Annotated in this window: 103 protein-coding genes and 2 pseudogenes (1 of these 105 running past the window's edge); 67 read left to right on the top strand and 38 right to left on the bottom strand. The window is 54.8% G+C overall.

All coding sequences use genetic code 11. The features are described 5' to 3' along the window. Window positions 1-1040, top strand: partial view of an FAD-dependent monooxygenase gene (locus RBB77_RS02210; RefSeq protein WP_353064551.1) — the 3' portion only. 613 nt of this gene lie to the left of the window's left edge; only the last 1040 of its 1653 coding nucleotides appear in the window; its start codon lies beyond the left edge, outside the window; the stop codon is at window positions 1038-1040. A 27-nt stretch (window positions 1041-1067) separates the two neighbouring features. Further along, complete coding sequence (locus RBB77_RS02205; protein ID WP_353064550.1) at window positions 1068-2567, top strand: hypothetical protein; 1500 nt, start codon at window positions 1068-1070, stop codon at window positions 2565-2567. Window positions 2568-2587: 20 nt separating this feature from the next. Here RBB77_RS02205 and RBB77_RS02200 read toward each other — a convergent pair whose 3' ends face one another. Next, on the bottom strand, window positions 2588-3622 hold the full coding sequence (locus RBB77_RS02200) for an alcohol dehydrogenase (protein ID WP_353064549.1): 1035 nt from the start codon (window positions 3620-3622) through the stop codon (window positions 2588-2590). A gap of 175 nt (window positions 3623-3797) precedes the next feature. After that, complete coding sequence (locus tag RBB77_RS02195; protein ID WP_353064548.1) at window positions 3798-5135, bottom strand: TCR/Tet family MFS transporter; 1338 nt, start codon at window positions 5133-5135, stop codon at window positions 3798-3800. Window positions 5136-5340: 205 nt separating this feature from the next. Here RBB77_RS02195 and RBB77_RS02190 point away from each other — a divergent pair, with 205 nt between their 5' ends. After that, window positions 5341-6150 (top strand): hypothetical protein, encoded by an 810-nt coding sequence (locus RBB77_RS02190; protein ID WP_353064547.1) that lies wholly within the window; start codon window positions 5341-5343, stop codon window positions 6148-6150. Between the two features lie 15 nt (window positions 6151-6165). Here the strand turns inward: RBB77_RS02190 and RBB77_RS02185 are convergent, their stop codons facing one another. The 3 genes from RBB77_RS02185 to RBB77_RS02175 all read right to left on the bottom strand — a co-directional run bounded on the left by RBB77_RS02185 (window position 6166) and on the right by RBB77_RS02175 (window position 11031). After that, window positions 6166-7035, bottom strand: coding sequence for an aldo/keto reductase (locus RBB77_RS02185; protein ID WP_353064546.1), 870 nt, complete (start codon window positions 7033-7035; stop codon window positions 6166-6168). A gap of 449 nt (window positions 7036-7484) precedes the next feature. Further along, a complete protein-coding gene (locus RBB77_RS02180; protein ID WP_353064545.1) occupies window positions 7485-9152 on the bottom strand; it encodes a multicopper oxidase family protein in 1668 nt (555 codons plus the stop codon). 133 nt (window positions 9153-9285) lie between these two features. Beyond that, on the bottom strand, window positions 9286-11031 hold the full coding sequence (locus RBB77_RS02175) for a phospholipase C (protein ID WP_353064544.1): 1746 nt from the start codon (window positions 11029-11031) through the stop codon (window positions 9286-9288). Between the two features lie 176 nt (window positions 11032-11207). Between RBB77_RS02175 and tgt the strand changes: the two genes are divergently transcribed. Next, window positions 11208-12335, top strand: coding sequence for a tRNA guanosine(34) transglycosylase Tgt (tgt, locus tag RBB77_RS02170; protein ID WP_353064543.1), 1128 nt, complete (start codon window positions 11208-11210; stop codon window positions 12333-12335). Here tgt and RBB77_RS02165 read toward each other — a convergent pair. Together RBB77_RS02165 and RBB77_RS02160 are read right to left on the bottom strand one after the other, a co-directional pair. Continuing rightward, window positions 12328-13914: an ArnT family glycosyltransferase gene (locus RBB77_RS02165; protein WP_353064542.1), complete on the bottom strand. Its 1587-nt coding sequence runs from the start codon at window positions 13912-13914 to the stop codon at window positions 12328-12330. The genes tgt and RBB77_RS02165 overlap by 8 nt on opposite strands. Before the next feature lie 76 nt (window positions 13915-13990). Continuing rightward, window positions 13991-14491 (bottom strand): heme-degrading domain-containing protein, encoded by a 501-nt coding sequence (locus RBB77_RS02160; RefSeq protein ID WP_353064541.1) that lies wholly within the window; start codon window positions 14489-14491, stop codon window positions 13991-13993. A 52-nt stretch (window positions 14492-14543) separates the two neighbouring features. Between RBB77_RS02160 and RBB77_RS02155 the strand changes: the two genes are divergently transcribed. The 14 genes from RBB77_RS02155 (at window position 14544) to RBB77_RS02090 (ending at window position 27757) form a co-directional block, all read left to right on the top strand. After that, window positions 14544-14957: an MmcQ/YjbR family DNA-binding protein gene (locus RBB77_RS02155; protein WP_353064540.1), complete on the top strand. Its 414-nt coding sequence runs from the start codon at window positions 14544-14546 to the stop codon at window positions 14955-14957. Between the two features lie 174 nt (window positions 14958-15131). Further along, window positions 15132-15443 (top strand): preprotein translocase subunit YajC, encoded by a 312-nt coding sequence (yajC, locus tag RBB77_RS02150; protein ID WP_353064539.1) that lies wholly within the window; start codon window positions 15132-15134, stop codon window positions 15441-15443. A 144-nt stretch (window positions 15444-15587) separates the two neighbouring features. After that, entirely contained in the window at window positions 15588-17195 is a 1608-nt protein-coding gene (gene secD / locus RBB77_RS02145; RefSeq protein WP_353064538.1) for a protein translocase subunit SecD, read from the top strand. A 52-nt stretch (window positions 17196-17247) separates the two neighbouring features. Next, on the top strand, window positions 17248-18210 hold the full coding sequence (gene secF, locus RBB77_RS02140) for a protein translocase subunit SecF (protein ID WP_353064537.1): 963 nt from the start codon (window positions 17248-17250) through the stop codon (window positions 18208-18210). Between the two features lie 97 nt (window positions 18211-18307). Beyond that, on the top strand, window positions 18308-19042 hold the full coding sequence (locus RBB77_RS02135; RefSeq protein WP_353064536.1) for an energy transducer TonB: 735 nt from the start codon (window positions 18308-18310) through the stop codon (window positions 19040-19042). A 117-nt stretch (window positions 19043-19159) separates the two neighbouring features. Then, window positions 19160-19903, top strand: coding sequence for a MotA/TolQ/ExbB proton channel family protein (locus RBB77_RS02130; RefSeq protein WP_353064535.1), 744 nt, complete (start codon window positions 19160-19162; stop codon window positions 19901-19903). A gap of 147 nt (window positions 19904-20050) precedes the next feature. Next, window positions 20051-20497, top strand: coding sequence for an ExbD/TolR family protein (locus RBB77_RS02125; protein WP_353064534.1), 447 nt, complete (start codon window positions 20051-20053; stop codon window positions 20495-20497). A gap of 59 nt (window positions 20498-20556) precedes the next feature. Then, window positions 20557-20991: an ExbD/TolR family protein gene (locus tag RBB77_RS02120; RefSeq protein ID WP_353064533.1), complete on the top strand. Its 435-nt coding sequence runs from the start codon at window positions 20557-20559 to the stop codon at window positions 20989-20991. 303 nt (window positions 20992-21294) lie between these two features. Continuing rightward, complete coding sequence (locus tag RBB77_RS02115; RefSeq protein WP_353064532.1) at window positions 21295-22389, top strand: ABC transporter permease; 1095 nt, start codon at window positions 21295-21297, stop codon at window positions 22387-22389. Beyond that, window positions 22382-23080, top strand: a complete 699-nt coding sequence (locus RBB77_RS02110) for an ABC transporter ATP-binding protein (RefSeq protein WP_353064531.1) — start codon at window positions 22382-22384, stop codon at window positions 23078-23080. The genes RBB77_RS02115 and RBB77_RS02110 overlap by 8 nt, the downstream gene beginning before the upstream one ends. 241 nt (window positions 23081-23321) lie before the next feature. After that, window positions 23322-24143, top strand: coding sequence for a hypothetical protein (locus RBB77_RS02105; RefSeq protein WP_353064530.1), 822 nt, complete (start codon window positions 23322-23324; stop codon window positions 24141-24143). 136 nt (window positions 24144-24279) lie between these two features. Beyond that, a complete protein-coding gene (locus RBB77_RS02100; RefSeq protein ID WP_353067714.1) occupies window positions 24280-25767 on the top strand; it encodes an acetyl-CoA carboxylase biotin carboxylase subunit in 1488 nt (495 codons plus the stop codon). Continuing rightward, a complete protein-coding gene (locus tag RBB77_RS02095; RefSeq protein WP_353064529.1) occupies window positions 25728-26252 on the top strand; it encodes a biotin/lipoyl-containing protein in 525 nt (174 codons plus the stop codon). Before RBB77_RS02100 ends, RBB77_RS02095 begins: the two co-directional genes overlap by 40 nt. Before the next feature lie 659 nt (window positions 26253-26911). Beyond that, window positions 26912-27757, top strand: coding sequence for an alpha/beta fold hydrolase (locus tag RBB77_RS02090; RefSeq protein WP_353064528.1), 846 nt, complete (start codon window positions 26912-26914; stop codon window positions 27755-27757). A gap of 465 nt (window positions 27758-28222) precedes the next feature. Here the strand turns inward: RBB77_RS02090 and RBB77_RS02085 are convergent, their stop codons facing one another. Together RBB77_RS02085 and RBB77_RS02080 are read right to left on the bottom strand one after the other, a co-directional pair. Next, a complete protein-coding gene (locus RBB77_RS02085) occupies window positions 28223-28393 on the bottom strand; it encodes a helix-turn-helix domain-containing protein (protein ID WP_353064527.1) in 171 nt (56 codons plus the stop codon). A gap of 775 nt (window positions 28394-29168) precedes the next feature. Further along, on the bottom strand, window positions 29169-29399 hold the full coding sequence (locus tag RBB77_RS02080; protein WP_353064526.1) for a helix-turn-helix domain-containing protein: 231 nt from the start codon (window positions 29397-29399) through the stop codon (window positions 29169-29171). A 433-nt stretch (window positions 29400-29832) separates the two neighbouring features. Here RBB77_RS02080 and RBB77_RS02075 point away from each other — a divergent pair, with 433 nt between their 5' ends. Further along, window positions 29833-30585, top strand: a complete 753-nt coding sequence (locus RBB77_RS02075; protein ID WP_353064525.1) for a YIP1 family protein — start codon at window positions 29833-29835, stop codon at window positions 30583-30585. 190 nt (window positions 30586-30775) lie between these two features. Here RBB77_RS02075 and RBB77_RS02070 read toward each other — a convergent pair whose 3' ends face one another. The 4 genes from RBB77_RS02070 to rmuC all read right to left on the bottom strand — a co-directional run bounded on the left by RBB77_RS02070 (window position 30776) and on the right by rmuC (window position 35757). Beyond that, entirely contained in the window at window positions 30776-32293 is a 1518-nt protein-coding gene (locus RBB77_RS02070) for a sialate O-acetylesterase (RefSeq protein WP_353064524.1), read from the bottom strand. 329 nt (window positions 32294-32622) lie between these two features. Next, a complete protein-coding gene (fabF, locus tag RBB77_RS02065; RefSeq protein ID WP_353064523.1) occupies window positions 32623-33873 on the bottom strand; it encodes a beta-ketoacyl-ACP synthase II in 1251 nt (416 codons plus the stop codon). A gap of 3 nt (window positions 33874-33876) precedes the next feature. After that, window positions 33877-34119 carry an acyl carrier protein gene (locus tag RBB77_RS02060; protein ID WP_179580522.1) on the bottom strand — a complete coding sequence of 81 codons (243 nt, stop codon included), beginning with the start codon at window positions 34117-34119 and terminating at the stop codon, window positions 33877-33879. Window positions 34120-34263: 144 nt separating this feature from the next. Continuing rightward, window positions 34264-35757, bottom strand: a complete 1494-nt coding sequence (rmuC, locus tag RBB77_RS02055) for a DNA recombination protein RmuC (protein WP_353064522.1) — start codon at window positions 35755-35757, stop codon at window positions 34264-34266. A gap of 181 nt (window positions 35758-35938) precedes the next feature. Between rmuC and RBB77_RS02050 the strand changes: the two genes are divergently transcribed. Genes RBB77_RS02050 through RBB77_RS02040 form a run of 3 tightly spaced genes read left to right on the top strand, consistent with a single transcriptional unit; the run spans window position 35939 to window position 37722 of the window. Next, the gene (locus RBB77_RS02050; protein WP_353064521.1) at window positions 35939-36313 is read left to right on the top strand and encodes a hypothetical protein; all 375 of its coding nucleotides are present in this window, start codon (window positions 35939-35941) and stop codon (window positions 36311-36313) included. A 7-nt stretch (window positions 36314-36320) separates the two neighbouring features. Then, entirely contained in the window at window positions 36321-36986 is a 666-nt protein-coding gene (locus RBB77_RS02045; RefSeq protein WP_353064520.1) for a TetR/AcrR family transcriptional regulator, read from the top strand. Between the two features lie 52 nt (window positions 36987-37038). Continuing rightward, entirely contained in the window at window positions 37039-37722 is a 684-nt protein-coding gene (locus tag RBB77_RS02040; protein WP_353064519.1) for a YukJ family protein, read from the top strand. 114 nt (window positions 37723-37836) lie between these two features. Here RBB77_RS02040 and folP read toward each other — a convergent pair whose 3' ends face one another. After that, window positions 37837-38757, bottom strand: coding sequence for a dihydropteroate synthase (folP, locus tag RBB77_RS02035; RefSeq protein WP_353064518.1), 921 nt, complete (start codon window positions 38755-38757; stop codon window positions 37837-37839). Between the two features lie 238 nt (window positions 38758-38995). Between folP and dacB the strand changes: the two genes are divergently transcribed. The 4 genes from dacB to RBB77_RS02015 are packed head-to-tail and all read left to right on the top strand — an operon-like array spanning window position 38996 to window position 41875. Continuing rightward, a complete protein-coding gene (dacB, locus tag RBB77_RS02030; RefSeq protein WP_353064517.1) occupies window positions 38996-40654 on the top strand; it encodes a D-alanyl-D-alanine carboxypeptidase/D-alanyl-D-alanine endopeptidase in 1659 nt (552 codons plus the stop codon). A gap of 29 nt (window positions 40655-40683) precedes the next feature. Continuing rightward, entirely contained in the window at window positions 40684-41028 is a 345-nt protein-coding gene (locus tag RBB77_RS02025; protein WP_353064516.1) for a c-type cytochrome, read from the top strand. After that, complete coding sequence (locus RBB77_RS02020; protein WP_353064515.1) at window positions 41025-41402, top strand: hypothetical protein; 378 nt, start codon at window positions 41025-41027, stop codon at window positions 41400-41402. The genes RBB77_RS02025 and RBB77_RS02020 overlap by 4 nt, the downstream gene beginning before the upstream one ends. Further along, window positions 41399-41875: a DUF4442 domain-containing protein gene (locus tag RBB77_RS02015; protein WP_353064514.1), complete on the top strand. Its 477-nt coding sequence runs from the start codon at window positions 41399-41401 to the stop codon at window positions 41873-41875. Before RBB77_RS02020 ends, RBB77_RS02015 begins: the two co-directional genes overlap by 4 nt. Before the next feature lie 293 nt (window positions 41876-42168). Here the strand turns inward: RBB77_RS02015 and RBB77_RS02010 are convergent, their stop codons facing one another. After that, window positions 42169-43263 carry a hypothetical protein gene (locus RBB77_RS02010; RefSeq protein WP_353064513.1) on the bottom strand — a complete coding sequence of 365 codons (1095 nt, stop codon included), beginning with the start codon at window positions 43261-43263 and terminating at the stop codon, window positions 42169-42171. Between the two features lie 237 nt (window positions 43264-43500). Between RBB77_RS02010 and lipA the strand changes: the two genes are divergently transcribed. Next, window positions 43501-44487, top strand: a complete 987-nt coding sequence (gene lipA / locus RBB77_RS02005; protein ID WP_353064512.1) for a lipoyl synthase — start codon at window positions 43501-43503, stop codon at window positions 44485-44487. Window positions 44488-44541: 54 nt separating this feature from the next. Beyond that, complete coding sequence (locus RBB77_RS02000) at window positions 44542-44952, top strand: TniQ family protein (RefSeq protein ID WP_353064511.1); 411 nt, start codon at window positions 44542-44544, stop codon at window positions 44950-44952. Window positions 44953-45016: 64 nt separating this feature from the next. Here the strand turns inward: RBB77_RS02000 and RBB77_RS01995 are convergent, their stop codons facing one another. Next, on the bottom strand, window positions 45017-46642 hold the full coding sequence (locus RBB77_RS01995) for a rhamnogalacturonidase (RefSeq protein ID WP_353064510.1): 1626 nt from the start codon (window positions 46640-46642) through the stop codon (window positions 45017-45019). A gap of 230 nt (window positions 46643-46872) precedes the next feature. On the opposite strand from RBB77_RS01995, the gene RBB77_RS01990 reads away from it, so the two are divergent. Further along, a complete protein-coding gene (locus tag RBB77_RS01990) occupies window positions 46873-48417 on the top strand; it encodes a protein adenylyltransferase SelO (protein WP_353064509.1) in 1545 nt (514 codons plus the stop codon). A gap of 117 nt (window positions 48418-48534) precedes the next feature. Here RBB77_RS01990 and RBB77_RS01985 read toward each other — a convergent pair whose 3' ends face one another. The 3 genes from RBB77_RS01985 to RBB77_RS01975 all read right to left on the bottom strand — a co-directional run bounded on the left by RBB77_RS01985 (window position 48535) and on the right by RBB77_RS01975 (window position 52108). Next, complete coding sequence (locus RBB77_RS01985) at window positions 48535-49185, bottom strand: Crp/Fnr family transcriptional regulator (protein WP_353064508.1); 651 nt, start codon at window positions 49183-49185, stop codon at window positions 48535-48537. Window positions 49186-49442: 257 nt separating this feature from the next. Beyond that, window positions 49443-51047: an oleate hydratase gene (locus tag RBB77_RS01980; RefSeq protein WP_353064507.1), complete on the bottom strand. Its 1605-nt coding sequence runs from the start codon at window positions 51045-51047 to the stop codon at window positions 49443-49445. A gap of 38 nt (window positions 51048-51085) precedes the next feature. Next, window positions 51086-52108: a universal stress protein gene (locus RBB77_RS01975; RefSeq protein ID WP_353064506.1), complete on the bottom strand. Its 1023-nt coding sequence runs from the start codon at window positions 52106-52108 to the stop codon at window positions 51086-51088. A 380-nt stretch (window positions 52109-52488) separates the two neighbouring features. On the opposite strand from RBB77_RS01975, the gene RBB77_RS01970 reads away from it, so the two are divergent. After that, the gene (locus RBB77_RS01970; protein WP_353064505.1) at window positions 52489-52833 is read left to right on the top strand and encodes a carboxypeptidase-like regulatory domain-containing protein; all 345 of its coding nucleotides are present in this window, start codon (window positions 52489-52491) and stop codon (window positions 52831-52833) included. Window positions 52834-52884: 51 nt separating this feature from the next. On the opposite strand, the gene RBB77_RS01965 is transcribed toward RBB77_RS01970, so the two are convergent. Further along, window positions 52885-54594 carry a SulP family inorganic anion transporter gene (locus RBB77_RS01965; protein ID WP_353064504.1) on the bottom strand — a complete coding sequence of 570 codons (1710 nt, stop codon included), beginning with the start codon at window positions 54592-54594 and terminating at the stop codon, window positions 52885-52887. Between the two features lie 351 nt (window positions 54595-54945). Between RBB77_RS01965 and RBB77_RS01960 the strand changes: the two genes are divergently transcribed. The 3 genes from RBB77_RS01960 to RBB77_RS01950 all read left to right on the top strand — a co-directional run bounded on the left by RBB77_RS01960 (window position 54946) and on the right by RBB77_RS01950 (window position 56487). Beyond that, the gene (locus RBB77_RS01960; protein ID WP_353064503.1) at window positions 54946-55599 is read left to right on the top strand and encodes a BON domain-containing protein; all 654 of its coding nucleotides are present in this window, start codon (window positions 54946-54948) and stop codon (window positions 55597-55599) included. A gap of 105 nt (window positions 55600-55704) precedes the next feature. Next, window positions 55705-55935: a hypothetical protein gene (locus RBB77_RS01955; protein WP_353064502.1), complete on the top strand. Its 231-nt coding sequence runs from the start codon at window positions 55705-55707 to the stop codon at window positions 55933-55935. Between the two features lie 69 nt (window positions 55936-56004). After that, window positions 56005-56487, top strand: coding sequence for a universal stress protein (locus RBB77_RS01950; RefSeq protein WP_353064501.1), 483 nt, complete (start codon window positions 56005-56007; stop codon window positions 56485-56487). Window positions 56488-56635: 148 nt separating this feature from the next. Here the strand turns inward: RBB77_RS01950 and RBB77_RS01945 are convergent, their stop codons facing one another. Next, window positions 56636-57670 carry an NAD(P)-dependent oxidoreductase gene (locus tag RBB77_RS01945; RefSeq protein ID WP_353064500.1) on the bottom strand — a complete coding sequence of 345 codons (1035 nt, stop codon included), beginning with the start codon at window positions 57668-57670 and terminating at the stop codon, window positions 56636-56638. Window positions 57671-57891: 221 nt separating this feature from the next. After that, window positions 57892-58824 carry an amidohydrolase family protein gene (locus tag RBB77_RS01940; protein ID WP_353064499.1) on the bottom strand — a complete coding sequence of 311 codons (933 nt, stop codon included), beginning with the start codon at window positions 58822-58824 and terminating at the stop codon, window positions 57892-57894. A gap of 1744 nt (window positions 58825-60568) precedes the next feature. Between RBB77_RS01940 and RBB77_RS01935 the strand changes: the two genes are divergently transcribed. The 5 genes from RBB77_RS01935 (at window position 60569) to RBB77_RS01915 (ending at window position 63693) form a co-directional block, all read left to right on the top strand. Further along, window positions 60569-61057, top strand: a complete 489-nt coding sequence (locus tag RBB77_RS01935; protein WP_353064498.1) for a hypothetical protein — start codon at window positions 60569-60571, stop codon at window positions 61055-61057. Window positions 61058-61236: 179 nt separating this feature from the next. Next, entirely contained in the window at window positions 61237-61755 is a 519-nt protein-coding gene (locus tag RBB77_RS01930; RefSeq protein WP_353064497.1) for a class I SAM-dependent methyltransferase, read from the top strand. 327 nt (window positions 61756-62082) lie between these two features. Beyond that, a complete protein-coding gene (locus RBB77_RS01925) occupies window positions 62083-62913 on the top strand; it encodes a response regulator (protein WP_353064496.1) in 831 nt (276 codons plus the stop codon). Beyond that, complete coding sequence (locus tag RBB77_RS01920) at window positions 62897-63313, top strand: hypothetical protein (protein WP_353064495.1); 417 nt, start codon at window positions 62897-62899, stop codon at window positions 63311-63313. Before RBB77_RS01925 ends, RBB77_RS01920 begins: the two co-directional genes overlap by 17 nt. A 44-nt stretch (window positions 63314-63357) precedes the next feature. Then, window positions 63358-63693, top strand: a complete 336-nt coding sequence (locus RBB77_RS01915) for a hypothetical protein (RefSeq protein ID WP_353064494.1) — start codon at window positions 63358-63360, stop codon at window positions 63691-63693. Window positions 63694-63818: 125 nt separating this feature from the next. Here RBB77_RS01915 and RBB77_RS01910 read toward each other — a convergent pair whose 3' ends face one another. The 3 genes from RBB77_RS01910 to RBB77_RS01900 form a co-directional block, all read right to left on the bottom strand. Continuing rightward, window positions 63819-64943: an LLM class flavin-dependent oxidoreductase gene (locus tag RBB77_RS01910; protein ID WP_353064493.1), complete on the bottom strand. Its 1125-nt coding sequence runs from the start codon at window positions 64941-64943 to the stop codon at window positions 63819-63821. 169 nt (window positions 64944-65112) lie between these two features. Then, the gene (locus RBB77_RS01905; RefSeq protein ID WP_353064492.1) at window positions 65113-65670 is read right to left on the bottom strand and encodes a YceI family protein; all 558 of its coding nucleotides are present in this window, start codon (window positions 65668-65670) and stop codon (window positions 65113-65115) included. Window positions 65671-65764: 94 nt separating this feature from the next. After that, the gene (locus RBB77_RS01900; RefSeq protein WP_353064491.1) at window positions 65765-66229 is read right to left on the bottom strand and encodes a MarR family winged helix-turn-helix transcriptional regulator; all 465 of its coding nucleotides are present in this window, start codon (window positions 66227-66229) and stop codon (window positions 65765-65767) included. Window positions 66230-66704: 475 nt separating this feature from the next. Between RBB77_RS01900 and RBB77_RS01895 the strand changes: the two genes are divergently transcribed. Then, window positions 66705-67301 carry a TniQ family protein gene (locus tag RBB77_RS01895; protein ID WP_353064490.1) on the top strand — a complete coding sequence of 199 codons (597 nt, stop codon included), beginning with the start codon at window positions 66705-66707 and terminating at the stop codon, window positions 67299-67301. A gap of 569 nt (window positions 67302-67870) precedes the next feature. Here the strand turns inward: RBB77_RS01895 and RBB77_RS01890 are convergent. Beyond that, window positions 67871-69505, bottom strand: a complete 1635-nt coding sequence (locus RBB77_RS01890) for a sigma-54-dependent Fis family transcriptional regulator (protein WP_353064489.1) — start codon at window positions 69503-69505, stop codon at window positions 67871-67873. A 463-nt stretch (window positions 69506-69968) separates the two neighbouring features. On the opposite strand from RBB77_RS01890, the gene RBB77_RS01885 reads away from it, so the two are divergent. The 13 genes from RBB77_RS01885 to RBB77_RS01825 all read left to right on the top strand — a co-directional run bounded on the left by RBB77_RS01885 (window position 69969) and on the right by RBB77_RS01825 (window position 86024). Continuing rightward, complete coding sequence (locus RBB77_RS01885) at window positions 69969-70820, top strand: hypothetical protein (RefSeq protein WP_353064488.1); 852 nt, start codon at window positions 69969-69971, stop codon at window positions 70818-70820. A 105-nt stretch (window positions 70821-70925) separates the two neighbouring features. Continuing rightward, the gene (locus RBB77_RS01880) at window positions 70926-71621 is read left to right on the top strand and encodes a DUF2490 domain-containing protein (protein WP_353064487.1); all 696 of its coding nucleotides are present in this window, start codon (window positions 70926-70928) and stop codon (window positions 71619-71621) included. Between the two features lie 253 nt (window positions 71622-71874). Continuing rightward, window positions 71875-72204 (top strand): antibiotic biosynthesis monooxygenase, encoded by a 330-nt coding sequence (locus tag RBB77_RS01875; protein WP_353064486.1) that lies wholly within the window; start codon window positions 71875-71877, stop codon window positions 72202-72204. 37 nt (window positions 72205-72241) lie between these two features. Beyond that, window positions 72242-73903, top strand: coding sequence for an arylsulfatase (locus RBB77_RS01870; RefSeq protein ID WP_353064485.1), 1662 nt, complete (start codon window positions 72242-72244; stop codon window positions 73901-73903). A gap of 87 nt (window positions 73904-73990) precedes the next feature. Further along, window positions 73991-74500 carry a DUF4136 domain-containing protein gene (locus RBB77_RS01865; RefSeq protein ID WP_353064484.1) on the top strand — a complete coding sequence of 170 codons (510 nt, stop codon included), beginning with the start codon at window positions 73991-73993 and terminating at the stop codon, window positions 74498-74500. Between the two features lie 22 nt (window positions 74501-74522). Then, window positions 74523-75248, top strand: a complete 726-nt coding sequence (locus RBB77_RS01860) for a hypothetical protein (RefSeq protein WP_353064483.1) — start codon at window positions 74523-74525, stop codon at window positions 75246-75248. 57 nt (window positions 75249-75305) lie between these two features. Then, on the top strand, window positions 75306-77504 hold the full coding sequence (locus RBB77_RS01855; protein ID WP_353064482.1) for a patatin-like phospholipase family protein: 2199 nt from the start codon (window positions 75306-75308) through the stop codon (window positions 77502-77504). A gap of 98 nt (window positions 77505-77602) precedes the next feature. Beyond that, a complete protein-coding gene (locus RBB77_RS01850; RefSeq protein ID WP_353064481.1) occupies window positions 77603-78190 on the top strand; it encodes a YceI family protein in 588 nt (195 codons plus the stop codon). Between the two features lie 59 nt (window positions 78191-78249). Then, entirely contained in the window at window positions 78250-79656 is a 1407-nt protein-coding gene (locus tag RBB77_RS01845; RefSeq protein ID WP_353064480.1) for a DUF3300 domain-containing protein, read from the top strand. A gap of 44 nt (window positions 79657-79700) precedes the next feature. Next, window positions 79701-80642, top strand: coding sequence for a DUF2950 domain-containing protein (locus RBB77_RS01840; protein WP_353064479.1), 942 nt, complete (start codon window positions 79701-79703; stop codon window positions 80640-80642). A gap of 460 nt (window positions 80643-81102) precedes the next feature. After that, entirely contained in the window at window positions 81103-84687 is a 3585-nt protein-coding gene (locus tag RBB77_RS01835) for a response regulator (RefSeq protein ID WP_353064478.1), read from the top strand. Between the two features lie 20 nt (window positions 84688-84707). Continuing rightward, a complete protein-coding gene (locus RBB77_RS01830) occupies window positions 84708-85871 on the top strand; it encodes a SpoIIE family protein phosphatase (protein WP_353064477.1) in 1164 nt (387 codons plus the stop codon). Between the two features lie 54 nt (window positions 85872-85925). Next, a complete protein-coding gene (locus RBB77_RS01825) occupies window positions 85926-86024 on the top strand; it encodes a DUF2950 family protein (protein WP_353064476.1) in 99 nt (32 codons plus the stop codon). 207 nt (window positions 86025-86231) lie between these two features. Here RBB77_RS01825 and RBB77_RS01820 read toward each other — a convergent pair whose 3' ends face one another. The 5 genes from RBB77_RS01820 to RBB77_RS01800 form a co-directional block, all read right to left on the bottom strand. Continuing rightward, the gene (locus RBB77_RS01820; RefSeq protein WP_353064475.1) at window positions 86232-86801 is read right to left on the bottom strand and encodes a hypothetical protein; all 570 of its coding nucleotides are present in this window, start codon (window positions 86799-86801) and stop codon (window positions 86232-86234) included. Window positions 86802-86880: 79 nt separating this feature from the next. After that, window positions 86881-87810, bottom strand: a complete 930-nt coding sequence (locus RBB77_RS01815) for an OmpA family protein (protein ID WP_353064474.1) — start codon at window positions 87808-87810, stop codon at window positions 86881-86883. Window positions 87811-87819: 9 nt separating this feature from the next. Continuing rightward, window positions 87820-89277, bottom strand: coding sequence for a DUF1254 domain-containing protein (locus RBB77_RS01810; RefSeq protein WP_353064473.1), 1458 nt, complete (start codon window positions 89275-89277; stop codon window positions 87820-87822). Window positions 89278-89688: 411 nt separating this feature from the next. Continuing rightward, window positions 89689-90444, bottom strand: a complete 756-nt coding sequence (locus RBB77_RS01805; RefSeq protein WP_353064472.1) for a hypothetical protein — start codon at window positions 90442-90444, stop codon at window positions 89689-89691. Between the two features lie 293 nt (window positions 90445-90737). Continuing rightward, on the bottom strand, window positions 90738-91778 hold the full coding sequence (locus RBB77_RS01800; protein ID WP_353067713.1) for an AraC family transcriptional regulator: 1041 nt from the start codon (window positions 91776-91778) through the stop codon (window positions 90738-90740). A 365-nt stretch (window positions 91779-92143) separates the two neighbouring features. Between RBB77_RS01800 and RBB77_RS01795 the strand changes: the two genes are divergently transcribed. From RBB77_RS01795 to RBB77_RS01775, 5 genes are all read left to right on the top strand, one after another. Continuing rightward, complete coding sequence (locus tag RBB77_RS01795; protein ID WP_353064471.1) at window positions 92144-94888, top strand: protease pro-enzyme activation domain-containing protein; 2745 nt, start codon at window positions 92144-92146, stop codon at window positions 94886-94888. An 87-nt stretch (window positions 94889-94975) separates the two neighbouring features. Next, window positions 94976-95656 carry an Ig-like domain-containing protein gene (locus tag RBB77_RS01790; RefSeq protein WP_353064470.1) on the top strand — a complete coding sequence of 227 codons (681 nt, stop codon included), beginning with the start codon at window positions 94976-94978 and terminating at the stop codon, window positions 95654-95656. A 240-nt stretch (window positions 95657-95896) separates the two neighbouring features. Then, on the top strand, window positions 95897-96064 hold the full coding sequence (locus RBB77_RS01785; RefSeq protein ID WP_353064469.1) for a hypothetical protein: 168 nt from the start codon (window positions 95897-95899) through the stop codon (window positions 96062-96064). Window positions 96065-96547: 483 nt separating this feature from the next. Further along, a complete protein-coding gene (locus RBB77_RS01780) occupies window positions 96548-97606 on the top strand; it encodes a TniQ family protein (protein WP_353064468.1) in 1059 nt (352 codons plus the stop codon). A 209-nt stretch (window positions 97607-97815) separates the two neighbouring features. Next, window positions 97816-97995 (top strand): hypothetical protein, encoded by a 180-nt coding sequence (locus RBB77_RS01775; RefSeq protein WP_353064467.1) that lies wholly within the window; start codon window positions 97816-97818, stop codon window positions 97993-97995. Between the two features lie 213 nt (window positions 97996-98208). Here RBB77_RS01775 and RBB77_RS01770 read toward each other — a convergent pair whose 3' ends face one another. The 4 genes and pseudogenes from RBB77_RS01770 to RBB77_RS01755 all read right to left on the bottom strand — a co-directional run bounded on the left by RBB77_RS01770 (window position 98209) and on the right by RBB77_RS01755 (window position 102692). After that, window positions 98209-98709 carry a hypothetical protein gene (locus RBB77_RS01770; protein WP_353067721.1) on the bottom strand — a complete coding sequence of 167 codons (501 nt, stop codon included), beginning with the start codon at window positions 98707-98709 and terminating at the stop codon, window positions 98209-98211. Between the two features lie 75 nt (window positions 98710-98784). Then, window positions 98785-99222, bottom strand: a pseudogene (locus RBB77_RS01765) (TniQ family protein); the annotation flags it as partial. A 90-nt stretch (window positions 99223-99312) separates the two neighbouring features. Then, window positions 99313-102051 carry a TniB family NTP-binding protein gene (locus tag RBB77_RS01760; RefSeq protein WP_353064466.1) on the bottom strand — a complete coding sequence of 913 codons (2739 nt, stop codon included), beginning with the start codon at window positions 102049-102051 and terminating at the stop codon, window positions 99313-99315. Continuing rightward, window positions 102048-102692 carry a TnsA endonuclease N-terminal domain-containing protein gene (locus RBB77_RS01755; protein ID WP_353064465.1) on the bottom strand — a complete coding sequence of 215 codons (645 nt, stop codon included), beginning with the start codon at window positions 102690-102692 and terminating at the stop codon, window positions 102048-102050. Before RBB77_RS01755 ends, RBB77_RS01760 begins: the two co-directional genes overlap by 4 nt. Before the next feature lie 385 nt (window positions 102693-103077). On the opposite strand from RBB77_RS01755, the gene RBB77_RS01750 reads away from it, so the two are divergent. The 7 genes from RBB77_RS01750 (at window position 103078) to RBB77_RS01720 (ending at window position 110337) form a co-directional block, all read left to right on the top strand. Beyond that, window positions 103078-103293, top strand: a complete 216-nt coding sequence (locus RBB77_RS01750; protein WP_183974139.1) for a helix-turn-helix domain-containing protein — start codon at window positions 103078-103080, stop codon at window positions 103291-103293. Window positions 103294-104384: 1091 nt separating this feature from the next. Beyond that, on the top strand, window positions 104385-105155 hold the full coding sequence (locus RBB77_RS01745) for a metallophosphoesterase family protein (RefSeq protein ID WP_353064464.1): 771 nt from the start codon (window positions 104385-104387) through the stop codon (window positions 105153-105155). Window positions 105156-105471: 316 nt separating this feature from the next. Further along, window positions 105472-107505 (top strand): STAND family AAA ATPase, encoded by a 2034-nt coding sequence (locus tag RBB77_RS01740; RefSeq protein WP_353064463.1) that lies wholly within the window; start codon window positions 105472-105474, stop codon window positions 107503-107505. A 258-nt stretch (window positions 107506-107763) separates the two neighbouring features. Continuing rightward, complete coding sequence (locus RBB77_RS01735) at window positions 107764-107952, top strand: hypothetical protein (RefSeq protein ID WP_353064462.1); 189 nt, start codon at window positions 107764-107766, stop codon at window positions 107950-107952. A 392-nt stretch (window positions 107953-108344) separates the two neighbouring features. After that, window positions 108345-109001, top strand: coding sequence for a hypothetical protein (locus RBB77_RS01730; RefSeq protein WP_353064461.1), 657 nt, complete (start codon window positions 108345-108347; stop codon window positions 108999-109001). Between the two features lie 141 nt (window positions 109002-109142). Beyond that, window positions 109143-109568 carry a hypothetical protein gene (locus RBB77_RS01725; protein ID WP_353064460.1) on the top strand — a complete coding sequence of 142 codons (426 nt, stop codon included), beginning with the start codon at window positions 109143-109145 and terminating at the stop codon, window positions 109566-109568. A 286-nt stretch (window positions 109569-109854) separates the two neighbouring features. Then, on the top strand, window positions 109855-110337 hold the full coding sequence (locus tag RBB77_RS01720) for a hypothetical protein (RefSeq protein ID WP_353064459.1): 483 nt from the start codon (window positions 109855-109857) through the stop codon (window positions 110335-110337). A gap of 42 nt (window positions 110338-110379) precedes the next feature. On the opposite strand, the gene RBB77_RS01715 is transcribed toward RBB77_RS01720, so the two are convergent. Continuing rightward, on the bottom strand, window positions 110380-110985 hold the full coding sequence (locus RBB77_RS01715; RefSeq protein WP_353064458.1) for a DUF1643 domain-containing protein: 606 nt from the start codon (window positions 110983-110985) through the stop codon (window positions 110380-110382). Next, on the bottom strand, window positions 110985-111143 hold the full coding sequence (locus RBB77_RS01710) for a hypothetical protein (RefSeq protein WP_353064457.1): 159 nt from the start codon (window positions 111141-111143) through the stop codon (window positions 110985-110987). The genes RBB77_RS01715 and RBB77_RS01710 overlap by 1 nt, the downstream gene beginning before the upstream one ends. A 465-nt stretch (window positions 111144-111608) precedes the next feature. Here RBB77_RS01710 and RBB77_RS01705 point away from each other — a divergent pair. Then, window positions 111609-112807 (top strand): annotated as a pseudogene (locus RBB77_RS01705) (alginate export family protein). Window positions 112808-113377: 570 nt separating this feature from the next. Here the strand turns inward: RBB77_RS01705 and RBB77_RS01700 are convergent. Next, complete coding sequence (locus tag RBB77_RS01700; protein WP_353064456.1) at window positions 113378-113755, bottom strand: DUF1360 domain-containing protein; 378 nt, start codon at window positions 113753-113755, stop codon at window positions 113378-113380. Window positions 113756-114064: 309 nt separating this feature from the next. Here RBB77_RS01700 and RBB77_RS01695 point away from each other — a divergent pair, with 309 nt between their 5' ends. Beyond that, window positions 114065-114667 (top strand): DUF4255 domain-containing protein, encoded by a 603-nt coding sequence (locus tag RBB77_RS01695; RefSeq protein ID WP_353064455.1) that lies wholly within the window; start codon window positions 114065-114067, stop codon window positions 114665-114667. Between the two features lie 9 nt (window positions 114668-114676). Then, window positions 114677-115339, top strand: a complete 663-nt coding sequence (locus tag RBB77_RS01690) for a hypothetical protein (RefSeq protein ID WP_353064454.1) — start codon at window positions 114677-114679, stop codon at window positions 115337-115339. Window positions 115340-115343 lie beyond the last annotated feature (4 nt).

Raw genomic sequence — 115343 nt, 5'->3', positions numbered from 1 at the left:
TCGACGCTACGGCGCAAGGTTGGAGCGATACGTACGAAGGCATCTTCGCCTATCACGATTTGCTCCCGATCATCATGACAGCGCTGCCAGGTAAGCGCTGGCGCGTTTATTTGAGGCCGAGCTCGGAAGATTCGGATATCGTCGCTGATGCGACTTCGACTCTTCGTGTCTATGCACCTGCTGTACGTTTTGTCGACGTAGAGAACCCGACGCGATTCAACTGTTACACCAAAGTGGCTAGTCGTTTTCGATCGGGCGCGGTGTTTCTGGCGGGCGACTCGGCGCACCTCTGCTCGCCGTCGGAAGGACACGGGATGAACTGCGGCATTCAGGATGCTTTTAATCTGGCGTGGAAACTTGCTCTTGTCCACGACGGTGTTGCCGACTCGGCGCTGCTGGATAGTTACGAGGCTGAGCGGCGGCCCATCGCTGAGATGTTCACGCAATCCGGCGATGACTTCGAACAAGCCCAAACGATGACTGATCCGACGGAACGCGATAGCAGGGATCAGGCGATCAAGGCCATGCTTGCCGATCCGGACAACTTGCACCAGCGAGTGATGGCGGAGACCGAACTGAATCTTGAGTATTCCCGTTCACCGATCATCATGGGCGATGCTAACGACGATCTCGCACCTGGGTATCGCTTGCCTGACACGATCCTTGTGCAGTGGGCTGGCGAGAGGTCAGAGATGCAGCCTCGCGGACTGCACGAGCTTGCTCACCGTGCAAGACATACTCTGATGCTTCTGGCTGGGCCGAAAGCAGACCGATCGGCACTCGTGGAGCTTCACGCTGCGTTGCAGGATCTCGCCGCCGACTCGCCCTTGTTTGAAGCGGCGGTTGCACTTGGAAGTCATGCTGACTTGCCGGTTGAGATTGGACAGTTGCAGCCTGCCGGGGCTGATCTGCTCGGCATCAAGGAAACTACACTTCTGGTGGTTCGCCCGGATGGGTACGTCGGATTGCGATCCGACCAGAACCACCTTGGCGCACTCGAGAACTATCGGGCTCTGGTCTCTGGGTCGAGCCGTTCGTAGGGCGGCTACTCTTTGTGAGAGGTAAATATGCGTCGTCTCTGCCGAGTCTGGCTTTGCCTGTTGTTTGTTGCATCCCTGTCGTCGGCGCATGAGATGCACGATCACGGCACCCCCGAAAGATTGGGAGATGTATCGTTTCCGATCTCGTGCGCGCCTTCGGTGCAGGAAGAGTTCAACCGTGGCGTAGCTCTGCTGCATTCCTTCGCCTACGCTTCTGCGGAACAAACATTCCGGGGGGTAGCCAGGGTGGATCCGCAATGTGGAATGGCGCACTGGGGTGTGGCTATGACCTATTTCCATCAGGTTTGGTCCCCGAGTCTGCCGCTTTCAGTGTTTCCCGCGGGCCAAAAGGAGATGCTGGAGGCGACGCGTCTGAGCGCGAAGTCTGAGCGGGAACGGAAGTTCATTCATGCGCTCGGCGCGCTCTATCAAGAATCCGACGGCCTCACCTCCAGCATGCGTACCGCTGCCTACGAGCAGGCGATGGCAGAGGTCGCTCGAGAGAACGGCAGAGATGTTGAGTCACGGGTGTTCTATGCGTTGGCTCTTCTGTCCAATGCATCTCCGACCGATAAAACACACGCGAAGCAAAAGCAGGCAATCGATCTTCTGGAGCCGCTGAGCCGCGAGTACCCGAACCATCCAGCAATCGCTCACTATCTTATTCATGCCTGTGATAGTCAGGAGCTTGCCGAACGTGGTCTCCCGGCTGCGAGAGCCTACGCGCAGATTGCTCCCTCGGCACCACATGCTCTGCATATGCCATCGCACATCTTTACCAGGCTGGGATTGTGGAACGACTCCATCGAGTCCAATCTCGCCTCAAGGAAGGCCGCGCACGAGCGTGGCGATACCCTGGATGAGCTGCATGCGATGGACTATCTGGTCTACGCGTATCTACAGACGGGAAGCGACAAAGAGGTGAGCCAGGTCATTCAGGACCTGAAGGCTATGCCGAATTTGGATATGAGCAACTTCGGAATAGCCTATGCGGCTACTGCTATTCCCATCCGCTACGCGGTTGAGCGAGGTCGATGGGACGACGCCTCAAGCATCGCACTCCCGTCAGGCGCACCGCCTTCGGTTGTCGCGATCGCGGTGTGGGCCAGGGGAATGGGACTGGCCCGGACTGGGCGTGTAAAGGACGCGCGCGAGGACGCGGATCGACTTCGGCAGATCGAGGCGCAGCTTCGTGCTTCGGGGGATAACTATTGGTCCACTCAGACCGGAGTTTTGGCGAGCGAAGTCATGGCGTGGTCCGCGCAGGCGAGCGGCGACACGCATCAAGCGTCGGTGTTGCTGCGCGCCGCAGCCGACCAGGAGGACGCCATCGAAAAGCAGGCGGTGACACCGGGACCGATTGTGCCTGCGCGCGAACAGCTTGGAGATTTGCTCCTGCAGCAAAAACAACCCGAGTTCGCACTAAAGGAATTTCAGACAGCACTTGCGGGGGCTCCTGGGCGACGCGGATCATTGCAGGGCATCGCCCAAGCTTCGCGACCGAACGATCGAGCGGAACTGTACTGATGTTCCTGCGTTGGCTGACTTCACATGGTGAGAACGACGCGGAACTGTGCGTGGCCACTCATCATTCGCGCGTACGCTTCGGCGGCTTTCTCCAGCGGATAGGTTTCGATCATGGGACGGACGCCGGTTAGTTCGGAGAAGCGCAGAGTGTCCTCGGAGTCGGATGGCGTTCCTGAAGCCCATCCCTGAATGGATTTCTGACCGGTGATGAGCTGTACCGGCGTGACCTCGATGGGATCAAAGGACACACCGATGACGACGAGTTTGCCGTTTGGTCCCAGACCGTCGATCAACTCGGTTATTGACTTCGAGTCTGGAGCTGTTGCGAGAATCACCTTTGCGCCGCCAAGCTTTTGCAACTCCTCCGCCGCCTTCGTCGCTTTGCTGTCGATGTAGAAAGTTGCGCCAAGCTTCTTTGCAAGCGGGGCGTTTTCCGGCCCACGTCCGATGGCTGCGACCTTGTAGCCAGACTTGTTTGCGAATTGAACTCCCAGGTGACCCAGGCCGCCGATTCCTTGCACCGCGACGAGGTCGCCTGGGAGCGCACCGCTGTGCCGCAGTGCGTTGTAGGTCGTGATGCCAGCGCAGAGCAGAGGCGCTGCTTCGACGTCACTCAGGCTGTCGGGTATTGCGACCAGCGCCTCCTCGGGGGCGACCATGTACTGCTGGTATCCGCCGTCATAGCTGATGCCTGCAATCTTCATGTTCTTACAGTTGTTAAAATCTCCACGCCGGCACTCGGAGCACGTATTGTCGTGACCGCCGTGCCAGCCGACGCCGACACGTTGCCCCTTCTTCCAGTTGGAGACGCCGTCACCAAGTTCATCGACGACGCCCGCTACTTCGTGTCCGGGGACGCGGGGATACTCAATGCCGGGCCAGAAACCTTCCACGGTGAGCACATCACTGTGGCAGACACCACAGGCCTGCACCTTGATGCGCACGTGCCCTGCGCCGGGCTTGGGGATCTCGCGCTCGACGATCTGGAAACCGGTTTTGGGATTGGTAATCTGCGCAACCTTCATGGTTGCTGCTACGCCTGACGTTGTGGCCATAGATCCTCCTGGTTGAGTTGCAGCCATGGTTGAAAAGCTCTTATCGACTCGACTGGAGACGGAAGGCTAGCGTCGCCGTACCCAAACGATCAGGGCTCCGATTTCTTGCGAATACGGCTGTTCGATGCGGCGTTTGTGGGATGTGATGCGTGGAGAACGGGATTCGGCTTAGCAATCAGAGTTGTAGCACGGCTTTGGGAGTTCGGGTGGCGTATTGGGTGACTATTAGGCCGATGAGGAGCATGGAGGCGGCGACGTAGAACGGTGCGCCGGGGGTGCGGACGATGGCGCCGATGCCGATGGATTTGCTGAAGATGTAGGTGAAGAAGCCGGGGCCGATGAGTCCGGCGATGCCGCGCAGGCCGTTGACGGCTCCCTGGAGCTGGCCCTGTTCGGAGGGGCTGGTTTTGCGGGAGAGAAGACTTTGAGCGGAGGGCCAGGTGAAGGACATGAGATTAAGGAAGGGGATGCCGATCCATACGAGGAGGCCGGTTTTGGAAGAGCCGATCATGGAGTAGCCGAGAGCTCCGCCGATGAGGCCTATGGTCATGGCGCCGCGCTCGCCTAATTTGGCTACGACGGGTTTGATGAGGAATGCGCCGTAGATGACGGTGAAGACTCCTACCACGGCGAGCGAGAGGCCCACGGTTCGGTTGGTCCAGTGGTAGCGATAGTCGTCATAGATGACATAAACGTTCATGAGGACCTGCTGGGCGATGTAGCCGAGCAGGAGGATGGCGGCGATGCCGATCATGCCGCCGTGACGCAGCAGGGTGAGTGAGCCGACGGGGTTGGCGCGTGTCCAGGAGAAGGGGCTGCGGTTTTCTTTGGAGAGGGATTCGGGCAGGACGAAGAGGCCGTAGAGACCGTTGATGAGGGAGAGGGCTGCGGCGACCCAGAAGGGCAGGCGGGGGTTGATGTTGCCGAGCAGGCCGCCGATGGCGGGACCGAGAACGAAACCGAGTCCGAAGGCTGCGTTCAACAGGCCGAAGGCTGCGGCGCGGCGCTCGCGTGGGGTGACGTCCGCCATGTAAGCCATCGCGGTGGGGATGCTGGAGGAGGTGAGGCCGGAGATGATGCGGCCGAGGAAGAGCCAGTTGAGTGCGGGCGCCCAGGCCATGAGGACGTAGTCGAGACCGAGGCCAAAGTTGGAGAGAAGGACGACGGGCCTGCGGCCGAAGCGGTCGGAGAGAGAGCCGGCGATGGGGGAGAAGAAGAATTGCATGGCGGCGAAGACGGTGCCGAAGAGGCCGAGCATGCGGGCGGCTGAGGAGGTGTCGCCGTGGAGGAAGCTTTCGATGAGGCGGGGCAGGACGGGGGCGATCATGCCGAGGGCAAGCATGTCGAGGGCGACGGTGAAGAAGATGAAGGTGGCTGCGGCGCGGCGGCCTGGGGGTGGGGCGGATGGAGGGGTGGCGTTGGCGGTGAGGTCGGAGGAGACGAGCTCGGGCTCGGTCATCAGAGGATCGGGTGTTGTGTTTTGGGGCGGCGGATTTTGAGGCGATTCAGCCATGCGATTGATGGCAGTCTACGTGAGTTCTATGACGGTTTATTGGATATTTCGGCGGTATCTGTTGTGGGTGAGTCTTGCGTAGTGGCGATCGCGTCTGTAAGGGAGGTTGTTGGGATTTGACCGGAATTGTGTTGTCGACGTGCTTTACTGGTGCGGGGTGTCCCTATTGAGTTTTGTGTCGTACCGGTTAAGGGATGACAGGTTAGTGCGTTTTGTTGCTGGAGTGATGGTGTCGGTCTGTCTGCTGGGCGTTGGGAGCCTGGGCGCCCAGAGTTCGAATGCGGCGAAACAGATTGTGGACTCGATGCTGACTCACGAGAATGATCCGGCAGAGCATCGCAACCTCTATCTGTATCTTTCGGAAGAGCGGTCGGAGCGGACGGGCGGGCATCTGTGGCGGGAGCGCGTGGTGGAGACTTCGGTGGGTAAGGTGAGGCTGTTGCTGGCTGAAGATGGCAAGCCTCTGGGCGCAGATCGCGCGACGTTAGAGAGAGCAAAGCTGGCGCAGGTTGAGTTGCATCCTGAGGAGTTTCAGCGGCGGGCGCAGGCGACGAAAAGCGACGAAGACCATGCAGAACAGTTGCTGACGCTGCTGGGAAAGGCATTTCTGTTTGACGACCCTCGGGTTGATGGGAGCGACCTTGAGATTGGGTTTCGACCTGATCCTGCGTATAAGACGCAGTCGCTGGAGGAGCGTGTGCTGCATGCTATGGCGGGAACGATTCTGGTGGATCAGAGAACGTTGCAGTTACACAGGATTGAAGGGAAGACTTCTTCGGATGTGAGTTTGGGATTTGGCTTGCTGGGGACGGTGCACGCCGGTAGCGGCTTCAATACTACGCATGAGATGGAACCAGGTGGAGATTGGAAGGACGCGACGGTGAATACAGCGATTGAAGGAAAGGTGATGTTGTTTAAAGAGATTGGGAGGAACGAGCATGTTGTTCACAGCGATTTTCAGCGGCTGGCGCCAGATATCAGCGTGGCGCAGGCGGTGGAGATGCTGGAGCGGTAATGCGGTCGCCAGACGTCAGGCGGCGGCTACGCGTTGGATGAGATTGTTTTGTTCTTTTTGGGATTCGGCCCCGATGGTGAAGGCGTCGAGGACGCCGGTGCCGAGGGCGTAGCGGATGGCTTCGGCGGGTTTGTCGCGGAGGTCGCCCTGGCCCAGGATCTTCATGCCGACGATTCCCTTCCCCTGGGCGCGCATTTTTTTGAGGATGCCGATGACGGTGGCGGGGTCGGCGTCCATGTGGGACCCGATTGGGTTGAGGCGGACGAGATCGACTTCTACCCATGGAGAGGCGGCGGCTGCTTCGAGCGCCTGAAGGCTGTGGCAGGAGACGCCGTGAGCGCGGATGACACCTTTTTGCTTGGCTTCGGAGAGGACGTCCATGATGCCGCGGTAGCGTGTGGTCCAGTCGCCCTGGGTGACACAGTGGATGAGGACGATGTCGATGTAGTCGACGCCTAGCTCTTTACGGAAGCGGTCGAGGTCGGCGCGCACGTCGGCGGCGTCGCGAGTGTCGGTCTTGGTGAGGACGACTACCTTGTCGCGGGGGATGTGCTTGAGGGCTTCGGCGACGTATGGGTGGCTACCGTAGGAGTCGGCAGAGTCGAAGAAACGGAGGCCGTTGTCGTTGTAGCCGTCGAGAAGGAGACGGGTGAGAGGCGAGTTGCGAGTCTGGTTGGAGGAGCCGCCGAAGCCGATGGTGCCTGTTCCCATCGCGAGGCGGCTGGTGCGGATTCCGGTTTTGCCGAGGACAACCTCGTCTTGTGCGTGAAATTTCTGGGGGAGGGGATCGGGTTCGAGAAGTGCGGCGCGAGCGATGGCGGAGTGAGCGAGAAGCGTGGCTCCGAGGGTGCGGGTCGAGCGGCGAAGGAAGTCTCTCCTTAGCATGGCGCGATCTCCTTGGAGCTTTAGACTACGCCGATTTGCTTTGGGGAGCAGGTAGGGTATACCCGCCACGAAGTGGCCGCTCCACGCGTAGTGGGCCCGTCCGGCAGGACAAATTACTTACGCGACGACCTTGATGGTTGCCGGTGTTCCTTCGAAATGCACGACGATACCCCTTCCCCCACCCTGCGGGGTATTTTGTAGGGAAGTCTTTATTTATCAGTATCCTACAGCGCATGCCTTCTTTCAAAATATTGAAACAAAAGGGTTTGCGCGCAAAATACTTGTTATGTGGAAGATAGCCGGATGTCGTCGCAGAAGCCGATTGCGACGTACACGCGCCTAAATCCGCTTCTTCTTATCTATTTTATGGGATTAGGTAAAACTAATGCGCCACACGATTTCCCGCGACTGGAGCGGGTTTGGTGTGATCAGGGGCTTGACAGTGTTTCTTAGGCGATGACCTCGAAGGGGCGCATCATGTCGTTGGCTTCGTGCTCGAGGATGTGGCAGTGGTAGAGGTATTTGCCGGGGTAGCCTTCGAAACGGACGATTATGCGGGTGATCGTGGCGGGGGGACAATGGACGGTGTCCTTCCAGCCTTGTTCGTTTGCGTCGGGCGGGGTGGCTGCGGCAAGATAGCGTGTTCCCTGATTATTTTGATATTTGAAGACGTCAAAGGCACGGCGATCAAGAACCTGGAAGCGCACGAGGTGCAGGTGCATGGGGTGCGTGTCTTCGGTGAGGTTGATGAACTCCCATATCTCGGTGGAGTTGAGCCTGGGGGTTTCGGTGACTGGCTCATGCCAAGGCTTGTTGTTGAGCAGCATGAGCATGGAGTTGCCGATTTTGTCGAAGTATTCGTGGAGGGTAACCGTGCGTGTGACTGTGGCAGCGGATTCGGGGATTCGGTCGATGGTGCGTAGTGTGGATGGGATGGAATCGGAGGTGGAGATTCCATTGGGGACATGCGACGTTTTGGAGGATTGAGAGACTGAGGCGATTTGGCTGGATTTGGCGGCGACGCGGAATTCCAGGATCTGAACGGCGCCGTTGATGATGTGAATCTTCTGACCGGCGGCCTGGGAGAAGTCGATCAGGAGATCGGCGCGTTCGGCTGGGGCGATGAGAAGGTTGGTTATCTTGACGGGCGCAGGGAGCAGGCCCTGATCGCTGCCGATTTGATGGAATGGCTGGCGATTGGTGAGGGTCAGGTTGAAGAAGCTGCTGTTGGCGGTGTTGAGGAGGCGGAAGCGGTAGAGGCGCGGCTCGACTTCGAGGAAGGGGCGCATCTTGCCGTTGAGGAGGATGCAGCTGCCGCCAAACTCGGGTACCCAGGGATGTTCGGGGTCGCCGGAGTCGGGGTAGAAGAGCTGGCCGTCAGTGGTGAACTGGCGGTCGTAGATCAGAAGCGGGACTTCGTATTTGCCGGAGGGAAGGTTGAGCGCGTCCTCGGCGTCGTCGCGCAGGAGCACCATGCCGAAGAGGCCGGCGTAGGTGTTGAGACGATTGAGACCCATGGCGTGATCGTGATACCAGAGAGCGGTCGCGTCCTGCAGGAGGGGATAGGTGGCGATGTGGGATTTGCCGGGGACGAACCAGTCTTCCGGGAAGCCATCGTCTTTGGATGGGGTGCGGCCGCCGTGGAGATGGACGCAGGTGCGGACCTCGGGGACGTCATGACCGCAGCCGTGGAGGGAGTGATCGATGGGAAGGAAGTGCTGGGTGGGGAGGTGGTTGACCCATTCGACCTGAAGCGGCTGGTGAGTGCGGACATCGATGAGGGGGGCGAGTGGGGTGTCGCCGTAGCTCCACATGAGGGTAGAGGGAATATCGCGGTGGGCCTTAGCCTGGATCTCGCGCATGGTGATGCGGAAGTTGTGCGGGTGGAGGGAGGAGACTGGCTTGGCGCGCTCGAAGAGAGGGAGCTCGTCGACGAAGGGAGTGAGGGAATAGCCGTTGATTGCGGGTCTATCGGATTGCGGGGTGGACACCATGCCGGGCATGGACATGCCCGAATCGTGATTCTGCAGGAGTCGGCTGGCGAGAGCCAGAGGTGGGGCGGTGAGGGCTCCGAGCGCGGAGAGCTGCTGGAGTATGGTGCGGCGGGTGGGGGACAAACTTATCTCCGTATGAGCGTGATGGTGCAGGCTGGGTACAAAAAAGCTGGAACAGAAAAAGGACGCACCCTAAATGCAGGGTGCGTCCTTTTGAGTTTATGGCTTATTTGTGAACGTACCGTGAAACCTCGGGCTATTTGACAGAGGTGACAGCACCGGTAGTCGGGTTAAGGAGGACAACTTGAGGATTCGGTGCGACGTTGCTGGTGAAGTTGAACATGTTCATGAGAGTTCCAGCAGAGGCGTCGAAGGATCCGCCACCGATACGTGCGCTGCTCAGGAAGACATCCTCAATGAAGCGGGTGATGGAGGCCTGGTCGGTTGGGGTGGTATCAACGTAGTTTGCCTTGACCCAGGGTGAGATGACGAGGAGGGGTAGGCGAGGTCCATGGCCGCAGCGGCCCTGAACTGGGAGACCGTTAGAGTTGGGACCGGCAAGGGTTGGCGCGGCGCCGTTGCAGAAGGCTGCGTCGGAGCTGGTCTGGGAGCCGTTGACGAAATCGGTGAGGTGATCGTACCAACCGTCGGAGTCGTCGTAGGCGATGATGATGGCGGTCGAACCCCAGAAGGGCGAGGACTCGATGGCATTGATCTCGTTGACGACGAAGGTCTGTTCGTCGAGAGGATCAGAGTAACCAGCGTGACCATCCTGGTAGCCGGGAGCCTTCAGGAAGGTGACGGCCGGCATGTTTCCAGCGGCGAGCGCTGCGTTGAAGTCCAGGGTGTCGTACTGGTGGTTTGCGGTGGAGGCACCGGTGTCAGCCGCGGTTCCGATAGCTGCAATGGAGGCGGGACGGATGTGAGTCGGGTTCGCGGTGCTGGCGTAGTACTGGAAGGGCTGGTGGTGGGGAATGTAGTCCGACTTGAGAGGATTGCCGGGGATGTTGACGGCACCGGTTGCGCGGCTGCCGGTTGCTTCGTTCGGGAGGCATCCGGTACCTGATCCGATGACGCCATTCTTGGTGGTGTTGGTGAGGGAGAGGTTGAAGCCGCCCTGGAAGAAGCCCCAGGAGATGCCGGCAGCGTTCAGCAGGTCACCGATGTTTTTGCCGGTCATGCTGAAGTACTCAGTCGTGGAGGAGCAGACGTCATTGGCTGGGTCGGCGTCGTTGATGTCGGTGAAGCCACCCTGACCGTCGCCGATGACTGCGCCTGTGGTACCCACCTGATTGGTGACACCGTTGGTCTGGCCGGAGATGAGGTTGATGGCGCCAGGAGTGGAGGGTCCGAAGGTCGAGCCGAATGAGTGGTCGTTCAACGCGTAGTGCTGCGCGTAGTTCCACATCGCCGTGACGGTGTTCCCGTCATAGTAGCCCATGGTGAGCGCAGTTGTGTTGGCGATGCTAGGAGCAGCCGTCTGGTTGGTAAGAGTGGGGCTGTTCGGGGTTCCGACAGAGTATGGGAAGAGGTCCATCTTGCCGTTATCGAACGCCAGCTGCTCAGGATTGTAGTTGTGATCCTGGTCGTTGGTGGCGGCCTGGTTGGGACCGAGGCGGAATGGGTTCGCGGCTACCGAATTCTGCACTGTGCTGGTAGCGGTGCTGTTGTTGGCGCTATTCAGGTTCGGATTGCCGGTAAGCAGGGCGGGGTTCGAGACGTAGTTGTTCGGAATCGGGGTGCCGGCTAATGCCGTGAAGGGTGTCCCGCCGGTGTTGGCAGCATTGGGATAGGTGCCGAAGTAGTGATCGAAGGAGATGTTCTCGCCGTAGATGACGACGATGTGCTTAATTGCAGCCTGTGCTGTCGTCGGCGTGGGGGGTGCGGGGGGCGGCGTGGTGTTGGCGTTGCCGTTGCCGGGCGGCGTGCTGACCGTGCCCTGGCCGCAGCCGCTGAGAATGAGGGTCGTGGTCAACGAGAGAGCTAGAAGTTTCCGAATCATTTTAGTAAGGCCTCAAAAGTGGTGGAAATGCAGTGCTCCCTATTGTTAGTTGCGGGGATAGGTTGCTTTGTGAATAAAAAGTGAATGCCAGATGAATTAATGGACTGTGACAAACGTCGAACGCTGGCTAATGCGCTAGACGACAGTGAAATCGACAGGCTCATACAATCAAAGCAATGGGATTTTCATTTGAAGTAGATAGAACCGCTAAGGGTGGCGGACGCAGGGGGCGGTTGAGGCTGCCGCATGGCGTAGTGGAGACGCCGGTTTTTATGCCGGTGGGGACAGCGGCGAGTGTGAAGGCGGTGCCGCAAAGCCTGCTGGAAGAGATTGGCGCCGGCGGGAAAGGAGCGCAGATCATTCTGGCCAATACCTACCATTTGTATCTGCGACCGGGGCATGAGCTGGTGCGGCGAATGGGGGGAGTGCACCGGTTTATGAGCTGGGAGCGCCCGATGTTGACTGACTCAGGTGGATTTCAGGTTTTTAGTTTGAGTAAGTTGCGGAAGATTACGCCGGATGGGGTGGAGTTTCGGTCGCACCTGGATGGGAGCAAGCACTTCTTTTCGCCGGAGCACTCGATGGATGTGCAGATTGCGCTGGGGGCGGATGTTGCGATGGTTTTTGACGAGTGTGTGGAGACTCCGGCGACGTGGGAACGGACGCGGGAGTCGATGGGGCTGACGCATGCCTGGGCGCGGAGGTCAAAGGATCATTTTGAGACGACGAAGCATTTGGTGCCTTGGTTCGCGGAGAGCGATGGGAAGACGCAAAGCTTGTTCGGGATTGTGCAGGGTGGGATGTATGCGGATTTGAGGAAGGAGTCGGCGGAGCGGCTGGTGGAGATGGATCTGCCGGGGTATGCGATTGGCGGGCTTGCGGTGGGAGAGCCGAGGGAGGTGACGCGGGAGATGATTGCGCGGACGCTTGAGCATCTGCCAAAGGATAAGCCGCGGTACGTGATGGGGGTGGGGTATCCGGATGAGATTGAAGAGTATGCGCGGATGGGGGTGGACATGATGGACTGCGTACTACCGACTCGGGCGGGGCGGCATGGGCTGCTGTTTACGTCGGAGGGCCGGCTGAATATTAAGAAGAAAGAGTATGCGGAAGATCAGGGGCCGATCGATGCGACGTGCGGGTGCATGGTTTGCACTAGGTATACGCGGGCTTATCTGCGGCACCTGTTTGCTTCGGGCGAGCCGCTGAGTGCCGTGCTCAATAGCGTGCACAATATTGCTTTTTATCTGGATACGATGGCGCGGGTGAGGATGGAGTTGGCGGGAGAAACTGTAACTATTTAAGGTCGTTTTGTGCGTAGATTCGGTAGCCGAGGGGTTTTGAGGGGCCGCTGCCGGAGTTGACCATGTGCGGGGGGATGCGTTCGACGTCGAGATGGTAGTTGGCGTTGAGATAGTCGTTGAACTGGGGCCAGCGACGTAGTTTTTTGTATTCGTAGGCGGGGCGTGCGGTGGGTGGGTCGCAGTCGTTGCTTGAGACGACGAAGATGGCGGGGGGATTCTTTGTGATTAATTGCCAGAAGGCTTCGCGTGCGTGGTCGCGCTCTGGTCCCGGTTGGGCGGAGAACATGTAGCAGTCGTAGAGGAAGCCTGTGGCCTGGACGAGATGCATGTTGTAGAGGGTGGGGATGCAGCCGTCTGCCATGTCGAGGCACTGGACGTGGTTTGCGAGATTCTGTCCGCCGAGGCGGTTGAGGTCGGCGCGGAGCATGGTGTCGAACTCCTGATTATGCCAGTCCTGCCAAAGAGCGTGGGCGGTTGAACCGCCTCCGATAAACAAGACGCCGATGACGATGCCTGCCATTGCGAGGCTGGGTAGAAGCTTGTTGCTGACGCGGGAGCGAAGTTGCGAGGGAGCTGGATTGGTTTGGAGGATGGTGGTGAAGTCGATTCCGGCGAGGAGAAGCAGGAATGCTTCGGAGGGATAGCGGTGGTAGGGGAAGCCTTTTTTCTGCAGGTAGAACGAGGCTAGTCCGAAGAAGACTGCGACTAAGAGTGCGGTGCGTTCCCAGGTTATCCAGTCTTTTTTGAGGAGGACGATGGGCAGCCAGAGAAGGACCACGGGAAGCATGGTGGAGGAGATGCTGTGGACGATGAGATGTGGGTAGGACCGTGCGCCGAGGAGGAGAAAGTAGGGGAGGAGTTGAGAGAGCGTCAAGAGGAAGTTGGAGACGATGTGTTGGTGATGAAGCCAGGCGAAGATCAGGAGGATGGGGATCAGCATGCCGAGGAGTCCGCTGACAATGTGAGCGAGGAACGGGCGGTTTCTCCGGCGTAGCGTGATGGCCGCGAAGGCGAGGACGGTTGGGGCCAGGAAGAGAACGGAAGGTTTGATGGTGGCGGCGATGCCGCAAAAGATCCCGAAGATGGCTGTCATCCAGGGTTTTGTTTTTTGGGTGGGAGGCACTCTGAGGCCGGTGAAGAGGAAGGCGTAAGCGATGAGCAGGCACGCGGTCATGGTGAGGTCGCGTTGGCCTAGCTCGATGAGACCGTCGCGGCCGTGGATGAGCGCGAACAGGGATGCGGCGAAGAGTGCGGCGAACCGGCCGTAGGGTCTGCAGATGACGTACATGGCTACGGCGGAGACGGCCAGGAGGAAGAGGTCGAAGAGTCGCCAAGTGAGCGAGTCGGCGCCGAAGAGGTGCATGACGGCACCTTCGATGAGGAGGGTGGTGGGCATGTTGGGATCGACGATGTCGCGATAGGGCGCCATGCCGTGATCCATGAGGAAGACGATGTAGTGCATGAGGGCGGCGTCGCCCATGAGCGGCCAGTGCCAGGTGCGGATGACGAAGAGCAGAAGGCACCCCAAGAGGAACACGGAGGCGAGTGTTCGGGTGAGTGCGTAAGACCGATCCGACATTGCTTCGATGCTCCTGTGCGTGCCGACGCTTTGCGGGCAAACCTTTATTAAAGCATCGTAGGAGTGCGTGGTTTGGTTAGCGGAGGCGAAGAGAGTCGTGGTTTTGCTTCAGTTCGAGGCAGAGTGCCTCGACGACGAGGTTGTGATCTTCGCGCTGGGGCAGGCCGGAGACGGTGATGCAGCCGATGATGCCGGTGCCGGCGACGTGGATGGGGAAGCTGCCGCCGTGAGCGGCGTAGTCGGCGTCGGGCAGGTTGTAGCGTTCGCTGAAGGTGCGGCTGGTTTGCTCTAGTGAGAGGCCGATGGCGTAGGAGCTGCGATGGAAGCGGGCAACTACGTTCGATTTTCGCTGCACCCAGCGGGGATTGTCGGGCGTGGTGCCGGCGAGGGCGGTGTAGAAGAGAGCCTGGTGGGGTTGGCCGAAGCGGTGGATATCGATGACGAGGGATTGGTTGCGGGAGGTGGCTAGTTCGCGGAGGCTTTGGCCGAGACGCCAGGCGGTGTCGTAGTCAAAGGTGGAGAAGTGGAGTTCTGCTTCCTGGCGAGCGATGGCGGCGAGGTCTTCGGGGATGGGCATGGGCTGTTCCTTCTATTCCTTCTGTGCGTGCCGCCGGGTTTACGAACCGTAGGTGCAGAAGACAGTTTATGAGATTGCGATCTGCGGCCATGGTGGTGAATTGTTGCGGGCGGCGGGCGTAAGCTGTTGGGGTCGTTTCGAGGGATGGCGCGTGACAGCAAAAGACTATCGACGGATTGCGTTGAGCTTACCGGGAGCTTCGGAGGGGTCGCACCAGGGGCATCCCGACTTTCGGGTGGGTGGGAAGATCTTTTGTACTCTTGCCTATGAAAAGGAAGGGTTTGGCGTTCTGAAGTTGAGCCTGGAGGAGCAGGCAGGGCTGGTGGAGGATGCGCCGGAGGTGTTTTCGCCGGTTCCGGGTGGCTGGGGGCGGATGGGAATGACTCGGGTGAAGCTGGATGCTGTCAGCGCGGATGTGTTGGAAGGGGCGTTGAAGATGGCCTGGAAGCGACGCTTGGCCAAGTGAGGACTGGGGCGCTCGCCTTGACAGGGGGTGTCGGTTACGCGATGCTTAGGGGCTAGGCACTCTTTTTCCGGAGTAAGCGAAGTTGCGTCCAGTTGAGCGCGCTTGCCTGTTGTTTTGCGGTCGGCTGCTGCCTGGGCCAGAGATGATTGAGTTGTTGAACGGAGCTTTGATTTGATGTTTGCAATGTGGTTGCAGCTTGCGGCGGGCGGACTGGGTAATCTTGGCAGTCTCGCACTGCCGATCCTGTTCTTTGTGGTGCTTTATTTTTTGATGATCGCGCCGAACCAGAGGAAGCAGAAAAAGTGGCAGGAGATGCTGGGGCAGTTGAAGACCGGCGACCGCGTGACCACCAATGGCGGTATTCGCGGTACGGTGCTGTCCGTGAAGGACGATGTGGTTATCCTGCGGGTTCAGCCGGATGGGGTGAAGCTTGAGTTCGTCAAGAGCGCGATTGCGGCGGTGACGACGGACGAACAGGCTGCCTGAGAAGAAGACTTCAAAATAAGCTGTAACAAATATTTAGATGTAGGCACGTTGAGATTGAACCGTTAACAACGGACGAGGAAGAAACAAGGATAGCGGCGGCGGGACTGAAGCTGGGCACTGCGGCTGCACCCTTCAATAAAGATCATGGGCAAGAATCTGGCCGGTAAATCGGCATTCATCGTTGCGGTACTGGTGATCTTCTGCTTCGGCATCGTGGGCATTCCACATGGCGGGCTCACGCAGTCGATCAAAGATCGTATCCACCTGGGGCTCGACCTTAAGGGCGGGACACACCTTGTGCTCGAAGTACATGTGGCTGAGGCAGTTGCTTCGGCTACGGATCGGGATGTGGCGAGGCTTGAGGCCGATCTGCAGAAGGCCGGAGTGACCGGTGCGACTGTGGGTAAGACGGATCCGTCGCGGCCGCAGACAATTATCGTTTCGGGGATTCCTGCTGCGAAGCTGAGCGACGCACGCGGTGTGCTGCAGGGCAGCGACTACGGGAACTACGATGTGGTGACTACTGCCGATGGAAACTCAACGCTGACGATGAAGTTGGGTGCGGTGCGTGACCTGGAGACGAGGACGCTGGATACGTCGATCGAGACGATCCGCGAGCGCATCGACAAACTGGGCGTCAGTGAGCCGGTGATTCAGAAGTATGGGCTAGGCGAGAACCAGATTCTGGTGGAGCTGCCGGGTGTCGATGATCCGGCGCGAGTGGAAGAGATTATTCAGTCGACCGCTAAGCTGTCGATCCACGCGGTCACCGGTGGCCCTTACGAGACGGATCAGTCTGCGTTGGCGGCGAATAACGGGATAATTCCTCCCGACTCGATGCTGGTGCACGGTACGGGTTCGGCGGGCGCGCCGGATCAGATCTGGTTGCTGAAGCGAGTGAGCGAAGTGGAAGGAACGGACTTCCGCGATGCGCAGCCGGGACAGGATCAGAACGGACGGCCGAATATCCGCTTCAACCTGACAACTGAGGCTGGGAATCGGTTCTATAACTACACGCAGGCGCATACGGCGTCGAGCGCAACGCCGGGTTCGATGGCGATTGTGTTGGATAACAAGGTTCGCGAGGTCGCAGGGATTCAGTCGGCGATCCGCGATAGTGGCGAGATTACCGGTGCGTTTACGCAGCAGCAGGCGAACGACCTTTCTCTGATGTTGCGCACGGGGGCGCTGCCGGCTTCGATCTCTTACCTTGAGACACGGACGGTTGGGCCGAGCCTGGGTGCCGCTTCGATTCATCAGGGCATCGTCGCGGCGATTGCCGGCATGCTGGCCGTCATGATCTTCATGCTGATTTACTACCGTGGGGCGGGGATTAACGCTGATCTGGCGCTGATTCTTAACCTGGTGATCCTGCTTGGGTTCATGGGATATACCGGATCGACGTTGACGCTGCCAGGAATTGCAGGCGTGATCCTGACCATTGGTATGGGCGTGGACTCGAATGTGCTGATCTTCGAGCGCATCCGTGAAGAGCTTAGGGCCGGCAAAACGGCAGCGGCGGCTGTGCAGCAGGGGTTTGCGCATGCGTGGGTGACGATCATCGATACCCACGTGACGACGATTGTTTCGGCGATGATCCTGTTCCTGTTTGGTTCGGGTCCGGTGCGCGGGTTCGCGATAACGCTGGCCTTCGGTCTATTCGCCAACCTGTTTACCGCGGTGCTGGTGTCGCGTGTGATCTTCGACGCAATCCTTCAGAAGAAGGAACGCGGCGCTGCGCTGTCTATTTAGATTTTCAAGAGATTGCGGAAGCCTTTGGAGGCGCCGCTGAGGGTTCAAAAGCGTGGAACTGTTTCGTACAACGAATATCGATTGGCTCGGGAAGAAGTGGTTCTTCCTTGGGTTTTCCCTGATTTTTTCTGTTCTCGGAGTGTTGAGCATACTGTTCTGGCATCACATTCCACTGGGCGTCGACTTTAAAGGCGGGACCCAGGTGCGGGTGGCGTTCGACAAGGCGCCGAATGAGGATCATATTCGCCAGGCGATGGATCGCGCGGGTGTTCATGATGCGAGGATCCAGCGTGTGAGCGATCCCAGTGGACACGCGGCAAACAAGGTGATTATCGCTTTGCCTGAATCGACGGCGACCGATCAGTCGCACGATGCAGGACGGCAGAGTGTGGAGAGCGCTCTGAATGCCAACTATCATGATTCCCGCTTTACCGTGGAGCAGGTTGAGATTGTTGGTCCTACGGCAGGTAAGCAGCTACAGAAGCAGGCTTGGCTTGCGACGCTGTACTCGCTGATTGGAATGCTGATCTATCTCTGGTTCCGGTTTGAGCTGATTTATGGTGTTGCGGCGGTCGTGGCGGTGTTTCACGACACGCTGATCACCGTGGGTGCGTTCAGTTTGACGAACCAGGAGATAACCCTTACGGTTATTGCTGCCATCCTAACCCTGATTGGTTATTCGATGAACGACACCATCGTCGTCTTCGATCGTATCCGCGAGAATCTGGCGCTGTCGCGGAGAGAGTCGTTGCATGATGTCGTCAATCGGAGCATCAATCAGACGCTGAGTCGAACGGTGATCTCGTCGGGTCTGACGTTCTTGACGGTGCTGTCGTTGTACTTGTTTGGCGGCGAGGTGCTACACGGGTTCTCCTTCGCACTGGTCGTTGGAATTTTGATCGGAACTTATTCGTCGATCGCTGTGGCGGCGCCGATGCTGGTGGCGTATCAGGACTGGCGGGTGAGCAAGGGCAAGTCGGTGACGTTACCTGCGGGTAAGCGCGCCAAGGTGTAGGGATCGGTTCTTCTGCCGATGTAATAACCCGGGAACAAAATGAAGCGACGTGGTGTCTAAAGAAAAATAGCTCTTCTTCACAGTAAAGAGGCTGCATATGTTCGAATCCTCGTTGATGGAATCCGGTGGCCAGATCAAGACCAAGTCCAAGTATTGGATGATTGGGACCTTTATCTTCAATGGCGCGATCCTGGCAACCATGATCCTTATTCCGCTGCTGTATCCGGAGGCTTTGCCAAAGACGGCAATGACTGCGATGCTGACAGCGCCGCCTCCACCCCCTCCGCCTCCGCCTCCTCCGCCGCCGCAACAGATCGTGAAGCCGATCAAGATGGTGTCGGAGATCGACGCGGGTCTTCACGCTCCTACAAAGATTCCTAAAGACATCAAGATGCTGAAGGAAGATGCTGCACCTCCTCCGCAGGTGGCCGGCGTTGCCGGAATGGCCGGTATGGGTAGCGGAAGCGGCGTCCCAGGAGGCGTGATGGGTGGCATCGGCAATGCGCCGACCCCGGTTGTTAAAGTTGCTCCGCCGAAAGGCCCTCAGCGCGTCTCGAGCGGTGTCGTGGCTGGTAACAAGCTTTCGGGACAGAATCCTGTCTATCCGCCAATCGCAAGGGCTGCTCACGTCTCGGGTGCTGTGGTTCTGCACGCGGTGATCTCGAAGGCGGGCACTATTGAAAAACTCGAGGTTGTCAGCGGTCCAGAGATGCTTCGGTCTGCGGCGGTCTCGGCGGTTCAAGGGTGGCGGTACAAGCCATATTTTCTGAACGGCGAACCCACCGAGGTGGATACGCAGATCACTGTCAATTTCAACTTCGGCGGCGGCTAGACCGAGGCTGATTTCGCAACAACGTCTCTCGCGGGTCTCCCAAAAGTGTCGAACTTTTGGGGGATTCCCGGGTAAAGATTCTGAAAGTTAGAGTTCCTATCAGGAGGAAATATTCCAGTGATTCTCGCTCATCTCGCAACAACTTTCGCTCACGTTCCCGCTTCCCTCGCCCTGTACTTTGAAGAGGCGCAGGTTAGCTTCAGTGTTATGGGTCTCTGGTCCAACATGGGCTGGCTGGCTCGTTGCGTCGTCATTCTTCTTTTCATCATGTCGATCTGGTCGCTCGCTGTGATCATCGACCGGGCCCTTTACTTCTCCGCTGCTCGCAAGCAGTCCCGTGAGTTTGCCCCGAAGGTTGCAGGCGCGTTGAAGGATGGTCGTCTGGATGAGGCGATCAAGGTTGCAGATCGCTCCAAGAAGTCGCACCTTGCCGAGGTTGTGACGGCTGGCCTGCAGGAGTTCCGTAGCTTTGGTTCGGGTGGCACGATCACAGAGGAGCAGGTTGAGAGCTCCAAGCGTGCGCTCGAGCGCTCAGAAGCCATCGTTCATGCCAAGCTGAAGCGCGGTCTGGGCGGTCTCGCCACGATCGGTTCGACGGCACCCTTTATCGGACTGTTCGGTACCGTCGTCGGTATTTTGAACGCCTTCCAACAGATTGCAACCCAGAAGACCTCTGGTATCGGCGCCGTAGCCGGCGGTATCTCGGAAGCCCTCGTAACGACCGCTTTCGGTCTGCTCGTCGCTATCCCAGCCGTTATGACGTTCAACTACTTTACCGGTAAGGTTGAAGCGTTCGATGTCGAGATGGACAACAGCTCGAGCGAACTGGTCGACTACTTCATCAAGCAGAGCCACCGGTAAGGCTTCGGTCCCGAAAGCGTAAGACGATCATCAGTACTCTGCGGGAATCACAACTGATCAGCTCCGGACGTTGCCAGCGAACAGCGTCCGGAGGCTGGACAGATACGCGGGGAGAGTAAATACAGCAAACCGGACGGAGCATACGTTATGGGTATCAATAAGCGGGATGAAGGCAAGAAGGTCAACTCCAACATCAACGTGACACCGATGGTGGACGTGATGCTTGTACTGTTGATCATCTTCATGGTCATCACTCCCATGCTGAACAACAAGGTCAACGTGGACCTGCCGAAGGCTGACGCCGCGGTGGTGATGGAAGATGCCAATAAGGAAGATGCTGTCGTTGTCGCTGTGACGCGCGATGGCAGGACATTTCTTGGCGGCGACCAGGTAACGCTCGATGACCTTGGCCCTAAGATCGCTGCAAAGCTGGAGAACAAGACCAGCAAAGAGGTCTTTATGCGCGCAGATATACGCGCTAACTACGGCAAGGTAATGGATGCGGTTGATGGAATCCGATCTGCTGGTGTAAGCCAGCTTGGCCTGCTGACCGAAAGAACAGACGACAGCGGAGCGACGACAACTAAGAAGTAGCCAGGTAAGGTGTCGGACTAGCATTGCTGGAGCGACAGGATAATTCCGAGGAGATTGCTATGGGAATGGGTGGTGGAAATACTGGCGGAGCGGTTTCTGAGATCAACGTAACCCCGCTTATCGACGTTCTTCTGGTGTTGCTGATCATCTTCATGGTCATCGTGCCGGTGACTCCTCGAGGCCTGGAGACGCTGGTTCCCCAGCCGCCTAAGGAGCATCACGATGAGCCGGAGAATGACCGGACGATCGTCGTTCAGGTGCTGTCGAACGGAGCCGCAGCGCCGGCGTATAAGATCAACGATAACTCGTTCAACAAGGCTGATCTTGAGCCGAAGCTTGCCGAGATCTTTGCGACACGGCAAGAGAAGGTCATGTTCGTCAAGGGCGACAAGGATCTCGACTTCAGCAAGGTTGCTGAGGTCATCGACTTCGGTCACCAGGCTGGAGTAGACAATATCGGTCTCATCACGCCTCGAGTCGAAGCGGGACAGTAATTCGAAAAGAAAGCTTTTGTTCAGGCGGCGGACCGACGTGTCCGCCGCCTGAAGCTTTCTGGAAGTTAAGGAACAAGAGGTGATCGAGTGCTCGCTCGCCCAACGTACGAGTGGGGAGATAGCTTAATGGCATTCTCGATCATTGGAAGCTCTGAAGAGAGTGAGTTGTTCACTCGGATCAACTCTGCTGATCGACGTCTTGCTCGTCCTGCTCATGCGGGCGGAGGAGAGTATCGAGTATCACGCAAGGGAATTCCTTCGGCTCTCTATTTGTCAGCCCTTGATTTCTATTAGAATCTGATCTTGCTCAATAAACTTATCTTCGCCAATCTTGGTCACAGGCCGGTCCGAACCCTGCTGAGCGTGCTTGCTATCGCCGTCGAGGTGACGATGATCCTGACGTTGGTCGGGGTCAGCCATGGCACGCTCGACCAATCCGCGCAGAGAGCACGTGGCGTAGGTGCCGATGTCTGGTTTCGACCGCCGGGATCTTCGGCGATAGGCCTGAGCTCCGCCCCCATGAGCGATAAGATTCCTGCGTTGCTGATGAAGGAGCCACACGTCACCTTTGCGATGGGGACGATGGTTCAACCCTTGTCCGGGTTCGATGCAATGACGGGGCTCGATCTGGACGATTTTCGAAAGCTCAACGGAGGATTCCGTTACCTGAAGGGCGGTCCGCTGGTCAACGATGACGACGTGATTGTGGATGAGTACTACGCCCAGCAGAAAAAACTTCATATCGGTGACACTCTGAATCTGGTAAATCACGATTGGAAGCTGGTTGGAATCACTGAGTCAGGGAAGCTTTCGCGCATCTGCGTGAAGCTACAGATGCTGCAAACACTAACTGGAAATCCTGGCCACCTCAGTCAGATATTTATCAAAGTGGACAACCCAAACAACGCGCAGGCGGTGGTCGATGCGCTGCGGGTCAAGTATCACGGGTACCAGATTTATACGATGGAAGAGTTCACGTCGATGCTCTCTATCAGCAACGTTGGAATGCTGAAGAGCTTTATCGGGGTCGTGATTGGAGTTGCGGTGATCGTCGGCTTCATCGTGGTGTTTATGGCGATGTACACGGCAGTGCTGGAGCGAACGAGGGAGATTGGGATTTTGAAGGCAGTGGGTGGGTCTTCAGGGCTCATCTTAAATATCTTGTTTCGGGAGACGTTATTGCTGGCGCTGCTGGGGTCGGTAGTCGGCATTGTCTTGACCTATGGAACGCAGTGGCTTATGAAACATGCGGTACCGGCAAGCCTGGTGCAGGAGACAGTGTATGACTGGTGGCCGATTGCGACTGGCATTGCGGTTGTGGGAGCGCTGTTGGGTGCGATCGTTCCTGGGGTCAAAGCGGTGAAGCAGGATGTAACGGAGGCTCTGTCGTATGAGTGAGCCGCCGATAATCGAAGTTCGAGGTCTGACGAAGACGTACCAGGTAGGCGAGGTTGCCGTGCATGCGCTGCGTGGCGTCGATCTGGAGATACGGAAGGGCGAGTTCGTTGCGATTATCGGCGCCTCAGGCTCGGGTAAGTCGACGCTATTTCATATTCTCGGCGGTCTGACGCCGATGACATCCGGCACTGTGTGGCTTAATGGCCGCGATTTTGCGGGAATGACGAATGCCGAGCGGACGGAGCTTCGCAAGACCACCGTAGGGTTCGTATTTCAGAAGTACAACCTGCTGCCGACACTCTCTGCCGAAGACAATATCCGAATTGTGCAGTACATTGCCGGCCGGGATGCGGCGTTCGACCCCGGGTTTCAAGAGATTCTCGGCCTGCTCGGGATCGCTGACAGAATGAAGCACAAACCTCGTGCGCTCTCCGGGGGGCAGCAACAAAGGGTAGCGATTGCACGGGGAATCGTGAACTCACCCGCGATTCTGCTGGCTGACGAGCCTACTGGCAATCTGGACAGCGAAAATTCGGCGGCGGTTCTGAAGCTGCTAAAAGACCTGAATCGCCGTCTGGGACAGACGATTTTGATGATTACACATGATGCAGACGCCGCTTCCTATGCGGATAGGATCGTCAAAATGAAGGATGGGCGTATAGTAGGCCACTTTGCATTACGTTTCGTCTAGTCTCTGAGTGGCTGGAATGCATCGTATCTGCGAAGAGCACTTCGAACTATGCAGAAGCTCCATCGTTGTAGTACAAAAGACCGACGTTGTCCCCTTAGTTGAGGAAGGGAAAGAAAGCTGCTCTAGTCACGTTAGGACATATGCCATTACAATCAAGCGAACACCGAAACATTGGTTAGATGGTTTTCCCTGGTCTCTGCAACAGAAACTCGCGCCCATTTTGAAGGAGATGATTCGCCCAATGAAATTCACCGCACGGATTCCGGTTACGGCCGCTTTGCTGGCGCTGCTGCTTATCACTGCAACCGGGTGTAATCGCCTGAAGGCTCGGGATCAGCTGACCAAGGGAGTGCAGGCATTTAAGAATGCACGATACGAAGAGGCTGTGAACCACTTCCAGAATTCGATCGCGCTCGATCCCGACTACGAAGACGCGAAGCTGTATCTGGCCACCGCGTACTCCTATCAGGTGGTGCCAAATCTAGATACGCCGGAGAATCTGGCGATCGCACAAAAGGCTATGGACGGGTTCAATGCTGTTCTGGCAAAAAACCCTAACGACCTGACGGCGCTAAAACAGATTGCGTCGATCAATCGCAACATCAAAAAGTTCGATGTAGCGAAAGAGTACGAGAAAAAGGTAATCGCGATCGCTCCCAATGATCCGGAAGCTTATTACACGGTAGGTTTCGTGGATTGGACGCTGGCTTATAAGAACGCGATTACGATTCTTGCGGCCGACGGGCTAACCGATCAGGGCGATGGCAATCCGAAGAAGAGCAAGGGCGCGTGCCAGAAACTGCAGGCTGCGAACACCGATCTGGTAAACGAAGGGTTGCAGTATCTGAATAAGGCTGTCGAGCTGAACCCAACCTATGACGACGCCATGCAGTATCTTCAGTTGACCTATCGTCGTAAGGCTGATCTGGAGTGCGGGGATGAAGCAGCTCGCAAGGCCGATATGGCTCAGGTCGATTCCTGGATCCAGAAGGCGATGGGCGCCCGGAAGGAAAATGAATTGAAGAAAGAAAAGGCGACACAGGGCGGCGTTTCAATGCAGTAGTCCCTGATGCTTGTCGCAAGGCTGGAGGCCTCCCTGGGAACGGGAGGCCTCTTTTGCGTGGGATGGGTTCGGTGAGGTCTCGGACTTCATCATCCCACTGGAGTAAAATTGCCGCTTGCGACGCTCGATAAAAAAAGTGCTGATTGCGAACCGCGGGGAGATTGCGCTGCGGGTAATTCGCGCGTGCCGGGAGGGGGGGGTGGCCACGGTCGCGGTCTACTCGGATGCCGACCGGGGGGCACTGCATGTGCTTCAGGCGGATGAGGCATACCGGTTGGGTCCGGCACCGGCGGCTGAGAGCTACCTGCGGGGGCATCTGATACTGGATGTGGCGCGGCGGACGGGGGCCGATGCAATTCACCCTGGGTATGGGTTCCTGTCGGAGAATGCGGAGTTCGCGGAGGCCTGTGCCGCGGCGGGAGTGACGTTCATTGGGCCTCCGGGAAGCGCTATGCGGGTGCTGGGGTCGAAGACGAGGGCGCGGCAGGCGGCGGATGCGGCGGGGATGCCTCGTGTTCCGGGGAGCGTGACTGGGCTGGCGGATGTGGCGGAGGCGGTGCGCGTGGCCGTCGGGATTGGGTATCCGGTGATGCTGAAGGCGGCGGCCGGCGGCGGTGGGAAGGGGATGCGGGCGGTGTCGCGGGCAGAGGATCTGGCGGCGGCGTTTACGGCGGCCAGTAGTGAGGCAGAGCGGAGTTTTGGGTCGGGTGAGGTTTACCTGGAGAAGCTGATCGAGCGGCCGCGGCATATCGAGATCCAGTTGATGGCGGATGAGCATGGGAGCTGCGTGTATCTGGGCGAGCGGGAGTGCTCGGTGCAGCGGCGGCATCAGAAGGTGATCGAAGAGGCTCCTTCCGCTGTTGTAGGAGAGGATCTGCGGCGGAGGATGGGCGAGGCTGCGGTTCGGCTGGCGCTTTCGGCTGGGTATGTGAACGCGGGGACCGTCGAGTTCCTGGTGGACGACAAGGAGAACTTCTACTTCCTGGAGATGAATACGCGGCTGCAGGTGGAGCATCCTGTGACCGAGATGGTGACTGGATTGGATCTGGTGCATCTGCAGCTTCGCGTGGCGATGGGCGAGCCGTTGCCGCTGACGCAGGAGGATGTGCGGCTGCGCGGGCATGCGATTGAGTGCAGGATCTATGCGGAGGATCCTGAGAACCAATTTTTCCCGTCGCCGGGGTTGATTACGCGGTTGATTCAGCCGAGCGGGCCGGGGATTCGGGAGGATTGTGCGGTGTATGAGGGGTGGAATGTGCCGCTCGACTACGACCCAATGCTGTCGAAGCTGGTGGCGTTCGGGGAGACGCGGGAGCAGGCCATCGACCGGATGGTGCGGGCACTCGGTGAGTATGTGATCGGCGGAATCAAGACCAATATCGGGCTGTTCCGGCGGATTTTGATGGATGCGGATTTTCGTGCGGCCCGTATCGATACGGGATATCTGGAGAGGTTGCTGGCTGAACCGGATGCCCCGGTGCGTGAGGATGTACCTGAGGACGTGGTGGCGCTTGCAGCGGCGTTGTTTGCGGCGTCAGCGCGGCGGGAGACGGCGGCGGTGGCTGATTTGTCCGAGGAGAGCCGATGGGCTGTGGCGGGGCGGCGGGAGGGGTTGCGTCTGTGACGGTCTGGCTTGAGGTAGAGGGAGAGAAGCGGAGGGTTGAGCTTCCGGCTGAGATTGGCGGCAGGGTGGAGTGCTCGGTTGATGGGCGCCCGATCGTGGCGGATGTGAGGGTGTTGCAGGCTGGGGTGATGTCGCTGCTGATTGAGGGGCGGCAGTACCGGTGTGTTCTGGATGGCGATGGGGTGGTGATTGGTGGGCGGCGGTTCGCGTTTGAGGTGACGGATCCGCGGTCGTTGCAGGGGCGGCGTGGGGCCGGAGCGGGTACAGATGGCCCGCGGCCGGTGAAGGCTCCTATGCCGGGCCGGACGGTGCGGGTGCTGGTTGAGGTGGGTGATGAGGTCGAAGAGGGCCAGGCGCTTCTGGTGATTGAGGCGATGAAGATGCAGAATGAGCTGAAGTCGCCGAAGACCGGACGAGTGGTCAAAATCGCGGTTGGGGTGGGAGACGCGGTCGGGTCTGGGGATGTGCTGGTCGTGGTGGAGTAGCGAGGGTTCGGTTTTCTGGTGTTGGTTGTAGTCAGCATCGGTCCTCCTTTCCGTTCGTTGGTACCCCCCCTCCCTCTCTGGGGGTATTTTGCGCGTAAATTATTTAGAATCATGGGTTTGAAGACGGGTGGTGCCTGCAAAATATTGATTCCAAATGGGTTACTTGCAAAATATTACAAATAAAGGGGTTATTCTTAATGGCGAAGGCCCCCGATTCTCTCGGGGGCCTTATTACTTCCTTACGTCCATTATATCGGTTGGAGCATAACTGATACGCCATGCGAATGTGCTGGATTGACGCGGTGATTTGCTGTTTCGGGGCTTGACAGGGCTTGACAGGGCTTGACGGATATCGGGATGGGGAGTCTCTGCTTTGGATGACGGTTCGAGCGAATAACCGAGCCTTTGCATCAGGTCGCAAGGATGGGCCGCCCCTGCAGGTTCACTACATAGAAACGCTCTTGTAGTCACTTGCCGATTGCAGGCGAGAAGTCGACATGTCGGTAGTAACCTTGGGGCAATCTAATTTAGGCTTTCGCAGCCTGCTGGCGACCTTGTCCACGTAAGCCTCCGAGATCGACCCGTTCCCATCTGCAACCGGTAATAAATCGGAGCGTAGAACGCGTCCATCGCAGACTCAATATCCAAGGACAAACGATATGAGCACCTACACCCATCACACTGTACCGACCCAGTTCGTCGAAGCCAATGGCGTCCGATTCGCCTATCGCCGCTTCGGCAAGAACGAAGGCGTACCCCTCGTCTTTATTCCGCATATCCTCGGCAACATGGATAGCTGGGACCCGTTCGTGACCGACGGCCTCGCGCAGAACCGCGAAGTGATCCTCTTCAACAATGCCGGTGTCGCCAGCTCCAGCGGCGAGGTTTCCATGACCTTCGCCGATATGGCCAAGAGCGCAGGGGTCTTCATCGATGCGCTCGGCCTCACGGAGGTCGACGTCCTGGGCTTCTCGATCGGCTCCATGATCGCGCAGAACGTCGCTATGCAACGACCTGATCTCGTCCGCAAGCTCGTGATCGTCGGTAGCGGCCCGCGCAATGGAGACGGCATCCCATTGACACCGGAATCGCAGAAGATCTTCACGAACAAGTATGGCAATCTCGACGATTTCTGGATCGACGGCTTCTTCACCGCGTCACCTAAGAGCCAGGCTGCCGGACGAGCGTTCTTGATGCGCAGGGACGCCCGCGTGGAAGGCCGCGATGTTGTCATCGGCGAAAAGGTGCAGCCTGCGCAGTTTGCTGCCCTTCAGGAGTGGGGCAAGCCGGTTGGAGAACGTTTCGCTTATTTGCAAGACATCAAGATGTCTGTTCTCGTTGTCGGCGGTAAGTCCGACATCATCTTCTACACCATCAACTCGTTCTACCTGGAGCAGAACCTGCCGGACGCGCAACTCATTCTTTATCCGGATGCCGCCCACGGCTCTCTTTTTCAGTATCCAGAGCTTTTCGTGGAGCATACGAGCTTGTTCCTGCGAGGCTAAGTCCGATAGATAGCGGGATCGGGATAAGTAGGCACCGGGAAACGCGCTTGTCGTCACTTACTCGCGGTTTGGCGGCAACTCGGAAGTTTGAGGGATTATTGGCGAGGTCTGCGGGTTTATTTCAGTAACTCCATTTAGCTGAGAGTAAGCGGCCGAATGAGCAGAGTCGCCGGCGCTTGTCGTCACCAGCTCCTTCGTCCTGGCTCAGGCCCGTAAGGCAAGATGATCGATAACTAAAGCGAATTACGCGTTGCTAATCGCTGTCGGACACCCTCCACAAATGATCCAGAAACCGTAAAGGACGCGATCGACGCCGCGGCAGAAGAAATCGTTTAGCAGCCAACCATGTGTGCTCTATAGCAAAGATCACATAGAAAAAAAGGACAATAAACGCAGACACAGCTCTGTTAAAGATGGCTCACTCCCGGCCCCGACACTGCACATGGGGGATTCGTTCTGCCCTATCTAGGTAGCTAGGGACCGTCTACATCCTGCAAGAGCTGGGAGAGGTTTCAAGCCGAACGCTCTACCCAGCGTTGCCATATTGTTTAAGCGCGGCTCTTTGTGGCCGTTCTCAAGTTTTGAGATGTGCGTCACTCCTATCCCAGTCTCGTTTGATAGAGCCTCCTGAGACATGCCGTGCTTACTCGTAGCCTTACGATCCTGGCACCGAATGTCTTTTGAATGGTCACGCCTCAGGATGACTTCTGAAAGGTATTTGCACCATAGCCTATAGGCCAAGTCGAAAACCTCAGTAATGCAACCGACAACAGCGGAAGTCTAGCGGGGCACGTCTATGTGTTCTCCGTCTGCGACGAGCTTACGTTCGAGCCGGGCTCGAAGTAGGCAGCACACAATCCAGGAGCGCCTCCGACCATTTGAGCGCGAAGGCATCACAGAGGGTCATACCGTGCTGATGGGCTGCACCTGCGACCAGACCATGTTCATGCGCGTGAATAGGATGTTGGGTGGACCTGGCGTATGTGGACTAACTGCGAAGTGCCGCGATAGAGATCACTTGCGAAATGTGCCTCGCTCTCCCCTACGAGCTGTGCAAGAATGCAGACGGCAGGCCTGCCCCAGCTAACCATTTCGCACGGCTAAGCCAAGCGGAATACATTGCGGCACCCTCTACGAATGATCCTGAGATTGTGAAAGAGGCGATTGACTCAGCGACAGAAGAATTGATCAAGCTACCATATCCGGTCGCCCCAGTAGTCTTCGAATTCTTCATTGTTGCAGAAATAGCCATAGCCCCGGCGGTGGACCATCGTAACCTTAGGTTGGGAAACACCGCATTTTACGCATGTCCGAGTCGTTTTGTGCACCAAATACCAAGTCCTTAAGAAGTCGTACAGGCGGCTCATTTAGTGCCTCGCCCCGACACTGCTCTTTGGGGATTCGTTCTGCGCTATCTAAAATTCCAGGGACCGTCTACATCCTGCAAGAGCTGGGAGAGGTTCAAGCCGAACGCTCTACCCAGCCTCGCCATGTTGTTTAAGCGCGGCTCTTTGTGGCCGTTCTCAAGTTTTGAGATGTGCGTCACACCGATCCCGGTCTTGTTTGATAGAGCCTCCTGAGACATGCCGTGCTTTTCTCGTAGCCTTACGATCCTGGCACCGAATGTCTTTTGAAGGGTCACACCCTCAGGATGACTTCAGAAATGTATTTGCACCATAGCCTATAGGCCAAGTTGAAAACCTCGGTAATGTGCTGTCTCTTCGGTGATGAGGGTGGGCAAAGGCTCGGCGGTAGGTTGTCGAAATGATGCGCATCTCGTGCCACTCGAGGTGCGCAATGTTTTCGGTGCGGAAATCCACTTTGGCAAGCGGAGCCGACTACACGATTGGAATTTCGTTCGACCCTACGGCTTCCGGAGCGCGACGTGTGACTCTGCAGATATTAGTAATGCTGCGAGTTCACCGGATAACATTCAGTTGATGGGGCCGCGAATTGAGCGTTCGGCTGGGGTGAAGTTTTCTGACGGGTGGTTCGTCACAGTGGGCTAGAATGCGAAGACATTCGTGAGCCGTGGTTTGCTGGATCGGCCGGAAGACTTTGTTCGAGGAGGGTCTATGAGCGACGTTGTGGCGGTGGAGGCGCAGTCGGGGCAGCCTGGGTTGAGCCAGGTGAAGCGGGTGGTGGATACGTTTGTCGCTCCTTCGAAGACGTTCACGGATATCTTGCGGAATACGAGCTGGTGGCTGCCGTTTCTGCTGGCGGCGGTGGTGTCGATTGGGGTGACGTTCACGATCGATAAACATGTGGGGTTTGGGCGCGTGGTGGAGAACGTGATTCTGGACAGCCCGAAGCAGGAGGAACAGATGCAGAGCTTGCCGCCGGATCAGCGGGCGGCGAGAGTGAGCGCCATGACGGGCGGGTACAGGTATGTGTCGTACGCGACGCCGGTGATTATCTTGATTATTTCGGCGATTGGGGCGCTGGTTAACTGGGGGAGCTTTAACGTCGGGCTGGGGGCGAAGACGACGTTTGCGCAGATGTTCTGCGTGTGGATGTATGCGTCGCTGCCGAGGCTGCTGAGCGGATTGCTGACGATGGTTACGCTGTTGTTTGGGGGGAACGCGGAGAGCTTCAACATTAAGAATCCGGTGGGGACGAACCTGGCTTACTTTATGCCGGATGCGGCGCCCTGGCTGAAGACGGCACTAAGTTTTTTTGATGTGATCGGGATCTGGAATCTTGTGCTGCTGGTGATTGGGACCTCGATTGTGGCGAAGGTGAGCCGGGGGAAGGCTGCGGCTGTGGTGGTCGGGTGGTGGGTGATTGTGCTGGTGTTGAGCGTGATCACGGCGGCGGTGAGCGGCTAGGCGCTTCTGGCCACCTACGGGTCCGCGGCTTCGATTCTGATTTGCTTTGGGTTCGCCCTGCGCGGGCGGCGCCCACTTCGTGGGGGGTATACCGGCTTCGCCACAGGCCTCCCGTTGGTCGGCGGAAGATTCCGCGTGCACGCGGGCGTTGCCATCTCACTTCACTATCCTTGCCATCTCACTTCACTGGCTAGTAAGGCTGAGTTGCTGGCTGGAGTGAAGTGAAAGTGGCAGCGGGGAGGTTGGCTCCGTTGTAGAGGTTGGCCTGAGGGAAGTTGGGCCACGCGTAACGGACGTACTGCGGGTTGGGAATGGCGGGGCTGGCGACGATGACGGTGTCGCCTTCGATGTGGGCGTTGGCGCGGAGGAAGACGCGGTCGGCGCCGGCTACTTCGAAGCCTTCAGGAGCACCGAGTTTGGCGTGGAGGCCCTGGGCGTTGTCGAACCAGACGTGCATGGCGCCTTTGTCGGGGTAGGCGAGGCGGAAGAGAGGGCCGGAAGCTGCGATGTCTTCGTTGTAGACGAGGCGGCGGGCGAGGAGGGAGAGACGTTCGCCTACGGCTTGCTTGTTGGCGGGGTGGACGTTGTGTTCGTTGCCGATGTCGATAGTGACGGCCATGCCGGTGTTGGTGAGGGAGAGGGTTTTGCGCTGGGCGTCGCGGAGCTCTCCCCAGTTTTCTTTAGTGTCGCTGCCATAGGAGGAGATCTGGACGAAGAGGAAGGGGAAGTTACCCTGAGCCCAGTGGTGGCGCCAGTCTTCGATCATTGCGGGGAAGAGTTTGTCGTAGAGGTTCACCATGTTGAGAGCGGAGTTGGCTTCGCCCTGATACCAGATGACGCCTTTGATCGGTAGCGGGGTGAAGGGGGCGATCATCGCGTTGTAGAGGGCGGCGGGGCGCCAGGAGTCGGGGTTGGGATGCCAGTCGCGCTCAGGGGTGGGCTTGCCTTCGGCGTGGGCTTGTTTGTCGAGGGCCTCGAAGCGGATCACAGTGGGCTCGCGGTCCATCTTTTCGGCTCGTGTGGCGAAGACGGGTGTGAGAGAGGCGTTGGCGCCGAGGGCGTCCATGCTGGTCCAGGCTTCGGCGGGGGTGCCTCCCCAGGTGGAGTCGATGAGGCCGATGGGGATGTGCTGCTGCTTGTCGGCGAGGGCCTTTTGTAAATCGCGCGCGAAGAAGTAGGCGACGGCGGAGAAGTCTTTTGCGGTGTCGGGGGTGCAGAGGGACCAGCCGGTGGCGGATTTGACGTCTTCGCGGGGGTAGTCGGAGGTGTCCTTGTCGATGCGGAGGAGGCGGATGTCGGGCAAATTGGCGGCGGCGATTTCTTTGTCGGCGTGTTCGATCTGGGTGTCGGGGGGGAAGCCGGAGAGAGGCATCTCCATGTTGGATTGGCCGGAGGCGAACCAGAGATCGCCCAGGAGGATGTCGTCGAAGGTGATGGTGTTGGTGCTGCGGACGGTGAGGGTATAGGGCCCCCCGGCGGGTTGTGGGGGGAGATAGAGGCTCCAGCGGCCGGCGGCGTCGGTGATGGCGGTGTTGGTGAGGTTGTGGAAGGTGGCGGTGATGGACTCGCCGGGTGTGGCGCTGCCCCAAATGTGGATGGGCATGTCGCGCTGGAGGACCATGTGGCTGGAGAAGATTTTGGGGAGGGAGACTTCGGCCTGGGTGGTGAGGGTGGCGGCGAGGAGGCAGAGGGTAAGGCGAAGCTTCATTCAGGGTCTCCAACTACTTTATAACTGGGCGGCGAGTGTGTTGACGAGGCTGGGGTGGGGAAGGTTTCCGTTTTGGTGTAGGTGGAGCGGGAGAACGCTTTGGAGTTGGGCGTTACAACGTAATACGGGGTCTCTCCACTACGCGCTTCACGGGGAGACTGTGAAGTGACTCGGTGGAGATGACGGGGTTTTGGGTAAAAGCAAAGGCAACTGCGAATACAGGGATCCTTCCCTTCGGCTTCGCTCAGGATGACGATTGTTTGAGGGGGCGAGAGAGAAACGAAGAGGCCCGGCTTTTGCCGGGCCTCAGTGAGTGCGGTTGATGCGGGTTATTCGGTCCAGCGTTTGAAGACGAGGGAGCCGTTGGTGCCGCCGAAGCCAAAGGAGTTCGAGAGTGCGTAGTCGATCTTTGCGGGCAGCGGCTTGTTGGGGACGTAGTTGAGGCGGCACTGGGGATCGAGTTCGACGATGTTCATCGTCGGTGGCGCGATCTGGTGCTGCATGGCGAGGATGGTGATGCCGGCTTCAAGTCCGCCGGCTCCGCCGAGGAGGTGGCCGGTCATGGATTTGGTGGAGCTGACCAGGAGCTTGCCGTCAATGGCGCGCTGGCCGAAGACGTTCTCGATGGCCTTCGATTCGAGGGCGTCACCGAGAGGGGTCGAGGTAGCGTGTGCATTGACGTAGTCGATCTGGTCGGGTGAGATGCCGGCGACTTTGAGCGCGTGCTGCATGGAGCGGTAGCAGCCTTCGCCTTCGGGAGCCATGCCGGTCATGTGGAAGGCGTCGGCGGAGAGGCCGTAGCCGAGGACCTCGGCGAGGATCTTCGCGCCGCGAGCCTTGGCAGACTCGAGCTCTTCGAGGATGAGGATGCCAGCGCCTTCGCCAACCACGAAGCCGTCGCGATCCTTGTCGAAGGGGCGGCTGGCATGTTCGGGGTCGTCGTTACGGGTGGAGAGAGCGCGCATGGCGGCGAATCCTGCCACACCGAGGGGGGTGATGGAGGCTTCGGTCCCGCCAGCGATCATGGCGTCAGCATCGCCGCGCTGAATGATGCGGAAGGCGTCGCCGATGGAGTGCGCCGAGGTGGTGCAGGCGGTGGCCGTTGCTTCATTCGGCCCGCGCGCGCCGTACTTGATGGAGACGTGGCCTGCGGCGAGGTTGATGATGGAGCCGGGGATGAAGAAGGGCGAGACCTTGCGCGGGCCGCCAGAGAGCAGGTTGGAATGTTCGCGCTCGATGACATCGAATCCTCCGATGCCTGAGCCGATGTGGACGCCGACCTGATCGTGGTTCTCTTCGGTGATTTTGAGACCGGAGTGGGCCATCGCTTCGGCGGCAGCGGCCAGAGCGAAGTGGATGAAGCGGCCCATCTTTCGGGACTCTTTCTTTTCGACGAAGAGGAGAGGATCGAAGTCCTTGACCTCTGCGGCGAAGCGGACTGGATGGCCGGTCAGATCAAAGGCTTTGATCTCGGCCATACCGCTGCGGCCGGCCATGAGACCTTCCCAGACCTCAGGGGCGGTTTTGCCGACCCCGCAGATCAGGCCAAGGCCGGTGACGACTACGCGACGATGCTCCATTGTTTACTTGGCCTTCTGGTTCTTTTCGATGTAGTCGACAGCATCTTTGACGGTCTTGATCTTCTCGGCATCTTCGTCGGGGATCTGAATGTCGAAGGCTTCTTCGAACTGCATGACGAGTTCGACGACGTCGAGGGAGTCTGCGCCGAGATCTTCCTGAAAGCTTGCGCCCGGGGTGACTTCCGCTTCATCCACCTGAAGCTGTTCGACAATAATCTGCTTTACCTTCTCGTCTACTGCTGCCATTTCGTTCTCCTGTTTACATCTGGAATCTGAAGCCTGGATATTTGTCGCTATTGAGGTCGACACGGCCAATCTCAAGCATACTGAGCGCCTCAGTGAGTGTAAAGCAAAGCGGCTGTGGCTGCAGAAGGGGGCGGCGGGACTTTTTCAGTCTTCCTCGGCCGAAGCGGCGAGCAGCGGGGAGATCCCTGAGATGTCGTCGAAGCCGATGAGGTTGGAAATAGGGGCGCCGGTGTCGAGGGAGGAGACGTTTTTGAGGGCTTTGTTGATAGCCCGGGTGCGGACGCCTAACTTTTGAATCGTGTTCTGGACGGTGCCGACCTGGTCTTCGACCTTTTGCATGAGGCCGCCGTAGGTCTCGAACTCTTTTTTGGCGCTCGAAAGAACGCGCCAGACCTCATCACCTTTTTTCTGAATGGCGAGGGTGTGAAAGCCCATTTGGAAGCTGGTAAGGATGGCCATGAAGGTGGATGGTCCGGCGATCGTCACGCGGCAGCTGGATTGGATTTCGGATTGGAGGCCGGGGCGACGGACGACTTCGGCGTAGAGGCTCTCCGTTGGAAGAAACATGATGGCGTGCGGCATGGTGGTGGGAGGGTCAATATATTTGTCGCAGATGCGTTTTCCTTCGGCGCGGATGGAGCGTTCGAAGGCCTTTCCGGCTACGTCAATGCCTTCGCCGGTTTCGTAGGCGTGTTCCAGGCGCTCCCAGTCTTCCTTGGGAAACTTTGCGTCGATGGCGAGGAGGGTGTGGCTGTCGGCACCTTCGCCGGAGGGGAATTTAAGGGCGTATTCGACGGACTCAAGTGTTCCCGGCTTGATGCGGGCGTTTTTGATGTATTGCTCGGGAGAGAACATCTGCTCGAGCTGTTGGCCGAGCTGGAACTCGCCTACGACGCCGCGCGACTTGACGTTGGAGAGAACTCTTTTGAGATCTCCCACGCCGGTGGCGAGCTCCTTCATTTCGCCGAGGCCCTTCTGGACTTCGCCGAGGTGCGTGGTGACCTGACCGAAGGATTCGGTGAGCCGCGTCTGGAGCGTGGCGTGCAGTTTTTCGTCGACTGTGACGCGCATCTCCTCGAGCTTCGCGGTATTGGCATCGTTGAGTTTTGAAAGGCGGTCTTCCACGGTGAAGCGGAGCTTTTCCTGTTGGTCGTTGGCCTGGCCGGAGAGCTCGTTGAGGCGTGTGTGTAATGCCTCGCGCGCTTCGCCCAGCGTGTGGTTTACGTCGCTGATGAAGTAAGTGAGGCGTTGTGCGATCGAGTCGAGATTGTGCTGTACAGCGGTGCGGAGGACTTCGTCGGAAGTCTTATTGTCAGTTCGAAATGCATTGAGGCCGTTCTGCAGGAGGCCGCTGAGTTCAGCGATTGTGGCAGTGATCTCGCTGCGGAGAGCGGCGAAGTTGGCTGCGTTGGCTTTGCGGGTGTTTTCGGCTTCGGCGGCGAGGTCGCGGCGCATGTCGGCGAAGGCGGCACGAACATGGGCGTCGAGGGCCTCGTTGCGAGCATCAAGGCGAGTGAGCTGATCAGGGAGCTGAGCGAGGCGAGGATCCTCCGCCCGCGTGGGGGCTGGTCTGCGGAGGAGCAGAACGGCGAGGCCGATCAGGATGACTATTTGCAGGGCGAGGAAGGTAGTAAGCATTTCGATTTTCCTTCGCCAAGGATAGCACCAGGCTCAGCTTGAGCGGTGCGTGTTTCGAGAGGGGTATCTGGGCTCAAAAAGAAAATAATGAACGTGTTCAAAATAGTGCTTTACGCTGTTGATAAAGAAAGCTAATCTCATAATTGAACATGTTCAAAATTGTTGTAAAGGAGAATTAACTATGATCGTCGCGAGCTGCTACTTCAGCTATCTCGTTATAAGCATTGCGCTTACTTTTTGGGTTGCGCGTACCCTTCATCGGAATGGCCGGGTATTTCTGGTGGATGCGTTTCGCGGTAACGAAGCGCTGGCGGATTCCGTAAACCAGTTGCTGGTGGTTGGGTTCTACTTGATCAACATCGGTTATATCGCGCTGGCGTTGAAGACGACCGACCCACTTTCCAATTTCCGACAGGTGATCGAACTGGAGAGTGTCAAGATAGGAGTGGTGCTGCTGATTCTTGGAGCAATGCACTTCTTTAACATTCTTGTCTTTGCGAAGATGAGAGGCCGGTCAGCCGGCTTGGGCTCAGCGCCGCCACCGCGGATTGCGTAAGTTCTCAATGACGAAGATCAAGAAGTCCGAAGAGACGCGCACACGAATCCTTGAGGCTGCGCTTGCTGTGTTTCGCGAGCGCGGCTTTGAGCGTGCCACGATGCGTGAGATTGCCACAGCGGCTGAGGTGGCGGTTGGTGCGGCTTACTATTACTTCGAGTCGAAGGACGCGATCGTCATGGCGTTCTATGAGCGCTCGCAGAGTGAGATGAAACCCCGGATCGAGGCTTCTCTGGCTCAGAGCAAGACGTTAGAGCAGCGCTTGCAGGCGATTATTTCAACAAAATTTGAATGCTTTGGACCAAACCGGAAGCTGCTAGGTGCACTGTCTGCTCATTCTGATCCGGAACATCCGCTTTCGCCATTTAGCAAAGAAACCGCGGCGATCCGAGAGCAGGACATCGGTTTCTTTGAGAGTGCGGTTGTAGATTCCAAGGTCAGGCTGCCCGTCAATCTCAAGCCTTATTTACCGCGCCTGCTGTGGATGTACCAGATGGGTTTGATCTTATTCTGGGTGTATGACCGGAGCGATGGCCAGCGGAGGACGATGCTGCTTTATCAAAAAACCTTGAAGATGATTCTGGTGACGCTGAGACTGGCTGGGCTTCCGTTGCTGCAACCTCTGCATCGTCTAGCTGCGGAGTTGCTCGAGGTGGTTTACGCGGAAGAGTAGATCTTGATTGCGTGCTGTTGCAAGCGATTGAAGAAAGAGAATGGGAGGGTCTATGCCGATTACTAATTACAGTGTGCTGGCGGGGAAGCCTACGGCGGGGAAGGTGGTGACGGGGGCTAGTACGCACTACCAGATCACAATGCAGGCTCCGGGCGGCCCGTTTACGGTGGCGGTCAATATTCAGTCCGTGGATGGGTCGGAGGTTTTATATGACATCGTTGAGGACTTTACGCCGCCGGATCTGGCTGAACTGACGGCGTTGCCGATGGGGATGACGGCGTTGAAGAGTGAGCCGGGTGGGTCAGCGTTGGATTTCGTGCGGAGTACTGTGAACGGCCAACCGATGATTACGAAGGAACAGATGATTCTGTTGCCTCAGGCGACGACGAAGTCGAGGGGGAACGCGGAGGAACAGATGGTGCAGCGGGCTCGGGCAAAGGCGCTTGAGAATGCTGTGGTGACGCTGCTGAATATGACGGTTGCGGATAAGGATGGCGTGATCTATGCGTTCGGCAGCTCGTTTTCCGACTCGGGGAAGGTGGATGGGATCCACGATATTCATATGAATCAGGGGAATCCGGTGGGTGGTAAAGGGGGCGGATTCAGTAAGGATAACGGCGTGTGGCAGGATGGGGCGCTGTTTATCAATCTGCCGTCAAAGGGGACTTGGACTGGGGTGTTTATTGCATTTCAGACGGAGAGTTGGAGCACGGATTCGTCGGGGAATCCGGTTTAAAGGCGCGTGTCCTGCCGGACGGGCCCACTGCGCGTGGCGCGGTCACTTCGTGACTTGTGTACCTGTTTTGGGCGGATTAAGGATGTGGTCCTCCCTTTGGTCGGAGATGAAATTTTAGAGGGTTGCTAGGATTTGGTCGGCGATGGCGGCCGCCTCTGCTGCGGGGCGCACGTCGTGGGTGCGGAGGATGTGGGCTCCGGCGAGGATGGCGGCTACGTTGGCGGCGGTGGTGGCGTGGAGACGGTCGTCCATGGAAGGAGTTGCGCCCTCGAGAAGGATAGAGAGGCTTGGGCTCTGGGCCAGGGTGTGGGCGAGAAAGCCTTTGCGGGAGACGCCGGCGAGGAGCGGAAGATCGAACTGCTTGAGTTGGTCGAAGTGCGCGAGGAGTGGGTAGTTTTCGTCGAGGCGCTTGCCGAAGCCGAAGCCCGGATCGAAAACGATTCTATTGCGCGAGATGCCTGCGGTGGTGGCGGCTTCGAGTCGCTCGGCTAATTCTTTGAGGACAAGAGGAAGGACCGCTTCGGGGGGGAGTGGCGGGAGAGTGGGCCAGTCCTGCGGGCGGCCTCGGGTGTGCATGAGGATGGCTCCGCAGCCTGACTGGGCGCAGGCTTTCGACATATCGGAGTCCCAGAGATGGCCGCTGACGTCGTTGATGATCTCGGCTCCGGCTTCGATAGCGCGGCGAGCGGTGGCGGCGTGGAAGGTGTCGATGGAGAGGATGGTGTTGGGTTTTTCTTTGAGGATGGATTCGACGACTGGGAGGATGCGGGATTGTTCTTCGTCGGGGGTGAGAGGAGTTGCGTTGGGGCGAGTGGATTCGCCGCCCAGGTCGAGGATGTCGGCGCCCTCTTCGAGGAGCTTGAGGGCTTGGGTGAGGGCTCTTTCGGGGGCGTGTTGGGGGGAGTAGAAGTAGCCGCCGTCGGAGAAGGAGTCGGGCGTGACGTTGAGGATGCCCATGAGGATGGTCCGCTTGCCCAGCGGGAGTGTGCGGGTGCGGAGTTGCCAGTCGTGATGGCGGCGCGGGGTGAAAGGCATGGTTGGATTTTAGACTTGTCTTTGCTGAACGTCCCCACTGCGCGTGGGGCGGGCGTTCGCACGCCCTTTTAAAGCTTCGCGTGGCCCTCCCGTTGGTCGGGATTATCTTCACTCTGACCAACGGGAGGACGTAACGTTTCATACAACCGAGGGAAGGTATACCCGCCACGAAGTGGCCGCACCACGCGGAGTGGGTCCGTCCGGCAGGACAGGCTTTGCAGGATGCTAGACTGCGCGGATGGCGAGGCTTCTGGGATGGATCGTGGTTTGTTTGCTGGGGACTCAGCCGCTTTGTGCACAAACGCAGGGTGTTGGGTGCGATGGGCCGGTGGTGCTGAAGGATGGTCGGAGCGGGGCTTGTACAGAGTTGGCGCAGACGATTGCCGGGTTGCTGGAGGAGCCTGCGGTCGCGCGGGATCATTGGGGGATCGCTGTCGTGGGGATGGATGATGCCCCGATTTATTCGGTGAACGAAGGGCAGCTGTTTCAGCCAGCCAGCAACGAGAAGTTATTTACGACAGCTGCAGCGATGGCTTTGCTGGGCGAGAAGACAACATATCAGACGAAGGTTTTGGCGCGGGGCGTTTTTGCTGACGGTGGCAAGTTGACGGGACATCTTGTGCTGGTCGGAAACGGCGATGCAAATTTGTCGGGAAGAGTGTTGCCGTATGTCGCGCCGGTGCCGGGGCAGAAGGCGGCTGCGGCCGACGAGGGTCCTGTGCCTTTGCGGTATCTGGAGGAGATGGCGGATCAGGTGGCTGCGACTGGGTTGGAGAGTGTCGAGGGCGACGTGATTGGGGATGACACGGCGTTTCCGTGGGAGCCTTATGCGCAGGACTGGGTTATCGATGATGCTGTCTGGGGATATGGCGCGCCGGTGTCGGCTCTGTCGATCAATGATAATCAGATCAAAGTGACGGTGACGCCTGGAGATGTTGTGGGGGCGCCTGCGAGCGTGGAGATCGATCCGGCGGTGCCGTATTACACGCTGGATACCGTGGTGACTACCGGGGCGGTGAAGAGTGGGAGCACGGTGCAGATGGAGCGGGCGCCGGGATCGAAGGTGCTGCGAATCTACGGGACGGTTGGATTGCGTGGGCAGCCGGATGTGGAGGAGATTGCGATTCAGGATCCCGCTGAGTATGCGGCGGTGGCCTTGAAGGGAATGCTGGAGGCTCGTGGAATTCATGTGAGTGGAGTGGCGAAGGCACGGCATCGGGTGTTGTTGGATGCGGAGAGTTTTGGCCGCGAGTCCGGTGCGGTGGGGGAGGCGACAGGTGTGTCACCACAACAGAGAATTGAACCGGCAGATGATGCGGCGTTTGAGGTTGCGATGCGGGGCGAAGAGAAGACCCTGGCGACTCATACGTCTGTTGAGCTTTTGCAGGACGTTGTAGTGACGAACAAGATGAGCCAGAATCTGCATGCGGAGTTGCTACTTCGCCAACTGGGAGCGGCGCGAGGGAGAGATGGGACGATTGCGCAGGGTGCGCGAGTGGTGCGGCAGTTTTTGTTGAGTGCAGGGATTGATAAAGATGATTTTGTTTTCTTCGATGGGTCGGGGTTGAGTGGGCATGATCTTGTAACGCCGCGGGCTACTGTGCGGCTGTTGCAGTATGCGGCGACGCAGCCGTGGTTTGCGGATTGGAATAGCAGTCTGCCGGTGGGCGGAGTGGATGGGTCGCTGGAAGGGCGGTTTATGAAGGCTCCGCTGAAGGGGAAGGTGTGGGCTAAGACGGGGACGCTGGGAGAGGCGCGGGCGTTGAGTGGATATGTGGAGTGTGCGAGTGGGCGTACTGTGATTTTTTCGATCATGGTAGGGAATCATCTGCCGCAGACGAATGCGGATCGAGATGTGACAAACAAGATTGTGGCGGCGATTGCGGCAGCGAATTGATTTCACGGAGCGGATGAGAGAATAAGGGGATGATTCGGGTTCTTTCTTTGTTCATTTTGGTGGGGGCTCTTGTTGGATGTAAGTCGGTTGCGCCGCCTACGCCGCTGGGGGATTTGAATGCTCAGCAGATGCATGGCCATGCGGTGTATGAGGCACATTGTGCGCAGTGCCACTATGACCGTAAGAATGCTGCGTTGCATGGGCCGGCGATGATTGGAGTTTTCAAGAAGCCGTATCTGTCGAGCGGCGCTCCGGCGAACGATGAGCGCGTGACGGCGACGATTGTGCATGGGCGAAACCTGATGCCGGCGATGGGAAATACGCTGGATCAGCAGGATCTGGATGATCTGCTGGCGTATCTGCATACTCTATGAGCGAGAACGAGGAAGTAAGAAAACTTGAAGCGCGAGCGCATGGGATGCTGCCGGGTGTGGCTGGGATCTCACTGTTTATGCTGGTGCTGACGATGGTGAATGCGTTTGCCGCGCTGAATGGGAAGTTTGGCGTGGGAAGCGCGAAGTATGGTGTGCTGGCGCTGTGCACGCTGCTGGCGGCGGGAGTGTTTGGGTTGCTGCGGTTGCGGCGTTGGGGATGGGCGCTGGTGCTGGGTGGATGTCTGACGCTGTGTTTGGGGAATCTGTTTGTGTTTGAGAAGACGCACGCGGGGCCTTATCTGGTGCAGGGTTTGTTTGCGCTGGTGTTCTTTCTTTACCTGGTGCGGACGGAAGTGAGGGACCGGCTGCGATGAGCTGGTGGCTGCGGCATATCGGGTGGTGGCCGCCGTTGTTTGGGACGGGGATCAAGGTGACGCGGCTGGATGAGGATCTTCGTGCGATTGATGTGGAGATGCCGCTACGGCCGTGGAATCGCAACTATGTGGGGGTGCAGTTTGGCGGTTCTTTGTTTGCGCTGACCGATCCTTTCTACATGGTGATGCTGGCTACGAATCTGGGTCCGGAGTATGTGGTTTGGGATAAGGCGGCTTCGATTAAGTACAAAAAGCCTGGATTGGGGCGGGTTCGGGCGGAGTTTCGTTTGACGGCGGAGAGGCTGGGGGAGATTCGGGCGGCGGTGGATAGTGAGGGGCGGGCGGACGTGCGGTTTGTGGTGGAGGTGAAGGACGATGGGGGTGGGGTGGTCGCGGAGGTGGAGAGGGTGATCTATTGCGCTACGAAAATTGCGCATGAGGAGAGAAAAAAATTGCGGGGTGGTGTGGGGTGAGCTTTTGGTGATTTTCTGATGTTTTTGAAGGGGGTTGTGGGGAGAATGAGGTTTTGGGTGTGGTGTTTTGGTGGTGAGTTTGTGGTGGATTGATGGTGCGAATGTGGTGCTTCGCCGCGTGTTTTTCAGGGCTGAAAATTACGCCAACTTCTTCACATTTATTTTGGGACCCGCGAGGTGAGGGTCTGATTGTGTCTTTGGGGAAGTGCTCGCGTTATGCGCGAATGCCCCACAGCTCAAGTTGAGAGTAGGGCATTTGATCGCGGGCGAGGCGGAGGTAGCTCCGCGGTCGCTTACTTTGTTGCCTGGGTATTCGGCGGAGCGGGTTGATTCGCGCTTGTCGTCGTCACCACGGCTGCGATGGGAACGCACGGATGCGGGGCGGCTACCTGGCCGGGTAGCGTGGGGGCACCTGGAGCGCGCATCTGCCCGGCGGGGCATCCTTGCAGGAGTGGCACTGGCCGTAGATCGGCGGGCAGGGGTGGGGCTTCGGCTGAATCCTTCTGGTCATTCTGCTTCGAGCCCGGCCACGCGTAGGGAGCTACGCGGATCGGCCCGTAACCCATCACCGGGAATTTGGTCGGTACCGTGAAGTTTTTGTCTACGAGTACAAAAGCAGACTCCGGCGCTTTGCCAAGGAGGCGTTGGTCTGAGGTCAACTGCACAATATGATCGTTCACGGTTACAGTAAGGGTCTTGTCGTCGAAGGCCTTCTTCTGTTCGACTGCGGCGGGGAATGGAGCGTTCGAGACGACCGTGGTGCCGACGCCGGGGACGTAGAAGTAAATGTACTTGAGATCTTTGATCTCGTAGTTGAGTGCTGCTTTGCCTGTCATTCCATCGACGGTGAGTGTTCCGCGAGCTATGGATACGGAGACGAGTTTGGGGGGTTTCTCTTTTGAGGGGTGCAGCTTCTTCCCGTTTTCGTCGTAGCCGAGGTTTTCTTTGGTCTGCATGACGGGCTTGTTGTGCTCATCGAAGAGGGGGTGTCCGAACTTGTCGCGCTGCTGCTTGACCGGCGGATTGAACATCAGCTTTCCGTCGGGGTCCTGGCGCTGATTCCCTTCTTCGTCGAGCATCGGGGTTGGCGACAGGATGACCAGAGTCATGGGCCCTGTGTACTCCTGCTTCCCTTTCTTGCCCTTGGTGGCGGGTTTGGGTTGCGGCGCCGAGGAGGCGGCGGCTTCTTTCCCATCTGCTGTTGAAGCGACGGTTCTTTCGGGATCGGATGCGGGCTGTGTGGCGTCGGTTGGTGAGGCCGGTTGAGAAGACTGCGGGGTGGTGGAGGGCGCAGGCTGAGGTTCCTGTGCCAGAGCGCGTCCCGACGAGGAGAATGCCAGCGCGAACGCAAGCACTCCAGAAAGTGATCCAATATTGGTCCGCATCATGAGGCTCCTCCTCCGTATCTCTCAGATGTGTAACGGTCTGGGACACGTATCGATCCCAAGAGTCGGCTATTGAGGAGGATAGTCGTGGATTCGAAACTGCCCGATCACCCACCGTGGTGACTCGCTACAACTTTGGTGCCATGACGATCCTGGTTGTGCAATGCGAGATTGTCCGATGCGAGGGTGTGGGGACGGCCTGATCCGCTTGGTTGCGCGGGGTTGGATACAATGGAAGGGATGACTCCTCCGGTTGAACAGTTGATTGCGCAGAGCACCTCTGAGCTGGTGCAGATCGATCTGACGCCGCGGAAACCTGCGGCCAAGCCCGCGTGGCTGAAGGCGAAGGCTCCGATGGGGGAGACGTTTCATAACCTGAAGAAGATGGCGCGGGAGCTGAACCTGCATACTGTGTGCGAGAGCGCGCAGTGCCCGAATATTGGGGAGTGCTGGAATCAGAAGTCGGCGACGTTCATGATGCTGGGGAATCTTTGCACGCGGCGTTGTGGGTTTTGCGCGGTGCCGAAGGGGAAGCCGGAGCCGATTGATTTCGATGAGCCACGGCGGGTGGCGTATGCGGTGGCGCAGCTTGGGCTGGCGCATGCGGTGATTACGAGTGTGAACCGCGATGACGATAATGTGGGCGCGGCGCGGGCGTTTGTGAGTGTGATTGAAGAGATTCGGATGCAGGCTCCGGCATGCAGGGTTGAAGTGCTGACGCCGGACTTTCAGGGGAACGAAGAGGCGCTGCGGATGGTGGTGGCGGCGCGGCCGGAGATTCTGAATCACAATATCGAGACGGTGCCGCGGCTGTATCGGGTGGCGAAGTCGGGCGGCCGGTATGAGAAGTCGTTGCGGTTTTTGCAGCATGCGAAGGAGCTTGCTGCGGAGATGTTTTCGGATCGGGATGGGGATCAGATTGTAACCAAAACAGGCATTATTGTTGGGATGGGCGAGGAGATGCACGAGCTGCTGGCGGTGTTCCGCGATCTGGCGGATCGGAAGGTGGATATTCTAACGATCGGGCAGTATCTGCGACCGTCAAGAGATCATCTGCCGATGGCTCGGTACTATACGCCGGAAGAGTTTGCTTTTCTGAAGCATGAAGCTGTGGGGATGGGCTTCAAGCATGTGGAGAGCGGACCACTGGTGCGGAGTAGTTATCATGCGCAAGAGCAGGCGGAGTCGACGGGGCTGGCTGTCAAATACAACGCTAATTCGTACTGAACAACGATAATTCGTACCAGTACGAAATAGCGTTGTACGCCAGCCAGATAAGGGGTGACGAAAGTGTCAAATCTCTTACCATGGCACCCACGCCGTCTTAACGACGAGATTTTGTCTTCCTGGATTCTCAGGGTTGCAGCAGGTAATTACGTGTCCGTCACAAGCCTTTGTGAGTGGCTTGGGAACAACCAACCTGTTGCAGCGTTGGATCGCATGGCGTACACAAGTCCGTTCATAGACTCCCTCGCAGAGTCGATTGGAGTCGAAAAAGAACAGGTAATCGAATGCCTTCCTTCCAGCCTTCATGGAGTGTCTAGGACACCGGTCTATCGATCAACGGGGGGAACCGCGCCCATGCCGTGGCATCTGTGGCAAGACGGGTCATACGGTGCTATGGGTAACCAGTTTTGCCCAGCTTGTCTTGGGAGAAGGCTCTTGCCGCCTGCGACGCCGAGCGTGCAGTGAAGACAGTTTATGCCATTGGCTCAGAGCAACAAAACGTAAGAGCGGGCAACAGATCTGTCGTACCTTAGAGTGTTTGATTGACTGCCCTGTCCAGAACCGCGTCCTTGGCGGCGCGGCTCAGATTGACGCGTATATCTTTAGCGTGGCGTAATGCGAACGCAGGCGGTGAAGTTGGAGCCGTGATCGCTAAAAAGTCCGCGCGCTCCACATCTTCTAGAACGAATGCGGGCCGCCCATCCGTTGCCATAGGAGCGATCTCAACATGGCTCATCTCAAGGTTGCGCAGGTGCCGCAGGAGAAAACCATGCGCTGGCATGGGACCGAATACACCCGGATCCGGATATTTGTCCACCCCCTCAGGCGGCGTGATCTTTGCTTGCTCGGGGCTAATCCCGCCCTTGTGCTGCATGTAGAAGTTCGCGATCTTGATATCTTCTATAGGGTAGCCTGGAATCCCTGAGAGGATGTTGCCGATGCTCGCGTCTGAGTTATAGGACACGATGTTAGAGACCAGGATGCGACGTAGCGTGCCCACTTTCGTTGAATCTTTCGGTCCACGAAGTCGCGCACCGAGGCGAAAGAACAAAGGCCCGTAAATCAGGTTCCGCATGCTGATGTTAGAGATGGTAATGTCTTCGCACAAAGCTCCATCTTCACTCTCAAGCGAAAGGCTGTTGCAACCCTCAAAGACGCAGTTTGTGATTGTGATGTTCTTAAATCCGCCGTTCGACTCCGTACCGCATTTGATACGGCCGGTCCGATAGATGTTCTCGCCCGACGGGAAGATCTTGTAGCTTCCGTCGAGTACACTGCCTAACTGGTAGTAGCCGGTGACGGTGCACCCAGTAATAGTGACGTTTTCCGTCGCTCGTGCATAGCCGAGCGCATAGCTCGACTTGGGGCAGATGCCGTCATCCCAGGGCGAGTTCACCGTACAGTTTGAGACGTGTACGTTCTTGCAACAATCCAGATCGATTCCGTCGCGATCTGTGTCGATGGTTATGTTGTCGACGGTCAGATTGTCCACGCCGGTAAGCAACAGGCCGAAGTGGCCACCCTTGAGGATACTGAAATCGCGAAAAATGACATTGCGGCAATTCTTGAGAGCAATGGTTTTGTTGCCAACGCCATCTTGTTCTGCTTCGTAGATCGGATAGTCGCCACGGCGTTCACCCTTGATCCATCCGCCGAACGAAAGTCCTTTGCCGTAGATGAGTCCAGGACCACTAATACTTACGTTATGGAGATCCTCTCCCCAGATCAGCGAATTGTGCCAATGGTTATGGCCGTAGTCCTGGTAAGCGTCGTAAGCGGTCTTCGGTTCCGCAGCATCGTACGTCCCTCCCATCTCGCCTGTCGTCTGACCTGGCAATGGGGAACCGGCAGCGAGGATGGTTACGCCTTGCGAGATATACAGATGCACCCGGCTGCGGAGACGTATGGAAAAACAGAGATAGGTCCCAGCTGGAAATACGACCGTCCCGCCACCAGCTGCGGCGGCGGCGTCGATCGCTGCGTTAATGCCCGGGGAATCCAAACTTCTGCCCGATCCGGTCGCTCCATAAACTCGTACATCGAAAAACAAAGGAGTCATCACAGGACTGTTAGCCTGGCCAAACACCGAATTGTCGGTGAGCCCGGCGAGGGCAAACGGCGCGAATTTGAGTATGTTGCGGCGCTGGTTATCCATTCGAGTAAGCTTATCAAGCCCGAAACAAAGAGACCCTCGCTTCATACGAGCACGCAATCGAATGGTCAGATCTCCTGCACCTCGTCGTTTCGTTCCATCTGCCAAAATTCGAAGAAATGCCTAGCTGGAAGTTGGCCCGTTCTTATATCGTTGTCCATCATTAACGAGAAATCAACGTCGTATATCGACCTGAGCCGGAGCGATTCCAACGCGCCGACATCCAATGAATCATGAGTTCACCAGATCTTCCCGCAATGGCGTTACCCGACACCTCCAACTCCGACCGCCAGGCCGTCCGTCTCAGCTTCGATAACACGTATGCGAAATTACCGGAACGCTTCTACGCCCGGGTAAATCCCACGCCGGTAGCGGCTCCACGCCTCGTGAAGCTGAATCTGGAATTAGCTCGTAGTCTTAAGCTCGACCCACACGCGCTGGCAAGTGAACAAGGAGTGCAAATCCTGGCGGGCAACCGAATCGCCGAGGGGTCCGAACCCCTGGCGCTAGCCTATGCCGGGCACCAGTTCGGATACTTCGTACCGCAGCTCGGCGACGGCCGTGCCAACTTGTTAGGGGAGTTGATGGGGCCTGACGGCGTGCGCTACGACATTCAACTCAAGGGCTCCGGTCCGACTCCCTTCTCCCGCAGGGGCGACGGCAGAGCCGCACTCGGTCCAGTCCTGCGCGAGTACATCGTGAGTGAAGCAATGGCGGCGCTGGGCGTGCCGACCACCCGCGCCCTGGCCGCGGTCACCACTGGCGAACGGGTGTTTCGCGAAACAGTCTTGCCCGGAGCCGTTCTGACCCGAGTCGCGACCAGTCATCTCCGGGTGGGCACCTTCCAGTACTTCGCCGCTCAGGGTGACACGGAAGCGACACGCAGCCTGGCGGACTACGCAATTGCCCGGCACTATCCTCAGGCCGCAGCTAGGAAGCGGCCATATCGGGCATTGCTGGATGGCGTAATCACTCGGCAGGCGCATCTGGTGGCACAGTGGATGCTCTTCGGCTTCATCCACGGTGTCATGAACACCGACAACACCTCCATCTCGGGCGAAACAATCGATTACGGCCCTTGCGCCTTCATGGAAGCATACGAGCCAGACAAAGTGTTCAGCTCCATCGATCATCAGGGACGGTACGCCTATAGCAACCAACCACGCGCCGCACTCTGGAACCTGACGCGTCTTGCCGAGACGCTGCTGCCCATTCTGGAATCCGAGGAGGGTAGCGAATCGACCGCCATAACCTCGGCCAACGAGGCACTCGCTGCCTTCGATCTCATGTTCGCAGCCGCTCGCGCCGCCGGCTTGCGTCGCAAGCTCGGCCTCTTCACGGAACTCGAAGGTGACGCAGCGCTGGTCGAGGATCTGATGCAGCGGATGGCCACTAACGGCGCGGACTTTACCCTGACCTTCCGCCGGCTGTGCGATGCTGTCGCCGGACCACAAGGAGACGAGGAAGTACGCTCCCAGTTCGCTGACGGAGGGGCCTACGATTCATGGGCTGCTCAATGGCGCCGACGCCTCGGGAAAGAGCCCGTATCCGCGGAGGCACGCGCTACTGCCATGCGCTTGGCAAATCCGGCATACATCCCACGGAACCACGTCGTGGAGGAGGCACTAGATGCCGCCGTCGAGCGCCGGGACTTCCAGCCATTCGAGGACTTGCTTAAGATCTTGTCACATCCCTATGAGGAAAGGCCGGGCTTGGAACGTTATGTCACGCCAGCCAGCCCCGAGGAATGTGTCCGACAGACTTTCTGCGGCACATAAGTAGTCGGGCCGCGAGAGATTTGACACCTTCGTCACACCTTATCTGACTGGGCATATCACTCTACTAAAAGAAGCTAGATCGTTTCTTCGATGAAGTCGGTGATGGGCGTCACAGTTCTAAACGGCTAGCCGTTCCAACCTTTCAGGAGCAAGAATCAGAATAGAAGATCCTCGCATCTGGATAAGCTCTTCCTTCTTGAAGCGGGATAACATTCGAGTGACCGTTTCGCGTGAACTGCCGACAATATTCGCAAGCTCTTCATGCGTGAGCGCCATGGTAAAGCGCATCTCGAACTTACCGCAGGTCGCCGCGGTCTTTCCCCAATCCAGCAAGACGCCAGCTAGTCGCCCCGCTGAGGAGCATGACAGAGCAAGGCGACGAGCATCGAAGAATGCTGCTTTGTAGTCGTCAGAGAGTGCCTTGGCCGCATGTAAGCTGCCCTCGCCATGTTTCTCCAAGAAGGAAAGAAAGTCATCGCGAGGAATGCTCTTGATCTGTGTGGGTTCAAGAGTTTCGCCAGTCACTTCGTAAGCGGAACCAGAGATGACTGCTCCGAGACCCAAGACGTCACCGGGCATGGCGATCTTCAGGATGAGCGTTTTGCCTTCTTTAGAGGTACAGAACAGCTTTACCTGGCCCGTACAGATGACAAAGACCCCATTGCTGCGTCCGCCTTCATTGAAGAGGGTTGTGCCGCGGGCAAAGCTCGTTTCGACGCCAATAGCTGCGTAGTCCGCAAGTGCGGCTCCGTCCAGGTTGCAAAACATGCGGAAGGAGCGGTGTTCACAGTTGATGCAATCCAGTGGTTGTGGACGCCGCGCTGATAAAGTTGGCAAGGGGTGGTCCCCCGATCCATAGGAGAGAACCCTATGGATGCGACTATATACCTCTTGCTTGAGGGTTCGGCGTGTATTGCAAATCTATTACCTAACGCTTCGTCTGCTGATTATCTTTTCGCCAAAGACGCCGCTAACCCCTATGTTTATGCCTCGACCTCACGAACTCAGCAGTCGCAGAAGAGTAACTAAGTATTAATTGCGTGAAGAGCTTCGAACGCCCTAAGGAGGATTCGGGGATCATGGTTGCCTTTGAAGACCGGCGGTACAACGCGATTGAGACCAAGGAGCGAATATACCGCCGTCTGGGCGGAGCGAACGGAATATTCAACTGTGAATACGACATCGTCCGGGAGTTCGCAGAATTGACCTACGAAGGCAAAGTTCTTCGCGCCTTCAGGCCTGACCTTTGGTCGGTCGCCCTTTTCCCGGCATAAAAACTGGCTTGTGATAAAGGGCATCATGCATGGTATGCAGATGCAACTTTCAAGAATGTTATCCATTTGTGCCTCGGCGCGAAGATGACCCAGTAGTTCCGTCATGATTTCTTGACCGTTGCACTTTGACATGGGTTTTGCGACGAAGTTCCCGGGCTCATCGACGTGCAAACCGTAGCCCCAGAAGACATTCACTCCTGCAGGCTGACCAATGAAGTGTGGTTGGTGTGGCAGCACGATCGATGCCAGCCAGTTGGAATCGGGAAACGTAATGAGGCCTCCCTCGCCCGGGGCATTGCCGGTGTGATCTCGAATAAGGTCGAAAAAGGTTGAGTTTTGAAGAGTAGTTGTAAAAGAAACCCACTTCGACTCATCTATGTGAGTGGAAAAGTTTTCCGGATGGCCAAAATCCAACTCGCGCTCCACTATCCTTTCCCATAACGTCCAAGCTCCTCCGTCTCGCTTGTCTTTCGAGATCGGTGCTGAACTCATCGAACCAAGGCTCGATCCCTCCGTCATGGAACCGAGCGTAACAACAACTAAGTCACTTTTTTTCACCCGTATCTCTTCTCCACGCCCGTCGTGCTGATAGGAGATGCGTTCAACCGATCTTCCTTCATAGTCATGGCAGAACGCGAGATCAGCAACTTTGGCGTTGAAGACGAATTGCACGCCACGCTGCTCCAGCCACCTACTCAGAGGGCGAACCATCGAATCGTACTGGTTATAAACGGTTCGCATAATGCCATTCAGCTTGCTGAAGCCCGCTACCATGTGAGTGAACCTAACCAAATATCGCTTGAACTCAACAGCACTGTGCCAGGGTTGAAAGGCAAAGGTCGTACACCACATAAACCAGAAATCCGTACTGAAGAAGCTCGAATCGAATTGATGGGCGATGCTCGTTCGTCCTAGCATCGCTTCAGGCTCGAGCTCCAGGCGTTCGATAGTACGGATATGTCTGTCACTCAGGCCGAAGTCAGGAGTGTCGACTGCTTTACCGCCGCGGAAGAGGCGGGATCGGGAAGAGGTCTTCATCGTCTCGTTCCATTTGAATATTTCCTGAGTAACTGTTTGAGTCTCGTCAAGCGTCGGGATCGTTGAGAACAGGTCGTAAGTGCAGACATACTTGCTCTCGATCATCCGGCCGCCGCGCATAACGTATCCCCGTTCAGAGTCTCCGGAGGCGTCTAGACTTCCTCCGAGCTGAGGCGACTCCTCAAAGATGCGGATGTTGTGTCCTTTGAAGTTGCCATCACGGATCAAGAAGGCTGCAGCTGCCAGCGATGCCATGCCGCCGCCTATCAGGTAAGCAACAGCGTCGACCTGAGTGTGTTTGTTTTGCATGGACATCATCTCTCTCATGGGACTTAGGCACTGAATAGAACACTTAGCTATTGATGCGAGGATGCTTGAAGCATCGATGGTTCCCCTTCGTTTACGTTTTGCTCATCTCGCATCGGATCCGGACTGCCTGCCTCATGCCCCAACGGAAACGCCACCGTAAGAACAGGGCAGGGAGCTTCAGCGATGATCCGGTAGGCAATATGCGCCGGTATATGTGAGGCCGCTAAAGATGCTCGACGAACACCAAGAACGATCAGCATGGCTTCGTTAGCGCGAGCATAGTCGACGACCGCACTAGAGATTTCACTACCGTAGGTGACTGCACATATCGGTGGACCGACCTTATCCTCCACCGTTGCCACCAGATGATGTAAAGCCTCGGTGATGATCACAGGGATAATTCCCTTATGAAAACTGTCTTGAACTCCTCTGGGTAACACATGCAAACAATGCAGCGACAAATTCATCGAAGAGCAGAACGAAGCAGCAATTTGTAGTGCTTCTGTCGTTGCGCTGTGAAAGTCTGTTGCGAATACCACGGCCCCTGAACCGCCAGCGTCCCCTGGTTTTTGCGAAGCTGCTCGGGGACCGACCGTGAACACAGGACAACTCGCTCTTCGTAGGACGGCTTCGGCAGTCGAACCGAAAACAAGACGCTCGAAACCGTGAATGGACCTCGTTCCCAACACGATGACGTCGATGTGTTCGATCTCTGCTGTTTCGAGAATGGTGGAATGAGAGGTTCCATTGCCTATCTTGCCATCACACTTAATACCGGATCGCCTCGCTTCTTGTATCAGATTTTGGAGGCCTTGCTCCGCATCGTGATAGAAGTTATCAAGTTCAAGCAACATTCCTCCGGATTCGGGAGGATTGGCGTTGGCATAATCGAAGACATTGAGGATGTAAAAATCCGCCTGAAAGGACAGACAGAGCAAACGCGCGGCCTGGAAAGCTGCCCGAGAAGCCGCGGAGAAGTCTGTTGCAAGAAGCACTCGCCTCGGTAGGAAATTAGCCACAGCAAACACATTTCTGAACGTTGGACATAAAGTGCCTCTCGAAGCAGGCACTCCAGATCGCGAATGCCTGAGACTTATTTCTTCCTAATTAGACCTGTCAACTCTCGAACGGTCTGTGACGGCGGTCACTGTCGAACGCCTAACGACAGAGGCTGCTTGGAGGACTTAGAAGGGTCACTTCCACAAAATCTTCGGTGATCGCTATCACATACGACGGGATACAAAAGGCTCATTCTCGCTACTGAGGCTCTCGATGACATCTATATCCAAGCTTTTGACGTCCCCGACGGGACCATCTCGAACACAGTGCTCATGCCTTGGCCCTTGCACTGGCTATGACAGCAGCAGCAGCTGTCCACCCCTCATCGTCTTAGCCGTTCTCGCAAACTGTGATACTTCAGTTCTGGTCATCAATGCAACGGAGATCTGCAATGAACACTAGATTGCTCGTCGCAGTGTTGGCGGTTATGGCCCTCTTGCTACGCGGCACCCCCCTGTCTGGGCAACCTTCTTTACGCAACCTGACTGGAACAGTGCAAGATCGACACCATGAACCCTTGAACGATGCGGTAGTGGAGATCGAAAATGAAAATACGAAAGGCGTCACCTCCTACATCACCGATCGAAGCGGGCGATACAGCTTCAAGCGGATCCAAGGCGAAGTTGATTACCGCGTCTGGTTCACCTACCGCGGGCAAAGATCAGGGGTTAGGGAGTTGAGTCAATTCGACGATCATCATAACGCAACAATTAATCTTGTGCTCAAGAGTCATTAGATTCCTGACGTTATCGCGATCCTCGTTACAGCTCCGGCGTAGACAGCTACTTCAAAGAGGCAAATGTGCCATTTCGCGTGCAATCTCAGGTCCTATTCCGCCAAATTCTGCCTGAATTTGATTAGCGCGCGACAGCGCCCCTTGAACGTGTGGTAACACGTTCAAGGGGCCCACCTGTTTGAGGAAGTCTGAATTAGACAGCAGTCGTGATGGCTGATTCCTGGCCCCGCAGAGCAGAAGCGTCTTATCTGCCTTCCTTAGCCGGTGCGAAAACTGTTCCAAGGCATGAATGCCAGTCGCATCGAGTGCGGTCATGTTCCGTAGGCGCAGAATTACAACACTTCCAAATTCATCAAGATTCTTCGTAGCTTCAGCGAGCTTTTCCGTCGTGCCGAAAAGAAAAGGCCCATGTATACGCAAGATGGTGACCGCTGAAGGGATGGTCTTCCCCTGAAGAATGTGTGCCTCCCCGTCCTCCAGATACTGTGGAGTGACCGATTCTACTGTTGTTGTCTCTGCGACGCGGTGTATGTAGAGCAGAGCCGCGAGCGCCATGCCGACTCCCACGGCCACAGTCAAGTCAGCAAACACAGTCAGAGTAAACGTCGTAAACCAGACCGCAATGTCTGCCATCGAAAGCCGAAGAATGGTGGCGATCTCACGCCACTCACCCATGTTGTAGGCCACAACAAAGAGGACCGACGCGAGCGCCGCGAGGGGAATGAAACGTGCCAGGGGAGCCGCGACTAGCAGAATGGTAAGCAGGGTTAACGCGTGGATTATCCCGGCAATCGGAGTCAGAGCTCCCGAGCGAATATTAGTTGCCGTACGCGCAATCGCTCCGGTAGCGGGTATGCCACCAAAAAGGGGAGACGCTATATTTGCGATTCCCTGAGCTACAAGCTCCATGTTGGAGTTGTGCCGATCCCCGCTCATTCCATCAGCGACGACGGCCGATAGCAAACTCTCCACCGCCGCGAGAAGAGCAACAGTAAAAGCCGAAGGAAGCAGAGCAAGGATGTGTGCTGACTGAAAGCTGGGTATCGCGAAGCGAGGAAAGCCTTGAGGGATTCCCCCGAATTTGCTGCCAATCGTCTCGATAGGTAAGTGAAAATAGGCGGCAGCTATTGTTGCAAGAAAGAGCGCAACGATAGAACCGGGGACGCGCTTGGTGATGCGTGGCCAGAATACGATCACCACTAGTGAAGTTGCGGCAGTAGCAACCGTCTGCCACTGCGTGCTCCCGACATAGTGGACCAACATCTCCATTCGAGACAGGAGGTCAGACGGTACTGGAGGCGTTCTTAAGCCTAGAAAATCTTTGATCTGTGTGGATGCGATGAGAAGTGCAATCCCATTGGTGAAGCCGATGATAACCGGGCGTGGGATGTACTTAACCGCAGTCCCTAAACCGGTCAATCCCATGATCAGAAGCAAAATACCTGCCATGATCCCTACAAGCGCCAACCCGGATAGGCCGAACTTCACCACAATTCCCGCGACAATCACAACGAACGCGCCGGTAGGGCCACCTATCTGCGTCCTCGAACCGCCTAATGCCGAGATTAAAAACCCGGCGACTACTGCCGTGTAGATGCCCGCCTGAGGTGGGACGCCGGAGGCGATGGCAAAAGCCATGGCTAACGGCAGAGCTACAAGTCCCACCGTTATTCCTGCGACGAGATCCTGAGCGAATTGTTTCGCAGTGTAGTCATGTAGACATTCAATCGATCGCGGAATCCATTGATTCAAGAGCTCCATTGAAACCCTTCTAGGCGGCACCATCCAAGTTATGTAATGAACAAGCAAGTTGAGAGATGCATCGCGCAGCGCCTGGAAGTCAGTCTACGCTTTACTAGTCGCCAACTTGATAAGCTGTGCCACGAAGCGGGTGCTTCTTCGCACAAGGAGAAGCTTCAGTTGTGACAGTACAACTTCCTAAGACGTGGCAATTCATTAAGCTTGCAGCCGTGTGACGGCTGTCACTGACATGTTCGCTTAGAGATCCTAAGCTCAGTCTCAGACAGTCAGCAACGAGCTTGGTTGGGCAGCTTTTTAGTCCATCAGCAAGTTCACAACAACCGCTCAACGCTAATACTCTCAAGGAGCTTTATGAAAACTGATTCCATGTTGCAGCAGGATGTCATAGATGAGTTGCTTTACGAACCTGGGCTTGACGCGTCGAACGTTGGCGTTGTGGCGAATGGCGGTGTTATCACTCTTACAGGCACGGTGCCAAGCTATCCAGGCCGATATGCAGCCGAACATGCGGCAGAGCGTGTCGCAGGGGTGAGGGCGGTAGCAGACGAGACCAAGGTCGACCTTCCTTCGCTCCATAAGAGGAGCGACCAGGACATCGCGGCCGCGGCTCTGAACGCAATGAGCTGGCAGGTGCGAGTGCCCTCAGGTGCGATTCAGGTCAGAGTCGATAACGGTTGGGTCACACTCGACGGTTCAGTCGATTACAACTTCGAGCGGCAGGCAGCAGAGAACGCGGTTCGGCACCTGACGGGTGTCATCGCGGTCAATAATCTCATCATCCTCAAAGCTGCGGTCTCAGCTTCAGGCCTGAAAAAGGATATTGAGAGTGCCTTTGGGCGAGCGGCCCAGGTCGACGCCTCGCATATTGGCCTAAAGGTGATGGGGAACAAAGTTGTGATGAGTGGAAATGTGAGCTCATGGGCAGAACGACGCGAGGCAGAGCATGCCGCGTGGTCAGCGCCTGGAGTCTGGCAGGTAGAGAACAACCTGCAAGTTGCGATCTAGGATCCGCAGTTGTAAAACTCGCACGGATGCGGGGGGAGAAACATCAACACGCATCTGTGATTATCTGGCTCGGTTCTGCTCGAGGAATTGATTTAGAAGGATGGGATGCTCATCATGCTAAAACCAATCGACTATCCAGAAATGTATGTGATTTCTCAAGGCCTCCCAGCGCTTCAGCTACCCACCGGAGGCAGCCTGCAACGTCAAAGCACGCTTCATATCGGGGCGCTCGAGAGCACTCGCCCGGCCACTGCCTACGATGCGCGGGCATTTACATCCGCCGAAGGCGTAGGGCTGGTGAGGATCAATTCCCGTTGGCTCAATCGCATGCGCTGATTCCCTCACAGCTTCCCGGATGCATCCTGGATGCACTACCCCTAATGACGTACACGAAGAGGATCGATCATGTCACACGATGACAAAATGCAGCTTCACCCTAAGAAGATTCTCCTCCCGGTCGACTTCAGTCCTTCATCCGATGCCGCGCTTAAGACCGCGACGGAGTTCGCACAGCACTTTCAATCGCAGCTCGTGTTACTCAACATCTTGCCCGTGATCCCGATTGTCTCTGCCGACGAGTTTTCCAGCTGCTACTTTCCTCAACAGGAGTTCTTGGAGGAGGCGAAAAAAAAGGCATCAGAGCGATTGGCTACGTGCACTCACCATCTTGCCGGGATGGGTGTGCAGGCCTCCTCTCTGGTCGAAGTCGGAAACGATATCGTGGGGAATCTCTTGATGGTGATCGATCGGGAGCACATCGACATGGTTGTTATTTCCACACATGGTACTTCCGGATGGAGACCCACTGTCTTCGGATCGATCGCCGAAAAAGTCGTAAGACTTGCGAAGTGTCCGATTCTTCTACTACGAAGTGCCAAAGCCGGATGAACTTCGAGATTGCTTGTATCAGTCTTGGCCAACCTCTTCGCTCGGGCGAAATCACTAACTGACGCGGATTACGACGGACACCGGTAACCTTCGCGTGTAGGGCAAAGCGATCTGACGGACCAACATAAAATCAACCTCCGTTCAGGATTCAGCCTGCCGCCACTAGAGAGCTTTTGTTGTGCGATTTGTCACCGTTAAAAGGCTTTCGCAGAAGCACTCTAGGTTTTATAGGGTCATTGATTATTCCCGCTGATCGCAATCCATTTCGATACTCGGCCAAGACCTCACCCAGATACCTCAAAGTGCCATCGAGCATCACATCTGTAGATCCCGCGATATGTGGCGTGACAAAGATACGTGGCTCCCCGAGAAGTGGGTTCTCTCCGCTGAGAGGCTCATCTTTCACCACATCCAAACCGGCCCCAAAGAGGTGGCCGCTCTTCACTGCCGCCAGCAGAGCCGGTTCATCCACCAAGGTCCCGCGACCTACATTGACCAACACCGCATTCTTTTTCATTGCCGCTAGTACCGTTCCATCGATCATGTTTTCATTTTCTGTCGTTCCCGGAATGGCCAGGACCACATAGTCAGCAGCCGCCGCTGCGATCTTCAACTCGTGGCGTCCATATGCTCGAACTCCATTCGGCGCGTGCTCCGGGTGATCATCGACGCCCGTCAAGATCATCCCGAATCCTCGGAGCCTTTCGATCAGCAGATCTCCGATTCCTCCGAGCCCTACAATGCAAGCGGTCTTGCCGAAAAGCGCCATATTCTCTTGCAGCTTCTCGGACCGGTCCTGCGGGGTGCCATGTGTAAAGGAAAGTTCTTCATTCAGCCTGCGAGAGGCTGCAAGCATCAACAACACAGCAACTTCAGCCACCGATTCACCATTGCCGGTCTTCGTCGTAGGCGCTGCTCCCACCCAGACGCCAGCCTTCGTTGCCGCATCAACATCCACTCCCTCGTACCCAGCAGAGGCCATCTGGATCAGACCAAGGTTCGCTTGTGCTTCCATTTCCGTAGACACGACTCTATCGAAAGCAATGATCACCTCCAATTCCGTCGATGGAGCCTCCTCATCCGGCTGCCATTTAGAAAACTCGTCTCGTGAGTGGTCCAACTGAAGTCGCCTAAACATCTCCAGAGCAAATGCATTCTGCTTTCCGAAAAATCCGATCTTCATGACCAGCCTCAATCCCAATGAAGATTCCGACAGCTCAGTCTGACGGACCAACATAAACCCATCTCAGTTCAGGATGCTGCTCCAGCTTCTGGATCATTGTCCGCTCAGGAGACGGACCGATCCTTGAAGCTACCTCTGCGCGACTCGATTTGTCGCACCTGCTCGATGGCAACCTGCCCCCGGGACCTTCTACATGGTTCCGGGGGGCTCGCGTATCGAGACTAAGCAGCTTGGGAAACGAGGCGAGGTGCACTCTCAGCCAAACGGAGCAAGGCGAGTGTATTGGTTGAGAAAATTTTCTTGCGATCTCCAGCATCGGGGATCGTTTCGTTTACAAGATCGATGTGCAACTTTGGGCTCATTGGAACCGGCCCGAAGTCAGTTCCAAACAGTATGCGGTCAATACCGCACATCTCGACCATGGCCTTGAGGCCGATCGCGCTGGGACCCATCGTATCCACATAGATATTCGACTTGAAGTACTCCGAAGGCTTACGAAGGTTCTTATCCGCTTTGTGGATCGGAGGGTTCTGGATGCCTTTGTAGTTCAACTCCCAGTTCCAATCGAGTCTGCAAATCACGGGTGCGAGGGCCCCGCCCATGTGAACGAAAAGAACCTTCAGCTTTGGGTATCTATCGAAGACGCCGCTGTAGATCATGCGAGCTGCCGACAGCGCCGTATCGAATGGCCGGCCTACGGCTTCGATGAGCCTATACTGCTGCATTGCAGCAGCGCCTATCGATACCAGTGGTGGATGAATATGAACGAGGACATCCTTATCCTGAGCGTATTCCCATAGCCACTCGGCTTGGGGCGAATCGAGGAAGATCTGATCTGTACCGCTTCCATAGCTGGTTGAAATGCTGATAGCGCAGGCTTCTTTGTTCGAGATTAGCGGATCAATCACATCACGCGTATTCTCTTCCAGAGCATGAGCGTTGGCCATGCAGGCAACGTCCTCGGGGAACCGATCCCGAAGCTCGAAGGACTCGTCATTCAAAAACTTGAGCGTGTCCACGGTGTTCGTTTTAATGATGTGTTGGGCGAAGGTCTCTACCTCCCCGCCATAGCTGTTTATGCAAGAAGACACCCCACTCTGCCGCTGAATCTCCATCGAATAATCAACGTCAACCGACTCGCGATAGAAAAACATCTCTCCATCATTGGCTTGCGGCAACGGTTTTGAATCGTCAAGGCCTATATTTTCGACAAATTTTTGACGCAGTTTAGGCCCGAAAATGTGCCGGTGGGTGTCGATGATGCTTGTGGCTGTTCTGGATTGAGTCACTTGAAACTCCTTTATATATTTCTGTTCTGTTGTGTGAACCTGTTGCGACGCTCGCGCGGTCTGAGCTACAAACGAGCCCGAAACTCCAAAGCGGCCGAATCGCTTGCGTCCCAACGATCATCTGACAGCGGGTAAATGCCGTCGGCCAACACCGTACAGATCACCGTGACGCTCTCCTGTATGAACTACAGGCTCAGTCTATGAGGGAGCACGAGCATTTGCAGTGACCGTCATCACACATGCCGGTCGCATCTGCGGCAAGTAATGCGAAAAATCGAATCGCTCAGAGTGCCGAAGTGAGTGTCGAACCTAAACCTGCTATGCATCTCCGCGAGCCGAACTTCACCATTCAGGTTGGGCAACATAGGACCATCAGCGAGCATGTTCACTTGAAACCAATACAAAAGCCAGCAGTCGCGTAGACCGCTGGCTCCTACTTTTTTAACGGCTCAATGGTTGAGTTGCCGGGTGCTCCGAAACAAGCAGTTTGGATCGCCCTTATTTTGTTTGGCTTCCCGCATTCGCTTCCCGCTGCTCATCGAGCGGTCTTGGATTCATACTCCCGCTTTCTGGGCGTGAGTCGTTGGCTTTCAGATCGACGTCGCGGGGATGTTCCGACGGTGATGTGACCAGGTGTGCTTTGTGGGCACTCGAAAGATGATTTCTTACATCCGATCCTTTATTTAACATAGCTGCTCCAGTATTTCCGCTGCGTACTTGGAGGGTGCTCGTCTAGCGCGGAGCAAATGATTGCTTAAGGCGAGATGCGAAGAGACTCGCTAATCCTTATAGGATACGCTTTGATCCGCCACTACGCCGCCGCTGACCACTTATCACATCCATCTGCTCTTTCAGGCGGCCAGCGCTCGTAAGAGGTAAGGCATAGAACTTCCTCCATATATCTCTACGCGTCCTTCCAAAGAGCCAGGTTTTATCTGGACAGTAATACTTATGTAAGGTTGCCGACAGAGGCGAACAGAGCGCATCTCATATAATGCCGGCAAAACCAGAATTTGCCTTGTCTTGTCAGAGACGTGATTTGCTTCCGTGCCCGCAGACGGTCGACCTTGCGAACTGATGCTAGGGGCGTGCCTATGTTTTTCGCCACAATAATCTTTATCTATCTAGGTTGCTCGAAGTGAGCCGCAATCCGCTGGCTCCGCACGATACTACGGTTCTATACCCAGACAAACCGTTCTCTACGAGGCCAACCAAGGAGTACTTAGCGGAGATGATCGGAGAGCAGCGGACCACGAGGTCACAGGTATAGCTGGAGTACTGCATGAGCACGAGCTCATCAGTTATAGCCGAGGTCGTGTTCACATACTTAATCGTCAAGGTTTGATCGCCGTGGCGTGTGAATGCTACCCGGTCACGAGGGGTATGCGACGAAGACAATCGGCACAGATGCAGTTTTCAGTACATTTGCCGATGCAATACCAACATAGATCGCACGAAACTCGGGGAAGATGCGGAATGCCAATTTTCCCTTTTCTTTGCTTCGGTTTTGGGTACTTGGTCCTGCCTGTAGTCGTCTATTTCCTCGCGTTCCGTCAATTGGTTCATTCGCTTTCAGTTAGTAGATTCTAGTCGTCGAAATGAGGACAGCGTGAGTTGCTTAAAAATAGGTCTGCTATCGCTTTTCATGGCACCTGCGATTCTCCAGTCGCAGGTCTCGCCCTCCAACAATTCACTTAGAGATGACAGGGAGTCGCGTGAGTGCATTGTCAAGACTCCGGGCAATACCGTCACCATGGAGATCACAATCCACTTTAATACCAAGCAGTCGACGGATGGACTCAATGTGATAATCGTCTTTGTCGATCCGCATGGGATTGTCCTCCCATTCACAAGCGTTCATGCGACTTATATAGCAGAAGAGAGATATAACCTGACCGCCCGTGTCGGGGAACAAGCCGTGATCGGCGAATATCACCTCACTGAAATGCGGGTAGCATCTCAGCTCGTCTATACAAGAGCGTTCCATGCCGATTACAAAAACTCGAAGCAGACTTGCATTGCCATCGAGCAAGGAATTCAGATACCTTCGTCGCCAATCCCCGAAGGGGAGATAATTCATATAGGGCCGCCGGAGTAGGAAACCACTTTCGCCCAAATACGAGCATACGCAGACCTCCAGAAGGCCACGAAGCCTGCTGCGCGGATGGACGCCGGCATGGACATGAACACTTCCTTTCGACGGAGTGACTTCCTGAAACGCCCGAGAATATTACTGCTCAAAGTCGTCTTCTTGTCAGTGAGAAGTACAGTTTAGAGATGAAGATCAGTGAGGCAACAGCCCTCATCCGTACTCCCGTCATTGAGCGGGCGCAACCTCAATCCTGGTGCGATCTCGGTTGTGGCAGCGGAACGTTCACAACGGCGCTTGCGCAGTTGTTGGCTTCCGGGAGTACCATTCATGCCGTTGATCTGGACCAGGGAGCGCTGAAAAGAATTCCTGAGCAGTATCACGGTGTCACAATCCGTAAGGTTCTGGGAGATCTACGCAGCTCTAGCCTTCGGCTTCCCGCGGCAGATGGGATTCTCATGGCAAACACTCTGCACTTCATTGAGGACCAACATCTGTTCCTGAAAAAACTCTTGTCTGTGACCGATCGTTTCCTGATTGTGGAATATGAGCGGTCTAGGCCAACTCCTTGGGGACCATATCCGGTTGGCTTCGAGAGACTCCGAGAACTCTCCAGCGAGGCAGGATTGAAGCGCGTAGAAAGACTGGCAACACGGGCATCGCGGTTTGGTGGCACCATCTATTCAGCCTTAGCCGGGCGATCCTAATTAGGTGAATGATCGATCGGACAAAACAAAAGCGCGGTTGTAACGGCTCTGCACTTTTTCAAATATGACAGTGCTCCCGATATGGCTTCTCGGCTTCCAGCGCAGGCAAGCACAGTCATTTTCCGTTGGGACTATAGTTGCGTTCTTATCGCTACTGGTCTGTGCGAGAGGAAAGTGTTGCCTTTGAGCTTCGAGAACTGCTGACGACAAGCTCATTTATGAGTCGCTGTTAATAGTTCCCTTTTTTCGGTCGGTATGCGACAAAGTGTACAATTTTACATAACTGGGGACACTCGGACACTCGTCTGCGACCATTTGGAGGTATCCATGGCGCTCGCGAAAGTTTTGGTGGTTGATGATGACCAAGCCATCCGCATGAGTCTTTGCGCAATCCTTGAAAAAAATGGTTTCGAGGTAACTTGCGCCGGCGATGTCAGTGAAGCCCTGAAGTTCATCAGTTTGCATAAGTACGATGTGCTGCTTAGTGATTTGCATATGCCGGGGCCCGGAGACGGACTTACCGTTGTCAGTGCCATGCGTCACGCAAATCCCGAAGCAGTGACGATGCTCTTGAGTTCGTTTCCCGAGATGTCCGCGGCCGCCAATGCCATTCTGATGCAAACGGACGAGATTCTGGTCAAGCCGATGAAGGTGCCAGACCTCATCGACGCGATTAAGCAGCGTCTCGCCAAGGGACCGCTCCATAAGCGTAAGGTCGAAACCTTAGCCGCAATTCTCGAACGCACTACAGAGGACGGCATTGCTGACTGGTATGAAGAGGTCGAGAAGGAAGAGACCCTGATGGCGGTGCCTCTTAGTCGTGCGGCCCGTTGCAAGCATCTACCCCAACTCTTCCGGGATCTTGGGCGCCGGCTGCTTGCGCTTCATCCGCTCGGCACCAGAGAACTTAAGTCAGAAGCAGCTTCGAATCATGGATTTGACCGACGCAGGCAGGGCTACACGGCGGCCATGATGGTGGAAGAGAGTCGCATTCTTCAGGTGACCATCTTCCATACACTTCAGAAAAACCTGGGCACCATCGACTTTAGCGTTCTGCTTCTCGGCGTCATGACGATTGCCGATGAGGTGGATTCACAGTTAAGCCAAGCAATGAAAAGCTACATCGCCGAATCCGTTCAAGATGCCCTGCCCGCATAAGAGCGATACCAGGGAATTTCGCATTGAAGGGCCGCATGCTGGCTGGGGATCGGATCTGATCCAGGGTCTATTTATTACTGCGGCATCGGCACTCTTTGCGTTTGTGCGATATGAGCAGCGACGGAAGCATCCGCTGTTGGATCTGAGGTTCTTCCATAGCGTGCCATTCTCAAGCGCGACGGTTCTGGCGGTGAGCGCCTTCTCCTGCTTTGCCGGTTTTCTTTTTCTAAATGCGCTATACCTGCAGCAGGTACGTGGATTTTCCGCTTTTCATACAGGACTGGCCACGCTTCCGCTGGCGATAGCGATGATCGTATGCGCACCATGGTCGGGACGGTTGGTTGCAGCCCACGGCCCTCCCTACTGGTTGCCGGAGTCGGATTCCTGGCCAGTACTCTGATGCTTACGGGACTGAATCAACAAACGCCCATGATTTGGCTGACGGTGGCATACGCATTGTTCGGCGTGGGGCTCGGCATGGTGAATCCCGCAATAACGAACAGCGCAGTGGCAGGAATGCCACTGTCGCAAGCTGGTGTCGCAGCAGCGGTCGCATCGACCAGCCTGCAGGTGGGTGCAGCTCTGGGGGTGGCGGTATCGGGAACGGTAGTGGCAGCAAGCCGCGTGCATGGTATGGATTTCACCACGGCGACGCACGCAATCTGGTGGGTGATGACGGCATGTGGTGCGGTGGTGTTGGCGCTAGGCTTTGCGTCAAATACGAACTGGGCACAAGCAAGCACCGAACGGGTGGCACACTTGCTTCAAGAGCGGCACTGAATCAGATTCCACAAGTCTCCTCAAACCGACTTCAAGTCACCGCTGCCCCGGTGAATGAGTGCATTGGCGATTTATCATCCTTGGAATTACGCGAATCCAACAGGGTCACGCCGATCGCTGCCGTATCATGCCCGAGTCACAGCCAACTCATCTTCATTGGATGATTCTCCATCCGATGTTGGTGGTTGAATTTCATCCGCTGTCGTTGGAGCATCTGTCCTTGTCTCGGCTCTTATGACTGGAGCGACTTTCTCGCCAAAGAGCACAATCGCTTTTGCGACCTCACGGAAAGGAAGGCGTCCGATGTCGATCTGCGCGAGAAAACGATCATGATGGAGGAGTTCGTACTCCCGCATAATCTTGTCGATCATCTCCTGCGCGGAGCCGATCATCAGGCCTGTGCCTGGTCCGGTCATACTTTGGAACTCGTCCGGCGAGAGTTTCACTGCTCGCTTGCCCCGCGGCATCGCTTCGCTCAGATATTGCTGGTAAAACGCCCGATGAAACTCCCGTACCTGTTGTGCGTCCTCACCGAGGTAGGCGTGACTGTTGATACTGACCTTCAAATTCGAAAGAGAATGTCCGGCTCGTTGACCGGCCTCTCGGTACAGGTCAACGATTGGTTTGATGCCAGTCATCGGACCTCCCAGAACTGCCAGTGCCATCGGCAGACCCAAGGTCCCCGCGCGAACCGCACTCTGCGGTGTACCCCCCACACCGATCCAGATCGGCAACTCCCGCTGTATGGGGCGCGGGGAGATCTCCGCATCTTGCAAGGCACTGCGGAAGTTTCCTCTCCAGGTGATCCGCTCCGTCCGGCTGAGCTTTCTGAGGAGGTCGAGTTTCTCTGAGAACAGCTGATCGTAGTCACGCAGGTCGACTCCGAACAACGGGAATGGTTCTGTAAAGACTCCTCGTCCTGCGATGATCTCTGCACGACCTCCCGAAATAAGATCCACCGTGGAAAAGTCTTGAAAGACCCGAACCGGATCGGCTGCGCTCAAGACCGTCACTGAACTCGTGAGCCGAATGCGTTTGGTCGTCTGAGCGATCGCGGCCAGGACGATCGCTGGGGACGAGACGGCAAAATCGAGGCGGTGGTGTTCTCCAACGCCGAACACTTCGAGCCCCACCTGATCCGCGAGCGTAGCCGCTTTGATTGTTTCGTCGATACGGTCATGGGCATTCATCTGAACGCCCGTTTTGGGGTCCGTGATGAGATCGGAGAGCGTGTAAAGACCGAGTTCCATAGTTACCTAGCCTTCTGTTCAGCTTTTGAAAGAACCAACATCCGAATGTTGGGGGTTGCGGGACGATCCTCATGAGACGAGGTGCGCTAAGTTCAATTTGTGCACCGCCAGAACACGCGTTGATGCTGTGCTCTGGCGGTTGATCATCTTTCCAACTCCAGTGCCGCCCTTATGCCTGCTTCACGAACTCCAGGTCCAGAGTGATGCTGACATCCTCGCTCACCATCAAACCGCCGGCCTCGAGGGCTGCGTTCCAGGTCAGCCCGAACTCCTTGCGATTGATCTTCGTGGTCGCCGACAGACCAATGCGCGTGTTGCCCCACGGATCCTTCGTCGCCGGAGACGGCCCTTCTACCGCGAACTGCACGCTGTGGGTGACACCCTTGATCGTCAGGTCGCCCGTGACTACGACTTCGCCATCTGACTTCAGCGCGATGTGCGTGGACTTCAACTGCATCGTCGGAAACTGCTCGGCGTCGAAGAAGTCCTCACCCTTCAGGTGGGCATCGCGGCCCTCATCCCGTGTGTGGATCGAAGCAATCTCGATCGATGCCTCCACGCTCGACTGCGTCAGATCATTCTCATGCAGAGATAGTGTGCCGGTCACGCTGGTGAAGTTACCCTTCAGGTTGGAGATCATCATGTGTTTGACCTTGAACTCGACAACGGAGTGAGTCGAATCGACGTTCCAGGTGGTGATTGCGGGGGTTGCAACTGTGGTGCTCATAAGGGTGTTTCCTTTCCGGTGGCTTGCACCGTGCTCTCCAGTTATTTGATGCGTTGCAAGGATATTCGTTACAACAACTATTAGGGCAAAAAAATTAACCGTGAGGTTGGCGCGCAAGACGCAGCAGATCCGTCAGAAGCTTCAATCGCTTGGCCCCAAGGTGACCCAGGAGTTCGAAATGAGTCGCAAGCACGGGTTTATCCAGCCGCGCCAGCAGTTTCAGTCCCTCCGGCGTAATCCGCGCCCACACCGTCCGCCGATCCTTACTCTCCCGGGAACGGGAGACTAAAGACCGCTTCTCGAGCCGATCAAGCAGCCGTGTGATATCTGAGTCCCGCGTCACCATACGGTTGCCAATCTCGCCGCACGGAATTCCCTCCGGGGCGCCCCGCAGAATCCGCAGCACGTTGTACTGTGTCTCGGAAAGATCTTCGGCTTTCAACACCTGCGCAAACCGGTGCGACAGAACCTCCATCGTCCGCATCATCTCAAGGTGCGCGACCTCTTCTGGGGAGGATCCTGGCTTTGGCTTGGACTCGGTTTGGACAGGGGTTTTCATCTACTTCCCAACGATATTCCTTATAACAGATATTGTCAAGAGGAATGATGGGATGTTAGCGACCAGCAAAAAGGCTCAGTCCAAACCGGGTGAGCCTTTAAAGCCCTGGGGGAAGGATTTCCGCCGAAGCCACACATTTTCTGTGGGCTTTTCTGATTGGCGCGGTGGAAGATAGGGTCAGGCTAGTGCCGGGATGTCGGTTTGTGTCCGCCGATCCGTCCGGGCGTGATCCTCGGATGACGATATCAGGCCAATGCACTCATCGAGCTATTCAGGTCGGTCCCTGCCTTCGGCACGTTACCGAATAACCAGCTTCTCGTACAGTTGCTTCCCGTGAAGCCAATCTCCCGTATCGCTGAAGAATTCCATCTGGTATCCAATAGCCCTGAGTCCAGTACAGAATATCGGTGTAAATTGAGCTCGAAATGGGTCTTCCAGTACGAAATAGCGTTGTAATCGGCCAGCCTGATTAGGGGTGACGAACGTGTCAAATCTCTTACCATGGCACCCACGCCGTCTTGACGACGAGATTTTGTCTTCCTGGATTCTTAGGATTGCAGCCGGGAATAACGTGTCCGTTAGAAGCCTTTGTGCATGGCTTGGGAACGACCAACCTGTTGCAGCGTTGGATCGCATGGCGTACACAAGTCCGTTCATAGACTCCATCGCAGAGGCGATTGGAGTCGAAAAAGAACAGGTAATTGAATGCCTACCTTCCAGCCTTCATGGACTGTCGAGGACACCGGTCTATCGACCACTGGGAGCCGCGCCTATGCCGTGGCGTCTATGGCAAGGGTCATACGGTGTTATGGGTAACCAGTATTGCCCAACTTGTCTTGGGGAGAAGGGTCACCATCAGCTCCCGTGGTCTATCGCCATATACACCTGCTGTTTAAGGCACAGTTGCTTCCTTCGAGAAAGCTGTCCTCACTGCGGAAACCATTTCGAAGTGCGTCTCGATTTCTCAACTCGAGCTTGGTTAATCCAGGAAAGGACCTGCAACGGTGCGCTTACTGCAATCGATCAGTCGCTAGTTGCGCACCATCCGAGCGCGCGGACAAAAGGACTTTGAGACTGTGTCACGTGCTGGGCTCATTGGCCAGGAAATCCAGTTGTGAAAGTTTTTTCGGGGTGTTGGCGAGACTTCTCTACGTTATGTGCCGTCCCTCTACCTCAGCGGAGAACCTGAGGGCGCAAATGCTGCCAGGTTCGCACCAAATCACTTCCAGACATCCGAGTGGTGCGCCGATGAATTTCGAATATCTCGATGTGAAATCGAGAGCCTACATGCGCCAGGCAGTTGTGAGTCTCTTCGCAGACTGGCCAAATCATTTAATTGAGACCCTTAGATCGACAAATCCATTGCATTATCATCTCCATTCGTTTAAGGACCTACCGAGCTGGTACGAACGGGCGGAAAGGGTTGCAATGATTCCATGCTCTAGAGATAGCGAGTTCTAGCGATGGGTTCATGATTGATTCTCGGCTCAAAGTATTCCAGCTGAATTCCCGGTGGGAGTGCCTAGGGGCTTTGTTTCACTTGTGCAGAGCTCATTGTTCCAAAGCCGCAATCCATTAGGGCCTGGACTCAATCAGGCATTTCAAATGGGTTGAGCCACGTAGGTAACTGACTAATTATGCTCAGTGTTCGAGTTTCGAAGTGATGCCATGGCGAACCAACATGGAATCTAGAGTCGTCGGTTTCAGACCGAGCAATTCCGCCGCTCCACCTTTGCCTCGTATCCTTCCACCTGTGATTTCAAGAACATTGCGTAGATGCCCACGCTCTGCATCGCTTAGAAGCATGCTATGTGTGAGCTCCCCCAAAGCGCTTGATGGAGGGTAGATACGGAGTCTTGGACCATTGGCAAGAATCATGGCCCGTTCAACAGTATTGCGTAGTTCACGGATATTGCCCGGCCATCGATACATTTGCAGAGCCTGCATGCAGTCTTTGTCTATCGATTCGATTGGCTTACCGAAGGACTTTGAGAACTCATGAACAAAGGCCTCGACAAGTAAAGGAATATCCTCGATGCGGTCACGCAGAGCTGGCATGTGGATCGGGAATACATTCAATCGATAGAAGAGATCGCTCCTGAATCGTTTCTCCCGGATCTCTGTCTCCAGATGACGATTGGTCGCCGCAACAATTCGCACATCAAAAGATATGCTCTTGGAGCTGCCCAGGCGTTCGACCTGCTTTTCCTGGAGTGCGCGCAGCAGCTTGGATTGCACGTCAAGAGGTAGCTCTCCGATCTCATCCAGAAAGAGCGTCGAGCCGTGAGCCACTTCAAAGCGCCCAGCCTGCCTTGAAAGCGCCCCTGTGTAGGCACCCTTCTCGCGGCCAAAGAGTTCACTCTCGATAAGAGTTTCCGGGATCGCTGCGCAGTTCAACCTGACCATGGGCCGTTTGCCGCGCGGACTTAGTTCATGGATAGCGGACGCGATGAGCTCTTTTCCTGTTCCTGTTTCACCACACAAGAGAACGCTGGAGTTAGTGCCGGCCACCTGATCGACCTGTTCCAGCACCTTTCGGAGCGCTGTGCTATTGCCTATCAGGCCTCTGTGCCCGCGAGCAGACTTCACTTCCTGTTGCAAATAGATGTTTTCACGTTGAAGCTGATCGCGAAGGCGCTGCACTTCCTCGAGCGCTTTCTTCGTGTCATCTTCTGCGCGGGTTCGCGCAAGAGCACTCCCAATCATCTCGACAAAAAACTTCAACCGGGTAATGAGCGTCTCTGGCCAAACTCGCTCATGGTGTACTGTCCCGAACGCCAACGCTCCGATGACCTTGCCCCCTACTCTAAGTGGGAAGGTAGCGTTGGAGCGTGGTCCGAACCGACGTGCGACTTCCTTCTCCATGTACGCTTCGGCGGGAAGATCGTCGATGGAGGCGAAACAGACCGTTTCACCACAGAGAATTTCGTTCGCCATCCAAGGGAGATCTTTGATCGCGAATCCAGGAAATGGCTTTAGGTCAGGGAGTTGCCAGCTGTGGGTTAGCACGAAACGCTCGTTATCACGTAATTGAACGAGAGTGCTGCGGTCGAGCTCCAGGGTTTCTGCAATTCGCTTTTGGGCACAGACGGTCTTTTCATCGATGGACGCGGAGGTCACGCCTGCGAACTGCGTTGAAAGCTCCGTCATCAACATTTCGAATCTGAGTCTATCGTCTAGATATGAACTCAGCGTGGCTGAAGGATAGGGTCCCCCCTGAATCGGTAGCTTTTCTTCACACAATTCTTCCGTGACATGCAGAGCTGAATGGGTCATGACGACCTTCTCTCCTGAGTACACGAACGGGCCCGATGCTGGCGGTTCCGGCTCACAGCAATGATTGCCGCCTGAAACCTACTAAATTCAGTTGTTGTGAGCAAGCGTAAGGTATCACGGCAAGTCGAAGACTTGCCCATTTATTTGTCGGTTAGCGAACATCAAAAATTGACGGATGCAGTAATTTTGGCGCTACGGCCAAACTCCGAAGAGTCGGAGCTAACTCCGAACGGTCGGAGTTAATTTCATTGAGGAGGTACTGCGTCTTTATTGGAAAGAGAAGGTAAGTCTTTCTATAACAGCGACCTGGACGAAAGTTATCATCCGCAGCCTTTGGCCCTAAGGGTGCATTAGTGATGTAACTCGTTGCGATTCCGGATCGATGAAGCGGCGCATTTTGCGAAGCAACGAGGACCAGATCGACTGACCAAACAACGCAGGTTCAACCTTATAAGAGGATCCTATGACTCGATCGGTACGGTTTCAACGGCGACAGCCGACATGTTTTGTTGTGCTGGCGGCTTTGCTTGGGTCATTTGCACCTACTACTGCGATTGGGCAGCAGGCTGTGGGTATGACTTCTCAAGATCAGACCGCCAGCGCGACCGGCGCACAGGCGGTTAATCCCGCAAACGACGACAACTGGCATCTCGCAATCAGCCCTTATCTATGGTTTGCGGGGGTGCATGGCACGATCGGCGCACGCGACCGTTCCGCTAGCTTTCACGCAAGCGCCGGAGACGTAATCTCGAAGTTGAACATTGGTCTCATGGGTGCAGTTGAAGCTCGCAAGCGACGTTTTGTTGTGCCGATTGACTTCATGTGGATCAAGCTCTCCGATGACACAGCGACTCCAGAGAGTCCGTTCCCTGGGTTGACCTCTATCAAGGCGAAGGCAACTCAGACTATCTTTACGCCTAAGGTCGGTTACCGCCTTCTGGATAGTCCAAAGCTAAAAGCTGACGCACTGGTGGGACTTAGGTATTGGCATCTGGGCGAAAATCTGAGCTTCCAGCCTTCAGGGCTTTTGGACAACTACTCCCAAGCAGCTAACTTCGTGGACGTGATTGCTGGAGCAAAGATCAGTATGGCACTTTCACCGAAGGCCTCGGTGACGATCCTTGGCGATGCGGGAGCCGGCCAGGCGAACCTGGACTATCAAGTGGCGGCGTATTTGGGTTACAGAATTAAACCCGCGGTCATGCTTGGGGTTGGCTGGCGCTATCTGGACATCAACTATCGTCCGGCCTCCAACTTTGTCTATGACGCTGCTCAGCAAGGCATATTGCTCGGAGTCACCATTAATCTCAAGTAGTTGCGCCACGTCTCAAACCGTTGCAGACGCCAGCTCTCACTATGGGAGGTCTTTGTTGCAAGGCAATCTTCAACTTGTGGACACATGGATCGCCACACCATCTTGATGTCCCTTCCGAAGCTCACGTTGTCCTTAGCACTGCTGACGACGTGCACGGCTGCCGCGTTGGCGCAGCAGACAGAAGCTCTGCCCGAGCTGGACCCATATCTCAAGGTGAATGCAAGCGTGCGATTCAGACTGCAGGCCGCAAATACCAGAGAGGGTGGCGATCCAACTCAATTAACGATAGGCCCAGATCTGGAGCTCTATCTAAAGCCTCTAGTCCGATTGAAGAAGATAACAGCGTTTGACCTCGATGAGGCAAAGGCTCGTCCGTTGATCTTCACTGAGGGATACCGGTATCTTGCAACCCCCGGCTCGCCCTCAACCAATCGAATGGTGCTGACGATAACAGGGCACTATCCGCTGAGGCTCCAACTTCTGCTCACAGACAGAAATCGTGCCGACCTGGACTGGACGAACGGAACATTCAAGTGGCGCTATCGCAACAGGCTTCAGACCGAGAGGCCAATGAACATTCGTTCCTATCACCCAATCCCCTACATCAGTGCCGAGGTTTATTACCAGGAACAGTATCAAAAATGGGGTACAACCGAACTTTATGCAGGTTGCTTGTTTCCTATAAAGAAGAGATACGAATTCGATCTCTACTACGAACATCAGAACAACACCGGTAAGAGTCCGAACAGCCAACTCGAAGGCATTGGACTCAAGCTGAATATGTTCTTTTCCGTGAAATGAGTAGCCGTTTGATCGTACACATCTCGGGCCTAGCGCCCGGCGCATGCTGCCCGTTGAGAGAGTTCTTCATAAGCAGGAGATATCTTCGCAGACTCCGACCCTTCGGAGTCTCCTCCGATTAGTCGGAGCCTCAGGGGAACGCGACAAACAGGATGCATTGGAGGCTTTAGTTCATAAGCCTCTTACCCTTCGCTACTTAAGATCTCTGCGCTCATACGAAGAAAGTTGGTCACTCGATTGCTCTTAGAGAGTCATGTTCCAAATCAGCCTAAGAATGATGGCTCGACCCAATCGTTCCATGGAAGCTGTCGAGGCCCTGCGATCTATCAGAGTTGCCTCGCGAATGGACCGGGGATTCATTGCGGGCCGGATCTACCAGGAAGTCGATAATCCAGACGCTCTCTGCTTTGAGCAGGACTGGTCGAGCGAACCAGAGTTGAAATCGCACATTCGATCGAACTGCTTCACTGATCTGTTGATGCTTATGGAGACATCCCCCGAGGTACCGGTACTTGAGATTCATTCAATCAGGGATGTGTTTGGGATCAATTACATCGAGGCCGTACGTTATTCCGACAGCTAGGCGAGTAGTAGAAGCTGAAGACATTCGAGGAGACAGCATGAACTTTAAAGCAGGAAGCAAGCAGATGGCGGTACTTCTTTTTACCGTCGTAATGCTCTTCGTTAGCGTGTGCCAGGTTCTGCAAGCGCAAGCTCCATCCGCCAAAAAGCCAAACATCATCGTGATCATGGGGGATGATATCGGATGGTTCAATCTCGGCTCTTACAACTCTGGCATCATGCTGAACGCGACTCCTAATCTCGACAAATTCGCTAAGCAGGGGATGAGGCTTACCGATTACTACGCCGAGGCTAGTTGCACTGCCGGTCGCGCCAACTTCATTACGGGCGAACTGCCGATACGTACAGGCTTGACCACGGTCGGTCAAGCAGGCTCGTTGATCGGCTTGCCAGCACAAGCGCCAACGATCGCAACCGCGCTAAAGTCACTTGGTTATGAGACTGGCCAATTTGGCAAAAACCATCTCGGCGACCACAACTCCGCGTTACCGTGCGTACACGGCTTCGACGAATACTTCGGCTATCTTTATCACCTTAACGCGATGGAAGATCCCTTTTATTACACCTACCCCGCCGAATGGAAGGACACGGTTGGTCCCCGAAATCTGATTCATTGCTGGGCAAATGACACATCTGACTCCACGGTACAGCCGCGATGGGGAGAGGTGGGTAAACAGAAGATAGTGGATGAAGGACCTCTGCCGCCGGACCCAAGGCCGGGAATTAAATACGACATGGGCACGTTTGATGAGGTGATTACACAATCAACCATCGAATTCATGGAGAAAGCCAAGAAGGACGATAAGCCGTTCTTCGTCTGGATGAATCCCACACGGGCGCACGTGTTAACTCATCTGTCGCCGAAGTACGACGGAATGCGCAACACGGAGACCGACTTCGGATTGGAAGAAGCGGCACTCAAGCAGATGGATGACAACATTGGCGTAGTCCTGAAGTGGGTTCATGATTCCGGTGAAGAGGACAATACGATCGTTGTGTTTACCACCGACAACGGCGCTGAGGTATACACCTGGCCCGATGGCGGCACAACCCCGTTCGCGGGCGCAAAGGGAGAGGTCACCGAAGGCTCTTTCAGGGTTCCAGCTTTGATCCGTTGGCCAGGACACGTTAGAGCCGACACGGTATCGAATGGCATCATGTCCGGCCTCGATTGGTTTCCGACGCTGGTTGCAGCAGCGGGAAATCCGGATATCAACGGTCAACTACTCAAAGGTGTGAAGCTGGGCGACCGCAGCTACAAGGTTCATCTCGACGGGTACGACCAGACTGATATGCTGACCGGCAACGGACCTTCCAAGCGGCATGAGATCTGGTATTTCGCCCAGACAAAGCTCGGGGCACTTCGGTATGACAACTACAAATACCAGTTCATTGTTCAGCCACAAGGATGGATAGGGCCGACTGTCTATCCAAACATGCCCATTCTCACAAACCTTCGGCAGGATCCTTTCGAACGCATGGGTTGGCCTTCCAACGGCTTCACTAACGGCTCTATCGCATATTGGGACTCGTTCAAACACGAGATGTGGCGGTTCGTCGTGCCCGGACAGGTCATCGCAAAATACATTCCGTCGATGATTGAATATCCCCCAATGCAAGCGGGCGGAAACTTCAGTATCCAGGATTTGAGAGAAAAAGTAGAGGCCGCACAGAAAGCAGCATCGGCGGGCAATGAGTAAGTCGGATGGTATGAAACGATAAGTAAGCGTCTAATTCACGGCGAGAAGCAACGATCTGCCTGAACACCGGTAGTAAGAGAGGCAACAATGAAAACTAAATTCGCATTGTGCGTGATGATACTGTGTTCGACGGTCGCGGTTGCTACCGGACAAACAGTCTCCGTGAACTACAACCAGAGCCAGAGTTTTTCCCAGTACCACACTTACGCTTGGGGTTCAGACAACGCTAATAAGGTTCAGAACTCGATCCTGGCACAGGTAGCGGTACAGGATATCGATGCCGCACTCCAGAGTAAGGGGCTTCAAAAAGTCGAAGAATCACAGAAGCCTGACATACTCGTCACGGCCAACGGTGGAATGAAAGAGCAAACCTCCTACACCGCGATGGGAATGCGCGGGTTTGGAGGCGGTATGGGGAGCATCACCCCGCAGCAAAACGTGATTGGCACGTTGATCGTAGATCTGTATGACGCGAAGGGTCAGAGCTTAGTCTGGCGTGGCATTGCACAAAACACCTTGGACAACAATGGCAATAAGAACCAGCAGTTGGTTCAGAAGGCTGTGACGAAGATGTTCAAGCAGTGGCCAAAGAGCTAGTTACTCATTGACGAGTTTACGAATGAACAAACCGGGAGAATATATGTTTAGACATTCATTATTGACAGCGCTAATCGCGACCTCTCTTCTTAGCTCTGTCCCTCAAATTTGGGCTCAAAATCCCGAGATGCAGCAAAAGTTGATGGAGATCAAACAGTCTGCAGCGGCTAACAAACAATCCCTCGCACGCTACACATGGATGGAACAGCAGACGACCAGCATTAAAGGTGAAGTTAAAAAGACACAACAGTTTCAAGTTCGAATAGGACCAGACGGTCAGCAGCAAAAGATCGAGCTCAATCCGCAGGCACCTCCCGCCCCCAGCGGGGGACGATTTAAGCAACGTATAGTCGCTAAGAAGACGGAAGAGTTTAAAGATTATGGACAGCAAATCGCAGAGCTCGGCAAACAGTATGCACAGGTTGATTCGCAGGCGCTCGACCAGGCTTACCAACGCGGCGATATCTCACTGCAACCCAACGGGGCAGCCGGTACGGTCAGCCTGATCATCAAGAACTACCTGAAGCCCGGCGATTCCGTCACTCTCGTATTCAATCGGCAGCAGAAGGCACTCTTGTCCGTACAGGTTGCCAGTTACCTTACAGATCCGAGCGACGCAGTGAGAATTGCCGTGCAGTACGATAAGCTGCCCGACGGTACCAATCACGTCACTTCGAATCAGGTGACTGGGGTCAGTAAACAGCTGGGTGTAATGATTCAGAACTCTTCCTATCAACCCATCGGTTGATCGCAGACGTTGAAGATCAATACCCGTTTCAGAGAGGCAGTCATGCACTCCAGAGCCATGCGATCATTGTTTCTACTTGGCGCTTTGGCGATCAGCAGCTGCGGCTATTCACAGGTACCACCCAAGCGGGATAGCGCGACGCGACCCAAGCTAGGTTTGGTGCTCGAAGGCGGGGGAGCCCTGGGACTCGCTCATATTGGAGTCATCACCTGGATGGAGGAGCATCACATCCCGGTGAGTTATGTCGCAGGAACCAGCATGGGTGGCTTAGTCGGTGGAATCTATGCGACAGGGCGCTCTCCAGCCGAGGTCAGAGAACTTATCAACGGGATCGATTGGGATCAGGTGCTGAGCGGCGAAACTCCATTCACCGATCTTTCTTTCCGGCGCAAACAAGACGCTCACGAGGTTCCCGGTTCTCTTGAGTTTGGCTTGCGGAAAGGTCTGCAATTCCCGGCGGGCTTCAATACCGGCGAACAGGTTGACCTGATTCTCGACCGTGTTGCGCTCCCTTACTCAGAGCTCCCTACCTTCAACGATCTGCCTATCCCCTTCGCATGCGTAGCGACAGACTTGGTCTCCGGCAAGCCGCATGTCTTTCATGATGGTTCTCTCTCCCTCGCAATGAGATCGACCATGTCGCTACCTGGGATCTTTTCGCCGGTCCGGTCGGGAGACCATCTTTATGCAGATGGTGGCTTGCTCAACAATATTCCGATCGACGTTGCCAGAGATATGGGCGCCGATGTAGTCCTCGGAATTCACCTTGAGACTGAGCCCTTAAGTCCAAAAGCAACTCTACCCAGCTACGGTGTGCTAGGACAGTCCATCTCCGTCATGATTGCAGCCAACGAACTGCGGTCGATGGAGCAAGCCGACATCTTGGTGACAGTGCCCCTCCAGAAGTACACGACTCTTGATTACGATAAGGCCGATGCCATTATCAAAGTAGGCTATGACGCCGCAGCAGCAAAAGCAGCCGTTTTAGCAGCGTACTCGGTAAGCCCGGGCGAATGGGAGGAATATCTCGCAGTACGCAATTCGCGGCGCAAGAGTGTACCGATACCGACCTTTGTCGAAGTCACCGGCACAGCTTCTCCTGTAATGAAGCAGGGAATGGAAAAGCAGCTGTCTGGGCTGGTGGGGAAACCAATCGACACAGAGACGTTGGGTCAGGACATGATGTCCATCATCGGACAGGGTCGCTTCTCAACCTCCACGTATTCAATGGTTGAGAAGGATGGCCAACAGGGTCTTCAGATTCAGACCGAACAGAAGGCCTATGCGCCTCCTATCGTACGGCCACTCATCCTGATCGACGGGTCGGACTACAACAATGTCTTATTCAGTATTGGTGCTCGTGTAACATTTCTGGACTTTGGGAGTTACCGATCCGAGTTACGCACTGACGTTGTTGTCGGATCTCAGTACCTTCTGGATACTGAGTACTACCACCCGTACACCCCATCCAGCAATTGGTTTATCGCACCCAGAGCGGGGCTCAACAGTCAGCAATTGAATGTCTACTCAGGCAATACGTTGCAGGCAAGCTACCGCCTACGAGAGTTTCTTGGCGGCATCGACACAGGATATGCTTTCGGACGAACGGGCGAACTCCGACTTGGATATGAAGGTGGTTATCAAAAGATTTATCCAGAGATCGGCAACGTGCCGACTCTGCCTACAACTTCAGGAGCGACCGGAGACGTCAGGATTCAATATCAGCTGACGACACTGGATCAACCCGTTATCCCACGCTCCGGAGTCAGTCTCTTGGCTTACACAAAAGGATACACGGTCAATCCCGCTGCGCCGGGCCCCTTTCCAGTGACCGAGATTCAAGCGCAGGACTTCTTCCGCTTGAACAAGCCGTCTTCAATATTTGTAGGTGCGTATGGTGGTAGTACCTACGGCTACAAGGCCGGCGTACCCGCCTTCTCTCTCGGTGGCTCTCAACGGTTGGTAGCCTGGAGCACCAATGAGCTGCTCACAAACCAATATTTCCTCGGACAGATAGGCTACATCCGAGAACTGGCTCACCTGCCACCTTTGCTCGGTAGCACAGTGGACTTCCTTGGTGTCTTGGAGGTGGGGAAGACGTATAAACTCCCCAACGGTCCGAGCCCGCCAAATCTTCCCATGGATGCCGCGGCGGGACTTTTGGTCAACACAATCTTTGGACCCGTCCTGGTAGCCGGTTCAGTAGGAGACTACGGTCATGCACGGTTCTACTTCCGCATAGGGCGTGTCTTTTAGCGTGACGAATCATTTCCGTAACGGAGCTTTTTACGACCAAACACTCTCGTTTCGAATTCAACGAGTTTAGACAACAGCTTCACCGAAAGGAATTCTTAATGAAGATCAAATATCTATCCATCTTCGGTTTTCTGATAGCTTCGCTCTCGTTGTCAGCTCATTCACAAGTTCCTGTCTTCAAAGTCACCCCGCAACAGAGCTCCGTTAAATTTTTCGTGAAGTCCTCAGTCGCTCTCGCGGGTGACTTCAAGAAGTGGGATGCTAACTTAACCTTCACCTCAACCGACGTCACGTCGGGCGCTTTGGATATCGAGATTCAGGCCGCATCGGTAGATAGTGGAAGTGGCATGAAGGACGACAAGCTCAAGAGCAAGGACTTCTTCGACGTCACGGAAGATCCGGTCATTACATTCAAGTCGACAAAAATCGTCCAGACTGGCCCAAACACCTTTGATGTGCCAGGGACCTTCACCATACGAGGTGTTTCTAAACCTGAAACCCTGTCTCTAACCGTTAGCGGCGTCGGAACTGGCTCGGGTGATATCAAGGGCACAATGGCCTTCGACCGCAAAGAGTTCGGCATGAATAGCGGAATTCCGTTCATCAAAATCGCCGACCGCGTTGAGGTCAATGTCGACATCTTCGCGAAGCGTGTTAGCGGTCCGCCAGTTTCACTGAAAAAGTAAGGACCTAAAGGTGAACCTGGTAGTGCTTTAGGCTTTAAAACGTTTGTCAAACGGAGAAGATGATGATCAGAGCTAACACGAAGCAAATTTTGGCGATAGCGCTCTCGTCACTGCTGGTCCTTCAAGGTGCACCGGTGGAAGCCGTAGCTCAGCAGGCAGCGCCGTCAGCATATCCTGGTCAGGGCGCTCCGCTGTCGGCCGCGGACTTGCAACAGTTAGTCGCGCCGATTGCGCTGTATCCGGACGCCTTGGTTGCTCAGATTTTGGGCGCTGCGACGTTTCCGGATCAGATCGTTGCTGCAGCTGGCTGGCTTAAGAATCAATATCTTACTGGCGCACCTCTTGCAAATCTTGTTAATACTCAGCAATGGGATCCCAGTGTAAAGGCTCTCACTCAGTTCCCATCGGTCCTCAACAATTTAGCAAGTAATCTCAGTTGGACCTCAGCGTTAGGAGAGGCCTACCATACCCAGCCGAGCGACATCATGTCTGCCGTTCAGTTTCTGCGGGCCAAAGCGCAAGCTGCCGGCAATTTGAAATCCGGATCGCAAATTACAGTAGTGCAACAAGCGCCTCAAGTAATCGTGATTCAACCAACTAATCCGCAAGTGGTGTATGTGCCGACGTACAACCCCACTGTGGTATATGGCACGCCGTACGTGACACCGGGATACAGTACGGCGGCAGTTGTGACGACCGCGGTACTCGCATTTGGAGTCGGCATCGCCGTAGGGGCAGCGATGAGTAATAACAGCTGGGGGTACAGCTACTGGAATTGCAACTGGCACGGTGGGACGGTGGTTTATCACAGCAGTGGCTACTACGGAAACAGTGCATGGCATGGCGGCTACTACGGCTCCAGCGCGACGGCCTACGGGCCAAACGGAGTAGCGAAAGCAGGTAATGCGTACAATCCGTCGACTGGTACGTATGCACGAGGTGCATCGACCACGACAGCGTACGGCACCCAAAAGGTTGGTCAAGCTTACAACCCGAATACCGGAGCATATGCCGCCACTCATCAAACGTCGAACGCCTATGGGAGTTATGGCAGTTCCGTGGTTTCGAAAAATGGCAATACAGCCTACACGCAACATCAAACCACAGCAGCCGGTTCGGTAGGATCGGTACAAACGTCAGCTGGTGGAAAGGGCGTAGCTGCATCGGGCACCTACGGCAACAATGCAGCAGCGGGACAAACCGCAAACGGCAATAAATACGCGACGGCGAACGGGAATGTCTACAAAAACACGGGAAGCGGATGGAACCAGACACAAGGCACGAGTCACAACACTTCGAGTTACTCAGGAGCCAACTCCGCCGCTGCTAAAGGTTACGGGGGACAGGAAAAGAGCAGCGGATCTTCAGCCTTTGGAGGAGGCAGTAGCGGATGGCAATCACGGCAGGAGAGCGCTCGTGGTTCAGCGAGCCGCGGTGGTGGTGGCGGCTGGGGGGGTAGAAGGTGACACAAATGACGCTAACAGGAACAAAGTCGATCCCGGAGAATGCAATGTCGCTTACATGCCGCAAATTTATACTCACACTGAGACTCTTATTTCTGCTTGTGATCCTTCCCGTTGTTCCGTGTCAGGCCTATGAGAAACCTTCGACGCGCGTATTTGCGTCGCCGGACGAGGCGGGGAACGCTCTGCTCACCGCGGCGAAGACCAGAGATGTGGATGCGCTTATGGCAATCTTCGGTCCGAACTCAAAGGAACTGATTCTCTCTGGAGATGCCGTACAGGACAAATACACGGCAGATTCGTTTGTCGCTGAGTATGGTGTTATGCACCGCTGGCGCACAATGCCCGATGGCGGTCAGATGCTACTGGTCGGAGCTGATAACTTTCAATTTCCGATTCCGTTGAAGAAAGACAGTGATGGTAGCTGGTTCTTTGATACGGATGCAGGTAGAGAAGAGGTTCTAAACCGCCGTATCGGCAGGAACGAGTTGGCGATCATCAATGCCTGTCAGGCGGCCGCTGCAGCGGAGGCAGACTACTTCAATCATCTTCACGATGGTGAAAAGGTGAAGCAGTACGCGTCGAAGTTCATCAGCGATCCTGATAAGCAGAATGGCTTGTACTGGAAGCCTGTGAATGGCAAGCCGACGAGTCCACTCGGACCATTGGCGGCTGCGGCATCATCGGATGGCTATGTCGCCCACGCAACCGGGCACACTGCATTCCATGGCTATTACTTCCATATGCTAAAGGGCCAGACCGAAAGGGCACCTGGCGGAGCAAAAGACTATGTGATCGAAGGAAAGATGACCGGCGGCTACGCGTTCGTCGCCTACCCTGCGGAGTATGCAAACTCCGGTGTGATGACCTTCATCATCAACCAGGATGGTGTACTGCTCCAGAAGGATCTGGGAAAGAACACCGCGGAGATAGCAAGCTCTATGAACGAGTTCGATCCGGATTCTGACTGGACCATCGTCGAGCCGTAAAACTGCTTGTTTCTTCGTCGGATACTATCCGCCGAGCGGTGAATATCAGATAGCAGTCGCAGAATCCACGGTCTTACCGCCACGAGTAAATGCTCGAACGCATCCACTTACGGATTTCTCACTATGAGAGAGCCGCCGGCCTACATGCGGTGACATGCAAGGATGGTCCCGATCGACGATCTTCTGGTTGATTTCAGTTGAAGCAGACAGGTTTCGCAATCATCGAGAAACGCAGCGCGGCGCCATTCACCCTCTTTCGAGGAATGAGGGTCCTTATTCAGGATAGGTCGCGGGGGGTCGAACCCGGTTCCATACGCATTGACGATGCCGAACTCGATTCTAGTCGATTGGATCCTATCGAGTCTAAACGAATAACTACGTCCACTGAGCGCATTCTGAACGGCTACAATTGTCCATCGTCGAAGTCGCCATTTCATGGTTGGGGGTTAAAACTCGCCAGATGGGTCTTTTAGCGAATTTAAAAATCCGAACCAAGATACTAGTAGCTTTGCTCCCGCTGGCCTTCATGGTTATTGTGGCAGCGTTCTACGCGTCGGTCGAGATGAATAAAATCGACAGCCGGTATAGCGATCTGATAGCCAAAGATGTCAGAGCCCTCCACAATTTAACTGTCGCGCGGGTGTTGAGCAACCGATTCGCCCAGCTCGTCTATCAGGAGATTGCTGAGCCTGATCCTGACAGAATGCGAGTGATCGACGTAGAGCTCGATAGGACGGCGGCCGAATTTCACTCTTCCGTCGCATTGAGCAACGCAGAAACTTCAGGCATGAGTCAGAAGATCGATGCGATCTCCGCCCTATTTGACCAAGCGGTATCCGACTCCGGCCCAATTCGGGCTGCGGCCTTAAGTGGCAACAATGACAAGGCTATGAAGCTGGCGCGCGAAACATTTGAACCCGAGTTTCGCAGGGAACGCCAATCGCTGACTGACCTAGCTGATGAAGTTCACGCGGGCCTCGACCAACAGTCCGATCAACTCACCCTCAAAACTCATCGAACAATTCTGATCACCTGGATCGTAATCATTTTCGGACTCGCTGCATCTTTCACGATTGCTCTCTCGATAGTGCAGATTGAAGTGGTTAAGGTTGTCTTGTCATTCCGGACTCGCATTCTTGACGTTGCGCAGGGACGACTTGACCTACCCATAGCAAATCTCAACCGTACCAATGAAATTGGTGAGATGAGCCGAGCCTTGCAGACTTTGCAGATCGCTGCTCGCGAGCGGGAGATTTTGCGCTGGATAAAATCGGAGGTGGCGACTACGACTGAGCGACTACAGTCGGCGGAAGATTTTCCGGCGTTCGCCAGCGCCCTACTATCGCGAATCTCCGAGACGTTAGATCTGCTGTACGGAGCGTTCTACCTGGCCGACGATAGTCGCACGCACTTCGCTCGAGTTGGGGCATTTGCAACAGATGTCTCGACCGAATTGCGAGAGTTCTCTCTCGGCGAGGGCCTGGCGGGGCAAGCGGCTGCTGAGCACCGAACGCTTCGGATTGTCTCCGAAACGAACAAACTTCTCAGCGTAAGCACAGGGGCTGGTACAGTAAGCCCGGCTTGCATACTGTTTATCCCGGTGATGAACCAGGACGACGTCCTGGCGATCATCGAACTGGCATCGTCCGCCCCTGTGTCGGAGCAACAGCAGGCACTGTTGGACGCGCTATTACCGACCGTCGCCCTCAATACGAAGATACTCTCCAGCAAACTTGTAACCAGGAAGCTGCTGGAACACACCCAGGTACAGGCCGCGGACCTTGAGGTGGCTAAAGAGGCGGCCGAAGCTGCCACCAAAGCCAAGTCTGATTTTCTGGCCAACATGAGCCACGAGATCCGGACACCGATGAACGCCATCATCGGGATGACCCACCTCGCATTGAAGACAGATCTTTCTCCAAAACAGTCAGACTATCTGACCAAGGTGAAGTTCGCCGCACACTCACTGCTTGGAATCATTAACGACATTCTGGACTTCTCCAAAATCGAGGCAGGCAAACTCGATATTGAAAAGACAGATTTCCGGTTAGAAGACGTGCTCGACAATTTATCGACGATCGTCAGTCAAAAAGCGCAGGACAAAAACCTCGAGTTCCTAATCGCAGCGCAGCATGACATCCCGCCCAACCTGATTGGCGATCCCCTTCGACTCGGGCAAATCCTGATCAACCTGGTGAACAATGCCGTCAAGTTTACGGAACGCGGCGAGGTGTTGGTAACGGTTGCGATGGAGGACCAGATAGCCGATCGGGTCAAGGTGAAATTCTCCGTCCGAGACAGCGGTATCGGGATGACATCGGAACAGATCTCGAGACTGTTCCAGGCATTCGCGCAGGCGGACACCTCAACTACGAGAAAATATGGCGGCACCGGGCTTGGTCTCTCCATCTCAAAACGGCTGGTCGAAATGATGGAGGGTTCCATCTGGGCAGAGGGTGAGCCTGGGGTGGGGAGTACCTTCCATTTCACTTCTTGGTTCGGAGTTGGATCGGAGGACAAACAAAGACGATTGATAGTTGATTTGGCTGGGATCCGGGCCCTGGTCGTTGACGATAACGAGCAGGCTCGCGAGATACTCACCGAGGCGCTTCGCGTATTTGCACTCCGCGCTGAATCGGTTTCGTCCGGTGAGGACGCGGTGAGGGAAATTGCTGCCGCAGATTCTACTGACCCGTATCGCCTGGTACTGATGGATTGGCATATGCCGGGACTGGACGGACTGCAGGCCAGCCGCGTTATCAAGCGCAACCAACGTCTGCAGAATATTCCCAAAATCGTGATGGTCACCGCCTTCGGGCGGGACGAGATCAGGACGCAGGCGGAGGAGATCGGCGTCGAAAGCTACTTGTTGAAACCAGTAAACCAGTCGCTACTCTACGACACTCTGGTGGACCTGTTTGGCGTCGCGGGCGCGGATGACCACCGTTCCCATAAGAGAAAGGACAGCGCGGCCGTCCATGACGCCACAGGGATACGCGTCCTTCTTGTCGAAGACAACGAGATGAATCAGCAGGTTGCGACAGAGCTTCTGGAAAGCGCGGGAGCGATCGTAACTGTTGCCAACCATGGCGGTGAAGCAGTAAAGATCTTAACCGCTGGAGACCAGCCTCCTAAGTTCGATGTAGTGTTCATGGACCTGCAGATGCCCGAGATGGATGGGTTCACGGCAACCAGGCTCCTGCGAAGCGATCTACGATTGCGAAAGTTCCCAATCATTGCGATGACAGCGCATGCTCTCGTTGAAGAACGCCAGCGTTGCCTCGATGCCGGCATGAACGATCATGTGTCCAAGCCGATTGACCCCGACAATCTGTTTGTGACGCTGCTGCGATGGGCAAAGCCGAGGCCCAAACAGGCAGTCGGACCCCAAACACCTGTCGCCAATATAAAAGCGTCTGATGACGTATCTCTGCCAGACATCTCAGGGATCAAAGTCATGGATGGACTAAACCGTGTCGCCGGCAACAGGCAACTGTATCGCGATCTACTCAGGCAATTTGCCGTCAAGCAAATCGACGCAGCTGACCAGGTTTCGGCTGCTTTCAAAAGCGGCGACTTGCAATTGGCTGAACGCATTGCCCATACCGTCAAGGGTGTTGCGGGCAATCTTGGAATCGAGGCGGTTCAGTTGGTAGCCCAGAAACTGGAGAAGGCACTACGCGGCGGAGAAGAAGGTCTGTCGGCACCACTCGCTGAATTTGCGAATGTGATGGGAACTCAGATTCAGGCGATCAATAAAGCGCTAAGCGAATCGGCGAGCGCTCATCCCAAAGCGGTACAGATTTCGCCCTTCGATGGGAAGGCGGTGACTGCTGCGATTGATCGGCTTAAGACTTTGCTCGAGGCGAGTGACGGCGGCGCCGAGGAGTCATTTCGGAGTTTGCAGGACGCAGTGGCTGGTGTTGTCGAGAAGCCCTATCTGGATGGTCTCAGCGTGTCGATCAACGACTTCGATTTTGACGCTGCGCTGGTAAAACTGGATGGCATCGCCGAACTTTGTGCACGAATTGAGGGCAGCAAATGACTCAGGTCAATCAGAAGACAGTGCTGGTGGTGGATGATGCTCCCGCCAACATTCAAATCGTGAATTCGATTTTGAAGGATTTATACAAAATTCGCATTGCAACCAATGGCTCAAAGGCATTAGAGCTCGTCAAGGTTATGCCTCTACCTGACCTGATTCTTCTGGATGTTGTCATGCCCGAGATGGATGGATACGAAGTATGTACGAGGTTGAAACTGGATCCGGAGACGCGCGACATACCAGTCATATTTCTTACCGGACAGACGGAGGTCGAGGATGAGACGAAGGGTTTCGAGGTCGGTGCGGTGGACTACATCCACAAGCCATTCTCCCCTGCGGTTGTAAAGGCGCGTGTGCAAACCCACCTCGCGCTTCGCGGCATCCGCGAACAGCTCGCACAGCAGTTGCGCGATATCCAGAAAGAATTGGAAACAGCGCGGCAGATCCAATTATCGATTCTTCCATCCACCGTCCCGAAAATCGCCAGTCTAGATATCGCAGCACGTTACGTCCCCATGACGTCGGTGGCCGGCGATTTCTACGATTTCATCGTAGTGGATGAGGAGCATCTCGGCGTTCTTGTGGCCGATGTATCGGGACACGGGATGCCCGCGGCACTTATCGCATCAATGATAAAGATTGCCTTCTCATCCCAGGTGTCGCACGCGGCCGATCCGGCGCGGGTGCTGTTGGGGTTGAATGAAGTATTGTGTGGAAAGTTCGAACATCATTTCGTTACAGCGGCATACGTCTTTATCGACATTCAGAACCGAACACTGAAATACGCTGGCGCTGGTCATCCACCTCTGCTTTTATGGGGGGCCGAAGGCGTACGTAGCATTGAGGAAAACGGTTTATTTCTCGGGAAGTTCTCGTTTGCAACATACACTTCGACGGAACTTCCCCTCACGCCTGGGGACCGCATCTTGCTCTATACCGACGGGATACCTGAAACAACGAATCCCGCCGGAGTAGAGTTTGGTGCGGATGGCTTTAAGCAGTTTTTGGAGAACGAGCACTCTACGACCTCGGCGGCTCAGTTTGCCGATCGGCTACTTGAAGAATTGTCACGTTGGTCCACGCGAGGATCGAACGACGAGTTGGATGACGATATGACAATCGTGGCAATCCACATGACGGACAGTGAAGGACTGCAGCAGACGGCACCCGATCGGATAAGGTGATATTGAATACCCTCAAAAGAAGTTTGATGGAGATCTTATCTGAGGGAAGTTGTCGTGCTCCTTCAGAAGGATCTGGGGAAAGGCGCTGCGGAGATAGTGAGCTCTATGACCAAGTTTGATCCGGATCCGGACTGGACCATTGTAGAACGATAGATAGATGCCTCTGGTCGAGTTACACCCCAGCACAAAAATACCTATTTCTATGAGAACTCAAGAAAAGGCGTAGCATAACTCACCGATCGTTATCGTCGTACGGATGCAAATGGTCGATCGGGGGAGGGCAAAGACCTAGTTGGCGACCTTGTCTTTGCTGCGTTAGATTGAAGCGGCGACAACCACGATCATCCGTTCTTCTATTACTCAATTAACTCCCGCAGTTCCCTTCCAATCAAGGAGGTCGGATAGTCTCCAGGGGTTCTGATTAAGATCCAGTGACAATTGGCCTTCTTTATTAATCGTGAGTTGCGCTTCGGGATATAGAATTCCCGTGCTTTTACTCTTGTCCTGATCGTTGAGTTCGAGAACGCCAGCCGTCAGGTTGTAGGACTGGGATTGGGTGTCGAAGAAGGCTTCTCCAAAACGAATCTGCCGATTCGTGACGAATACGATCTTACGTCCGGTGGGTGTGGTGGTCATCCTGATATAGGCACAGTCGTAGCCGAGCGTGCCGGTTATCTCAACGTGTCCTACAGCTTTCATTCTTGAGAGAGCGTTGACGAGACCCTGATTTTGGCCCTTCTCGTACGCCTGGACCAGCGTTACTCGGTCTGCTGGAGTGGAAAACTCATAGATGTTCAAGGTAACCCCGATATTCTGCCCCATCTGTGAGCCGGTACCAAAAGCCTGAGCGTCAATAGCTTCGTATTTGTCCCGGGCAACCCCTGAATGGACGGCAAGCAGGCAAATCCCTGCAACTACAAAACTCTTCAAGATCCTCTTGGAAGTTCTCGAATAAGCAGGCATATTTATTCTCCTCAACTGAGATAGGCGAATTATTTAGAGCCCGGTTTTAATAGGTCCCAGATACACCTTTGTTTTGCAGAATTCGAACGACTACACGGCGATTTTCTGCCTGACCTTCAGAGGTCTTGTCAGAGTCGACTTGGGAAGACGTCCCCATTGCTCCCGGAGCGAGCATATTGGTGAGAGGAATCTGGCCTTGTTGGACAAGAACTGCCGTGACCGCCTCCGCACGCTCGCTGCTGAGTCTTTGATTCAACGCGGCACTGCCGACCGCAGAAGCGTATCCCTGCACTTGAAGGATGTAGGCAGTAATACCTTTGGCTTGTTGTGCTAGCTTCAGAAGCTGCTCTTTATATTGCGGCTCGACGGTGATTTTCCCATTGCCGAATAGAACAGTCGCTTCTCCCAGGATGTTGTACTCGCCTAATTCGCCAAAACGTTTGTTAGCGGCTGCAATTGCCGCTTTATTTGCAGCGACCTTTTGCTGCTCTTCGGTAAGTTGAGCTTGTTGTTGCTGCAGAGCAGCTTGTTGCGCTGCAATCTCCTGTTGACTCTGCTGAATCTGCGCCGCGTTGGCAGCTACTTTCTGTTCGGTTGGTTGCAGACCGGCCTGAGCGTCCATGGCAGCTTTCAGATCTGAGCCTTTGAACTTTATCGTGTCGGCGACAAGCTGATTTTGATCGTTAAGAGTTCCTTTTATCTGGACAGGAAGGCCCGGAATGAGAGCCGTCATAGGCATCTGCTTTGTGCGAGCTTTGAAGACTCCTTCGACCTCTCCGACGCTAGTACTGTCAGTGAGAAGCACGACGGTGTTGGGAGATCCGACACTTTGCACCGTCATGGTCGCACCGCTGCGGCCATTAATCACGCCTTGAATTTGCGTTGATTGACCTTGAGCAACTTGAATTGTCAAAGTCAATGTTGCGACCAAAATAGCGACGAGTCCGACATAACGGATTGCGTGAAGCTTTTTCATATTGTTACCTCATTGAACCTCAACTGCGGGCGGTGGGTACCAAGTGCCATTGAGAGCGGGTGGCAATGGCCAGTAAAGGCGCATTAGCGGCGTCATCATCGGGATGCTTGCAGATGTTGGTAGCCAGTTGAGCTCTTTGCCCGCACCTGGACTCGTAGGCTGCAGATAGATGGTCAAAGATCCATCGGCGTTTTTCTTTGGATTCATCCATTCACTTACAGAAAACTTTGTGGTGCCGGGTATCAGGAAGTGATTCTGATAGTTGGTAACGGACCAAAAAGCTCCGGCAGGTGGTAGTTGCCCCTTGGCGAAGGTGATCGTGTACTTCTTTCCACCATCCAGGGTCTTTCCTGCGCCATCCTGAACCAAGAAGGGGTAGTAGCCATCTTCGGGCAGGTTCGCGCCAAATCCTACGAAGGCGATTCCTGCTCGCAGCGCATAATCTGTTCCGTAGTTGCCGAGGTGTGGGTTTGGAATGAGCCACCCGTGTTTCAGATCTCCGATGCTGGCTGGATTTGCAGCGATCTTATCGAACTCATGTTGGACTGCCTTTGTAGCGAGGCCCATCGCCGCCTTCTTTTCAAGCGATAGAGCGGAGTAGTCGTAGGGTTGACCGTGAACGATGCCGAACTGGGCAAGAAGCTTGTCAACGCCCTTGGCTTTATCTTCGTCGGGAAATGGCACCTTGTTAAACCACTCGGCCGCCTTGGTGAAGAACTTTTCGCCATCTAGTGCATTGGCCTGTGGCGACGGGCCCGGCGTGACGGCAATATTAGGATTGACGGTTCCGAGAGGTTGAGTGAAGAGTTTACCGAACGCGCTGAGTGGCCTTAGGTCATATTGATCTTGAACCGCATGAACATTGGGCAAATCGTTGAGTCCTTCAACTTGGGTGCGGACGATCAGCCAGGACTGATTGGTCGTGCAGTGGACGACGATGCTATTCGGAATCGTAGGCAGGTCGCCCTTGAAGTCGGGGCCGACCATGATGAAGCTGGTTTTCTTAGTCAGCCCCTTTTGCAGTCCATTGCTGTAGTAGACCTTCGTCCATGCGTCCATGAACTCATACATCATGAACCGCTTTTTGGTCGTTCCGGGCACGTTCGGAATGTCCGGTGTAGTAAATACCACTGGTTCGTTCGTCACATCAGTCCACGCCAGCGTATACAAAGTGTCCGTGCTGGGAAGGATGACGCCATGATTGTCTGGACGGCTTTGGCGCACACTCATGAACTGATTGATTGGTGCCGACAACGTCTCCCACGTCGGCTTCTCGACGTTGGTGAGAGCCTCTGTCGAGACGCCGAAGACGACGAGAGGGTAGAGATATTCGTAAGCGGATGCAGCATCTTTCACGACCGCTTCGGGCGCGGACGAGGTGGTTGGGTCCTGAGAGGGTGTTTGTTTGCAACCAACTAGCAAGGAAAGAGACGTGAGCAGTGCATACGCTGTCAACTTTGTCATCATGATGGAAAAGTCCTTTTCGATGCACTCGGCTTTCAGAAAAACGATTCCTGAAAGTGCGCGTCAGTGTAATCGGACCAACAAGAACGTGGTCTCCTCAAATGGTTGCAATACACCGTTGCTGTAGCAAACGCCTGACCAAATAAAACTGTGAGAGCAGATATCGGCTAACCGTTGATAGATGTTGACGTTCTAGTCAGCCTAGTATGGTTCAAGAAGTGGAGACTCTGGCGTTTAACTCCGACCCTTCGGAGTTGCCTCCGATAGGTCGGAGAACCGAACTTTAATCTGAATTGGACAACCGCCGTTCGAACGCGCCCTCTGTCTATGGTGCGCGTCTTGCCATAGTTGCGGTTCTGCCCTAGGACGCAATGGACGTTGTCTGGGGATTGAGGGGAATACTCACTGATTGGCCTATCGTTGCATCTGGGATAGCGCTTCAATAAGGGGCGCTGAAGAAATCCTCATTACACCGGTAAAGGGGCTATACATCTCAAGGATGATGAAGATCGCCGCCGATACGGCTAAGCCGGCAAGACCTAGCGTAACGAAGATCGTGGCGTTTGGCGGAGCGAAGAGACCGAAGCCGACGAAGATGATCACCAACCAGGAGATGAGTACCACGAGGAGAGGAGTGGGTACCGAGCTGTGTTGGGACTTAAGAAACATAAGCCATTGAGTATGTCGCAAAGCAATGATCTGCAGAATGATCTGGGACTTAGCGGCAACTTGAGTGGAATCATTTGGGACCAAATGCTCCAGCTGGTCCACCAGTGTTTCGGCTTTGTTAGCTGGTCGACGCTCTGAAGCCAAGGAGCTTTGGGCTGGCCAGATACGTTGGACGCCCTCTGCTACAACGCGGCGGAATTCACTACGAATGTTCCCGGTCTCCGGACCGTACCGTTCCATGGCTCGATCGATGGTGACGATCTCGGAGGACATCTCTACGACCTCGTTCTGCCGTGCATCATAGGTCGACTTTGCGGACGATACAAGCATTCCCAGGACCAACGCAGCCATGGTGGAGATTAGAGCTGTCGAGAGTCTTACGGTCTCCTTGACATCCGTGCAGAGGTGTTCCTCCGGAAGGATTCGCCGGATAGCCATACCAACCAATGCAGCCGTGAAAACACAAGCAAAGACGATGCCACTCAGCGGGATCGAATTCATCGTTCTCCTCTTCTTCCGCACATGGCGGCCGGTAGACTGACTCTGCAGGCATTTAGCACCTGAACATTCGCAGCAACTAACGGCCCATGAAAAGAATCCTCGCCTAGGCGTTTTGGCCTAGATATGGAGTAAGTCAACCTACCTGCAATGAGCAAAAAGACTACACCGGGAATCAACAACAACGCCAGATATCTTATTTGCGTGGAGAAGATCGTCGTTGACTCTATACCTAGGAGGCTCGTTCGGTTCAATTACAGACAGTGCGATCTATCGTTTATAGACTGTCGATCTTTTCAGATACAGTCTCTACTCTCTTCCGAACGTTTCGCTCGCCACTGACTTGGAGTGTTCCCCGTCCACCGCGCGAAGCCACGCGTGAAGACGCTCGGATCCGTATAGCCAACCATAGTGGCGATTTTGTTAATCTCTAGCCTTGTAAAAGCCAATAACTGCTGCGCATACTCGCACCGTGTTTCATCCAAGACCTTCTGAAACTTAAGCCCAAGTTCATCGAGGCGGCGGTGCATCGTACGACGATTCATACCCATCTGGGCAGCGGCCTTGAGCGCGGAAGCGTCGCCTCGTAACAGTGCGACTCTTAGTTCTCGGCGCAGTTGAATTGACAAATCGGTATCACCTGCGTGCCACAGGTCTCGAATGCTTCTCTCAAGGGTGATCCGATGTTTAGTGTCTGCGCCGTGGATCGGCTGTTCCAACATCCTTCGCGGAAAGGCGATGGCAGTTTGGTCTGCATTGAATGTCAGCTTCACCCCAAAGGCTTGTCTATAGTAGGCGATATTGCTCGGCTTAGATCGGGCGAATAAAACTTCCAAACCCGAAATGTGACCGAAACCTGCGAGCTCACGAAAAATGGTGAACGCGCCCATGGCAGCGGCGTCGCAAATTAGATAGTTGCCCGGCACGCCGGGCTGATAGACCGCATATCCCAGGAACGCTTGTGGGCCATCTTCCAACAGGTAGGCGACCCCGCCATGGGCGTTGCGATGTTGGTTGAGTGCAAAATCGTGCAAGGAATCGCGGAGGGTCAGCGAATTTCTCATCAACTCGCCGAGAAGGCCAAGCGTTGCTGTCTGAATTTGACGGCCGATTTCGAGACCGAAATGCGGGCATCGAGTGCTCTTGCAGGCCGTTTCCGCGAGCAAGCCCATCGCGCGGTAAGGAATCGTTCCTTCCGGATTGTCTAAGGCATCTTCGCTCAAGCCGGAGGCCGACAATACGTCAGTTGGGTTGACTCCAAAGCGGCGTAGGAGTCCAGGCAAGTACGAGAGGAAGCCTACTCTCTGAAGGTTTTCGGGCGGAAGTGCTACATGCATTTCCTTTGCACCTCTCGGACTGGGCCCTTCGAAGAAATATTTCGACGGCATGTCCACTATAGTCAAGTGATTTTATGCGATGCGGGCTATAGTCAAGCCGAACTCAAAAAATATCGATGGCCAGTTGGCGCTTAACAATTAGCGCTGACAGGTCGGTGTGGTGCCGCGAGGCTGCGATTTCGTCTCGTACCTGAGGTGTCGTTCCGGGCAGCAATACGGATACAACTGTGGACTCTACGGCCGCAGACGGGTTCACACCCGCTTCTCCTCTGAGATGAATGAAGGCGCTCCCTTCTCGAGAACCAACTTTGGTTTTACAGCAGATCTGCAGGAGCAGAACCTAGTGTCACGAATATGGAGAATTGATGCATAAATACGATAGTTTCAGACGCTGCACGATGGGAGCCTGCATTGCCATAGGCTTGATCACAAGCCCAGATGCAAACGCTCAATCGCGTATAACCGAAGCAATACAGAATACGCAGCGTGTCGTTGTCCCAGGTAGTAGCCCGAACCGACTCATCGGTTTGAGCCACGATACCGGACGCCTTCCCGGCAGCCAAAAGCTTGGTCGTATGATTCTGCTATTGGCGCCCACAGCGACGCAGGATCAAGCCGTCGCTGATCTTATCGTGTCGCAACACGACGCCTCTTCTCCCGCCTTCCACAAGTGGCTCACTCCGACCGAATTCGGTCAACAGTTCGGGGTTGCTGATACCGATTCCTCTCAGGTTCGCCAGTGGCTCGAAGGTCAAGGCCTGATTGTTCATCAGGTCTCACAGAGTCTTCGCTATATCGTGTTTAGTGGTACCGTTTCCCAGGTCGAGAATGCATTTGCTACTCAAATGCACTCCTACACATACAAAAACAAGACTTTCATCGCTAACTCGGGGGAGATCCAGCTCCCCGCAGCATTGCGGAATGTCGTCAAGGGTGTGGTTCGGCTGCATATCAATCCATCGTCACCCGCCATCATCGGAGGCCCGAAAGTACACTTCAAAAAAGCCGGAGGGCAATTTACCTTCGACGACAGCTCACACGGCATGGCGCCCGCAGACTTCGCCAAGATTTATAACGTGCAACCACTCTACAACGCTGGAGTAAATGGGGCCGGCCAGTCGATCGCGATTGTCGGTCGGAGCAATATCAACATTCAGGACATAAGAGACTTCCGCAATCTGCTCGGGCTTCCGGTGAACGATCCCCAGATCATCATCAATGGAGACGATCCTGGTATCACCACGGATGTCGATGAAGCCACACTGGATGTCACGTGGTCCGGTGCCGTCGCACCAATGGCAAAGATTGATTTCGTTGTATCGGAGAGCAACTTCGCGGATGGAGTGGATGTCTCGGCTGAGTACATCGTCGACAACAATATTGCACCGGTAATGAGCACCAGCTACGGATCATGCGAAAGCGATCTCGGCCCGGTTGAGAATGCTTTCTACAATTCGCTATGGCAGCAGGCAGCAGCACAGGGAATTACTTCATTCGTAGCTGCCGGAGACAACGGTGGAGCCGGGTGCGACGCCCCCGCAGGCGGCATCTATTCCTCTGGCGTTCTTGCTGTTAACGGAATCGCTTCTACTCCCTACGACGTTGCAGTCGGCGGTACACAGTTTGACGATACGACCAACCCCACCAAATACTGGAGCGCAACAAACAACCCAACTACCGGCGAATCTGCGGTTGGCTATATCCCTGAGATCGTGTGGAACGAAAGCAGTAACGATCCGAACGATGTCTTGCTGTACGCAGGGAGCGGCGGCGTAAGCAGCTTTTACGCGAAACCCAACTGGCAAACGGCCGTCGGGGTTCCTAATGATGGCTCTCGCGATCTTCCTGACATCTCTCTGTCCGCCTCACTCCACGACGGGTATCTTGTCTGTCTCAACGGCAACTGCGGTTACGGAGATTACTTCTTTACCTTTGGCGGTACTTCAGCCTCGAGCCCGGCCGCGGCGGGCATCATGGCATTGGTAAACCAGAAGATGGGTGGTCAGCCGCAAGGCATGGCCAACTATGTTTTCTACCGTCTCGCCAAAGTCTCCGGCGTCTTCCATGACACGATCAAGGGCAACAACAAAGTACCCGATCCAAACGGCCAGTATACGGTTGGCTACAACGCAGGAACAGGGTATGACCTTGCCACCGGCCTAGGCTCGATGGATGTGAACGCGCTAGTCAACAACTGGAAGTCGGCAGCGAGCGGGATCAGCAGCGGGGTGACGCTTGCACTCGGTAATGGGCAAAGCGCGAGCACAGTCCATGGCAAACCGATCACATTCCAGGCAACTGTGGCCTGCTCCGCCCCAGGCACCTGCACTGCCCCAACCGGCGCAGTCGCTCTCTCGGCGACGTCTTCAGCAGCAGGCACGGTAGGAGTGGGTTCCGGCGATCTGACACCACTCTCGAGTTCGAGCGTTGCCAATATCCTGACCTACGTCGTACCTGGCGGCAGTTACAACGTTAGTGCTCGGTACAGCGGTGACGGCAAATACAGCCCTGGAACCTCCAACGAGGTGCCTGTCACTGTCTCCGCCGAGAAGAGCCAGACTTTTGTGGGCTCGGTTGGCGGTGGCACATTCGCAACCGGCCCCATCACGGTAAGCTACGGAGAATCGTGGCCGGTCGCAGTCATTGTCGCTGGAAAATCTGGTTATGGCTATCCGTCTGGTCAGATAACCATGACCGCAGATGGCAATCCAATCACCAACGGAGGAGTATACGACTACGCAGCCGGAACATTTGCTCCCAGTACGATGACTTTGAACTATGGTGAGAACAGTGCTATCAAAACCACGCTTCCTACTAGCCAATCGAGCACGATCTCTTACGTTCTGCCCACGCAGGCGTTGGGTGCAGGGTCGCACCGGCTTGTAGCAAGTTATCCTGGCGATCCGAGTTTCGCGGACAGTAAAGGGAGCTATACCTACACCGTAAACCAGGCACAGGGAGTCTTTGAGGATTTCTTTCCCATCGGAGACACCGTCGCAAATGCTCCCGTACAACTCGTTACCCAGATGGGATTCGCAAGTCTGGGGTTTGCACCGTACGGGGGAACTATTACCGTATCGGACATTACAACTGGATCGCCTGTTGTATGAGGCAAAGACAAAGTTGATAGCTCGTTGTATGGCGGCTACTGGACGACAACAGTTAATGTTCCAAGTGTCGGGACGCGAACCCTAAGGTTGGACTATACAGGTGACGCAAATGTCAAAGGCGCGTCGCAGACCTACTACGTGCCATTCTCCGCAAGTGACTATTCCTATGTGACACTTGGTACGAGCCTCTCGAACTCCTTTGGTGGACAACCCGTCACTCTCACCGCTACCGTCGGCTCGGGTATTCCGTTGCATGTTGCGACAGGAACAGTCACTTTCTTCAACGGTTCGACCGCGATAGGCGGAGCTAAGGTTCCCAAGAGCGGCACCGTCATTCTTGTCACTCGCAAACTCGCAGCAGGCGTCAACAATCTGATCGCAACCTACTCGGGTGATGCCATCCTCACAACGTCTTCATCGTCCCCTATCCCAGTGACGGTCGCAGACTACGTCATGCAAGTCTTACCTGCGTCGGTCAAAGTCGAGCAAGGTCAATCCGAGAAAGTCACTTTGGATCTCATCCCCCAAGGTGGCTTTGCAGATCCGGTGCAACTCTCATGCTCTGACTTGCCGACCGATGTTACGTGCAAGTTCAGCCAATCAACTGTCACCCTCGGTGGCGTCAATCCAGTGACGGTTTCGTTGACTCTCAAGGCCAGCAAAGCTGCGGAGATCACCACCAAACCAGTGTCTATCACCATCACAGCAACCAGTGTTACTGGAACAACCCCGAAGACGTCCCCTCTTCACGTCACCATCAAGAAGTAATGTGCGACAAAACGTTGTGCATCATAAGCACCAGCATAGGTGGGAAATAGGCGATTGCTGACTATCCTTCTGTCAGATCACTACCGGCCAGAACGACCTCGGCAAGACACATCCGTCGACTTATTTGAAGCGTCGGGCGTATCGAACTCTTCACGCTTTTACCTGACCGCGGCTTTTACGATGAACATCGGCAGATCAGGATCGATCTGGGCGTCGAGGCCTAAAATTTCTGGGTTCGGAATGACTGCAATCTTGGCGAAGTACATGGAGGCGGTATTTGATCAAGGTCTCTTCGAGTTCCCCGCTCTTGAGATACTCCTCTACAGTCCGGGAGTCAATGAACTCTGTGGGGGCACCGGGGCGTCGCAGCCTGGTGAACAAACCGGCTCCGGTTACTCCTTGCATTGAACGCAATGAAACCGTCGCTTGCCATATCGTTCTCCCCTGTAGATCAGGGCGTTGAACAGCACCTTTCGGATGCACCCAAGAGTGGCGCCAGTGTAGCACCACTCAACCGAGTGGCAATTTCCAAACTTGAGATATTACAGTGCAGGCGTGACGGCTACGTTGTGGTACTCGGTGATCCACCATTCGCCTTGCTCTTTCATCAGAACCCTCCAGTAGTTTGAACCGCAAAGTTTCGTCGGTTCCGACTGGAAGACTTTGAAGCCAGTATTCTGTATCGCTGAAGAATTCCATCTGGTATCCGATAGCTCTTAGTCCAGTACAGAATATCGTTGTAAATTTAGCTTGAGATCGGCTCTCCAGTACGAAATAGCGTTTAATCTGACACTGGCTGTCAAATACAACGCTAATTCGTACTGAACAACGATAATTCGTACCAGTACGAAATAGCGTTGTACGCGGCCAGCCAGATAAGGGGTAACGAAGGTGTCAAGTCTCTTACCATGGCATCCGCGCCGTTTTAACGACGAGATTTTGTCATCCTGGATTCTTAGGATTGCAGCCGGGAATAACGTGTCCGTTCGAAGCCTTTGTGCATGGCTTGGGAACGACCAACCTGTTGCAGCGTTAGATCGCATGGTATACACAAGTCCGTTCATAGACTCCATCGCAGAGGCGATTGGAGCCGAAAAAGAACAGGTAATCGAATGCCTTCCTTCCAGCCTTCATGGACTGTCTAGGACACCGGTCTATCGAATACGGGGGGGAACCGCGCCCATGCAGTGGCATCTGTGGCAAGACGGGTCATACGGTGCTATGAGTAACCAGTATTGCCCAGCTTGTCTTGAGGAGAAGGGTCACCATCAGCTTCCGTGGTCTATCTCCATATACACCTGCTGTTTGAAGCATAGTTGCTTCCTTCGAGAAAGTTGTCCTCACTGCGGGAAATCATTTCGAAGTGCGTCTCGATTTCTCAACTGGAGCTTGGGTAATCCAGGAAAGGACCTGCAGCGGTGCGCATACTGCAATCGATCAGTCGCTAATTGCGCACCATCCGAGCAAGCGGACAAAAAGACTTTGAGAATGTGTCACGTGCTGGGCTCATTGGTCAGGAAATCCAGTTGTGAGAGTTTTTTTGAGGTGTTGGCAAGACTTCTGTACGTTATGTGCCGTCCGTCTACCTTAGCGGAGAACCTGAGGTCGCAAATGCTGCCAGGGTCACACCAAATCACGTCCAGACACTCTAGTGGTGCGCCGATGAATTTCGAATATCTCGATGTGAAATCGAGAGCCTATATGCTCCAAGCGGTTGTGAGTCTCTTCGCAGACTGGCCAAATTATTTGATCGAGACCCTTAGATCGACAAATCAGTTGCATTACCATCTGCATTTGTTTAAAGACCTACCGAGCTGGTACGAACGGGCGGAAAGGGTTGCAATGATTCCATGCTCCAAGCCCAACCCTTCGGAGAGAGATAAACTTCTCCATGTCGCGACTCGGCAAGGTTGGATAACGGCAGTTCAATTCGCCGAAGAGAACCCGTAAGATTCCAGAGTTTTTTCATGCCGGGCCCGTGTGACGGGCACATGCGCAAATCAGCAGAATCGCGGCACAAATTACCTAGTAAACAAGGCTTCTACGATGAGATCCCTGGAAACCTATGGTGGGCGGCTGCTATAGAATTGCTTTTAGGCCTCGTGGCCATCATTTGGACCCTCAAGGCCGTCTAGGAATCTAAAGAGGAGGAGGCAATCATGGGAGCTTCAGTACACAACGCCCTAACCTCCTTTGCCTGGGCGGTACCTGCAGCCCTCGCCCTGACCGGTCTCATGAAGGTCGGCCAGCTCATCTACCAGCATTTTCACAAGACGGCGGTAGGGGGGATGGAGATCCCGAGCATTCAAAACGTGAATCGATGCGAAAAGCAGCGATGAGAAAATAAACATTCGCCTCAGCCCCACAAAGGCTTCCTGCGACACGTGGGAGGCTTTTCTTTGCAGCGAATTGAGGATCGGGAGCCGCGCCGGACTGGAATTCGCCTCAGTCGAGAGTATCTTCCGGCCGGGTGCTGGGCGAGCCCAGCACCGCCATCGTCAGCGATTTATACATCGCTCTCAAGTCAAGACACCTCGTTGGTAGCGGGTATCCTATGTGCCTTTAGTCCGGCTTCGATTGAACTGCCGGGCGAAGGAAACAAATCGCTGAGGAGGGCTGTCCAAATCCTTAAGCAAAGCGTTGTATTTTACAGCTCGCGACTCCCAAGCCAACTTTAACCGTTTCTGCAAGTCCGACATAATCCACATCGCCATTCCGAGAACCTGATGCCGCTCGACGATAGTGCGGGTTTCAAATGAAGACCGTCCACTCACAAGATGCACATCGGGACAATTGAGGCGTTCACGAATGAATTCCCTAAACCCCGGCGCCGCTCGCTCCGACAGGATGAGTCTGCATTGCTGATGAAGTATAGCGTGGAAAGAAAAGCCAAATCGGAAGCTTCCGCGGTGATTTGATTCGAGGCTTTTCAGGAACTCAACCGTTTCCAGGAATGACTTCTGGTCGAGTATGGGAATGGTGAGAGGTAATGCCGCACGAAGATCATCACCGCATGCATGGCAGATGCTCATTGGTCCGGCTAACAGCAGCATGGGCCTGCCCAGTTCTCGGCGATGGAATGCTATGGTGGCCCCACACTGCCAACACCGATCTCTGAGGAGAGCATTGTGTTTCGGACAAAATGTGCAGTAAGACACCCTCCATCGTCGGCGAAAATACGGCTCATCATCTTCGAGAAGGCATTGCGAACAATACTGCATCCCAAATCCAAGGTATGTACGGTGGAACATTTGTAAGGGCAATATCCAACGTAGTCGACCAGAGATATTTCTTGTTCGATAGAGTTTCCCTCTATAACCGTCGAACGTTGTAGCTGTAACACTCTGCCTCGGCACTCCGGTGTGACGAACAAGGTTAGCTCGCAGCCATCGCGGCGCCAGCCTATCGACATCGCGATTCCAGATCTGGTGGCTGGCTCCAAACACGCAGTCGGAGAAGGCTTGTAGCTTCTGACCGTTACCGCGCGCTAGTTCTTGCAACCAAGACGACAGCAACTCATCCTTACGTGGTCGGGGATGAACCGGCCAGTGTCTTATGCAATCCACGTGCCTCTCCCCTTCTCTGTAAAGGAGGTTTCCAGTTGAGGTCTGCTAAAAGTCTGCCATCAATTCGCTCCTTCTTCGTCTCGATGGCCTTTACGGCAGCGCGCATGAGAAGCTCAGCGATTTCCCTATGTAACCTTCAGTCAACTCATGAATTCTTTTCGCATATATCGGTGCTTGCAGCTCGGACGGCTCGCGTAGGGGTAGTCGGCATTCGAAACTCTCAAGTAACTCTCTGAATTCTTCGCCATAGGTCCAACGTCGCAGCTCTTCCATCTCGAAGCGACTTTCGAGTTGCTGGTCTAGGGCGAGTGCGATTCGTGCATCTGGCGTGCCCGTTGCAAAAACTGTCATTTGAAGTTCATTCAGCAGGTTCTTAAGTGCTCCTAAAAAGTTTCTTTGCTTCAAAAGAGGGCCCGAGATTGCAGTGTTCAATTCATCGAGGAGAAGTTGGCGAGTGCCGATGTTTTCGAGAATCGTTAGTATCTGATTCCGCTTTTTCTGAACGCGATCTTGAATCTTGAATGGCGCTTGGATGGCTTTTAGGATTGAGTCGTATAGGGCTCCTTCGTCGGGACTTCTAATCTCAATGCCAATGACGGGGGCACGGATAGCATCCCCGCCTAGATTAGGGTCGATAGGATGCAATTCACCATAGCGTCTGAGGAGCGCAGTCTTTCCTGAGTTTGGATCAGCGTAAACCAGCAGACAAGGAAGGCGGGGAGCCTTGGGTCGATTCAAGAGTTCCTTGGCTTTGCGGATTAGAAACTTTGCACGCGTGTACGGAATCCACTGTGTTTTGAGATCCCAAACTCGTCTGATTCGTGCAGAGTTATCCCAATAGAGTGCCTCAGAAGCCATCTCGTGCAATTCGCGCAGTTTCGTCGCAGTCTCAGGCATCTCGCTGAACCCCCTGACTCTTACGTACGGCTCGATAGTGTCGGAGTCGAAATCAGATTCATCCTGTACGGCAGGTGCTACTTGTGGCTTTGGAGATGCATCCCACATCCTATGGCGTTCTGACTTGGAGCGGGCGGCTTTCGTCTTTTTAGCCGAAGCCTCCTCCTGCTCGCGCATTCGGAGGTAACGCTGTTTGAGGTACTCCTCATCTATCTGCGAATTCGGTAGCTTGGTTGCTCTTGCTTCACAGCGGATCTGTTTGAGATCCCAGATGCTCATGTCGGGGAACGTTGAGTCCCGTGTAGGAATCTCAAAATAGTCATCCAAGTCAGGGTCATAAAACCATACCGAGTTGAGATGTGCATAAAATCTCCTGAATCTGAACAGGCGCTTCAGCTTGGGACTATCAGGATCAGGTGCGTTAATCCACCGCCGTAGCACATCGTGGTAGTAAAAGATCTTGTCAATCTCGATGCCATACCGTTGCACCGTACGTTCCTCGAATGGCATGAAGTCTAACTGCAATCGGGTACGGTCTCTAGGGTCTTGGATCCGAGGTTGCAGGCCGACAGCTGGGTGTTTATCTGTCCCATCGAAAATTCCGAGTCTGTAACGATCGAGCGGCGACATTCCAAGTTGGGAGTGTTCTTCAGCGTGGTATGCCGCGATCCTCTCTATAAGCCATTGGTTAAATTCGGTTGGCGGGAAGATCGCTTTGGCCTCAGAGTCATATGTACCGCGCTCTTTCGGATTTGAAAACGTCGTGCCGGGAAGAGAATGAACAGCCTGGGCAAGTGTGCCGCACCAGCGCTCGATGTGACCTCCGAATTTGGGATTTTTAACTGGGCGCCAGATCAGATCTATCTTGTGATCTTTGCAAGCAACCTTCAACATCTTCATGCGAAACGCATTGTCACCGTGTAGAGCGGTCATCTTTCCCCATACAGGCCACTGGGCGTCAGAGCCGAACCCCGAAAGCCATTCTTCCTTGGGAAGAATAGAGTGAGCGATGCACAGTCCTGTTGACATTGCACCAGGAGGATCAATTGAACTATAGATACCAGTGACCATTCGACTGCAGACATCGAACGTGAGCGTCAGCCATGGCCTCTTAATTGGTTTGCGGTGCTTCTCATCGACCAACATGATATCGAGCAACGTATGGTCGATTTGGACAACGTCCAACGGGCAATTTGCCCCAGGAAAGCTGCCAAGAATTGGATCGAACATGTGTTCTGCTGAGCGGGCACCGTGTAACCGGGAGTATTTTTGCCTTCTCGGAATCGCGAGAAAGCGATTCCTGACGGTGCCTGCGCTTGGAATTTCCATTGGCTTGAAATTTCCAGGAACTGACCCGTCGCAGCAAGAATCCTTATTATTTGCCTTTTCCTGTGCATTTGCCGCGGCTATCTTGTCCTTAATTGTCTGGTAGATTTCAGTAAACTGCTTATCTTTTGGTTTGAGTTCTTTGAATGCACTAGAAATTAGGTCTTCAGTCCGCGCGTCAAAGGTCGTCTTCCTCGCATCCGATCTTTGCTTTCTACCGAGTGAAGAAAGGGTTCCGTCTCCTTCATAAGCGGCAATCCATTTATAGAGTGCATTGGGTCTGTAATTGAATTCAGATGCTCTTGCCTCAACATCTGCTCGTGTCCGATTCCGACTGTTCAGGAGTGGTTTAATCACCTCCAATCTGAATTCTGCTATCTCTCGCCACTCGTCTGTAGGTTTGAAGCCTGTTTGGTCCGTCGTGGAGTCAACTTCAGTGTCGCGACGGGAAAGGTGCGAGATCTCCACTTCTAACCTACCCCCGGTTACGAGATCTCTAACCTGCACGATGTCGAAACCGAAAACCGCTTCTATTTCGACTGGCTGCCCTTTATATAAGGCGAGTTCTCCGCGTCTAAGAGCAAGACTGTGTATCGGATGTGTCATGAGAGGCTCTCGATCTTCGAATCCATCGTGAGCGGCTTGGTTAGATCCGAATAGATTTGAAATGTTCCTATCAGATACCAGAGAGAAGGTAGTAAAAGCGCATTTTCTGCCGGATTATCCGAGATCCTCGCCATCAGTTCCCGTGGGGAAGTTACCTTAACTTTATCTATCGCTGTCAGGATGAGTTGTTTAGAGGCGTGATCGGTTCCGCGTCGAACGAACGGCAGGAGGAATTTCACACAGTCAAGGTAGGTCGTGCGAATTTCTTTTTCGGTCAGAATCTTGAACCTGAACCCTTCCATTGCCGTTGCGTGAATTGCGGCACGATACGCTTGCCGTAATTTGTTCCAATCGGCCCAAAGGGAGCGGCGGAATTTTATCTCAAAGATGGTCGGCTTCCTCAGTCCATCGATGTATTCGACCCGACAGTCGGGAGTATACCGTCGGCGTCGTCCGGATTGATCTCGCCAGTTGATACGAAGCGGTTGTACTTCAAACGCTTTTACGTCAGGATCAAATTCCAGTAGGAGCAAAAAATCACGTTCCAGACTTGCTTCGTAGCCGGCCTCGCCCACGGCTTTTCGAGCGGAGATGATTCCGGTGATGCATCTGTAATTTTTGGGAATTTTACGCACAGGCATATGGTCCTCCCTGACAAATCGGCCGATTCTCCGTGTCTTTCAGACAACAAGTTTCGGTCGTATCCGAGTACAAACAGGTCCAACAACGAGTGCTCACGCTCAAATCGTGATGGGCTGATTTCCATCGCGGAGCAATTCCAACCTTCGATCTGAACTGCGGAAAAAAGATTCCGGAACAACACGCCTGGAAATCAGATGCGAGCACTCGTTCACAATGATGCTTCGAAGATGATCTCTTTTCGTTATGAATCGAAGGCTCTCAACTCCGACGATGATCACCGCTCTCCAAAAGGCACTCCCTGCGGTGTTGTTATTCGAGGACCCCCAAAGGGAATGTGCACTATAGTGCACCCAAGGAGTAGAGCATACACGCGACTATCAGGTAATGTCCACCGATATTCGCGTGAAGTTCGGCGACCGCGTACGTCGCTTGCGCAAGAGCAAGGGCATAACACAACTCGAATTCGCGGAGTTGCTTGGGGTGGGACGCAGCTATCTCTCACAGGTAGAACGAGGTAAACGAGACCCAGGTTTAAGGTTGGTTAAGTCAATTGCGGATGGATTCAAGATTCCACTCGCCGATTTGCTGGGAAAACTTTGATTTGAAGTAAAGCACGGATAGGCAGGGTGTTGCCCTCACTCTGTTCATGCTTTAGCTCGAATTGGGTTGACGCTACAGCCTCCGACTCGGAGGCCCGTCTGCCTAGGTGGCCAATATGGAACTGTTCACAGAAGAGGCACTTGTACGCCACTATTTTTTCGCCGAGTCTATCTGAGGCCTTGGCTGCGACACGTTCAGCGTTTGCCAGAGTCCGATATGACTGTTTGCGCTTACAACTGCGTCTTTCATCTCGGCTGCAACGTGCGACATTTGGCTGCTTGCAGTTGCGTGCCATATAGCCCCACGCCAATCGTTTGCATTTCGCTAGAGCCCGCGCGGATGCCCATGAATTGATTGGTCCGCAAAAGCACGACATTTGGCGTCTATCCCGCTCAGGAATAGTAGTGGTCTCAATGAGTACGTCACAAATTCAATCCACGTTCGCACTTTCGGCAGACCTTGATTTGACAGCAGATACCCGACCTTGCGACCATGTTCTTCATCGGTGGCGTGGGGTAACTGCCTACTAGCTTCAAAATCGCCCCACACATCCTCTCGTTCTTGAGATGGCCTTGCCCCTATCAGCGGACGTCAGGAAATCTCTGGGAAAACCTGCGTGATCGAAGTCGGCAAATATCTCAGCCAAGCCCTTGAGCCCTGCGGGGAAACGGGAATTTGATCCTTCTGCGTGACTTGAGATTTGATTTTCTTGGACATTATTGATGCCCCCCGACCGAATACTGGCATGCACAGCATTTTCAGGTGTGTCAGCATATCACGCACTGGTGACTCGCGTGCGGGCGGTGACGCGACTGAATCAGCAGCGAACGGCTCCATGCCGAATACCCTCAAAAAACGTTGGGATGCCGGGCGAACATTGCGGGCCCTCGCAATGGCTGCATGACTAGCAACCCGAGGTTGCGGTTTCGTTTATGTATGAGCCACCCTCCTGAGACGGGCGTTCGCTCGGATGCTGTCTCTTCTGACGAGGACGATCTGGCCTAGGCGGTCCTAATAACTGGTCTATACAGAGCCGGATGTCGGGACTACGTTAAATAAACCTTCACAGAAGAGATCAGGGTACAGAATCAATGAAGATTGCGATCGTCCATATTAGTGACATCCATTTCAAAGGCAAAATGGACGTTGGTTTTAGACGTTTAGAAAAGCTATCAAACAGGATTTCGTTTTCTCGCTCTCCCGGCGAACAGCTCTTATTGGTTGTAACCGGGGACGTTGCTTTTTCTGGAAGCAAATCCGAGTATGACGTTGCGGCCGAGTTCTTTCGGACATTGCTGATAGGTCTAGCTCTCGATCCAGCTGCAAAACCGGCACCCATATTATTCATTCCTGGAAACCATGACTGTAATTTCCGAGAAGTTGGAGATCTGCGTCCAAAGCTATTGGATTCAATCCATGAAGAACTAGAAGCTCTAGACGTGGCCGGAGAGACTGTAAACAGTCTTTTAAGGGTGCAATCTGATTTCTTTGAGTTTGTCAAATCAGTAACGGGAGAGGTCATCCCTCCTGGCGAACAGTTGTTCTATACCCGAATGACCCCATTGGGCGAATCGAATATTGAATTCCGATGTTTCAATTCGGCTTGGTTGTCTCGAAAGAATGATATCCAAGGCGCTTTAGGACTTCCGGCAAGCGTGCTGAATGCCGCGAAAGCAAAAACTGACTGTGACCTTGTAATTTCTCTAATCCATCATCCTCAAAACTGGCTGAACACGGCTAGTTACCAGTCATTCAGAACCGTTGTTCAAGAGAATTCGGATTTCCTCTTCACTGGCCACGAACATATTCAACAAGGGCAGGTAGTGGCGTCATTTTCAGGTAGCCAATTAAGTTCACTTTGAGAACGGAGCATTTCAACCGCCTCAGAGCGGCGACAGCGAATTCGGAATACTTCACCTTGACCTCAGCGAGAAAACTTGGAGACGAGAAGAATTCAAATGGTCCGAAGGTTCCTATATCAAAATTGCTGATGAGGAACTGCATAGTTTAATCAGCACGCGAGACCGATCTTCTACGCTACAAATCTCGAACGGACTGTTGAAGAGGTTGGGTGATCCGGGAACTGGCTTCCTACATCCACGGCAACCACAACTAACTCTTTCGGATATCTACGTTTTTCCGAATCTCAAAACTCGCTCTCTTTCTCGCCGCCTACGCGTGACAGAAGATCTTCCCAAAGAGATTGCCAGTTTTGAGTTGCCTTCGACGATACTATCGGCGGAGAGGGTGGTGATTGCCGGCCCTTCAGACTGCGGCAAGACGGCACTTTCGAAGATCCTATTCGTTGAAGCGAACAAAAATCATGGAAAATTCTCGTTACTCGCGTGTGGAAAGAACTTCGTCGGCAACCACCCGGTTGAAGCCTTTAGAGAAGCGATAGATGAGGCCATCGACGAAGCTTATGAGCGGCGCAATCGCGGTCGCTATGCCGACTTAAATCGTAAAGAAAGGGTGCTACTTATTGATGACTGGGACGAAGTGCATTTCAACCGAGCCGGTCGATCTCTTATACTTCAGCACGCAACATCTCATTTTGGTTCCGTCATTCTTTTCGTTGACGACATTTTTCTCATTGAAGAACTATCCGGGCGGCATGAGCATAGGCCCTTAGATAACTTTCAGATTGCAGACATAAAAGAGTTTGGGTTTCGCTTGCGTGGTCAGATAGTTCGTAAATGGCATTCGCTGGGGAACACATTTGTCGAAACCGAGGAGACTTTCGCGAGAAACGTGGCTGACAGTACTCGCGTGATTGATACAGTTTTGGGGCGTAACCTGCTCCCAGCCTACCCGGTAAACATTCTCACTCTTCTTCAAACTTACGATGCATCTGCGGGCTCACAAAACTGCGGACTCGGATCGTATGGTCAGGTTTATGAAGCGCTGATCACAGCTAGGCTCGCAAACGTCAGCATAAAGTCAATTGATATTGGGACAAAAATCACATTTTTATCTCGTATCGCCTGGTTTCTCTTCAATGCGAGCAAACGCTATATCTCTACCGAAGAATGGCGGACTCTTGTCGCCTCATACTTCGAAGAGTACAAAATTCGCATAGATGGGCAGACGCTCCTGACATCACTAATGGAAGCGGGAATATTGGTGAGTGATGCTCTTGGATATCGCTTTGCATACGGGTATACCTACTGCTATTTCGTGGCCAAATACTTCCAGGAGAATCTTGCCGACTTAGATGAACACACAGGCCGGCCTAGATTATTTCACCAGTTGAAACGATTATCCGAAAGTGTTTATAAACAAGATAACGCAAGCATAGTCATCTTCTATTTGTTCTTAACGAAAGATCGCTTTTTGATTCAGCATGTAATTGCCAATGCCCGTCTCATTTTTGCGGAATTTCATGAATTTGACTTTGACTCACATCTGCACTTTGTGAACACGATCATTAAGCCTCTTCCTCCGGTTGATTTGCCTGGCACTTCTCTCGAAGAAAACCGACTTGCCTATGACAAAAGCCGCGACGATGCAGGGGAGCAAATAGAACCGGTTGGTGATCCTTTGGCAACCGATGTCATTTACAGCACCTCACTGCCGTTTGCAACAAAGCTGGTGATAGGTATTCGATACTTGACGCTAATGGGGCAAATATTACGGAATTTTCCAGGTAGCCTCAAAGCCGATATGAAGTTAGATCTCGCATTTGAGAGCTATTCCCTAGGATTACGAATACTGACAGCGGTTTTCAATTTGGCACAAGAGGGATCAGGAGAAATCATTAACGACATTTCCGAGATGTTGCGATCGAAGATGGCTTTTTCCGGAAATGATAAAGAAATTAGAGACCGTGCCGAGTTGATTCTCGCAGAATTACTCAGGGAGATCACTTATGGTTTGCTGAAGCGCGTCTCCCATGCGATCGGTCTCCGAGAACTGGAAGCGACCTACGAAGATGTTTCAGCGCTTAGGGACGACAGCCTCCCAAACCGACTGATACAGTTGTCGATTCGACTCGATCATTTTGAACGATTTCCCAAGAACGAGATTGAGAAATTAGCCAATGATCTCGAGAAGAATGTGTTCACTTATCAGACGTTGAGGGATCTAGTGTTAAATCATCTTTACCTGTTCCCAACCGAACATAGTCTGCAACAATGGTCGGGGCAGTTATTGAACTTTAAAGTCAATACCTCGCAGATTCTAGGCTCGTCAAGGAAAATGCTTAAGAGCTGAACATCCGTTCCACGTTGACGGGATTAGCCAAGCTTCTGGGGTGGTCTGCGTCACGGCTATGTGGTAGGCGGCTCGACGAGAACCTATCTGTGAGTTCTACTCTTTCACTGAAGGGGTTAGGACCGGCCTAGCCGAGCGCCACTTTGGAAACCTGCCAGAGACCCGGCCTCCGACACAAGATAGTGGCTTGTGGCCCGGCTGATCTCGCTTTGTTCGGATTTCTGCATGAGCCTAACAAGTATAGACCCGAGAGCAGCTATGCCTATCAAACATACGTTTTCGGCTTTGATCTATATGAATCTGCAGGGCTATCCAATATCTAACGAGCATGTCAAATACCGATCGGACTCTTCGTATCAGGGCGCAATCATGGGGTCGGCGCTCGAGGATGCTGTGATTGGAATCGCTTCAAGGGCGACATCGACCTCAGGAAGCCTGTGGATGTAGATGGTCTGCTCGACGAGCTGGCTGATCTCGGTATCGCCTTGTCTGGCGATGGCGATTGGCTCGGCCAGAGCGGGTGGTGACTTATTGCGACGGCGTTTTCGGATTGGGAACTCCTCCGCTTCAGAAGGAACAACGCCGGCCGCTGCTACAGCTGCTGGCTCAACACCGACTGTTTGACAACTACGGAAAGGCCTTTGCTGTCATTAATGCACGCTATCCGGATGGCTGTTTCACTTTCGCTCCCTTGTCATGCTTGAGTTGGTGGCCGAACCGATGCGCGAGCGCCGTTTCATTCAAGGCCTGTGATTGTTGGTACGGGAATTAATGAGACGCTTTGGGCTGCGCAGGTAGCAACGTCGAGGAAGCGAGACCGGCACCGCTGATATATTTTCATGATGCCTAAGAAAGCTGCTGAGACTCTTCCAAAATTCATAAATATTTCTTTCGACACACTGGATCTCACTCTGGAAAACAACCGGCGCGGCGAAGTCTCGGTTTCGACCGAAACAATGTCGAGCCCTATGTGGGAGCTGGTCTACTTCAATTTTATGTACTGTGCGGTGCATGCCAAGGATAAGAAGAAGGGGGGACCGAAAGTATCCTATTCTTTACTGCCTCCTCCGGTGTGGCTAGTCGGCATCGGAACGCTTATATGGCAGGGCATACTGCAGGGCGCCTCATGGGAATTCGTGAAGATCGCAATTGCGAAGGGGCTGGACAAACTTCGCGAAAAGGGACTGGTATCCGAGGGGAAGATCGGGGAGACTACCCTGAATGCTGGCTGGATTAAGTATTCATCGTCAGGCAAGAAGCAGTATGAGATGTATGTCTCCCTTAAAAAGACATTCAAAAAGCTTCCTGACAAGCACCCGGAAGCCTATGCGCGGTCGAAAGACCGAAAGGAATTTGGACAAATCATACGAGGCGAACTTGATAAGCCAGCCACAGTTGCCCAAATACCAAAGAAGAAAGCCGCGAAGAACGCAGGCGCAACACGAAGTCGCAGGCAACCGGCTGCACAAGCGAAGCGCGGAAGTTGGGTGGACTGAGTTCGCGTCGAGAGCGCAGCGCGTCTGCCAGACACGGATAAGGCAACAATCTGAAGGGTAAGCAAAAGACTTGCGCGCATACCTCGATATGCCTCTACAATTCGTGACTGTATATAGACACAATGATTGAGGGATCTGAGAATGGCTGAAAAAACGGTACTGGAAAAGGCTGCAGAGGCGGTAGGGTACGGAATCGCGATGGCAGAAGATGTGGCAGGCTCCGTCCAAACCGCAGTTGGCACGGCGATGACTACGGTTTCGGAGGTTCTAACGAAGTCACCGGCGAAGAAAGCCCCGGTCAAAAAGGCTGCCAAAAAAACACCCGTCAAGAAGGAAGCTACGGCTGTGACGAAGAAGGCGGTGAAGAAGCTATCTCCGAAAAAGGCCACGAAGAAAGCCGTTACAAAAAAGACTGTGAAAAAAGGTCCTGCGAAGGTTACGAAGAAATCTGCGGCCAAGAAGACACCGGCTAAAAAAGTTGCGAAAAAGGCGGTTGAGACAGTTCCGCATAAGAAGGCCGTGAAGAAATCCGTAAAGAAGCCTGCAAAGAAAGCTGGCCGGCGGTAATAACCAAGTTCCCTACCGAGGCACTGCGAAATGGCTAAGAAGGAACCCGAGAAAAAGGCCCTTAAAGCGATTGATAAAGCCGAAAAAAGGCCATGAAGCATGGTGTCAGCGGTGGTCTCGTAGACCAGACGGTCGCGGCTTCCATACACACCGCTACAGTGAAGGCAGCGCGGAAAGCGAATAATTCCGAAAAGGAAGTGGTCAAAGCTAAATCAGCCGACCTGCCAAAGACGATGAGGAAAGCTGCGAAAGTATTAAAGAAAGACGATGGTGGAAACTGATTGCGATGGACCCGATAACGCAAGGTGTTGCCGGTAACGCAATTTGGAATGCTTTGGCGGCTGTCGTTCGAGCCGTTCGTCCCCACAAGATCAAGATTATTTCGCCGAGACCTCAGGAGATGCTTGGCGGACGTGAGCCTTTGGGAGGTGGTTTTAGTTACGCGATCCGGGGAACACTGAAGAAACTCCCGAAAGGACACGAAATCTGGGTGCTCACGAGGGATGATTCGACCGGCTATGTTTGGCCGCAAGGGTTTTCTCCGGTCCAATACGATCCGGTAGAAGGCACATGGACGGGCCGTGTGAATGGCAGCGGTAAGGCCGAGGTCCGCATTATAGCTGTCGTTGCTCCGCCCACTTCGCAAGATTATTTCCGATATTTTCAAGAGCTTGGAAGACTGAGAGACTACAACTTCAAACCGCTGCCTTGCGTTCCAGCAGAGTGCCTCAATCTGGACTCGGTGCAGGCAAAGATTCCGAAGAGCTAAAATGCCATTACTGCGGCTTAGCTAAAGAGTTGATTCGCTCCCTCAGGGCATCCGTTTCAAGCGTCGATTCCATGAGCATGCGCACCACCTGCCCTGCTCCATTTTCCATGCATCGAATGCCGCCTGGATATCACGGTCTGCATACTTTCGGATGTCGATTGGAGACACGGCGGGGCGATGTCGTAACCGTGAGATGAGGCCCATTCTTCGAAGTGGGATCAGATGAGTGATGCGGGCATTGCGTACTACCGGATTAGAAGTTTGAGATTGAGGCTTGAAGAGAGTTGATCTGATAGAGCGGATGTTTTGGTGTTCCGTTCTACTCAAGGCCAACATGTGGCACTTAATGCCGGCACTGTCGCGGAGATGCTTAGCAACAGCTGATCCCCGCGCTCTCAAAGCCTTGCTGCCGGGTTGACCGAAAGCGAACACCACCAGTGACGCCGCGGTCGCCATGTCGAGCAGGTGTGCATCGTTATCTGGACCGATAGGGTTAGGGAGTTTCAGCAGCATCTTCTGATCGGTGGTTCGGTAGGCGAATATGTTCCCCACATGATAGCCGTCATAGCCCCACGACTCGGCATACTTGCGACATGTGAAGACTGTGGAATCATCAAACATCGGATCTGCTGTGCTGGGGTTCATCATCACAAAGAGGACCCGCTCCCCTGGACCCGATGTCCGGTGTAGCCGGTAGCGATATTCATCCTTTTGCCACCGAAGATGGCATGTCCCTTTACGTGTGGCGGCAGGGGGATGAACACTTTGCCGCCGGCCTTATGCTTGCTTCCGGACTTGCTCGTCATCGGAAACCTTGTCATTCACGATTACAACATGCCCGTGGATCTGGCGAACCGTTCCAGGCCTGCATCGTTCGGACTTCATGGCATAGCCGCGAAGTGAACCGCTTGCTCAGATCCGAAGCGGACGACAGAAGCAAGCAACCTTCTTGTACGAATGTCTTTGAATAGATATTTGGGATGAAGCCAAGGCAAGCTACCACTTGTTGTTGGTCAGGGCGGCATCGCATCGCAAGTGCGGTCGTCTGCCAGAAACATACACTTGATGCCAGCAAAGTTTGGGCGCGCAAACAGCTTCAGGTCAATCATTTTTATCTGCCGTTCTCTTCAGGGGAAACATGTAGCGTAGGGTGCTGTCCGTTCGCGAAAAGAATTGAGGTGGTCCGGGGTCCAACTCTGAGATTGTGAGTTTTGGAGGATGTTTGGCGCCGCGCAGACATCCCGCTCCGCAAGAACCTCGATGACTGGTACATGACCATAGGCGGCGAAGCCCGAGAGGTCTGGGAGCAGATCGGAAACGACAACTGGGGCCAATCTCCTTATTGGAACGGGTACCTCAATGAAAGGTACATGCCCTATTTCGATTTGCACTATGGCAGGCATGTCCGTACCTTCATCGAACTGAAGAGCGGATTAAATTCATTCCGTAGAGGCGGCCCGCGTCCCATCGATGAAAAGAAGCTCGACTTTCAGTCAGCGTTTCTGGAACTCAGTAGTTCGTCAAATTCGAAATCGATCGAGCTCCGAATCGGAAGGCATGAGCTTGAGTACGGCTCCGGGCGCTTGATTGATGTGCGGGAGGGTCCAAATGTCCGGTTGAGCTTCGATGGCTTTATGGTGAAGAGCAGAATCGACTCCTGGCAAGTGGATGGCTTTGCTCTGCGTCCGGACGAGGACAACCCTGGGTTCTTCGACAATGCACCGGAAAGTACGGTTAGTTTCTGGGGTGTGTATGCCATTCGGTCTTTGCCCCACAAAGCTTCCTTAGACCTGTACTACTTAGGCTTGGATCGGAAGGCGGCGACCTTCCAACGCGGCACAGCGCAGGAGGTGCGCCAATCGCTGGGCGCCAGGATATCTCGCCCGATAGCTACCGAGCGTCCAGGATGGGACTTTGACGATGAAGGCCTTTGGCAGTTTGGGACATTGGCTCGGCAAATATTCGGGCATGGACGATCGCGACTGAAACCGGCTACCGCTTTCCGACTGTGCCTTTAAAACCACGTTTCAGCGTGAAGGCTGATATCTCGAGCGGAGATCATCCAAACTCGAATACCCTCGGGACCTTCAATCCGTTATTTCCAAAAGGCAACTACTTTGGCGTCCTTGCCACAACGGGTCCCGGCCCCATCAACTTCATTGACGTTCATCCTCACATCGAAACGGCGCTTCCGCATAGCGTGTCTGTGTCGGTCGACTGGATTTTTCAGTGGAGACAGAGCCTTGAGGATGGCGTCTACGCTGTGCCGGGGTTCCTGATCAGGCCTGCCGATGGTAGTCGGGCACGATTCGTCGGACATAGGCCCGGCACTGAGATTCGATGGCAGGCGAATCGCCACCTCTGGTTTCAGGTGGATTATGGGATCTTTTATGCGGGCAGTTTCCTGAAGGAGACGCAACCTGGGCGCAACCTCAACTACTGGGCTCTGTGGACCGGCTACAAGTTTTAGTCTGACGAGCAGAGGTGTTGATTTATGTGGAAAGCGCTATCGTGAAGCCAGTATCCCGTATCGCTGAAGAATTCCATCTGGTATCCAATAGCTCTGACTCCAGTAAAATATCGATGTGAATTCAGCTTGAAATCGGCTCTCCAGTACGAAATAGCGTTGTACGCGCCAGCCAGATAAGGGGTGACGAAGGTGTCAAAGTCTCTTACCATGGCACCCGCGCCGTCTTAGCGACGAGATTTTGTCATCCTGGATTCTTAGGATTGCGACCGGGAATAACGTGTCCGTTAGAAGCCAGGTGGTCGTAAAACCGGCTTCTCATAGTCGCGAATCACGACCAAGCTCCTAGAAGCTCGCGAAGTTTCTGTGCATGCCTACCTAATCGCTCGCAGACTCGGCACGCGGGCCAGCGCGGCAGCGTCTCTCGGGTCCACAGCGATAGGGGCGCCATTGGCGACGAAGCGATACGCCACAGACGAAGTGGGCCCGGTGACCGTGAGGCCGGTCTTGCCAAAATAGCGGAAGTAGATGCTTTGCGCCGCGGCAGGCGGAGGCGGAGCGCCCCCTGCCGGTTTAAGTTTTTGTGTTGAGATTGATCCCTGAAGCTGAGCTCTCGTCTTTCCGCAACATGACATGGTCGTCGCCTCCGTGCTCAAAATAGATGGGTGGATCAGGGCCTTTTGAATCCAATTTGTCAAGCAGTATGGCTCCCGCGGAAAAAGCCAGCCAAAGCAAAAACCGCTCCTTGAGCGCTTCTCCAAGCAAATATGCAAAAGGGAACGCGACCCAGAGGCTTAAACAGTAAAAGCAATCAAGCAGGCTGCCCCAGAAGCCGCTACCGGCTTTCCGGCGGATTGCGACCGTCATGTTCCAGGGGCCATCCTCCGCTGAAAGCAGATGTGTAATTCGCCAGACGCCGAGTATGCCAAGCGTTAGCCAGTAGAATCGCATGATCCTTCCAGCCCTTCCGTCGGTGAATCGTACCGCAACTGAGACGAATCCGCTCAATGTTTTTTGGACAGCGTGACAATGCCTTCTCTGGTGTCACAACGCTTTGCTTCAACAGTCGCAATGCTTTGAATGGCATACCGCAGATAGAACGCCGAAGTGTCACATCATGACTGTCACTCTGTTACACCGGGGAGCCCGCCCTTATGCCGCGTGTACGCCCAAAAACTGGGCCCTGGTTACATTCCGGCGGCTTTCCGTTATGGCAGCGAACGTGCAAAAGACCGTGCCGAGAGCAGGAACATAGCGGGAATGAGCGACTACAAGATCTTAGCCGAGGTCGGCCAGTCATTGATCAACGTCTTATGGCAGCAGATCCAGGCTGATCCAGACCTCGTCGCGTTGATTAGTAGCTCAAGCCTTATCTCACTCGAGTCTCCGGCGGAGCATCAGGAAAACTCGAGTGATCCCACCCTGTTGTCCGTCTACCTCTATCGAATCGTCGAGGATCCATACCTCAAGAACCGCGCGCACGTGGAGGGTACCGGGGGCCGCATCCGAAAGCCGCCAATGTCGATTGACCTGTACTACCTTGTCACTCCGCTGCTGAAGGCGCCCCGCGATCAGCAAATTGTACTGGGAAAAGTACTGCAGATTCTCTACGACCGACCGACATTGCAAGGTTCTGACCTCACAGGCACCCTTGCCACCACTGGAGAAGTCGTGCGCGTGGTCTTCAATACCGTTCCGCTGCAGGAAGTCTCGTGGGTGTGGCAGGCGCTTGAAACGCCCTACCGGCTTTCTGTCACATACACAGTTCGCGTGGCCTTGCTCGATTCCAATGAAGAGCAGTTCCAACAGAGAGTGCTGTCAACTACCAACACGTACGCAGAGAAAGCATCAGCAGGTGTGTAGGAGCAGGTTATGCCGTTTCCCACCGTCCAGGGCGAATCGATCGAAGTCACGCTACAGTTTGCCATGCTGTTGCGCGACGGAGTTACAAACTCCAACCAACTGGTAGGAGATGTTACGGTTTCGTCCGGATCCATCCTGGGGAAACAGAAAGACTCCACCGGTGCCTTTCTGTTTCTCGCCCCCGACCTCAAGCCCGGACCGCAGTCTTTTGTAGTGAAAAGCAAACTCGATACACCATATTACCTTGCTGTCCAAATTCCGGTAACAGTGCCCATGCCTTCGCCGCTCTGGCCGGCCTTTCCAGACGTTACTTTGGCCAACCGGAACCTACCTCTAGGCGATCCCGGGCAAACCGCTGCCTACAAAACACAGCGTCAGCTTGCCACACTGCTGCCCACGACCGCGTATCCGTTTCCTGCGGGTTCCACGTTGATTCGTGGAGCTGTCATGCACGGCGGTCTTCCGCTCGCAGGCGCGTTGGTGCAGGAAACACCGGGTAGCGATCCGGCTTACACCACTGGCCCCGATGGACAGTTCGTTATTTTCTTAGCCAACCCGCCCGGGCTTCCACAAGCAGTGACGCTAACCGCAACCTATCCCGCACTGCCGGCGGGCACTGCAACTGTCACTGTGATTCGAGGACTGACAGTTTCAGCAACGATCAACATGTGAGCGC

The organism is Tunturibacter psychrotolerans (genome assembly GCF_040359615.1).
Classification (GTDB): Bacteria; Acidobacteriota; Terriglobia; order Terriglobales; family Acidobacteriaceae; genus Edaphobacter; species Edaphobacter psychrotolerans.
Note: the sequence above shows the minus strand (reverse complement) of the source record. Positions and strands in the feature narration are given on the sequence as shown.

What these genes read in the sequence shown, in the direction of transcription:
- RBB77_RS01805 (WP_353064472.1), bottom strand. Translation starts at nt 90,444, where the DNA reads ATGAATTCGATCCCGCTGAGTGGCATCGTCTTTGCTTGTGTTTTCACG.
- lipA (WP_353064512.1), top strand. Translation starts at nt 43,501, where the DNA reads ATGACTCCTCCGGTTGAACAGTTGATTGCGCAGAGCACCTCTGAGCTG.
- RBB77_RS02105 (WP_353064530.1), top strand. Translation starts at nt 23,322, where the DNA reads ATGAAATTCACCGCACGGATTCCGGTTACGGCCGCTTTGCTGGCGCTG.
- RBB77_RS02160 (WP_353064541.1), bottom strand. Translation starts at nt 14,491, where the DNA reads ATGCCCATCCCCGAAGACCTCGCCGCCATCGCTCGCCAGGAAGCAGAA.
- RBB77_RS01945 (WP_353064500.1), bottom strand. Translation starts at nt 57,670, where the DNA reads ATGAAGATCGGATTTTTCGGAAAGCAGAATGCATTTGCTCTGGAGATG.
- RBB77_RS01960 (WP_353064503.1), top strand. Translation starts at nt 54,946, where the DNA reads ATGAAAACTGATTCCATGTTGCAGCAGGATGTCATAGATGAGTTGCTT.
- RBB77_RS01940 (WP_353064499.1), bottom strand. Translation starts at nt 58,824, where the DNA reads ATGTTTTTCTATCGCGAGTCGGTTGACGTTGATTATTCGATGGAGATT.
- RBB77_RS01870 (WP_353064485.1), top strand. Translation starts at nt 72,242, where the DNA reads ATGAACTTTAAAGCAGGAAGCAAGCAGATGGCGGTACTTCTTTTTACC.
- tgt (WP_353064543.1), top strand. Translation starts at nt 11,208, where the DNA reads ATGGGATTTTCATTTGAAGTAGATAGAACCGCTAAGGGTGGCGGACGC.
- RBB77_RS02045 (WP_353064520.1), top strand. Translation starts at nt 36,321, where the DNA reads ATGACGAAGATCAAGAAGTCCGAAGAGACGCGCACACGAATCCTTGAG.
- RBB77_RS01985 (WP_353064508.1), bottom strand. Translation starts at nt 49,185, where the DNA reads ATGTTTTGCAACCTGGACGGAGCCGCACTTGCGGACTACGCAGCTATT.
- RBB77_RS02050 (WP_353064521.1), top strand. Translation starts at nt 35,939, where the DNA reads ATGATCGTCGCGAGCTGCTACTTCAGCTATCTCGTTATAAGCATTGCG.
- RBB77_RS02185 (WP_353064546.1), bottom strand. Translation starts at nt 7,035, where the DNA reads ATGCTAAGGAGAGACTTCCTTCGCCGCTCGACCCGCACCCTCGGAGCC.
- RBB77_RS02015 (WP_353064514.1), top strand. Translation starts at nt 41,399, where the DNA reads ATGAGCTGGTGGCTGCGGCATATCGGGTGGTGGCCGCCGTTGTTTGGG.
- RBB77_RS01910 (WP_353064493.1), bottom strand. Translation starts at nt 64,943, where the DNA reads ATGGAACTCGGTCTTTACACGCTCTCCGATCTCATCACGGACCCCAAA.
- RBB77_RS01720 (WP_353064459.1), top strand. Translation starts at nt 109,855, where the DNA reads ATGGACCCGATAACGCAAGGTGTTGCCGGTAACGCAATTTGGAATGCT.
- RBB77_RS01785 (WP_353064469.1), top strand. Translation starts at nt 95,897, where the DNA reads ATGACTGCAATCTTGGCGAAGTACATGGAGGCGGTATTTGATCAAGGT.
- RBB77_RS01880 (WP_353064487.1), top strand. Translation starts at nt 70,926, where the DNA reads ATGTCCCTTCCGAAGCTCACGTTGTCCTTAGCACTGCTGACGACGTGC.
- folP (WP_353064518.1), bottom strand. Translation starts at nt 38,757, where the DNA reads ATGCCTTTCACCCCGCGCCGCCATCACGACTGGCAACTCCGCACCCGC.
- RBB77_RS01745 (WP_353064464.1), top strand. Translation starts at nt 104,385, where the DNA reads ATGAAGATTGCGATCGTCCATATTAGTGACATCCATTTCAAAGGCAAA.
- RBB77_RS01995 (WP_353064510.1), bottom strand. Translation starts at nt 46,642, where the DNA reads ATGGATAACCAGCGCCGCAACATACTCAAATTCGCGCCGTTTGCCCTC.
- RBB77_RS01890 (WP_353064489.1), bottom strand. Translation starts at nt 69,505, where the DNA reads ATGACCCATTCAGCTCTGCATGTCACGGAAGAATTGTGTGAAGAAAAG.
- RBB77_RS02195 (WP_353064548.1), bottom strand. Translation starts at nt 5,135, where the DNA reads ATGGCTGAATCGCCTCAAAATCCGCCGCCCCAAAACACAACACCCGAT.
- RBB77_RS02175 (WP_353064544.1), bottom strand. Translation starts at nt 11,031, where the DNA reads ATGATTCGGAAACTTCTAGCTCTCTCGTTGACCACGACCCTCATTCTC.
- RBB77_RS02125 (WP_353064534.1), top strand. Translation starts at nt 20,051, where the DNA reads ATGGGTATCAATAAGCGGGATGAAGGCAAGAAGGTCAACTCCAACATC.
- RBB77_RS01885 (WP_353064488.1), top strand. Translation starts at nt 69,969, where the DNA reads ATGACTCGATCGGTACGGTTTCAACGGCGACAGCCGACATGTTTTGTT.
- RBB77_RS02135 (WP_353064536.1), top strand. Translation starts at nt 18,308, where the DNA reads ATGTTCGAATCCTCGTTGATGGAATCCGGTGGCCAGATCAAGACCAAG.
- yajC (WP_353064539.1), top strand. Translation starts at nt 15,132, where the DNA reads ATGTTTGCAATGTGGTTGCAGCTTGCGGCGGGCGGACTGGGTAATCTT.
- RBB77_RS01950 (WP_353064501.1), top strand. Translation starts at nt 56,005, where the DNA reads ATGTCACACGATGACAAAATGCAGCTTCACCCTAAGAAGATTCTCCTC.
- RBB77_RS02205 (WP_353064550.1), top strand. Translation starts at nt 1,068, where the DNA reads ATGCGTCGTCTCTGCCGAGTCTGGCTTTGCCTGTTGTTTGTTGCATCC.
- RBB77_RS01760 (WP_353064466.1), bottom strand. Translation starts at nt 102,051, where the DNA reads ATGACACATCCGATACACAGTCTTGCTCTTAGACGCGGAGAACTCGCC.
- RBB77_RS02060 (WP_179580522.1), bottom strand. Translation starts at nt 34,119, where the DNA reads ATGGCAGCAGTAGACGAGAAGGTAAAGCAGATTATTGTCGAACAGCTT.
- RBB77_RS02200 (WP_353064549.1), bottom strand. Translation starts at nt 3,622, where the DNA reads ATGGCCACAACGTCAGGCGTAGCAGCAACCATGAAGGTTGCGCAGATT.
- RBB77_RS01730 (WP_353064461.1), top strand. Translation starts at nt 108,345, where the DNA reads ATGATGCCTAAGAAAGCTGCTGAGACTCTTCCAAAATTCATAAATATT.
- RBB77_RS02095 (WP_353064529.1), top strand. Translation starts at nt 25,728, where the DNA reads ATGGGCTGTGGCGGGGCGGCGGGAGGGGTTGCGTCTGTGACGGTCTGG.
- secD (WP_353064538.1), top strand. Translation starts at nt 15,588, where the DNA reads ATGGGCAAGAATCTGGCCGGTAAATCGGCATTCATCGTTGCGGTACTG.
- RBB77_RS01795 (WP_353064471.1), top strand. Translation starts at nt 92,144, where the DNA reads ATGCATAAATACGATAGTTTCAGACGCTGCACGATGGGAGCCTGCATT.
- RBB77_RS01690 (WP_353064454.1), top strand. Translation starts at nt 114,677, where the DNA reads ATGCCGTTTCCCACCGTCCAGGGCGAATCGATCGAAGTCACGCTACAG.
- RBB77_RS01920 (WP_353064495.1), top strand. Translation starts at nt 62,897, where the DNA reads ATGCCCTGCCCGCATAAGAGCGATACCAGGGAATTTCGCATTGAAGGG.
- RBB77_RS01970 (WP_353064505.1), top strand. Translation starts at nt 52,489, where the DNA reads ATGAACACTAGATTGCTCGTCGCAGTGTTGGCGGTTATGGCCCTCTTG.
- RBB77_RS02120 (WP_353064533.1), top strand. Translation starts at nt 20,557, where the DNA reads ATGGGAATGGGTGGTGGAAATACTGGCGGAGCGGTTTCTGAGATCAAC.
- RBB77_RS01860 (WP_353064483.1), top strand. Translation starts at nt 74,523, where the DNA reads ATGAACAAACCGGGAGAATATATGTTTAGACATTCATTATTGACAGCG.
- RBB77_RS01850 (WP_353064481.1), top strand. Translation starts at nt 77,603, where the DNA reads ATGAAGATCAAATATCTATCCATCTTCGGTTTTCTGATAGCTTCGCTC.
- RBB77_RS01905 (WP_353064492.1), bottom strand. Translation starts at nt 65,670, where the DNA reads ATGAGCACCACAGTTGCAACCCCCGCAATCACCACCTGGAACGTCGAT.
- RBB77_RS01700 (WP_353064456.1), bottom strand. Translation starts at nt 113,755, where the DNA reads ATGCGATTCTACTGGCTAACGCTTGGCATACTCGGCGTCTGGCGAATT.
- RBB77_RS01695 (WP_353064455.1), top strand. Translation starts at nt 114,065, where the DNA reads ATGAGCGACTACAAGATCTTAGCCGAGGTCGGCCAGTCATTGATCAAC.
- RBB77_RS01715 (WP_353064458.1), bottom strand. Translation starts at nt 110,985, where the DNA reads ATGATGAACCCCAGCACAGCAGATCCGATGTTTGATGATTCCACAGTC.
- RBB77_RS01965 (WP_353064504.1), bottom strand. Translation starts at nt 54,594, where the DNA reads ATGGAGCTCTTGAATCAATGGATTCCGCGATCGATTGAATGTCTACAT.
- RBB77_RS01955 (WP_353064502.1), top strand. Translation starts at nt 55,705, where the DNA reads ATGCTCATCATGCTAAAACCAATCGACTATCCAGAAATGTATGTGATT.
- RBB77_RS02025 (WP_353064516.1), top strand. Translation starts at nt 40,684, where the DNA reads ATGATTCGGGTTCTTTCTTTGTTCATTTTGGTGGGGGCTCTTGTTGGA.
- RBB77_RS01930 (WP_353064497.1), top strand. Translation starts at nt 61,237, where the DNA reads ATGAAGATCAGTGAGGCAACAGCCCTCATCCGTACTCCCGTCATTGAG.
- RBB77_RS02070 (WP_353064524.1), bottom strand. Translation starts at nt 32,293, where the DNA reads ATGAAGCTTCGCCTTACCCTCTGCCTCCTCGCCGCCACCCTCACCACC.
- RBB77_RS02110 (WP_353064531.1), top strand. Translation starts at nt 22,382, where the DNA reads ATGAGTGAGCCGCCGATAATCGAAGTTCGAGGTCTGACGAAGACGTAC.
- RBB77_RS01750 (WP_183974139.1), top strand. Translation starts at nt 103,078, where the DNA reads ATGTCCACCGATATTCGCGTGAAGTTCGGCGACCGCGTACGTCGCTTG.
- RBB77_RS01735 (WP_353064462.1), top strand. Translation starts at nt 107,764, where the DNA reads ATGCCTATCAAACATACGTTTTCGGCTTTGATCTATATGAATCTGCAG.
- RBB77_RS01925 (WP_353064496.1), top strand. Translation starts at nt 62,083, where the DNA reads ATGGCGCTCGCGAAAGTTTTGGTGGTTGATGATGACCAAGCCATCCGC.
- RBB77_RS01865 (WP_353064484.1), top strand. Translation starts at nt 73,991, where the DNA reads ATGAAAACTAAATTCGCATTGTGCGTGATGATACTGTGTTCGACGGTC.
- RBB77_RS01725 (WP_353064460.1), top strand. Translation starts at nt 109,143, where the DNA reads ATGGCTGAAAAAACGGTACTGGAAAAGGCTGCAGAGGCGGTAGGGTAC.
- RBB77_RS01900 (WP_353064491.1), bottom strand. Translation starts at nt 66,229, where the DNA reads ATGAAAACCCCTGTCCAAACCGAGTCCAAGCCAAAGCCAGGATCCTCC.
- RBB77_RS01810 (WP_353064473.1), bottom strand. Translation starts at nt 89,277, where the DNA reads ATGATGACAAAGTTGACAGCGTATGCACTGCTCACGTCTCTTTCCTTG.
- RBB77_RS01710 (WP_353064457.1), bottom strand. Translation starts at nt 111,143, where the DNA reads ATGACGAGCAAGTCCGGAAGCAAGCATAAGGCCGGCGGCAAAGTGTTC.
- RBB77_RS02040 (WP_353064519.1), top strand. Translation starts at nt 37,039, where the DNA reads ATGCCGATTACTAATTACAGTGTGCTGGCGGGGAAGCCTACGGCGGGG.
- RBB77_RS01990 (WP_353064509.1), top strand. Translation starts at nt 46,873, where the DNA reads ATGAGTTCACCAGATCTTCCCGCAATGGCGTTACCCGACACCTCCAAC.
- RBB77_RS02165 (WP_353064542.1), bottom strand. Translation starts at nt 13,914, where the DNA reads ATGTCGGATCGGTCTTACGCACTCACCCGAACACTCGCCTCCGTGTTC.
- RBB77_RS02090 (WP_353064528.1), top strand. Translation starts at nt 26,912, where the DNA reads ATGAGCACCTACACCCATCACACTGTACCGACCCAGTTCGTCGAAGCC.
- RBB77_RS01775 (WP_353064467.1), top strand. Translation starts at nt 97,816, where the DNA reads ATGGGAGCTTCAGTACACAACGCCCTAACCTCCTTTGCCTGGGCGGTA.
- RBB77_RS01845 (WP_353064480.1), top strand. Translation starts at nt 78,250, where the DNA reads ATGATGATCAGAGCTAACACGAAGCAAATTTTGGCGATAGCGCTCTCG.
- RBB77_RS01840 (WP_353064479.1), top strand. Translation starts at nt 79,701, where the DNA reads ATGTCGCTTACATGCCGCAAATTTATACTCACACTGAGACTCTTATTT.
- RBB77_RS01835 (WP_353064478.1), top strand. Translation starts at nt 81,103, where the DNA reads ATGGGTCTTTTAGCGAATTTAAAAATCCGAACCAAGATACTAGTAGCT.
- RBB77_RS02020 (WP_353064515.1), top strand. Translation starts at nt 41,025, where the DNA reads ATGAGCGAGAACGAGGAAGTAAGAAAACTTGAAGCGCGAGCGCATGGG.
- RBB77_RS01980 (WP_353064507.1), bottom strand. Translation starts at nt 51,047, where the DNA reads ATGATGTCCATGCAAAACAAACACACTCAGGTCGACGCTGTTGCTTAC.
- fabF (WP_353064523.1), bottom strand. Translation starts at nt 33,873, where the DNA reads ATGGAGCATCGTCGCGTAGTCGTCACCGGCCTTGGCCTGATCTGCGGG.
- RBB77_RS01770 (WP_353067721.1), bottom strand. Translation starts at nt 98,709, where the DNA reads ATGCTGCTGTTAGCCGGACCAATGAGCATCTGCCATGCATGCGGTGAT.
- RBB77_RS01875 (WP_353064486.1), top strand. Translation starts at nt 71,875, where the DNA reads ATGTTCCAAATCAGCCTAAGAATGATGGCTCGACCCAATCGTTCCATG.
- RBB77_RS01815 (WP_353064474.1), bottom strand. Translation starts at nt 87,810, where the DNA reads ATGAAAAAGCTTCACGCAATCCGTTATGTCGGACTCGTCGCTATTTTG.
- RBB77_RS02085 (WP_353064527.1), bottom strand. Translation starts at nt 28,393, where the DNA reads ATGTCTCAGGAGGCTCTATCAAACGAGACTGGGATAGGAGTGACGCAC.
- RBB77_RS01800 (WP_353067713.1), bottom strand. Translation starts at nt 91,778, where the DNA reads ATGCATGTAGCACTTCCGCCCGAAAACCTTCAGAGAGTAGGCTTCCTC.
- dacB (WP_353064517.1), top strand. Translation starts at nt 38,996, where the DNA reads ATGGCGAGGCTTCTGGGATGGATCGTGGTTTGTTTGCTGGGGACTCAG.
- RBB77_RS01755 (WP_353064465.1), bottom strand. Translation starts at nt 102,692, where the DNA reads ATGCCTGTGCGTAAAATTCCCAAAAATTACAGATGCATCACCGGAATC.
- RBB77_RS02010 (WP_353064513.1), bottom strand. Translation starts at nt 43,263, where the DNA reads ATGATGCGGACCAATATTGGATCACTTTCTGGAGTGCTTGCGTTCGCG.
- RBB77_RS01855 (WP_353064482.1), top strand. Translation starts at nt 75,306, where the DNA reads ATGCGATCATTGTTTCTACTTGGCGCTTTGGCGATCAGCAGCTGCGGC.
- RBB77_RS02075 (WP_353064525.1), top strand. Translation starts at nt 29,833, where the DNA reads ATGAGCGACGTTGTGGCGGTGGAGGCGCAGTCGGGGCAGCCTGGGTTG.
- rmuC (WP_353064522.1), bottom strand. Translation starts at nt 35,757, where the DNA reads ATGCTTACTACCTTCCTCGCCCTGCAAATAGTCATCCTGATCGGCCTC.